96 protein-coding genes, 2 pseudogenes and 1 riboswitch (2 of these 99 cut by a window edge) are annotated in these 115343 nt (G+C 62.3%); of the genes and pseudogenes, 32 read left to right on the top strand and 66 right to left on the bottom strand.

Annotation, left to right across the window (positions count from 1 at the left end; genetic code table 11):
* Nucleotides 1-1768, bottom strand: partial view of a tetratricopeptide repeat-containing sulfotransferase family protein gene (locus CJD35_RS17835; protein WP_019052329.1) — the 5' portion only. Its footprint begins 263 nt before the window's first position; the window shows 1768 of its 2031 coding nt (coding positions 1-1768); the start codon lies at nucleotides 1766-1768; its stop codon lies beyond the left edge, outside the window.
* A 370-nt stretch (nucleotides 1769-2138) separates the two neighbouring features.
* On the opposite strand from CJD35_RS17835, the gene CJD35_RS17830 reads away from it, so the two are divergent.
* Nucleotides 2139-4892, top strand: a complete 2754-nt coding sequence (locus CJD35_RS17830) for a TonB-dependent receptor (RefSeq protein WP_026002431.1) — start codon at nucleotides 2139-2141, stop codon at nucleotides 4890-4892.
* Nucleotides 4893-4972: 80 nt separating this feature from the next.
* On the opposite strand, the gene CJD35_RS17825 is transcribed toward CJD35_RS17830, so the two are convergent.
* The 10 genes from CJD35_RS17825 to CJD35_RS17780 all read right to left on the bottom strand — a co-directional run bounded on the left by CJD35_RS17825 (nucleotide 4973) and on the right by CJD35_RS17780 (nucleotide 16156).
* A complete protein-coding gene (locus tag CJD35_RS17825) occupies nucleotides 4973-5479 on the bottom strand; it encodes a cytochrome c family protein (RefSeq protein ID WP_017183405.1) in 507 nt (168 codons plus the stop codon).
* A 12-nt stretch (nucleotides 5480-5491) separates the two neighbouring features.
* Nucleotides 5492-6037, bottom strand: a complete 546-nt coding sequence (locus CJD35_RS17820) for a methylamine dehydrogenase light chain (protein ID WP_019052330.1) — start codon at nucleotides 6035-6037, stop codon at nucleotides 5492-5494.
* A 23-nt stretch (nucleotides 6038-6060) separates the two neighbouring features.
* A complete protein-coding gene (locus CJD35_RS17815; RefSeq protein WP_017183407.1) occupies nucleotides 6061-6663 on the bottom strand; it encodes a thioredoxin domain-containing protein in 603 nt (200 codons plus the stop codon).
* A gap of 6 nt (nucleotides 6664-6669) precedes the next feature.
* A complete protein-coding gene (locus CJD35_RS17810; protein WP_017183408.1) occupies nucleotides 6670-7200 on the bottom strand; it encodes a MauE/DoxX family redox-associated membrane protein in 531 nt (176 codons plus the stop codon).
* 2 nt (nucleotides 7201-7202) lie between these two features.
* On the bottom strand, nucleotides 7203-8378 hold the full coding sequence (locus CJD35_RS17805) for an amine dehydrogenase large subunit (RefSeq protein WP_026002432.1): 1176 nt from the start codon (nucleotides 8376-8378) through the stop codon (nucleotides 7203-7205).
* Nucleotides 8379-8553: 175 nt separating this feature from the next.
* A complete protein-coding gene (locus CJD35_RS17800; RefSeq protein WP_095687299.1) occupies nucleotides 8554-9207 on the bottom strand; it encodes a TetR/AcrR family transcriptional regulator in 654 nt (217 codons plus the stop codon).
* A gap of 111 nt (nucleotides 9208-9318) precedes the next feature.
* Nucleotides 9319-10425 (bottom strand): ThuA domain-containing protein, encoded by a 1107-nt coding sequence (locus tag CJD35_RS17795; protein ID WP_017183411.1) that lies wholly within the window; start codon nucleotides 10423-10425, stop codon nucleotides 9319-9321.
* A gap of 91 nt (nucleotides 10426-10516) precedes the next feature.
* The gene (locus CJD35_RS17790; protein WP_026002433.1) at nucleotides 10517-11872 is read right to left on the bottom strand and encodes an efflux transporter outer membrane subunit; all 1356 of its coding nucleotides are present in this window, start codon (nucleotides 11870-11872) and stop codon (nucleotides 10517-10519) included.
* On the bottom strand, nucleotides 11869-15018 hold the full coding sequence (locus CJD35_RS17785; RefSeq protein WP_017183413.1) for an efflux RND transporter permease subunit: 3150 nt from the start codon (nucleotides 15016-15018) through the stop codon (nucleotides 11869-11871). The genes CJD35_RS17790 and CJD35_RS17785 overlap by 4 nt, the downstream gene beginning before the upstream one ends.
* A gap of 10 nt (nucleotides 15019-15028) precedes the next feature.
* Nucleotides 15029-16156, bottom strand: coding sequence for an efflux RND transporter periplasmic adaptor subunit (locus tag CJD35_RS17780; protein ID WP_017183414.1), 1128 nt, complete (start codon nucleotides 16154-16156; stop codon nucleotides 15029-15031).
* Between the two features lie 340 nt (nucleotides 16157-16496).
* Between CJD35_RS17780 and CJD35_RS17775 the strand changes: the two genes are divergently transcribed.
* Nucleotides 16497-17231, top strand: coding sequence for a response regulator transcription factor (locus CJD35_RS17775; protein WP_017183415.1), 735 nt, complete (start codon nucleotides 16497-16499; stop codon nucleotides 17229-17231).
* Nucleotides 17228-18595: an ATP-binding protein gene (locus CJD35_RS17770; RefSeq protein WP_017183416.1), complete on the top strand. Its 1368-nt coding sequence runs from the start codon at nucleotides 17228-17230 to the stop codon at nucleotides 18593-18595. The genes CJD35_RS17775 and CJD35_RS17770 overlap by 4 nt, the downstream gene beginning before the upstream one ends.
* Before the next feature lie 3 nt (nucleotides 18596-18598).
* Here CJD35_RS17770 and CJD35_RS17765 read toward each other — a convergent pair whose 3' ends face one another.
* The gene (locus CJD35_RS17765) at nucleotides 18599-18982 is read right to left on the bottom strand and encodes a c-type cytochrome (RefSeq protein ID WP_017183417.1); all 384 of its coding nucleotides are present in this window, start codon (nucleotides 18980-18982) and stop codon (nucleotides 18599-18601) included.
* A gap of 511 nt (nucleotides 18983-19493) precedes the next feature.
* On the opposite strand from CJD35_RS17765, the gene CJD35_RS17760 reads away from it, so the two are divergent.
* Entirely contained in the window at nucleotides 19494-20069 is a 576-nt protein-coding gene (locus CJD35_RS17760) for a hypothetical protein (protein ID WP_017183419.1), read from the top strand.
* 1 nt (nucleotide 20070) lies between these two features.
* Here CJD35_RS17760 and CJD35_RS17755 read toward each other — a convergent pair whose 3' ends face one another.
* Nucleotides 20071-20973 (bottom strand): SDR family NAD(P)-dependent oxidoreductase, encoded by a 903-nt coding sequence (locus CJD35_RS17755; RefSeq protein ID WP_017183420.1) that lies wholly within the window; start codon nucleotides 20971-20973, stop codon nucleotides 20071-20073.
* A gap of 133 nt (nucleotides 20974-21106) precedes the next feature.
* Here CJD35_RS17755 and CJD35_RS17750 point away from each other — a divergent pair, with 133 nt between their 5' ends.
* From CJD35_RS17750 to CJD35_RS17730, 5 genes are read left to right on the top strand one after another with little or no spacing between them, the layout of a single operon-like run.
* Nucleotides 21107-22522 (top strand): MFS transporter, encoded by a 1416-nt coding sequence (locus CJD35_RS17750; protein WP_017183421.1) that lies wholly within the window; start codon nucleotides 21107-21109, stop codon nucleotides 22520-22522.
* A 42-nt stretch (nucleotides 22523-22564) separates the two neighbouring features.
* Nucleotides 22565-23323, top strand: coding sequence for a nuclear transport factor 2 family protein (locus CJD35_RS17745; protein WP_086486364.1), 759 nt, complete (start codon nucleotides 22565-22567; stop codon nucleotides 23321-23323).
* Nucleotides 23324-23328: 5 nt separating this feature from the next.
* A complete protein-coding gene (locus CJD35_RS17740) occupies nucleotides 23329-24756 on the top strand; it encodes an NAD-dependent succinate-semialdehyde dehydrogenase (protein WP_017182446.1) in 1428 nt (475 codons plus the stop codon).
* Nucleotides 24757-24759: 3 nt separating this feature from the next.
* Entirely contained in the window at nucleotides 24760-25815 is a 1056-nt protein-coding gene (locus tag CJD35_RS17735; RefSeq protein WP_095687298.1) for an amidohydrolase family protein, read from the top strand.
* Nucleotides 25812-27416 carry an MFS transporter gene (locus CJD35_RS17730; RefSeq protein WP_017182444.1) on the top strand — a complete coding sequence of 535 codons (1605 nt, stop codon included), beginning with the start codon at nucleotides 25812-25814 and terminating at the stop codon, nucleotides 27414-27416. Before CJD35_RS17735 ends, CJD35_RS17730 begins: the two co-directional genes overlap by 4 nt.
* A gap of 3 nt (nucleotides 27417-27419) precedes the next feature.
* On the opposite strand, the gene CJD35_RS17725 is transcribed toward CJD35_RS17730, so the two are convergent.
* Entirely contained in the window at nucleotides 27420-28889 is a 1470-nt protein-coding gene (locus CJD35_RS17725; protein ID WP_017182443.1) for a lignostilbene-alpha,beta-dioxygenase, read from the bottom strand.
* Between the two features lie 103 nt (nucleotides 28890-28992).
* On the opposite strand from CJD35_RS17725, the gene CJD35_RS17720 reads away from it, so the two are divergent.
* From CJD35_RS17720 to CJD35_RS17685, 8 genes and pseudogenes are all read left to right on the top strand, one after another.
* Nucleotides 28993-29460, top strand: a complete 468-nt coding sequence (locus CJD35_RS17720; protein WP_017182442.1) for a Saro_0803 family transcriptional regulator — start codon at nucleotides 28993-28995, stop codon at nucleotides 29458-29460.
* A gap of 270 nt (nucleotides 29461-29730) precedes the next feature.
* Entirely contained in the window at nucleotides 29731-32235 is a 2505-nt protein-coding gene (locus CJD35_RS17715; protein WP_241763617.1) for a TonB-dependent receptor, read from the top strand.
* 62 nt (nucleotides 32236-32297) lie between these two features.
* Nucleotides 32298-33065, top strand: coding sequence for a glutathione S-transferase family protein (locus CJD35_RS17710; RefSeq protein ID WP_017182440.1), 768 nt, complete (start codon nucleotides 32298-32300; stop codon nucleotides 33063-33065).
* Nucleotides 33062-33811, top strand: coding sequence for a glutathione S-transferase family protein (locus CJD35_RS17705; protein ID WP_017182439.1), 750 nt, complete (start codon nucleotides 33062-33064; stop codon nucleotides 33809-33811). Before CJD35_RS17710 ends, CJD35_RS17705 begins: the two co-directional genes overlap by 4 nt.
* Nucleotides 33812-33815: 4 nt before the next feature.
* Nucleotides 33816-35378, top strand: coding sequence for an AMP-binding protein (locus tag CJD35_RS17700; RefSeq protein WP_086486365.1), 1563 nt, complete (start codon nucleotides 33816-33818; stop codon nucleotides 35376-35378).
* 25 nt (nucleotides 35379-35403) lie between these two features.
* Nucleotides 35404-37532, top strand: a pseudogene (locus CJD35_RS17695) (PQQ-dependent dehydrogenase, methanol/ethanol family).
* Complete coding sequence (locus CJD35_RS17690; RefSeq protein ID WP_086486366.1) at nucleotides 37522-38394, top strand: amidohydrolase family protein; 873 nt, start codon at nucleotides 37522-37524, stop codon at nucleotides 38392-38394. Before CJD35_RS17695 ends, CJD35_RS17690 begins: the two are co-directional and overlap by 11 nt.
* A gap of 106 nt (nucleotides 38395-38500) precedes the next feature.
* A complete protein-coding gene (locus CJD35_RS17685; RefSeq protein ID WP_017182434.1) occupies nucleotides 38501-39919 on the top strand; it encodes a porin in 1419 nt (472 codons plus the stop codon).
* 66 nt (nucleotides 39920-39985) lie between these two features.
* On the opposite strand, the gene CJD35_RS17680 is transcribed toward CJD35_RS17685, so the two are convergent.
* On the bottom strand, nucleotides 39986-40924 hold the full coding sequence (locus CJD35_RS17680) for an SDR family NAD(P)-dependent oxidoreductase (RefSeq protein WP_095687297.1): 939 nt from the start codon (nucleotides 40922-40924) through the stop codon (nucleotides 39986-39988).
* 10 nt (nucleotides 40925-40934) lie between these two features.
* Nucleotides 40935-41816, bottom strand: coding sequence for a beta-keto acid cleavage family enzyme (locus tag CJD35_RS17675; RefSeq protein ID WP_380789501.1), 882 nt, complete (start codon nucleotides 41814-41816; stop codon nucleotides 40935-40937).
* Between the two features lie 112 nt (nucleotides 41817-41928).
* Here CJD35_RS17675 and CJD35_RS17670 point away from each other — a divergent pair, with 112 nt between their 5' ends.
* A complete protein-coding gene (locus CJD35_RS17670; protein ID WP_017182431.1) occupies nucleotides 41929-42762 on the top strand; it encodes a helix-turn-helix transcriptional regulator in 834 nt (277 codons plus the stop codon).
* Between the two features lie 242 nt (nucleotides 42763-43004).
* Here CJD35_RS17670 and CJD35_RS17665 read toward each other — a convergent pair whose 3' ends face one another.
* Nucleotides 43005-43697, bottom strand: a complete 693-nt coding sequence (locus tag CJD35_RS17665; RefSeq protein WP_026002267.1) for a CDP-alcohol phosphatidyltransferase family protein — start codon at nucleotides 43695-43697, stop codon at nucleotides 43005-43007.
* A 461-nt stretch (nucleotides 43698-44158) separates the two neighbouring features.
* Here CJD35_RS17665 and CJD35_RS17660 point away from each other — a divergent pair, with 461 nt between their 5' ends.
* The gene (locus CJD35_RS17660) at nucleotides 44159-45766 is read left to right on the top strand and encodes an alpha-amylase family glycosyl hydrolase (RefSeq protein ID WP_017182429.1); all 1608 of its coding nucleotides are present in this window, start codon (nucleotides 44159-44161) and stop codon (nucleotides 45764-45766) included.
* Nucleotides 45767-45769: 3 nt separating this feature from the next.
* Here the strand turns inward: CJD35_RS17660 and CJD35_RS17655 are convergent, their stop codons facing one another.
* From CJD35_RS17655 to CJD35_RS17630, 6 genes are read right to left on the bottom strand one after another with little or no spacing between them, the layout of a single operon-like run.
* Nucleotides 45770-46765, bottom strand: a complete 996-nt coding sequence (locus CJD35_RS17655; RefSeq protein WP_017182428.1) for an NAD(P)H-dependent flavin oxidoreductase — start codon at nucleotides 46763-46765, stop codon at nucleotides 45770-45772.
* The gene (locus tag CJD35_RS17650; protein WP_017182427.1) at nucleotides 46765-47928 is read right to left on the bottom strand and encodes an acetyl-CoA C-acetyltransferase; all 1164 of its coding nucleotides are present in this window, start codon (nucleotides 47926-47928) and stop codon (nucleotides 46765-46767) included. Before CJD35_RS17650 ends, CJD35_RS17655 begins: the two co-directional genes overlap by 1 nt.
* A 4-nt stretch (nucleotides 47929-47932) precedes the next feature.
* The gene (locus CJD35_RS17645; RefSeq protein ID WP_017182426.1) at nucleotides 47933-48715 is read right to left on the bottom strand and encodes an enoyl-CoA hydratase/isomerase family protein; all 783 of its coding nucleotides are present in this window, start codon (nucleotides 48713-48715) and stop codon (nucleotides 47933-47935) included.
* Entirely contained in the window at nucleotides 48715-49476 is a 762-nt protein-coding gene (locus CJD35_RS17640) for an SDR family NAD(P)-dependent oxidoreductase (RefSeq protein ID WP_017182425.1), read from the bottom strand. Before CJD35_RS17640 ends, CJD35_RS17645 begins: the two co-directional genes overlap by 1 nt.
* A 17-nt stretch (nucleotides 49477-49493) precedes the next feature.
* A complete protein-coding gene (locus CJD35_RS17635) occupies nucleotides 49494-50678 on the bottom strand; it encodes an acetyl-CoA C-acyltransferase (protein WP_026002265.1) in 1185 nt (394 codons plus the stop codon).
* Between the two features lie 11 nt (nucleotides 50679-50689).
* On the bottom strand, nucleotides 50690-51814 hold the full coding sequence (locus CJD35_RS17630; protein ID WP_017182423.1) for an acyl-CoA dehydrogenase family protein: 1125 nt from the start codon (nucleotides 51812-51814) through the stop codon (nucleotides 50690-50692).
* 84 nt (nucleotides 51815-51898) lie between these two features.
* Here CJD35_RS17630 and CJD35_RS17625 point away from each other — a divergent pair, with 84 nt between their 5' ends.
* Nucleotides 51899-52528 carry a TetR/AcrR family transcriptional regulator gene (locus tag CJD35_RS17625; RefSeq protein WP_017182422.1) on the top strand — a complete coding sequence of 210 codons (630 nt, stop codon included), beginning with the start codon at nucleotides 51899-51901 and terminating at the stop codon, nucleotides 52526-52528.
* On the opposite strand, the gene CJD35_RS17620 is transcribed toward CJD35_RS17625, so the two are convergent.
* Nucleotides 52529-52954, bottom strand: a complete 426-nt coding sequence (locus tag CJD35_RS17620; RefSeq protein WP_017182421.1) for an acyl-CoA thioesterase — start codon at nucleotides 52952-52954, stop codon at nucleotides 52529-52531.
* Nucleotides 52951-53619, bottom strand: a complete 669-nt coding sequence (locus tag CJD35_RS17615) for a glutathione S-transferase family protein (RefSeq protein ID WP_017182420.1) — start codon at nucleotides 53617-53619, stop codon at nucleotides 52951-52953. Before CJD35_RS17615 ends, CJD35_RS17620 begins: the two co-directional genes overlap by 4 nt.
* Before the next feature lie 238 nt (nucleotides 53620-53857).
* Here CJD35_RS17615 and CJD35_RS17610 point away from each other — a divergent pair, with 238 nt between their 5' ends.
* Genes CJD35_RS17610 through CJD35_RS17600 form a run of 3 tightly spaced genes read left to right on the top strand, consistent with a single transcriptional unit; the run spans nucleotide 53858 to nucleotide 56884 of the window.
* Nucleotides 53858-54610 carry a glutathione S-transferase family protein gene (locus CJD35_RS17610; protein ID WP_017182419.1) on the top strand — a complete coding sequence of 251 codons (753 nt, stop codon included), beginning with the start codon at nucleotides 53858-53860 and terminating at the stop codon, nucleotides 54608-54610.
* Nucleotides 54611-54615: 5 nt separating this feature from the next.
* A complete protein-coding gene (locus tag CJD35_RS17605; RefSeq protein ID WP_241763618.1) occupies nucleotides 54616-55437 on the top strand; it encodes a glutathione S-transferase family protein in 822 nt (273 codons plus the stop codon).
* Nucleotides 55438-55447: 10 nt separating this feature from the next.
* Nucleotides 55448-56884 carry an aldehyde dehydrogenase family protein gene (locus CJD35_RS17600; protein WP_026002264.1) on the top strand — a complete coding sequence of 479 codons (1437 nt, stop codon included), beginning with the start codon at nucleotides 55448-55450 and terminating at the stop codon, nucleotides 56882-56884.
* A 78-nt stretch (nucleotides 56885-56962) separates the two neighbouring features.
* Here the strand turns inward: CJD35_RS17600 and CJD35_RS17595 are convergent, their stop codons facing one another.
* The 5 genes from CJD35_RS17595 to CJD35_RS17575 form a co-directional block, all read right to left on the bottom strand.
* The gene (locus CJD35_RS17595; RefSeq protein WP_017182416.1) at nucleotides 56963-58048 is read right to left on the bottom strand and encodes an NAD(P)-dependent alcohol dehydrogenase; all 1086 of its coding nucleotides are present in this window, start codon (nucleotides 58046-58048) and stop codon (nucleotides 56963-56965) included.
* Nucleotides 58049-58050: 2 nt separating this feature from the next.
* Nucleotides 58051-60636 (bottom strand): TonB-dependent receptor, encoded by a 2586-nt coding sequence (locus CJD35_RS17590; protein ID WP_017182415.1) that lies wholly within the window; start codon nucleotides 60634-60636, stop codon nucleotides 58051-58053.
* 89 nt (nucleotides 60637-60725) lie between these two features.
* Complete coding sequence (locus CJD35_RS17585; protein ID WP_017182414.1) at nucleotides 60726-61664, bottom strand: AraC family transcriptional regulator; 939 nt, start codon at nucleotides 61662-61664, stop codon at nucleotides 60726-60728.
* 148 nt (nucleotides 61665-61812) lie between these two features.
* Nucleotides 61813-62229, bottom strand: coding sequence for a hypothetical protein (locus CJD35_RS17580; protein ID WP_017182413.1), 417 nt, complete (start codon nucleotides 62227-62229; stop codon nucleotides 61813-61815).
* Nucleotides 62226-63695, bottom strand: a complete 1470-nt coding sequence (locus CJD35_RS17575) for an aldehyde dehydrogenase (RefSeq protein ID WP_086486368.1) — start codon at nucleotides 63693-63695, stop codon at nucleotides 62226-62228. Before CJD35_RS17575 ends, CJD35_RS17580 begins: the two co-directional genes overlap by 4 nt.
* Before the next feature lie 181 nt (nucleotides 63696-63876).
* On the opposite strand from CJD35_RS17575, the gene CJD35_RS17570 reads away from it, so the two are divergent.
* A complete protein-coding gene (locus CJD35_RS17570; RefSeq protein ID WP_017182412.1) occupies nucleotides 63877-65115 on the top strand; it encodes an MFS transporter in 1239 nt (412 codons plus the stop codon).
* Here the strand turns inward: CJD35_RS17570 and CJD35_RS17565 are convergent.
* Complete coding sequence (locus CJD35_RS17565; protein WP_244917277.1) at nucleotides 65112-66287, bottom strand: carbohydrate porin; 1176 nt, start codon at nucleotides 66285-66287, stop codon at nucleotides 65112-65114. The genes CJD35_RS17570 and CJD35_RS17565 overlap by 4 nt on opposite strands.
* Before the next feature lie 190 nt (nucleotides 66288-66477).
* Nucleotides 66478-66605, top strand: a riboswitch (TPP riboswitch).
* On the opposite strand from CJD35_RS17565, the gene CJD35_RS17560 reads away from it, so the two are divergent.
* The 3 genes from CJD35_RS17560 (at nucleotide 66596) to CJD35_RS17550 (ending at nucleotide 71586) form a co-directional block, all read left to right on the top strand.
* Entirely contained in the window at nucleotides 66596-68740 is a 2145-nt protein-coding gene (locus CJD35_RS17560) for a TonB-dependent receptor (protein ID WP_241763614.1), read from the top strand. (Overlaps the previous riboswitch by 10 nt.)
* Before the next feature lie 8 nt (nucleotides 68741-68748).
* Nucleotides 68749-69417 carry a thiaminase II gene (gene tenA, locus CJD35_RS17555; RefSeq protein WP_086486370.1) on the top strand — a complete coding sequence of 223 codons (669 nt, stop codon included), beginning with the start codon at nucleotides 68749-68751 and terminating at the stop codon, nucleotides 69415-69417.
* Between the two features lie 144 nt (nucleotides 69418-69561).
* The gene (locus CJD35_RS17550) at nucleotides 69562-71586 is read left to right on the top strand and encodes a M3 family metallopeptidase (RefSeq protein ID WP_017182408.1); all 2025 of its coding nucleotides are present in this window, start codon (nucleotides 69562-69564) and stop codon (nucleotides 71584-71586) included.
* Between the two features lie 69 nt (nucleotides 71587-71655).
* On the opposite strand, the gene CJD35_RS17545 is transcribed toward CJD35_RS17550, so the two are convergent.
* From CJD35_RS17545 to alr, 4 genes are all read right to left on the bottom strand, one after another.
* Nucleotides 71656-71931 (bottom strand): HU family DNA-binding protein, encoded by a 276-nt coding sequence (locus CJD35_RS17545; protein ID WP_017182407.1) that lies wholly within the window; start codon nucleotides 71929-71931, stop codon nucleotides 71656-71658.
* A 255-nt stretch (nucleotides 71932-72186) separates the two neighbouring features.
* Complete coding sequence (locus CJD35_RS17540) at nucleotides 72187-72531, bottom strand: RidA family protein (protein ID WP_017182406.1); 345 nt, start codon at nucleotides 72529-72531, stop codon at nucleotides 72187-72189.
* 18 nt (nucleotides 72532-72549) lie between these two features.
* Nucleotides 72550-73806 (bottom strand): D-amino acid dehydrogenase, encoded by a 1257-nt coding sequence (locus CJD35_RS17535; RefSeq protein ID WP_095687296.1) that lies wholly within the window; start codon nucleotides 73804-73806, stop codon nucleotides 72550-72552.
* Complete coding sequence (gene alr, locus CJD35_RS17530; RefSeq protein ID WP_017182404.1) at nucleotides 73803-74936, bottom strand: alanine racemase; 1134 nt, start codon at nucleotides 74934-74936, stop codon at nucleotides 73803-73805. The genes CJD35_RS17535 and alr overlap by 4 nt, the downstream gene beginning before the upstream one ends.
* Nucleotides 74937-75053: 117 nt before the next feature.
* Between alr and CJD35_RS17525 the strand changes: the two genes are divergently transcribed.
* Nucleotides 75054-75518 carry an Lrp/AsnC family transcriptional regulator gene (locus tag CJD35_RS17525; protein ID WP_017182403.1) on the top strand — a complete coding sequence of 155 codons (465 nt, stop codon included), beginning with the start codon at nucleotides 75054-75056 and terminating at the stop codon, nucleotides 75516-75518.
* A gap of 16 nt (nucleotides 75519-75534) precedes the next feature.
* Here the strand turns inward: CJD35_RS17525 and CJD35_RS17520 are convergent, their stop codons facing one another.
* The 5 genes from CJD35_RS17520 to CJD35_RS17500 are packed head-to-tail and all read right to left on the bottom strand — an operon-like array spanning nucleotide 75535 to nucleotide 81976.
* Nucleotides 75535-76164 (bottom strand): cytochrome b/b6 domain-containing protein, encoded by a 630-nt coding sequence (locus tag CJD35_RS17520; RefSeq protein WP_095687295.1) that lies wholly within the window; start codon nucleotides 76162-76164, stop codon nucleotides 75535-75537.
* 53 nt (nucleotides 76165-76217) lie between these two features.
* Entirely contained in the window at nucleotides 76218-76715 is a 498-nt protein-coding gene (locus CJD35_RS17515; protein WP_026002260.1) for a c-type cytochrome, read from the bottom strand.
* 27 nt (nucleotides 76716-76742) lie between these two features.
* Nucleotides 76743-78110, bottom strand: coding sequence for an ankyrin repeat domain-containing protein (locus tag CJD35_RS17510; RefSeq protein ID WP_017182400.1), 1368 nt, complete (start codon nucleotides 78108-78110; stop codon nucleotides 76743-76745).
* A complete protein-coding gene (locus CJD35_RS17505; protein WP_095687294.1) occupies nucleotides 78103-79443 on the bottom strand; it encodes a DUF1552 domain-containing protein in 1341 nt (446 codons plus the stop codon). The genes CJD35_RS17510 and CJD35_RS17505 overlap by 8 nt, the downstream gene beginning before the upstream one ends.
* 10 nt (nucleotides 79444-79453) lie before the next feature.
* Nucleotides 79454-81976 carry a DUF1592 domain-containing protein gene (locus CJD35_RS17500; RefSeq protein WP_095687293.1) on the bottom strand — a complete coding sequence of 841 codons (2523 nt, stop codon included), beginning with the start codon at nucleotides 81974-81976 and terminating at the stop codon, nucleotides 79454-79456.
* A 218-nt stretch (nucleotides 81977-82194) separates the two neighbouring features.
* On the opposite strand from CJD35_RS17500, the gene CJD35_RS17495 reads away from it, so the two are divergent.
* Nucleotides 82195-83769, top strand: a complete 1575-nt coding sequence (locus CJD35_RS17495; RefSeq protein WP_086486455.1) for an adenosine deaminase family protein — start codon at nucleotides 82195-82197, stop codon at nucleotides 83767-83769.
* Between the two features lie 81 nt (nucleotides 83770-83850).
* On the opposite strand, the gene CJD35_RS17490 is transcribed toward CJD35_RS17495, so the two are convergent.
* From CJD35_RS17490 to CJD35_RS17480, 4 genes are all read right to left on the bottom strand, one after another.
* Nucleotides 83851-84933, bottom strand: coding sequence for an IS5 family transposase (locus tag CJD35_RS17490; RefSeq protein ID WP_031309815.1), 1083 nt, complete (start codon nucleotides 84931-84933; stop codon nucleotides 83851-83853).
* Nucleotides 84934-85197: 264 nt separating this feature from the next.
* Nucleotides 85198-85329 carry a hypothetical protein gene (locus CJD35_RS23460; protein ID WP_254908169.1) on the bottom strand — a complete coding sequence of 44 codons (132 nt, stop codon included), beginning with the start codon at nucleotides 85327-85329 and terminating at the stop codon, nucleotides 85198-85200.
* Nucleotide 85330: 1 nt separating this feature from the next.
* Complete coding sequence (locus CJD35_RS17485; protein ID WP_017181999.1) at nucleotides 85331-86431, bottom strand: purine nucleoside permease; 1101 nt, start codon at nucleotides 86429-86431, stop codon at nucleotides 85331-85333.
* A 63-nt stretch (nucleotides 86432-86494) separates the two neighbouring features.
* Nucleotides 86495-88975 (bottom strand): TonB-dependent siderophore receptor, encoded by a 2481-nt coding sequence (locus CJD35_RS17480; RefSeq protein ID WP_017182000.1) that lies wholly within the window; start codon nucleotides 88973-88975, stop codon nucleotides 86495-86497.
* 317 nt (nucleotides 88976-89292) lie between these two features.
* Here CJD35_RS17480 and CJD35_RS17475 point away from each other — a divergent pair, with 317 nt between their 5' ends.
* The 3 genes from CJD35_RS17475 to CJD35_RS17465 all read left to right on the top strand — a co-directional run bounded on the left by CJD35_RS17475 (nucleotide 89293) and on the right by CJD35_RS17465 (nucleotide 91415).
* Nucleotides 89293-90228 carry a LysR family transcriptional regulator gene (locus CJD35_RS17475; protein WP_017182001.1) on the top strand — a complete coding sequence of 312 codons (936 nt, stop codon included), beginning with the start codon at nucleotides 89293-89295 and terminating at the stop codon, nucleotides 90226-90228.
* Between the two features lie 78 nt (nucleotides 90229-90306).
* Complete coding sequence (locus CJD35_RS17470) at nucleotides 90307-90837, top strand: phosphoribosyltransferase (RefSeq protein ID WP_017182002.1); 531 nt, start codon at nucleotides 90307-90309, stop codon at nucleotides 90835-90837.
* Complete coding sequence (locus CJD35_RS17465; protein WP_017182003.1) at nucleotides 90837-91415, top strand: LOG family protein; 579 nt, start codon at nucleotides 90837-90839, stop codon at nucleotides 91413-91415. Before CJD35_RS17470 ends, CJD35_RS17465 begins: the two co-directional genes overlap by 1 nt.
* Here CJD35_RS17465 and CJD35_RS17460 read toward each other — a convergent pair.
* From CJD35_RS17460 to CJD35_RS17360, 22 genes and pseudogenes are all read right to left on the bottom strand, one after another.
* On the bottom strand, nucleotides 91412-92107 hold the full coding sequence (locus CJD35_RS17460; protein ID WP_017182004.1) for an HAD family hydrolase: 696 nt from the start codon (nucleotides 92105-92107) through the stop codon (nucleotides 91412-91414). The two genes, CJD35_RS17465 and CJD35_RS17460, sit on opposite strands and share 4 nt — an antisense overlap.
* A gap of 94 nt (nucleotides 92108-92201) precedes the next feature.
* Nucleotides 92202-93206: an adenosine deaminase gene (locus tag CJD35_RS17455; RefSeq protein ID WP_086486371.1), complete on the bottom strand. Its 1005-nt coding sequence runs from the start codon at nucleotides 93204-93206 to the stop codon at nucleotides 92202-92204.
* Entirely contained in the window at nucleotides 93203-94513 is a 1311-nt protein-coding gene (guaD, locus tag CJD35_RS17450) for a guanine deaminase (RefSeq protein WP_017182006.1), read from the bottom strand. The genes CJD35_RS17455 and guaD overlap by 4 nt, the downstream gene beginning before the upstream one ends.
* Nucleotides 94510-95430, bottom strand: coding sequence for a xanthine dehydrogenase accessory protein XdhC (gene xdhC, locus CJD35_RS17445; protein ID WP_086486372.1), 921 nt, complete (start codon nucleotides 95428-95430; stop codon nucleotides 94510-94512). The genes guaD and xdhC overlap by 4 nt, the downstream gene beginning before the upstream one ends.
* Nucleotides 95427-97736, bottom strand: coding sequence for a xanthine dehydrogenase molybdopterin binding subunit (gene xdhB / locus CJD35_RS17440; RefSeq protein WP_017182008.1), 2310 nt, complete (start codon nucleotides 97734-97736; stop codon nucleotides 95427-95429). The genes xdhC and xdhB overlap by 4 nt, the downstream gene beginning before the upstream one ends.
* A complete protein-coding gene (xdhA, locus tag CJD35_RS17435) occupies nucleotides 97729-99156 on the bottom strand; it encodes a xanthine dehydrogenase small subunit (protein ID WP_017182009.1) in 1428 nt (475 codons plus the stop codon). Before xdhA ends, xdhB begins: the two co-directional genes overlap by 8 nt.
* A gap of 1 nt (nucleotide 99157) precedes the next feature.
* Nucleotides 99158-99490, bottom strand: a complete 333-nt coding sequence (uraH, locus tag CJD35_RS17430; protein WP_017182010.1) for a hydroxyisourate hydrolase — start codon at nucleotides 99488-99490, stop codon at nucleotides 99158-99160.
* Nucleotides 99487-100905 carry an FAD/NAD(P)-binding protein gene (locus CJD35_RS17425; RefSeq protein ID WP_017182011.1) on the bottom strand — a complete coding sequence of 473 codons (1419 nt, stop codon included), beginning with the start codon at nucleotides 100903-100905 and terminating at the stop codon, nucleotides 99487-99489. Before CJD35_RS17425 ends, uraH begins: the two co-directional genes overlap by 4 nt.
* Complete coding sequence (gene uraD / locus CJD35_RS17420) at nucleotides 100902-101342, bottom strand: 2-oxo-4-hydroxy-4-carboxy-5-ureidoimidazoline decarboxylase (protein WP_017182012.1); 441 nt, start codon at nucleotides 101340-101342, stop codon at nucleotides 100902-100904. The genes CJD35_RS17425 and uraD overlap by 4 nt, the downstream gene beginning before the upstream one ends.
* A complete protein-coding gene (hpxZ, locus tag CJD35_RS17415) occupies nucleotides 101339-101719 on the bottom strand; it encodes an oxalurate catabolism protein HpxZ (protein ID WP_017182013.1) in 381 nt (126 codons plus the stop codon). The genes uraD and hpxZ overlap by 4 nt, the downstream gene beginning before the upstream one ends.
* Entirely contained in the window at nucleotides 101716-102585 is an 870-nt protein-coding gene (gene puuE / locus CJD35_RS17410) for an allantoinase PuuE (protein WP_017182014.1), read from the bottom strand. Before puuE ends, hpxZ begins: the two co-directional genes overlap by 4 nt.
* Nucleotides 102586-102748: 163 nt before the next feature.
* Nucleotides 102749-103987, bottom strand: a complete 1239-nt coding sequence (locus CJD35_RS17405) for a pyridoxal-phosphate-dependent aminotransferase family protein (protein ID WP_086486373.1) — start codon at nucleotides 103985-103987, stop codon at nucleotides 102749-102751.
* Nucleotides 103974-105209 (bottom strand): allantoate amidohydrolase, encoded by a 1236-nt coding sequence (locus CJD35_RS17400; protein WP_017181638.1) that lies wholly within the window; start codon nucleotides 105207-105209, stop codon nucleotides 103974-103976. Before CJD35_RS17400 ends, CJD35_RS17405 begins: the two co-directional genes overlap by 14 nt.
* Nucleotides 105203-106786: a gamma-glutamyltransferase family protein gene (locus CJD35_RS17395; RefSeq protein WP_017181637.1), complete on the bottom strand. Its 1584-nt coding sequence runs from the start codon at nucleotides 106784-106786 to the stop codon at nucleotides 105203-105205. The genes CJD35_RS17400 and CJD35_RS17395 overlap by 7 nt, the downstream gene beginning before the upstream one ends.
* A gap of 4 nt (nucleotides 106787-106790) precedes the next feature.
* Entirely contained in the window at nucleotides 106791-107708 is a 918-nt protein-coding gene (locus CJD35_RS17390; protein ID WP_017181636.1) for a 5'-methylthioadenosine/S-adenosylhomocysteine nucleosidase, read from the bottom strand.
* Nucleotides 107705-109054, bottom strand: coding sequence for an NCS2 family permease (locus CJD35_RS17385; RefSeq protein WP_017181635.1), 1350 nt, complete (start codon nucleotides 109052-109054; stop codon nucleotides 107705-107707). Before CJD35_RS17385 ends, CJD35_RS17390 begins: the two co-directional genes overlap by 4 nt.
* A 7-nt stretch (nucleotides 109055-109061) precedes the next feature.
* Nucleotides 109062-110387 (bottom strand): annotated as a pseudogene (locus CJD35_RS17380) (AtzE family amidohydrolase); the annotation flags it as partial.
* Nucleotides 110384-111520: a bile acid:sodium symporter family protein gene (locus CJD35_RS17375; protein ID WP_095687292.1), complete on the bottom strand. Its 1137-nt coding sequence runs from the start codon at nucleotides 111518-111520 to the stop codon at nucleotides 110384-110386. The pseudogene CJD35_RS17380 and the gene CJD35_RS17375, both read right to left, overlap by 4 nt.
* 150 nt (nucleotides 111521-111670) lie before the next feature.
* Nucleotides 111671-112546, bottom strand: coding sequence for a hypothetical protein (locus CJD35_RS23160; protein WP_244917274.1), 876 nt, complete (start codon nucleotides 112544-112546; stop codon nucleotides 111671-111673).
* Nucleotides 112522-113160: a glycosyltransferase 87 family protein gene (locus CJD35_RS23155; protein WP_244917273.1), complete on the bottom strand. Its 639-nt coding sequence runs from the start codon at nucleotides 113158-113160 to the stop codon at nucleotides 112522-112524. The genes CJD35_RS23160 and CJD35_RS23155 overlap by 25 nt, the downstream gene beginning before the upstream one ends.
* Nucleotides 113161-113175: 15 nt before the next feature.
* The gene (locus tag CJD35_RS17365) at nucleotides 113176-114348 is read right to left on the bottom strand and encodes a TonB-dependent receptor domain-containing protein (protein WP_017181631.1); all 1173 of its coding nucleotides are present in this window, start codon (nucleotides 114346-114348) and stop codon (nucleotides 113176-113178) included.
* Nucleotides 114348-115343: the 3' portion of an endonuclease/exonuclease/phosphatase family protein gene (locus CJD35_RS17360; protein ID WP_026002134.1), read on the bottom strand. It continues 102 nt past the right edge of the window; only the last 996 of its 1098 coding nucleotides appear in the window; its start codon lies beyond the right edge, outside the window; it ends in the stop codon at nucleotides 114348-114350. Before CJD35_RS17360 ends, CJD35_RS17365 begins: the two co-directional genes overlap by 1 nt.

The raw sequence follows: 115343 nt of genomic DNA, 5'->3' as shown, positions 1-115343 counted from the left end.
CGGGCGCAGCCGCATCGAACGCGCTCATCAGCGCCACATAATCGCGATAATAGCGACCGATCTCGCTCAAATCGTAAGTAAAGGCCTGACCGCGGGCGAAATGCTGTTTCCATCCCGAAAAGCAGCAGCCCATCGGATGGCGACGCGCGTCAATGATCTTGGCGTTCGGCAGGATCAGCCGGATCAGGCCAACATGCTGCCAATTATTGGGCATTTTGTCGATGAAACGGGGCTTGTCGCTCTGGCGGTGAACGCGGGTGCGATCGATATATTCTTCGCCCAGCCGTTGCCGGTCGGCTGGGGTCAGCGACATGATCATCGTGGCGAAATCGGGGAATTCGCCTTCGTCGATGCGCGATTGCAGACGGCTGGCGATGATCATCATCTCCGGCAGTTCCATCGTCCCCTCAACCTGACTGTGGCTGGAGAGTATCTGTTCGACCAGCGTGGAGCCGGACCGGGGAAGGCCGACCACAAAGACGGGATCGGGCGCAGCGGCGCCGCCCGTTCCCATTCGCGTGAGGAAGGCGGCAGTAAAGCAGGCTTCCGTTGCCTTGACTTCCGCGGCAAATTCATCGGCATCATAGGATAGTAGCGAGCGGCGCAGGCTGTTGCCGCGATCATAATGACCAAAGGAAGCGGCATAATCGTGCGCATCCTCCAGCGCCTTGCCGAGTGAGAAATGGAGGTGGAAGATGTCCTCGCTCCGTGCCGCCGCCTCCGGCGCCAGCATCGACAGCGCCTGTTCCATTACGGCAATATCCGCTGCGTCGAGCTTGACGGTCTTGAGATTGGCAAGGCTCCACCAGGCTTCGCCCATGGTCGGCAGATAGCGCACCGCCTGGCGATAGGCATGAATTGCGTCCGCCTGCCGCCCCACCGTCTTGAGCGCATGGCCCAGATTCTGCCAGAGCTGCGGCTGATCCGGCTTTTGCGCTAGCAGCCTTTGATAAATGGCTGCCGCCTGCGCCTGATCACCCAGCCGCACAAGCACCGAAGCACGCAGCAGCGCATAGCCCGGATTGTCGAGCGGGGATTGCGCCAGAACATCCGCATGGGCGAGCGCATCGGTCAGGCGGTTGTTCTGGAGCAGCAGCCGGATCAGGAAATCGCGCGCCAGATCGAACCCCGGCGCGGTCGCCACGGCCCGTTCGACCAATATCAGGGCCGCGCTCATATCCCCGCGACGCCAGTGAATTTCGCCCAGCAACCGCGCAGCGGCGGGATCGTCCGGCAACCGGGCAAGCCGCGCATCCAGAATCGCTGTGGCATCGTTCAGGCGCCCCTCATTCATTGCCACCGCTGCTTCAAGCAGATCGCGATCGCGCGACGAGGCATGGATGCCCGACAGGTCTGCGCGCCATGCCTGGTCGTCACGGCCGACTTTCCGCAATTCGCGCGCCAGCAGGAACCAGCCGCTCGCCACACCGGCTTGTTGGCGGACCAGGCGTTCCAGCGCGGCGATAGCCTGCGCACTATCGCCCGTTTCGCTTGCTGCCTGTGCGAGTTCCCATAACAGGGCGGCCACGTTCGGCTGGCGACGGGCAAGCGCTGCAAGCCGCGAGAGAGCGGCATCTGACTGGCCCAAGCGCCGCAAAGCCTGGGCAGCGACCAGTTCGGCGGGCGGCAGGCCGGGGGCTCTTGTCAGTATCTCTTCTGCATGCACCAAAGCCTCTGCCGGCCGGGTGTCCAGCAGCTTGGCAGCGCGATCCACCGCCACGTTCAGTGCGCGGGAAGGGGAGACCGGCGGGTGCGAAGCAGCGTCCATGGAGGCTTTTACTTCCTTTCTCGTTTGCACAATGAACAGGATATTGCAGTTGCGCAACAACAGGAGCGACCGAAGGGCGGGAACAGTAAAATTAGGCTGTTGACTCCTGCCATCGTTACAGCATTATCAAACTTGGACAAGCGTACGAAATAGCGAAAGTCCAAGGGGTATACAGGTAAATTGTGATGCCATGCCGTCGTTCGGCAGGTCTGGAGGCGTGCGCCGTTTCCGGTCGTGGGGCTGTTTTGCCCTTGCGAAATTCGGGTTGTGACACGCTAGCTGAAAATACGCTGCAATGCGTCATAATCGCGCGGGATAACCGCGATTTTGGGAGAGTGGAGGGCATCTTTTAAAGGGGGAGTCCAACACTATGAAAATTCCGTCTCGTCGCCGGTCGCAACTTGTGAAGATATTGGGCGTGACCACCATATTGGCCGGGCTGGGCGCTACAGGTATGGCGCGCGCGGCCAGTGCCGTTGCTGACCAAGCCGCTGATCCAGCCATGACATCACCTGCCGATGAAGCGGGCGGTGGCCTCACTGAAATCGTCGTCACGGCGACCCGCAGTGCGCAGAGCATCCAGAAAGTGCCGATTTCCATGCAGGCGCTGGGTGCTGAAACGCTGGCGGAGCGGCAGGTCAAGGGCTTGAGCGATTTCGCCACGCTGTTGCCATCCGTATCGTTCGAGGGGATCGGGCCAGGCCGCAACACCGCCTTTTTCCGCGGCATCGTGCCAGCGGGCGGCGCCTATGCCTCGGTCGGCTATTATCTGAACGACATTCCAATCACGGGCACGGAAGTGCCCGACATCCATGCCTATGATCTGGAGCGCGTAGAAGCGCTGGCCGGGCCGCAGGGCACGCTTTATGGCGCGGGATCGCTGGCCGGCACCATCCGCATCATCACCAACAAGCCCAATATGGACAAGTTCGAGTTCGGCTACGATGTCGAGGCCAATAAATATGGCAAGGGTGACTTTGGCGGCCAACTGGAATCCTACATCAACGTGCCGTTAAGCGACACATTGGCGGTCCGCGCCATGGGCTATTACCGGCGTGATGGTGGCTATATCGACAATAGGCCCAATAACGGTCTGCTCAACAATGGCGATCCGGCCGTTTATACGCTGGGGGACGAAAACCCGGCGACCTTCTTCAATCTCGACAATTCCGACATCGCCAAGGATGACTATAATAGTATCAAGGAATTTGGCGGTCGCGTCCAATTGCTGTGGGAGCCGGTGGATGGATGGTCGGTCGCGCCGGAAATCACCGCGCAAAAGCAGGTCGCCAACGGCTATTTCGGCTTCGATCCGCGTGTCGGCGATCTGGAAGTGCATGATTATGACAAGACCAGGAATGACGATCGCTGGTATCAGGCGGCGCTCAGCATCCATGGTCATATCGGCGACTGGGATATTGTTTCGGCTACCGGCTATTTCAAACGTAGGACGCGAACTCTCAACGATTATACTTATTATACAGTCACTTATGACGGTTTCGGGCCGGGCTACGAAAGCTATTTGCAATTTTTCGATAATTGCACCGGGTCGGGCGCATCACAGCAATGTTCGCTGATCGACCCGACGCAATATTATCATGCCGATACACACCGCAACAAATTTACCCAGGAATTACGCCTTTCGACGCCCAAGGATTGGCCGTTCGACGTGACGATCGGCGGTTTCTATCAGCGGCAGAAAAATAAGACGAACACCTATTATGCCATTCGCGGGCTGGATACGATCACGGGCTATACCCAGACCGGCGGCGGCGATGTGGCAGGTGGCCTGATCGGCGTACCGGCGATGTTCGCGATCGATTATGATCAGGATGGAATACCCGACACCGCGGATGATAGCGTACCTTACTTCACCGACACGGTTATCAACCCCAACGGCAATCCGCTTGGCACGATGCTGCTGGGGACACAGGCGGTAAAGGGCGATGGCTTCTACGCTGTCGAGCAGAACCAGCTTTATCATGACAAGGCGATCTTCGCCGAAGGCCATTATAATATCACGCCGACACTGAAACTGACCGGCGGCATTCGTTATTTCTGGACCGATTATGCGGTCAAGGGCTTTGCCGGTGTCGCAGGGTCTGCGGCGAATACGGTCACGTCGGTCTTTGTCCCGACCGGGGAAATGGGTTGCCCGACTCCGCTCCCAGCCGAGCGGCTGCAATGCCTCAACACCAATTTCCGCGCGACCGACCAGACCGGGCGCTATAAGGAAGATGGCGAAACGCACAAGGTCGCGCTCGACTGGCAGTTCCAGCCCAACAAGATGGTCTATTTCAATTATTCCACCGGCTTCCGCCCCGGCGGTTTCAATCGTCCACTGCGCATCCGCAACTTCGGCCCGGTCGATGTCGCTCCGTTCAAGTCCGAAACGCTCACCAATTTCGAACTCGGCGTCAAAACGACCTGGAACAACATCTTCCGCTTCAATGCAGCGGTCTATTATGAGAAATGGAATAATATCCAATATGGTGTCGTGGTGTCGGGTGCGCAGGGTGCGGGCATGACCGGCAATGCGGGCAAGGCGGTGGTCAAGGGTATCGAATATGATGCCGACCTGAAGCTGGGCAAGGTGACGATCTCGACCTCCGGTGCCTATAATGACGGTAAGCTCAAGGGCAATTTCTGCAACTTCGCGCTGGACAAAGATACATCGACCATCTCCCAACTATCGAGCTGTACGCTAGGTCAGGATGTGCCCGAATCCAGCCCACCAACGCCGCAGGTCGCTGCTGCCAATGGCACCCGCCTGCCACGCCAGCCCAAGTTCAAGGGCACGACATCCATCCGCTACGACACCTATATGGGCGACTATAGCGCCTATGTGCAGGGCGCGGCGCTCTACCAGACCGGAGCGACCCAGGATCTGAACGTCGATAATAATGCGCTGCTCGGCAACACAAAGGGCTTTGTCAGCTTCGACTTTTCCGGCGGCATCAAGAAGGACAGTTGGAGCGTGACGCTGTTCATCCAGAACGCCTTCGACAAGCGCGGTCAGCTGACCAAAAATACCTTCTGTTCGATCGACTTCTGTTCCGGGTCGTCGCGTACCTTCACCATCAAGCCGCAATTTTTCGGCATCCGCTTCGGCCAGAAATTCTGAGCGCCTGCTACTGACTTGATAATGCCGCCGGACCAACGATCCGGCGGCATTATTATTACCAATTCAGTTATGAAATCCTTTTATTCCTGCCCCGGATAGAGCCGTCGCATGGCGGCCGGCGCGCCGCACTGGCGGATTGCCACCTCGACATAGCGGGTGCGCTCCGCCTTCAGCGAAACGGATGTCAGCGCGAACTGGCGTTCGTGTGCCACCTCTTGCGCCGTGAAAGGCTTGGCGCCCTTTGGCACGCTGGCCCCGCCCAGGCCAAAGACCATGTAATTGACCAGATCGGCAAGCTGTTGATTGTCCTTGATCCGGCTGTGCGCGATATTGGGCAGGCGGATAAGATAGGCCCGCGACTGGGGCGTACACATGAACCAGCCAACCCGCCCGCGCAATTCGGGCAATAGCGCGGGTGCAGCGCTGCCCTGAATGCCATGACAGCCACCGCAATGTTCGGCATAGTCGGACCGCGCAAGGTCAGGATCGGTAATTGCGGCGGGCAGCGGACCCAATGGCGGCAGCGCGGCGCGGCCAATACCGACCGCGCCGATCAGGAACAGCGAACCAAGAACAAGCCTGCGCATCGCCGCCCGATCCTAGCTGGCGGATCCTACCAGCACCGCGGTCGAACAATGATACTCCATGCTGGTCGTACCGAAGCACCAGATCACGTCATTGTTGAGTTGCGGCACATAGAGTTGGGTTTCGCGGTCGGTATTGTCGCAACCGCACTGCCCGCAGGCCGGTTTGCCGCAACAGTCGCGATAGGCGATGAGATAGGCCTTGCCGTCGTCCGGGTTGATGCAGGTGCCTACCCAGGACACGGGCGAAGGCTCGGCCCCCGGCGGGCAACTGTGGATGCCGCCGCCGCAGCATGTGCACAGCGCTCCGTCGATGGCGCAATAGCGCCAATAGTCGCACTTGGTGTCGTCTTTCGTCTGGGCGTTGCGCGCGAAACCGGTCTTGCCTTCCGGTGACCGGTCTGGCTTGGCTGCTTCGGCGCGACTGACCGGCAACAGAGGAAAGGCGGGCGCCGCCACCAACGCCGCCCCCAGTCGCGACAACATGGAACGGCGCGACGTGCCGCCCGCCAGCTTGCGCAACAGGCGTTCCCCCATGGCGTCGGCGTCAAATTTCTTCATCTCACTGACCCCCTATATGCCGCTCAGGCAGCCTGCGCCTTTAACGATCCGATATAATCCTGCACGGTCTTGATCCCCATCTCATGGGCCACGATCAGACTTTCGAGATGTTCGCGGCTGTTGACCAGTCCTTTGGACAGGATCGTCCCCTCCGCGTCGATCAACACCGCATAGGGCAACTTCGCGACGCCGAAGGCCTGTCCCACTTCAGGGCCATTCACGAATGGATAAGCCTCCAGCCCGTGCTGCGCGATCATCGCGCGCTGGGCCGCGGCATCATCGTCACCGACGAAACTGAGCGCGACACGCTCGTCGCGGGCAAAGGATTTCGCCATCGGAATGATTGATTTGCACAGCGGGCATTGCGCGGACACGAACATCAGCAGGCGCAGCGGTATGTCAGGGGCGTGCCCGCCGATCGTTACCGGGCCGCCGTCCAGCAAGCGCGCATCGACCTTGACCGTGGCGTCGCCCACCGCCGGGCCACCGCCGGTCGTCAATGCACCGGCAGGCGCAACGCGAATGTGCAGCACGCCGACCTGACGCGCGATCGCGAGCAGCGCCACGCCAAAGCCAAGGATCATGATCCACGACAATATTTGCGAGACAATGAGCGATGTCATCATGATTGCTTATCTCCGGTGGGCGGCGGGCAACGCGAGGAGCGCGCCGATGGAATTGCAGAGTAGATAGGCCAGATAGAGTGCGACACCGCCGACCATGGCCGTGGCGATGTCCATCGCGCCGAGCGGTGGCGCGTCCCATAGTCGCGGAACCAACAGTGTCGCCAGCACGGCGTTGCGGCCAACCAGCGACCAGCCGATCGGATGGCGCAGCTGCGGTCTGCCACAGCCGCAATCGATATGGGTCCGGCCACGCCGGATATTGATCGCCATCGCCCCCCCGAACAACATCAACAGCAGGATCGCCAGCAGCACCGGCAGCGGCCATCCGCCCGCGATCAGTGCCGCGCCAATCAATATTTCGGCGATCGGCAGGATTGTCGCGGCGGGTGCCACCAGGCCGTTGGGGAGTAGGCGGTAATTGGCGATCACGCCGGGCAACAGGATGCGATGGCGCAGCTTTTCAAAGCCCGCGATCAGCAGGATGAGTCCAACGCCTACCGATGCGGCCAGTCCCATAATTGCCAGCCCCAGCGCCATTGTCAGGACGGGTCCGCAACCGTGATGGTGCTGCCCCCGGCTCTTTCTATCCTGTGCTTTTCTTCACCCGTCGCGACGTCGACGACAATGGCGTTGCCGCCTTCCCCATTCATGAACAGCATCGGCTTGTCGGTCTGCGACACCTCGATATTGTTCATCGGTTCCTTGAGCGTGCGCCGCTTGACGACCTTTTGCGTGGCCAGATCGACCTCCCACACTTCGGTGCCGGACGCCTTGTGCGACCAATATTCGCCCATATGCATCAGCACGAACAGATGGCCGGACGGTCGATGCAGCGCCATGGGCTGGCGACCGCCCGGATACCAGTTCAGCTCCAGCGGCTTGGTTTCGCCCGGACGGATGCCAGCGGCCGCCTGGATCGAGAAGGGCGCAGAAATGGTCGGCGTCGGACCCAGCTTGGCCTGATAAATCTGGCCGGTATAGGTCAGGAAGGTCGTTTCCTTCTTATGCTTGTCATAGGTGAAATTGTCGAAGATCGGGTCGTCGGTCGCCGAAAAGAAGGGCGCGCTATGGGTGATGTTCGCCTTGGTCCCCTTGATCGCGACCGTTGCCAGCGATCCGTCCGAGCAAAGGGCGGAAAAGCCAACCCCCGGATTGGGCATCATGCTGGCGCAACCGGGCAGTTCCACGGCGGTTACGAACTTACGCTTGACCAGATCGACGATATTCACCCCGGACACGGGACTGAAATCATAGACATAGGCGGTCTTGCCATCGTCGCTGACGATGAAATTATTCTTCCGCGCGCCAATCAATATGCGGCCCGGCAGCGGGACTTCGGTGATCAGGTTCAATGTCTGGCTGTCATAGACAGAAACCATGTCCTGCCGCGTGCCGCGATCGCCCTTCGACCAGATGGTTTCGGCGACATAATAATATTTCCCCGCCGGATCGATCGCGAAATCGGCTAGGCGGCGGGTTTCAACCATGCCCTTCATCTTGCCGGTTTCGCCGTCGAAGATGCTGGTGCCCGGCATGTCCCAACCGCCATCCACAAAGAACCAAGTTGGTTTGGGCGGAGTGATACTCAGGACGTCAGACGTTTCCATTTCCAGCGCCGCGCCGGTATCGGCGGGCGCGGCCTGCGTCGGGCCGGCGAGCAGTGCCCATCCCCATGCGGCAGCAGCGAACAATCCCCTGGCGGCGGTCCTCGGCATCTGGCGTGATCCCCCTTGATCGTGCGGACGGCGGGGCTGACTCATCGGGTCTGTACGCCGGCGTCTGCGCAAAGATTGGACAGCTGTCCGGTATTGGTCAAGGGGTTTCGGGGGCGGAACGGAAATATATTTTGCAATGCAGCAATATGGTGCCCATTTGGCCGGTTTGTTCGCTCTAGGCGGCCTCTGTCATCAACCCTTCAAGATCCCGCGATGTCACCGTTTTGGCCAGCTGGATCAACGACGTCGCGGCAAGCGCGGTAAAGGCCGGCATTTTGTGCGCCCATGGTTTGCCATAGCCCAGAAACGGGGTGGATCCTTCCATCGACGCGCTGATGAACAGGGCGACGCTATGCACTTCGTCGGCGGTCAGGTCCGGGTTGAGCTCAGCGACATATTCGCCGATGGCGCGATGCACCCGTTCGTAAAAGGCGCGCACCCGATCGGCGACGAAATCGCTATGATTGGCCAATGCCCATAATTCGGTGAATAAATGGGTGGTGCGCTTGCTCTGTATATCATCCAGGCACAGGATGATGACGCGCCGTAGCCGTTCTTCGACCGTCAGGCCCGGCTTGCGCACCATCTGGTCCATCATCGCGCCATAGGAATCGACCAGTTCGTCCAGCATCACCTGGATCAGCATTTCCTTGCGCGGGAAATGATAGCTGACATTGCCGACCTTCATATCACAGCGCGCGGCGATTCGGCGCAAGGTGAAGGCGTCCGCCCCTTCGTCGATCAATACCGCCAGCGCTGCCTTGAGGATCTGGTCGACCGTTTCGGTCCCGCGTGCGTATATGCCGGGACGGGTGGGTGAGGATGTCATGTCACTATCTGCCTTGCGCCGCTCCTATCATCCAATAGGACCGGTGGCCACCCTTTGCCGCCATTTCGGGCGGAGGCATGATGTCATCTGTTGCGTTTTTGCCCGGCTGGCCTACCCCTTGGCCCTGCATGGTGCGTTGCGATTGGCGGCCCAGCCGATGGCGCTTTCGAGCAGGCTGACATGCTGCGCCTGGCTGTAACTTTCGGGCAAATGGCCAATGGCCGAATAGAAAATACGGCCTTTGCCGATGCAGTTTGTCCAGGCCAGCGGGTGATCGCCCATCCGCAAACCATCCGCCAGCTTATAGCTGCTCTCATCCAGGGTCAGCAGCACATCGGCGCCAGCCGCGCGCGGGTTGGTACCGAAAGAATACCATTCGTCGGTCATCCGCCATTCGGCGGGCAGCGCGCTTGCCAGAGGATGCGCCTTGTTCACCGCAATGCGCGCCTCCTGAAATTGCGGATTGGATGGATGCCCCTTGAACCGCGCGCCGATCAGCCTGTCCGCATACCAGTCCCAGAAATACACCGGGTCGCCCGCCGTGCCATGCATGCCCACAAAGCCGCCACCGCGCGCCAGATAGGCCTGGAGCGCCTTGCGCTGCGACAATGTCAGCACGTCGCCGCTGACATTGTTCCAGATGACAGCGTCAAATGTGCGCAGCGTGCCGGGATTGAATGCGCCACCCTTGTCGGTGACGACCATCGACCAGCCCATGCGCTTGGCCATGCCCAGCAACGCCTTGCGCGCTGCATCAACCGACGGTCCGTCGCGAAAACCGTTGATCTTTTCAAACAGCAACAGTCGCGGACGGCCAGCGGGCAGCGCGAATGTGGGCACATCATTGTCGTATCGGGCGCAGCGTGCCGCCTTTTCCGCATCGGTCAACGGCAGCGCCCTAAGCTCAGCCTCAATCGCGGCGACCTTGTCAGGCTTGATCTGGAGCATGCCGACGGCTTCACGAAGCGACAGGATTGCAGAGAAGCTTGGCGGCGTCGTGCCGGTAAAGAAAGGCGGCAATGTATCGATCCGGCCGGGAACGACTTTGTCCACCACGCTCCGTGCCGCAGGGCTACGCAATATGTCGATCAGCGGCGTTGCCGTCGAAAACGGCATATCGCGCAACGGGCAGTCGATCACAGGTTTGGCGATGGCAGGCATTGCCGATATGGAAGCCAGCGCTGCGACACAGCCCAGAAATGCCTGCCTGATCAGCACCGGGCGACGGTCCTTGTCAAATATAGTTCGTTTCCCAGGGACTAGGCCGGGCAAAAACCATGGTCAACCCGAATTATGATAGCGCTATCTTTTACTGGTCGGCGGCGATGACCCTGTATAGCCGCAGCCGGTTGCTGGCGAGCGCAAGGTCCGTGGCGATTGCGGTCCGCTGAGCGCTATAGAGCGATCGCTGGTTGACGAGTGTGTTCAGGAATGTGTCGATTCCCGACCGGTAGCGCTGTTCGGACAGATCATAGGCCCGTTGGCTGGCGGCGACCAGACGGCGTTGAGCCGCCTGTTGCGCGTCGATCGTGCCGTCGCGCGCCAGCGCGTCGGCGACTTCGCGAAAGGCGGTCTGGATCGCTTTCTCATATTGCGCCAGCGCCAGGTCGCGCTGTGCCTTGCTATAATCCAGACTGCCGCGGGCGGGGCCGCCGAATATCGGCATGGTGGCGGACGGGCTGGCCGACCAGGTGAAGGCATCGCCGGTAAAGAGCGAGGAGAGCGCCGAACTGGCAATGCCGATCGCCGAGGTGAGGCTGATTTTCGGAAACATCGCCGCGCGGGCCGCGCCGATATTGGCATTGGCGGCCTTGAGCTGATGCTCGGCCTGCAAGATGTCGGGTCGCTGGAGCAGCATGTCGGACGACAGACCAGCGGGCACTCTTGCGATCCCCGCGATCAAGCCATCGAGCGAGCTTGACAGCAACGCCTCCTCGATCGGGGCGCCGACCAGCAGGTCCAGCGCATTGCGGTCCTGCGCTACCTGCGTCACGTTGACGGCGACGTCCGACGCGGCCTGTTCCACTATGGTTTGCGCCTGAAAGACATCCAGCTTGCCGCTCAGCCCCGCGCCGTTGAGCGACTGGGTCAGCTTCAGGCTGCGCTCTGCATTGGCGAGCGTTTGGCGGGACAGGTCCAGCAATTCCCGATCCGCAGCCAGCGTTGCATAGGCCGTGGCGGTTTCCGCGATCAGGGCGATGCGCGTGGCGCGGGCGCCCTCCTGCGTGGCCAGATAATTTTCCAGCGCCGCTTCGCTCAAGCTGCGGACCCGACCGAACAAGTCGATTTCGAAGGCGCTGATGCCGATGTCGGCGCTATAGCTGTCATTGTGCCGGGTGACATTCGCCCCCGCATCACCCGTCAGCGTTGGCAGTTGGGCCGCGCGCTGTACCCGATATTGGGCGCGCGCCGACATTATGTTGGCCAGCGCCGCGCGCAGGTCGCGATTATTGGCGAGCGCCCGTTCGATCACGGTGCGCAGCGCCGGATCGCTGACGACTTGCCCCCAGGCCAGTCCTGGCTGCACGCCAACCTGTGCAGGCGCATAGGCTTCACCCGTCGGGAGCATCGCCGGGATCGGCGGGGCAGGGCGCTTATAGGCCGGAGCCATGGTACAAGCTGCCAGCATCAACCCAGCGACCAAAGGAAGCGCGGTACGGTTCATGCGGGCACTCCGGCAGCGGGCGGGGCCGGATCAGGCTTGGTCGGCCGGTCATTGCCAAACAGCCGGGCGATAGTGACGAAGAAGAGCGGCACGTAGAAAATCGCCAACACCGTCGCCGTCACCATGCCGCCCACCACTGCCGTGCCGATCGCGATACGGCTCTGCGCGCCCGCGCCGGTGGCGACGGCGAGCGGGACGACCCCTGCGATGAAAGCCAGACTGGTCATCAGAATTGGCCGGAACCGCAGCCGCGCCGCCTCCAGCGCCGACGACAGGGCGTCCTTGCCCTGCCGATGCGCCAGTTCGGCAAATTCGACGATCAGGATCGCATTCTTCGCCGCCAGCCCCATGGTGGTCAGCAGCCCGACCTGAAAATAGATATTATTCTCCAACCCGCGCGCCCACACCGCAACCACTGCGCCTATCAGACCCAGGGGAATGACCAGCAGTACGGCAAAGGGGATCGACCAGCTTTCATACAGCGCGGCCAGGCACAGAAAGACGATGAGCACGGAAAGCGCATAAAGCAACGGCGCTTGCCCGCCCGACAATTGCTCTTGGTAGGACAGGCCGCTCCAAGCATAGCTGGTGCCGGCGGGCAGTTGCTTCTGCAATTCGACGATCCGGTCCATCGCTTCGCCCGAACTCGCGCCGGGGCCAGCCTGTCCCTGAATTTCATAGGCGGACTGACCGTTGAAACGCGCAACGGTGGTCGGTCCCATCGTCCAGTGGCTGGTGGCGAAGGCGGAGAAGGGAACCATCTCGCCGGTCGCGTTCGACCGCACCATCCATTTGTCGAGATCGCTCGGCAGCGCGCGATAGGGCGCATCGGCCTGCATATAAACGCGCTTCACCCTGCCGCGATCGACGAAATCATTGACGTAGCGGCTGCCCCAGGCGGATGTCAGCACATTGTCGACATCGCTTTGGGTCAGCCCCAGAACGGCCAGTTTTTCGGAATCGATATCGACCTTGAGCTGTGGCGTATCTTCCAGCGTGGCGGCGCGCACGCCTGCAAGCTGCGGGTCTTTCTGCGCAGCGGCCAGCAACTGATCGCGCAACTCCAGAAAGCGCGCGCGCGACAGCCCGCCGCTATTGAGCAATTCAAAGGTGAAGCCGTTGGACTGGCCAAGGCCGCGAATGGCAGGCGGCGTCATCGCCAGCACCCGCGCATCGCGGATGGCGGCAAGCTGCTTGTTGGCCCGCCCGACAATTGCATTGGCGCTGTTTATGGCGCCCGGCCGATCGCCCCACGGCGCCAGATTGATGAAGCCCTGCGCGGTATTTTCGCCCTGGCCCGCAAAGCTGAAGCCGGTCATGACGAAGGCGAAGGAGATATTGTCCTTCTCGTCACTGAGGAAATAATTCTGCATCTGTTCCACCGCGCGAGCGGTCCGACTGGATTTCGCACCGGCGGGCAGGGTCATTTGCACCATCACCTGCCCCTGATCCTCCACCGGCAGAAAACTGGTTGGGAGCCGCACGAACAGCAGGACTAGGATGGCCAGGATGATCACATAACCACCCCAGAAAAGCGTCCGCTTGCCCAGCATGCGCGTCGTACGGCGAACATAGCCATCGGTGAGTCTATCAAACCAGCGATTGAACTTGCCCGACCAGCCCTGTGTCCGCCGTTCCTCTGCAATGGGTTTCAGGATCGTGGCGCACAAGGCCGGGGACAGGATCAGCGCCACCAGCACCGACAGCAGCATGGACGACACGATCGTGATCGAAAACTGGCGATAGATTACGCCCGTCGATCCGCCGAAAAAGGCCATGGGCAACAATACGGCCGACAGGACGAGCGCAATGCCCACCAGCGCGCTGCCAATCTCCTCCATCGACTTGATCGTCGCCTCGCGCGCCGAAAGGCCTTCCTCCTCCATGATGCGCTCGACATTTTCGACAACGACGATCGCGTCGTCGACCAGCAACCCGATCGACAGCACCATGCCGAACAGGGTCAGCGTGTTGATCGAATAGCCAAACAGCGCCAGCACGCCGAATGTGCCGAGCAGCACGACAGGAACCGCGATTGTCGGGATCAGCGTCGCGCGCCAGCTTTGCAGGAACAGGAACATCACGACGACGACCAGCAGCACTGCCTCGATCAATGTCTTGACGACTTCCTCGACCGACAATTTGATGAAGGGCGTCGTGTCGCGCGGGAATACGATCCTGTAGCCGTCGGGCAGGTTGGTCGACAGCGTCGCCACCCGCGCCTTGACCAGTTCCGCGGTCTTGAGCGCATCGGCCCCCGGCGCCAGCTGCAACGCCATGCCCGACGCTGGATGACCGTTCAGTTGGGCCGCAGTAGTATAGCTTTCATTGCCCAGTTCCACCCGCGCGACGTCGGACAAATGGACGATGGACCCGTCGCTCTGCGTCTTGACGATGATGTTGCGGAACTGCTCGGGCGTCTGCAGCCGCGCCCGCGCCGTGACCGTCGCGTTGAGCTGTTGCCCGGCAGGGGCGGGATCAGCGCCGATCTGCCCGGCGGACACTTCGACATTCTGCGCGGCGATCGCGCTCTGCACGTCGGACGGCATCAGCTTGACGGCGGCCAGCTTGTAGGGGTCGAGCCAGATCCGCATCGCATATTGCGATCCGAATATCTGGGACGATCCCACGCCGTCGATCCGCGCGATCGAATCCTGGAAATGATTGACCAGATAATCGGAAATGTCGGACTGCGAAGCCCGGTTGGTCTCATCATAAAGGCCAACCAGCATCAGGAAGTCGGTCTGCGACTTGGTGACCGTCAATCCCTGCTGCTGCACGGCGTTGGGCAAGCGACTGAGCGCCTGCTGCACCTTGTTCTGCACCTGCACCTGCGCCGTGTCCGGGTTGGTGCCCTTCACGAACGTCACCGTGATCGACGAACGCCCGGTCGAGGAGGATGAGGAGGAGAAATACATCAGCCCGTCGATGCCGGTCAGCTGTTGTTCTATGACCTGGGTAACGCTGGTTTCAACGGTTTCGGCGGACGCGCCGGGATAGGTCGCGTTGACGCCGACCGACGGCGGCGCAATGTCGGGATATTGGGCGATCGGCAGCGACAGCATGGCCCCGATGCCCGCGATCATCACGCCGATGGCTATGACCCAGGCGAAAATCGGCCGTTCGATGAAAAAGCGACTGAGCAAGACCGGGTTCCTACTTCTTGGTCGCGATGGTCACGGGCTTCACCTGGTCATCGGGTTTCACCTTGTCGGTGCCCTCCACGATCAGCCGGTCGCCGGCCTTCAGCCCGTCAGTGATCAGCCAAGCATCGCCAATCGCCTGTCCCGCCATGACCGTCCGCCGTTCGACCTTATTGTCCTTCGTCACCACCAGCGCCGTCGCATTGCCCTTGGGGTCGCGGCTGATCCCCTGTTGCGGGGCCAGAATGGCGTTGGGCACGACGGCCTGCGGCGCGACGACGCGCACGAACATGCCGGGCAGCAACAGCCCGTCGGGATTGGGAAAACGCGCACGCAGCGTCACGGTGCCGCTGTTGACGTCCACGATCGGTTCGGCAAATTCGATCTGCCCGGGCTGGGGATAGTCGCTGCCATCGTCCAGTTTCAGCCGGATCGTCGCGCTGGCTGGCAGCGTCCTGCCCGCCGCCAGCGACCGCCGCAACTGCAACAGTTGGGCGCTCGACTGGGTGATGTCGACATAGATGGGGTCAAGCTGCTGGATCGTGGTCAACGGGTCCGCCTGGCTGGCCGTGACCAGTGCGCCCTGCGTGAACAATGTTCGGCCAATCCGGCCACTGATCGGCGCGCGGACGAGCGTGAATTGCAAATTGACGTTGCTGGTCGCCAGGGAGGCGCGCGCCTGCTGAACGGCGGCGGCCGCCTGCCGCGCGGTTGCGTTGACGTCGTCGCGCTCCTGCGCGCTGACGGCTTCATTGTCCGACAGGGTGGCATAGCGCCGTGCCTTCGCCTGCGCCGCAGCAGCACTCGCCTGCGCGCTCGCCAGCGCGGCAATCGCCTCGTCGCGGGACGCCCGGTACAGCCGCTGGTCGATCTCATAGAGGGGCTGTCCCGCGCTCACCAGCGATCCTTCGGTAAACAGCCGCTTCTGGATGACGCCGGCTACCTGCGGACGGACCTGCGACATCATGGTCGATACGGTGCGGCCAGGCAATTCGCTCGCCACCGTCACATCGCGGGTCGTCAGCGTCACCACGCCCACTTCGATCGGTCCCTTTTGCGGCGGCGGCTTGTCGCCACAGGCGGTCATGGCCAGGCAAAGCGCCAGCAAGGAGAGGGATCGTACAGGCAATGGCGCAAACATAGGCGGCTGGGTTTCCTTCTTGACCAGGCGGAGCCTTGCGATGCGCTTGTCGCGCCGCTTTTGCCTTCCGGGCGCGCAGGGGGAGGGGGGAGCGCGCTGACGGCCGGATCGAGGGTGCTGATTGCCCGTCCCGCTGGACGGACAGGCATCGCAAGGACTCCGCATGGTGTCGGCGAGGGGGCAGCCGACCATCGTGTCTTGGCTATTTTACCAGCACCGGCATAGCCAAATTTGGCTTCCGTCTGTCCCAGTGTGCGGCGCAGCGTATCGCTTTGTATCACCCTGTATCATCGACGACCGCCGGGCAGACTTTCGCCCCGCAACGCGCTAGGGAAGGGGGATGCCCGACACTGCCTCCACTCGTGCCGCAACCATATTGGTCGTCGACGATGACGCGGACATCAGGGAATTGATCGTCGGGCAACTGGCCCAGGAAAATTACCGGCTGCTGTCTGCTGCCAATCTGGGCGAATTGCGGCAGACATTGCGCGATCATGCGGTCGACCTCATCGTCCTCGACCTCAACCTGCCCGACGGCGACGGTCTGTCGCTGTGCCGCGAATTGCGCGGGGAGGGATCGGATGTGCAGATCATCATGGTGACCGCGCGGGGCAGTGCGATCGACCGGGTGCTGGGGCTGGAACTGGGTGCCGACGATTATCTGACCAAACCGTTCGAGCCGCGCGAACTGCTGGTGCGCATCCGCAACCTGTTGCGCCGGGGCCGTGGCGACAATGGCGCGCAGAGCAGGGCAGGGTCGGCGCGCTACGCCCATTTCGGCCCGTGGCGGCTTGACCTGGTCCAGCGACGGCTGATTGCGCCAGATGATCGGCTGGTCATGCTGTCATCGGCGGAATATCGACTGCTGTGCCACTTTATAGAGCAGCCCAATATCGTGCTGGGACGGGAAGCCTTGCTGCCCGAACGGCGCGCCACCGCCGCGTTCGACCGCTCCATCGATCTCCAGATCAGCCGCTTGCGACAGAAGCTGAGCAGTGTTGCGGGCGGCAGCGAACTGATCCTGACAGTGCGGGGCGAGGGCTATGTGCTGGCCAGCGCGGTGGATTATTCATGATAGCGCGGCTGGGCGGCCGGGTTCGCAGCTTTTTCCGGTCCATGGCCGGGCAGATTTTCGTCATCCTGACGCTGGGCATGACGGTCGCGGCGATCATTGCGCTGCTGGTGGCGGAACAGACCCGCCGCCACGATTTTGAGCGGGTGCGGCGGCAGCGCGTGGTGGCCAGCGCCGTGGACATTGCCAACCGTTTGCAGCGGGATGCTGCGCGGACCGAGGCGATGATGGCCGACCACAGCATAGGAGGCGCAGCGCCAGCACCGCCCGGAGTCGCGCTTGCCGAACCGGATACAGCGTTGCAGGAGGCGCTTGTCGAACGTCTTGGTCCGCGATCGCAGCCCGAAGCCGGGCAGGTGCCGACGGGCCTCTGCTTTGTCAGTTACACAAATCGCTGGGAACGGGCAGCCGGCCTGATAGATGCGCCGCGGCCAGACTGCTGGATCGTCCGTTTTACCGACCATGCCGGGCAACGGCGCGAAATGGCGCTCAGCTTTCCGCGCCTCGCCAAGCCGCCCAGCACCATATTCAATCCGCTCTATTTGCTGGTGATCGTCGCCGCGTCAGCCGGTCTTGCGATATTCGTCGCCCGCTTCGTATCCAAACCGTTGCGTCGACTGGAACAGGCAGCGGAGGCTTTTTCGGTATCGCTCGACCCGGAGGAAATTCCAGAACGCGGGCCTGAGGAGGTGCGCGCCGCGCTTTCCACCTTCAACCTCATGCAACGGCGCGCAAGAGCGGGCTTTGCCGAACGGACGCAACTGTTGGCTGCGATCAGCCACGACATACAGACGCCGCTCACCCGGCTGCGTTTGCGGCTGGAACTGGTCGAAAATGCGGAATTGCGCGCCCGGCTGCTGGCTGATCATGAAGCCATGCAGCAACTGGTGCGGGAGGGGCTGGACCTGGCCAGCAGCACGGAAGCGAGGGAAGAGTGGTCGGTCCTCGACATCGACTCACTGCTTGCCAGCATGGCCGAGGATGCGGAAGAACTGGGCGCGCCGGTGCGGTTCCTGACCGGCTGCGGCGGTACCGTCCGCGTCAAGCCCAACGCGCTTATCCGCTGCATCGCCAATCTGGTCGACAATGCGGTACGCTATGGCGGCAGCGCCGACATCAGCTGCGCGCGGGCAGGGAGCCGTGTCCTGATCCATATCCGCGACCGGGGACCGGGCATTCCCGCCGACCGGCTCGACCAGATGTTCGAACCGTTTACGCGCGGTGCAACCGGTCAGCCCGGCGGACGCACCGGCACCGGCATCGGCCTCACCATAGCCCGATCGCTGGCCATGAGCTTCGAAGCGTCGGTACGGTTGCGCAATGCCGATGATGGCGGGTTGATCGCCACCATCGACATGAAGGCATGACGCCTATTTCGTTTCCGCTTTAAGATAGGCGATCAGATTGGCGCGGTCATCTGCCTTGGGGACGCCGGCAAAGGCCATGCGGTTACCCGGCACCAGGGCGCTGGGCTTGGTCAGGAACGTATCGAGTGTCTTGGCGTCCCAGCGGATCTTTGCCTTCTGCATCGCGGGCGAATAGGCAAAGCCCGCCATCGTGCCGGACGTGCGGCCAAACAGGCCAGCCAGATTGGGTCCCATCTTCTTGGGTCCCGGCTTGACATCATGGCATAGTGCGCAGCGCGCGAACACAATCTTGCCCTTGGCTGCGTCGCCGGCTTGGGCCAGCGCGGGCGTGGCAGCCATCGCGACCACAGCGATTGTCAGTCCAGTCAAACTCCGTGCCATCGTCATGCTTCCACTCATCCCTTCGCTATGCCTCATTACCGTGCACTCTCGTTGCTATGGCAATCCGAATGTGAACGGTGATTGAAGCAATTTCCACCACAGCAAAAACCGACCGCCGACGAACGGATGTATCATGGAGCCCACACAGGGCAACCAGCCTTTGGTATGATCGGTCGATCGGCATAGCTCCGGCCAGATCATCGCCAGATAAAGTCCGATAACAAAGATTATGTTAAATCACATATCATCTGCGCCTATGTTCGGCTCAGTGTCGGAATAGCTGATTATCGCTCCCCACTGGTCGGTCAGCGCCGCCTGGTCGTTTCGCCCATCCATATCCGAACACCGCCCATAACATGCTGTTTTCATGTCTCCGCCGCCAGACCGCGTCTCGCCATTCGCCGGTAAAGGCTCAGCCGTGACACTTTACCGGGTGGCAAAGTGTCACGAGCGACAAAGTGCGACTCGTTGGAAATAAGGGATTCACAAGCCAATCGGACTATGCTTGATTCACCTTATGTTTCATGCGCCCGTCCCATCCCGCATTCCCGTCGGCAGTGATTTGTCCCTGCTGCTCGACCAATTGTCACATTGCTGCTCCCGTCCCCGCTATGCCTTCATGCTGCTGACCCTGATCGCGGACGTCGCCAGGCCTGACGGCAGCGCTGGCCCGATGGTGCGGACGGGCCAAGCGCTTGTGCCGCTGCGCGACTGGTTGTGCGACGCGCTGACCCCGATGGGGCATCGCGATCCCCGGCGCATGGCGCTGGTCGAACGCGTGCGAGAGGAGTTGCGCAAGGACGATCGATTGACCGGGGACATGGCGGTTGATGAAGCGCTGGTGCAGGATGAAGTGCGCACGCGCGTCCGCGCGTCAGGCAAGACGAACCTGAGCCGCGCGGCGTCTGAACTGGTCAAGGCCGGATTGCTCAAGCGCCACTATCAGGGCTATCGCGTCGACCATCTCAATCGCGGGGCGCAGCGGCAGGCCGTCTACACGCTGACGGGGCGAGCGCGGGTGCTGGTCGGTACCCCTCGCCAGACCGCGAAACCGCCCGCGCGCCCGCGACAGGGCGATCTGTTTGCCGTTTAGCCTAAGCCCGTTCGCGCGCGGCCTTTCTGGCCTTGGCATAGCTTTCCCGCCGCATCTGTTCGAACCCGACGCGCTGGTCGTGGCCGGCATCTGCCGGATAGGGACGGAAATCGGCCAGAATTTCGTCGAACACCACCCGCAATTCATCCTGAAATTCCGGATGCGGGAAGATGTGAAAGCGGTTCTCCTGCATCGCCTCCAATGTGCGCGCGGCGATCACGTCCGGCTCCATGCCGAATTCGTGGATCTGGGCCAAACGGGCTACGGCATTGCCGTCGACGGGCTTGGCGTTTTCGCTCAATGTCGCTGGACGAACTTCGTCGCTGGCATAGATGTGGCTTTTGACCAGGCCAGGGCAAAGCAAGGACACGCCAATATCGTGCGGGGCGAGGCTGTAGCGGAGCGATTCGCTCATCCCCCGCACCGCGAATTTCGTCGTGTTATAGATGCCCGGAGCACCGCCGCACAGGAAACTCGCCATAGAGGCTGTGTTGACGACATAACCGCCCAGCCCCGCCGCTTTCATCCGCGGGACGAAGGTCATCACACCGTTGATGACGCCGTGGAGATTGACGCCCATCACCCAGTCCCAATCATCAAAACTGGATTCGTCGATCGTCTGGAACAGGTTGATCCCGGCATTGTTGAACAACAGGCTGATCGGACCCAGCGCCCGCTCCGCCTCATCCGCCGCGTCGGCAAAACCGCTGCGCGATGCGACGTCGAGCGGAATGCCGATTACGTGCTGATTATCCAGCGTCTTGAGCGCGGTATGGATGGCATCCTCGCGAATATCGGCGATCGCGACCTTGGCGCCACGCGCCAACAATGCGCGGGCCAGTCCCAGCCCGATGCCGTTGCCCCCCCCGGTTACAAAGGCGGTTCGCCCTTCAAAGTTCAGCATCGCTCTCTCCATCACCCATATTTCTAACGGTCGTGAATTTTTACTCTCGCCATATTCGTATACTTCACTTACAAATTCTCCAAGCCGAAAAAATCAGCCCGGTACAGGGGCAGGCGGAAAGAGGAGAAGGCTTGTGGCCCTGGCACCTGCGCCGATCGCGACCGAGAATCGATGCGAAGACCATGCGCGCCCGGTCACGCAGGGCGTCGCATCTGCCTATTCCATGACGGCGGCCTATTGGGCCTTGTTCGTCATCATCCTGGCGACGTTCGTGACATTTTTCGAACAGGTCGTGTTCGCCATGCTGGCCGAACGGATAAAGGCGGATTTCGGCCTTTCCGATTCGCAGCTCGGCTTTTTGGCGGGACCGGCGAGCATTGTCTGTTATCTATTCGTTGGCATCCCGCTTGCTCGCCTCGCTGACATCTTTCCGCGCAAATTCGTGCTGGCGGGCGGGGTCGCGGCCATCGGCGTCATTACCGCGCTGGGCGGTGTAGCGCAGAGCTTCACCCAATTTGTCGGCACGCGCGTGTTCCTGGCGGCCGGCGGATCGGCGCACGCGCCCGCATCCTATTCGCTACTGGCCGACGCATTCCCCCCGCGCATCCTGACCCGCGCATTCGCGTTACTACAATTCGGCTTTATCGGCGGTACGACGCTGGGACCAATCATCGGCGGAATGCTGATTGGCGTGGCGGCGGGATGGGCGCCGACGGTCCATGGCGGCTTTACCATATTGGGCTGGCAATGGTTGATGATCTGGCTGGGCCTGCCCGCGTTGCTGGTCGCGCTGCTCTTCCTCACGATCAAGGAACCGTCACGTCAGGCAGCACCCCTCGGCAGCATCATGCCGCCGGCCCACGCACCGCTTGGCCGCCGTATCCTGACATTTACCGGGCTGGATGCAGCCAAGGCGATCCATGCCAAGCGCCGAGTTTATTATCCGCTGTTCGCGGGTCTTGCACTCAGCGCGATCGAGGTATTCGGGCTGCAATTCTGGCGGGTGCCGTTCATGATCCGCACCTATGGCTGGAATGAAGCGCAGATCGGTGCGGTCATGGGATCGATGACCTTGGTCGCCTCGCTGCTGGGATTGCTGCTGGGCGGGATATTCGTCGAATGGCTGGCGAAGCGTCATGCCGACGCCAATGTGCGGGCCGCCGCCATCTTCTTCGGGTGTGTGACCGTCTGCGCCATTCTCGCGCCACTGATGCCCAATGGCTATGCCTCGCTGGCTGTTTCGAGTCTTGGCGCGGTTTTCGGTATGGCGGGGGCCGTACCTCAAAACGCCGCGATCCAGCGCGTTGCGCCTAACGCCATGCGGGGTCAGGTGACGGCCATCTATTTGTTCATGTTTACCTTTTTTGGCGCGATGGGCAGCTTCCTGGTGGGGTTGGTACAGGACAATCTGGTCGGTGATCCGACCCAATTGTGGAAGGCGCTGGTGATGACCGCCAGCGTGCTTTTGCCGATCGCTACGCTCTGCATGGTGCGCGCCATCCGGCCCTATCGCGAAGAGGTAGAAAGGATCGCCGCGCAGGCAATCTGAAGCCTGGTTTCTGTAAGCATCACATACAAAATGGAGAGTGGAATGTCTGACGTGGATCGTATCGCAAAACTCGAACAAAGTGTCGCCAGCCTCTCCAGCCGCCTGCAACGGCGGGAAGATGAACTGGACGTGCGCAAGCTCCAATATCTGTACGGCTATCTGATCGATAAATGTCTGTATAACGAGACGGTCGACCTGTTCACCGACGACGGAGAAGTGCGCTTCTTCGGGGGCATCTGGCGCGGCAAGGAAGGGATACGCCGCCTTTATGTAGAGCGGTTCCAGAAGCGTTTTACGCATGGCACGAACGGACCGATCGACGGCTTCCTGCTCGATCATCCGCAATTGCAGGATATTGTCGACATAGCCGAGGATGGCGTCACCGCCCATGCCCGTGCCCGGTCGATGATGCAGGCCGGGCGGCACAAGGATCATTGTGACCCAAATAATCCGATGTTGGCGCCGCGCCAATGGTGGGAAGGCGGCATATATGAAAATACGTATCACAAGGTGGATGGCATCTGGCGGATCGCGGTCCTGAATTATCTGCCCCAATGGCACGCCGATTTTGAAACCGGCTGGGCCAATACAAAGCCGGAATATGTCCCTTTCCCCAAAGAAGTCTATCCTGCCGACCCGACCGGTCCCGATGCGCTGATCGAGGATGCCTGGCTGTGGCCGACGCACAAGGTCGTCCCTTTCCACATGAAGCATCCCGTGACCGGGCGGGAGATTGTGGCGGAACGCTGGCAAGGCGATATCGACCGCGAACGCACCGCCCGTAGCGCTGTGAACGTCTAATCTCCATGACCTATCCAGAGCTATATTTGATGATCGATGGCCAGCGCGTCATTGGCGGGGGTCGGCGAACGCACAGCGTCGTCAATCCCGCCACAGGCGATGTGCTGGCCGATTTGCCGCTGGCCAACGCGGAAGATCTGGACGCCGCCTTGGCAGCGGCTCAACGCGGCTTCCTGCGCTGGCGTGACTCCACGCCACAGGAGCGCTCAGCGGTGTTGCAGGGTGCGGCAAGGCTGATGGTCGAGCGGCAGGAACAGCTCGCTCGGATCGCAACACTGGAACAAGGTAAGACGCTGGCGGAAGCGCGCATCGAAGTGATGATGAACGTCGGCCTGTTCAATTTCTATGCCGGTGAAACTTTTCGCCTTTACGGTCGCGCACTGGTGCGTCCGGCAGGTCAGCGATCGACCGTGACGAAGGAGCCGGTCGGCCCGGTCGCCGCTTTTGCCCCGTGGAATTTCCCGATCGGCAATCCCGGACGCAAGCTGGGCGCGCCCATCGCGGCGGGATGCTCAGTGATATTGAAGGCAGCGGAGGAAACGCCGGCGTCCGCGCTGGGCATATTGCAATGTTTGCTTGACGCTGGCCTTCCTGGCGATGTCGCACAGGCCGTGTTTGGCGTGCCGGACGAAGTGTCGCGCCACTTGCTATCATCGCCGATCATTCGCAAGATGAGCTTCACCGGATCGACCAGCGTAGGTAAGCATCTGGCCAAGCTGGCGGCGGACGATTGCAAGCGCACGACGATGGAACTGGGCGGCCATGGCCCGGTATTGATCTTCAACGATGCCGATCTTGACCGCGCGCTTGATACGGTGGTTGCAGGCAAATATCGCAATGCCGGGCAGGTCTGTGTGTCACCGACCCGTTTCATCGTGGAATCAGGGGTTTACGATCGCTTCCTCACAGGCTTTGTCGAGCGGGCGGAGAAAATCGTCGTTGGTGATGGTCTGGCCGATGGCAGCATCATGGGGCCTATGGCCAACGCCCGGCGGCTTGACGCAATGGACCGGCTGATCGGTGACGCGGTGGAGAAGGGCGCGTGCCTTGAAACCGGCGGCGCGCGGATCGGCAATGCGGGCTATTTCTACGCGCCAACTGTCCTGTCGGGCACGCCGCTGACTGCGGCGATCCTGAACGAGGAGCCGTTCGGGCCAGTGTCTCTTATCAATAGCTTCCCAGACGAAGTTGCGATGATTGCTGAAGCGAACCGCCTGCCCTACGGCCTTGCCGCCTACGCCTGGACCAGCGACGCCGCCCGCCAACGTCGGGTCGCGCGCGCGATCGAAGCGGGGATGGTGGGGATCAATACCGCGATGATCGGCGGGTCTGACGCGCCATTTGGCGGAGTCAAATGGTCTGGTCATGGCGCGGAGGACGGGCCGGAGGGCATTGAAGCCTGTCTGGTTACCAAAGCCATCCATGAAGGATAATCCATGACGCACGACTTAAAAACCGGCGGCGATCGCGGCTATCTGCGCATCGCGACCGAGGAGGCTTTCGCGACACGAGAGCAGATCGACGCCTATCTGCGCATGGTGCGCGATGGCAGTGCGGACCGGGGCATGACGTCGCTCTGGGGCTTTTACGGGCAGTCGCCTTCCCCGCGCGCTACCGAGATTATCGACCGCCTGCTGGATTTGGGCGATCGGCGGCTGGCCGATATGGATGCGACCGGCATCGACGTCGCCATCCTGTCGCTCACATCGCCCGGCGTGCAACCGTTGCTGGACATGAGCGAGGCCAAGGCGATGGTCAGCCGCGCTAATGATCATCTGGCTGACCGCTGTGCCGCGCACCCGACACGCTTTGTCGGCATGACATCCATCGCGCCGCAAGACCCGGATTGGTCGGCTGCCGAAATCCGGCGCGGTGCCCGCGACCTTGGCTTCAAGGGCGTTATGGTCAACAGCCATACGCAGGGTGAATATCTGGACGATCCCAAATTCGATCCGATCTTCCGCGCACTCACGGAAACCGGCCAGCCGCTCTATATCCACCCTTCCACCCCGCCCGACGCGATGATCGGGCCGATGTTGGATGCCGGGCTGGACGGCGCGATCTTCGGCTTTGGGGTGGAAACGGGTATGCACCTGCTGCGCCTTATCACCATCGGCATTTTTGACCGCTATCCTGATCTTCAGATCATCGTCGGTCATATGGGGGAGGCGCTACCCTATTGGCTGTATCGGCTGGATTATATGCATCAGGCGGGCGTGCGTTCGCAGCGGTACGAACGGATGATGCCGCTCAAGAAGACCATCCACGATTATATGCGCAGTAATGTAAGCGTCACGACCAGTGGCATGGCGTGGGAACCAGCCATCCAGTTCGCCCAAAAGGTGCTGGGAGAAGATCGGGTCCTGTACGCGATGGACTATCCCTACCAATATGTGCCGGATGAGGTGCGCGTCCATGATCTGCTGGACATATCCGACACGGCCAAGCGCAAGCTGATGCAGACGAACGCCCAGCGTCTGTTCGGCCTGTGAGTTTGGGCGTCCCGCCTCGCAGCACGGCCTATTATGCGCTGGCACTGGTGGCAGCGACCAACATGGTCAGCCTGCTCGACCGCAACATCCTTGCTATACTGGCCCCCTCCATCAAGGCGGATCTGGGCATTGGCGACGCGGAGATGGGACTGCTCTACGGCACAGTGTTCGCGCTCTTCTATGCGCTCTTCTCCTTGCCTTTGGGTCGACTGGCCGATGGCTGGATCCGTACGCGGCTACTGGCGACAAGCATCAGTTTCTGGTCGATCGCGACCGCCGGGGCGGCTTTTGCAGGGGGCTTCTTCACCCTGATGCTGTCCCGCCTGTGCGTCGGCGTAGGCGAAGCGGCCACCCAACCGGCTGGCACGAGCCTGGCCTATGATTATTTTCCCCAGCAGCGGCGCGGTCTGGTCATGGCGGTCATCGCCGCTGCCATAGCCCTCGGCCTTGGCGGGTCGCTGATCATCGGCGGAGTTGCCGCGCAATGGTGGGACGCGCGCTATGTCGGTGGCGGCGCCCCGCTGGGGCTCGCTGGCTGGCAATTTGCCTTCGCCATCGCCGCTGCGCCCGGCTTCATCATCGCCATTCTGATGGCCAGGCTGAAGGAACCACGGCGCGGTGCCATTGACGGCATCGCGAGCCCACCCGATCTCCACCCCTTCCTCGCCAGCTGGGCGGTGTTGGCGGCTGTAACGCCTGGCGTTCATTGGCTCAGCCTCCGGCGCGCGCGCGCCAGTTGCCGGGAATGGGCGCTCAATATCGGGCTGCTCGCCATGATCATCCTCGCTTCACTTGGCGCTATGCACGCTGCGGAATTGGTATCGCCCCGTCCGCCCTTGCTGCTCGGCGGCTTTTCGATCAGCCCGCATGTCGTGCAATGGAGCGTTATTGGCTTTGGCGCCTTCGTCATTGCCAATCTGCTGCAAAATCTCAAACGGCGCGATCCCGTTGCTTTCACCGTCATTACTGGAAAGCCCTCGCTGCTGCTCTGCATCGCCGCGGGCGCGCTGCAATGTGTGATCAACTATGGCGTGATGGGCTTTACCCCATCGTTCCTGATGAAGACCTATGACCTTTCGCCTGCAATGACGGGCATGCAATTTGGCCTGCTTTCGGCAGGTTTAGGGGTCGTCGGCCCGCTAATCGCCGGCCCCCTGTCCGATCGCATCGGCGCACATCGTCTTTCACGCCGCGTTTGGGTCGCATTATTTGCCATGGGGGTATCGCCGTTCGTTGCGCTGTGGGTCTATCGCGCGCCCGATGCAGGCGATTTCTACCTGCGCTTCACCCTCTACAGCCTCATCCTGACGATGTGGATGCCGCCAATCTATGCGTTGATGTTCGAGCAAGTATTGCCCCGTATGCGGGGGCTGACGGTCAGCCTTTATGTCGTGGTCTCGACCATCTTTGGCCTGGGGACTGGCCCCTATGTCGTGGGCATGATCAGCGACGCGCGGGGCGGCGATCTGGGCGGCGCGATCCTGGCGATCAACTGGGTCGCACCGCTGATCGTCATCCTGCTGCTGATCATCCTGTTCCGGGTCGAGCGCGACCATGCCAGCCTGCTCCCCCGCGCCCGTGCGGCGGGGGAGCCGGTATAGTCCCTAAGCCGCCAGTCCGATCTGATCGGCATTTGCCCAGTTGCCGTGCAGTCCAAATCGCAGGCGGATGGGTACGCGGATCTGCGCTATCGGTCCCTTGGCGATGTCGGTCGCATCGAACAGCAACAGGTCGGAGCGATGTTCGGCCAGACGATTGCACACCATGACGATCCAACCGTCCCCCTCCGGTGCGTCGACCGATCGCGGGATGAAGCATGGCTCCTGGAGCGACGACACGGGTCCGCACCACCATTTTTGTTCCTTGCCCGTCTTGTGATCGACCATGCCCAGCGTGTTCATGATCATGCCCCCGGCGCTGCCGCCTTTCAATTCGACCGGCTGGGTGGGATCAATCACCAGCATCCAGCCATAGCGATAGGGCAGCCCGGTGAAGCGGTCGTCAATACGCGGAAATTCACCGATCATGCCCGTCAGTCGCTGCGTTCCGGCAAAGGCATCACCATTGGATGCCATGTCCACGGTCCAGCGAGTCAGGAAACTTGCGGCCTCCTGCGGATTGAACGGTGCACCGTGAATGTCGGGGAAGAAGGGAAACATATTGTTCTTCGCCTCTGGCGTGTCGAAATGGATTTTCGTCCCCTCCTGAAATGCGTTCATGACATGGCTGGCGAAGCAGTTGTCGCGCTTGAACCAGCGTATGTCGGCGGCGGTTGCATCGGCGCGGCGAGGTAATACGCCAAGATAGACCGGCAGCGTCGTATCAAACCCGAAATGGGGCAGGCCCTGTTCCAGCCTTTCCCAACTGGACGTGCTGGGAACGACATGGAACAGGGCATAATTTGGCGTAATCGCGAAGTCATGCATCATCGCATAATAGGGAAGCTCGAACCAAAGCTCCTGTTTCAGCGTCCCGTCCGGCGAAACGACATAATAGGTCATATCGCGAGTCAGCACCCCCTTAGCGGCATAGCCAAACGCGATCATGTCGCCGGTTGCCGGGTCAATCTTGGGGTGGGCGGTAAAGGTCTGGCCGGTCATCGCGCCGCCAAAGCGGGTATAGCCGTCCGTCTCCAGCGTCGCGGGGTTCATCGCCAGTGCGGGGCTGTCCTCCTTCAGCGCATAGAGTGTGCCGCCATGGATGAAGGCGGTGGTGTTGGCCGTGCCGCGTATTTTTCCGCTGACGGACTCATCATCGGTCAGCGGGTTGCGATAGGCGCCGAACAACGCCCTCCCCGCTTCATGCTCCAGTCGCCATTTGTCGGTTTTGGCCCAGCGCTGGCGGAAATCGACCCGGCCATCCTTGAACCGGAACATGGTGATCATGCCATCGCCGTTGAAAGCAATATCATCGCCCAGCCGAGGCGGAAATTGCGGGTCGGGCTGGACCCGATAAAAGGCTCCGTCCAGTTCGGGCGGCACCGTCCCGATCATGTCCAGGTCCGCAATGTCTGCCTCGATCCGCGATGGCGTATTGAAGCCGGTGAAGGAAGGCGTTTCGGGGAAATGCGCCACAACTGATCCTCCGCTTATGATTCTTCACCTTATTGTATGTGACACACACATATATTCAAGTTCCAGGATTGACGTAAAAGCCTTTAGTCTGCACACTGTTACTATGAATACCATGAATAAGGATCTTGATCCGCTCGCGCTGTTCCCTGACCCCCGCCTCAGCGGCATCGACGGTCTGGTTGGATTCCATATCCGGTTGGCGAGCGCGGCGGTCTATCAGCATTTTACCGAAACATTCAGCGATCTGGGGCTGACACAGAAACAGGTCGCGGTGCTCTGGCTGATCCAGGATCAACCCGCCATAGCGCAAGCAGATATTGGTCGGCGGCTGAAAATGGACCGGGCCAGCGTGATGGCGATCGTCAACCGGATGCAGGATCGCGGCTTCCTAAAACGCGGAGAATCCAAGCAGGATCGCCGTCGCCAGACACTCAGCCTCACTGATGCTGGGCGCGAGTCGCTGGCGGCGGCCCGCAATTGCATTGCCGAACATGAAAACTGGCTAAAAGCCCGGTTCAGTCCAGCGGAAACCGCGATGCTCGTGGAATTGCTTCGCCGCGTCTATGTCTGACGGGTCAAAACCAGAGGCAAGGTTTATCAAAGAGTTGCTAACAGGCCCAACTCCAGCCTGTTACTGCTAATAACACCAACATAGATACCAGCATTATTTGCGATCTCCCAATATTGGGAAATATTGGGTCAATAGTCGTTGCAAGGCCAAAGAGGCTCTTGCAACGTCGAAATTTGTATGTCTTACTAACAATCGACGCACAGCAGCGTCACAGGCGGGTCACGTCCGGGCAGGACGGATCTCAAGCCAGTTTTGGAGAGGGGGTTCCCCATGCAGTACGTGCTTCGTACCACGATGACGCATGCCTTGTTGGCATCGGCATCAATCCTTGCAATCACGACGCCGGCATCCGCGCAGTCTTCGGCTCCTCCGCCATCGGCGCCGCAGGCCGCTGAACAGGATGCACTGTCGTCCGCCATGGTTGCCGACATCGTCGTTACCGCCCAGTTCCGCGAACAGCGGCTTCAGGATACGCCGATTTCCATCACCGCCGTCAGCGCGGCAGAATTGGAGGCGAAGAGTCAGGTTAATCTGGCCCAGGTCGCGGATGCGTCGCCGAACGTTTCGCTCAAGCCCCAAGGCGCGTCTTTTGGTCCGTCCATTTCCGCATCGATCCGCGGTGTGGGGCAGAATGACTTTAACCCTGCCTATGAACCAGGCGTCGGCATCTATATTGATGATGTCTATTATCCTCAACTGACGGGCGCAGTGTTCGAGCTACTCGATCTCGATCGGGTTGAGATATTGCGCGGGCCGCAGGGTACCCTTGCCGGGCGCAATGCCGAAGGTGGCGCAATCAAGCTCTACTCAAAACGCCCGTCGGGAAACGGTGGAGGCTTTGTCGAGGTCAATTACGGTATCCGTAACCGCATCGGCATCCGCGCAGCGGCGGACTTTGGTATTACCAGCACCCTGTCGGCCCGCATTTCCGGTGTGGCACGGCAGCAGGAGGGGTTTGTCGATCGTATCGACTATGGTTGCGCCAATCCGGGCAGCGGTATCGCATCGACCCAACCTGCGGGCGACTGCGTTATCAGCAAGCTGGGCGGCGTTGGCTATCAGGCGATCCGTGGCATCCTGTTCTGGGAACCGAGCGACAGGTTCGATGTCACGATCATCGGTGACTATACCCGCGACGAACATACGATTGCTGGCGAAGTGCTGCTGGAAACCAGCACGGTCAATTCACCCAACACCAATCCGGCGCCAGGCATCCCCTATGACAATCGGTTCATATGCGGTCGCTATTGCAACTATATTGGCACTGGTCAGCCCGCAGGCGTTTGGACGCCGCCGATCCCGGTCGATCCTTTCGGTGCGGCTGGCACGCCGCTGGCCGCAACGCAAGGGACAGACCGCAGCCTTTACCAAGGTTGGGGTGTGTCGGGCCAGATCAATTACAAGCTGAGTGACGCTTTCGCGGTGACCTCCATCACCGGCTATCGGGCGTTTGATACGCAATTCGATTCCGATGATGACATCTCCCCTGCCAATATCGGCTTTGGCCGCAATTATCTGGAAAACTGGAGTTTCAGTCAGGAAGTCCGGCTGAATGCCGAATTGGGCGATACGTTGAACGGAACTGTGGGCGGCTATTATTTCAAGCAGAAATCGACCTATGATTCCCTTCAGGACATTCGCTATGTCCCGGTCTATCCGCTCCAGTTCCGCCAGCCCGATCCGACCAAGGCCGACGCCAAGGCCGTGTTTGCACATTTGTCGTGGAAACCGATGGAGCGGATGACGATCAGTGGCGGGGTAAGATATACCAGCGAGTCAAAAGATCAGACCTATTTCCGCCTGAACTATGACGGCACCGTCAATGCCTTTCTCGACCCGGTCGGCGCTGTATATGGGCTGAGTTATTCAGGCGCGGACACACTGGATTATAATCGCAACGGCAATGTCACCGAAATCGTGAGGGCATTGTCCGGATTGACCGCCCACTATAGCGCAAAGCGTTGGGACTATCGGATCGCGGCCGATTATCGCTTATCGGATCATGTCATGGTCTATGGGTCGGTTTCCACCGGCTTCAAAGGTGGCGGGAGCAACCCGCGTCCGTTCAATACCGACCAGGTTATCGCCTTCCAGCCAGAAAAGCTCATCGCTTATGAAATTGGCTTCAAGAGCGATATGTTCAACCGTCGTCTGCGTTTCAATGCCGCCGCGTTCATCAACGACTATACGGACATTCAAATCCCGGTGCTGACCTGCCCCGGCGCTCCTTGCGCTGCCCGCCTCAATGCCGGCGACGCGCAGGTCAAGGGGTTCGAGGCGGAGCTGACAGCCTATCCGGTCGATGGCCTCGCGATCGACGCATCGATCAGCTATCTCGACTTTAAATATAAGGCGGGCAGCCTTAGCCCGGCGGCGGCCTATCCGACCAATCCGGGCGGCGTTTCGGCTGACGATCCGCCAGTATCGCCACCCTGGAAGTTCAGCCTGGGCGCGCAATATAAGATCGACCTCGATAGCGCAGGCAGCCTGACGCCCCGTTTCGATGTCACTTATGAGGACAAGAAATATGCCGGTTCCTCGGTAATCGGCACCACTCGCAACCTCAATTTCGTGCCAGCCTATACGCTCGCCAATGCGCGCTTGACCTGGGCAAACGCCGACAATGACCTCGACATATCGCTCGAAGTCACCAACCTGTTCGATAAATATTATTTCCTGTCAGTGTTCGACCTGCGCGGCGCAGGCGCGGGCGTGCGCAAGGGGCGCCCTGGCAACCCACGCGAATGGGCGATTTCGGTCAAAAAGAAATTCTGATCCCCGCCTGACCGGGCGGTCTCGCGCCGCCCGGTCTTCTGGACCATGGAGACATTATCGGCATGACCGACGTTACCCTCTACCATTGGGAACCCAACGCCAATTCGGGCAAGCCGATGCTGGCGCTGTTTGAGAAAGGCGTGGCGTTCGACAGCCATTATCTAGACCTGTTGAATTTCGACCAGCACAAGCCGGATTATCTGGCGGTCAACCCGCTCGGCACCATTCCTGCGATGACCCATGGGCAGCATGTGCTGACCGAATCCACCGCGATCATGGAATATGTCGATGAGGCGTTTGATGGTCCCCGCCTGATGCCGGTCGACCCGGTGGATCAATGGCGCACGCGTTGGTGGATGAAATTTCTCGACCAATGGCTTGCCCCCAGCTTCTCGATGATCGGATGGAGTGTGTTCGTTGGTCCTTCCGTGCGGCAGAAGGACCCCGCCGAACTGGAAGCGGCGATTGATCGCATTCCGATGCCGGAACGACGCATTGCCTGGCGCAAGGCGATCAACGGCGCCTTTTCGGCGGAGGAGATGGCCGAATCCCAGCGTCGCGTCGCTCTTGGCATCACCTATTTGGAAGAGGCATTGGGCCAGCGCGATTGGCTGGCCTCCGACAGCTATGGCCTGGCCGACATTAACGGCTTCAATCTCGCTTACGCCATGCCGCTGTCGCAGCCGCAATTATGCAATGACGATTTGACGCCCAATATCATGCGTTGGCTGCGCGCCATCTACGCGCGCCCCGCGACGCGAGCATGCTGGGCGCTGGGGCGCACAGACCTCGCCCGCCGTATCTCCCTGCTTGAAAGCGAACCAGCATGACGAGGATCCTCTACCACGGCCAGCCCAATGGCCCATCCTTCACCGTTCTGGCAGCCGCATTCGAGAAGGATGTGGCGCTGGACTTGCGGGAGTTCGACCTGGTCGCGGGCGATCGTCACGCGCCCGCCCTGCCCCATCCGATCGAAGTCGACCAGTCTATCGAAGGCGAAGGGCCAGTCTTCATTGTCGATGGCGTCGCGATGACCGACAGCGTGTTCCTGGCTTGCTATCTCGACGAGATTGGCAGTGGTCCTGCGCTGCGCCCGGCCGATCCCTATGCCCGCTGGCAAATGATGGCATGGTGCCGCTATGTCATCGAGCGCGTTGCCCCTGCCGCAGCCTGCCTGGGTGTCGCCGCACACCCGCCTGCTGCTGTTCCCGCCGGGATCGCCAGCGCGGATCTGGAGCAACGTTGGCGCGATGCGGTGGAAGGTCACGCTGACGAAGCCCGACTGGCCGACAGCCGCGTAAAGATTGCCCAGGCGGTCGAGAAACTGGAAACGCAACTGGCCGATGGTCGCGACTGGCTGATGGGTGATTTTTCCATCGCCGATCTGGAAACCCATGCCTGGTTGGCTGGCATGCGAAGCATCGTTCCGGAAGCCTTTGCCGCGTCACCATTGACTAATGCCTGGGAAATCCGATTGCGTGCCCGCCCGGCGGTAGTGCGTGCGCTCGGCCTTGCCAATGTTGCGCATCCCGAAGCGATCTGGGCGCCTGGCCCGGAGATTAACCGCTGGGGCTGAAACAATGCGTGCGATCGACTATTTCGACCGGGGCCATGACATCGACCCCGATCATGCCTGCCTGATCGACGCGGCGAGCGGCGAAACGCTCAGCTTCGCGCAGGTCAGCAAGCTGACCCGGCAGATCGCAGTAGCCCTCTACGCTGGGGGATTCCGCAATCAGGAACCGATCGCACTTTACGGTCCCAACAGCGCTGCAATGATGGTCGCCCTACTGGCGATTTGGCGCGCCAATGGGCAGTGGGTGCCGGTCAACACCCGCAACGCGATCGACGCAAACGCCGCCTATCTCAACTATGTCGGCTGTAGCTGGCTATTCTATCATAGCAACCAGTCCGCCGACGTGAGGCAGCTCAAGGCGCGCGTGGCGGGACTTCGGCATTTCATCTGTCTGGATCGCGCGCAGGATGGCGACCTATCGCTCGACCAGTTCATTGCCAAAGCCGATGGTGACGCCCTGCCCGACCTGTCCGATCCGTTCGGGCGTCCCGACGATGTCGTCGGTCTCTTCCCCACCGGCGGCACGACTGGCCCGTCCAAGGGCGTGGTCGTCACCAACAGCGGCTGGGGCACGATGATTGAAACGGTCGCCCAAGCGGTCGATGGACGCACCCCCGCCCCTGTGTCGCTGGTGGTTGCTCCCATTTCGCACGCTGCTGGCCCGGTCGCGCTGGCGACCCTGTCGCTCGGCGCGACGCAGATCATACTTCCAGCTTTCGATCCCGCCGCCGTGCTGAACGCGATCGCTGCGTACCGTGTGACCCATGTCTATATGCCGCCAACCGCGCTTTATGGTCTGCTCGACGCGCGCCAACTGGCAGACGCCGACACCTCGTCGCTCAAGATTTTCCTGCTGGTCGGCTCGCCCGTTTCCCCGGAAAAACTCCGCCGCGCGGTCGAGATTTTCGGACCATGCCTGTGTCAGGCCTATGGTCAGGTGGAAGCACCGATGATCGTCACCTGGCTCTCACCCGAAGTCGTGGCAGCGGCGGCCGCAGGGGATCGGCCGGAACGACTTTCCAGCTGTGGTTCGCCAACCCGTTCAGTCATGGTCGGCATCATGGACGATGACGGGCATTTGCTGCCCAATGGAGAGGCAGGCGAACTGGTGGTGCGCGGCGCGCTTGTGTCGCGCGAATATTATGCGATGGCACAGGAAACTGCCGACATCCGCACCTTTGGCTGGCATCATACGGGCGACATTGCGCGCCGCGATGACGACGGCTTTTATTATATTGTCGATCGCAAGAAAGACATGATCGTGTCCGGTGGCTTTAATGTTTTCACCGCGGAAGTGGAGGCCGCGATCACCGAACTGTCCTTAGTGCGCGAATGCGCGGTCATCGGCATCCCAGACGCAAAATGGGGAGAAGCCGTTCATGCCGTTGTTGTTGCCGATGATATTGAGGAAGCTGTCATCATTGCCCACGCCAAGGCCCGGTTGGGCGGCGTAAAGGCACCTAAAAGCGTGGCCTTTGTCGCCGCCATTCCACGGACGGCGGCGGGGAAAATGGACAAGAAAGCTTTGCGCGCGGCCCATTGGTCGGGTGAGCGCATGGTGAACTGAACGACGGGTGAAAACATCCGCGAGAATGAAGGACGGGATGAGCATGCGGGTTGCAGTCTGGGCAATGACGATCGGCAGTCTGGCGCTGGCCGCCTGTAGCCAGGGCAATGGCGCGACCGGCGTCGGTGGCGTTGACGCGGCACGGATCATTGCCGCCGCGCCCGCGCAATGGCTCTCGACCGGGCGCACCTATGACGAGCAGCGTTTCAGCCCATTGACTGCCATCAATCAGGATACGATCGGCAGGCTGGGCCTGGACTGGTTCGCTGATCTCGATACCAATCGCGGGCAGGAGGCGACGCCTTTGTTCATCGACGGCGTGCTCTATGTCTCGACCGCCTGGAGCATGGTGAAGGCCTATGACGCGCGCACCGGCAAGCTGCTCTGGTCGTTCGATCCGGCTGTGCCGCGCGAAACATTGGTGAAGGCCTGTTGCGACGCGGTCAATCGCGGCGTGGCGGCGTGGGGCAACAAGATTTTCGTCGGGACGCTCGATGGCCGTCTGATTGCCATCGACCGCGCAACCGGCAAAGCGGTCTGGAGCGTCGTCACGCTGGACCAGAGCAAGAATTACACCATCACCGGCGGCCGCGTGTCGTGAACGGCATGGTCATCATCGGCAATGGCGGCGCGGAATTCGGGGCGCGTGGCTATGTCGCGGCCTATGATGCGGACACGGGCAAGGAGCGCTGGCGATTTTACACTGTCCCGGCCCAGCCTGGCACTGAAAAGGAACCGGACTATCTGAAGGAGGCAGCCGCCACATGGCATGGCGAATGGTGGAAGCAGGGTGGTGGCGGCACGGTATGGGACGCAATGGCCTATGATCCGGAGCTGGACCTTCTCTATATCGGTGTCGGAAACGGATCGCCCTGGAACCAGGCCTATCGGTCGGATGGGAAGGGCGACAACCTCTATCTTTCGTCCATCGTCGCAGTCCATGCCAGGACAGGACAATATGCCTGGCATTATCAGACGACGCCGGGCGATAGCTGGGACTTTACCGCCACCCAGCATATCATGCTCGCCGATCTCGACATCGGTGGTGCGAAGCGCAAAGTGTTGATGCAGGCGCCCAAGAACGGATTTTTCTACATGCTTGACCGTACCAACGGGAAGCTGCTCTCGGCGAAGAATTTTGTGCCGGTCAACTGGGCCAGTGGCATCGACATGACGACCGGGCGGCCGATCGAAAATCCGCAAGCGCGCTATTACAGGACTGGGCAGCCCTTCATCGGCTCCCCCGGCCCAACCGGCGCGCATAGCTGGCACCCGATGGCGTTCGATCCTAAATCCTCGCTGGTGTTCATCCCCGCCAACTTGGCCGCTTTCCCCTATATTCCCGAAAAAGGCTGGAAGGCGAACAAGTTGGGGTTCAATGTCGGCATCGATTTCGCTGCCGCCGCCATGCCCGCCGACAAGGCAACACGCGAGGCGGCGATGAAGGCGACAAGTGGCGCGCTGATCGCTTGGGATCCGGTTGCGCAAAAGGAACGCTGGCGCGTGTCCTATAAAGGGCCGTGGAATGGCGGCCTGCTCGCAACCAGCGGCGATTTGGTGTTTCAGGGCACGGCTACCGGAGAGTTCAACGCCTATGCCACCAGAGACGGACGCAAGCTCTGGTCCTTTCCGGCGCAAACCGGCATCGTAGCAGCTCCGATCAGCTATGAACTGGACGGGCAGCAATATGTCGCAGTGATGGCCGGCTGGGGCGGTGTCTGGGCTTTGGCGCCCGGCATTCTGTCGGACAAGAGCGGGCCGAGCCGCAACATCTCGCGCCTCCTGGTGTTCAAACTGGATGGCAAGGCGGCTCTGCCCGCTGCCCCGCCGCTGGCCAAAATGCCGCTTGATCCGCCGCCATCGACAGCCAATGCTGCGAAGATCGCGGCAGGCGGCGCGCTATTTGGCCGCTATTGCAGTGTCTGCCATGGCGACGCGGCGATTGGCGGCAGCATTGTCCCTGACCTGCGCCATAGCGGCATGCTGAACGACGCTGACATATGGGGGCAAGTCGTGCATGACGGCGCGCTCAAGGATAATGGCATGGTCAGCTTTGCATCGATCCTGTCAGCAGCCGAAATTGAAGACATCCGCGCCTATGTCATCCACCGCGCCAACGAAGACAAGATATTGGAATCCGCCCATGCCGATTGATCCATCCAAAATCCTGGCCATCGACGTGCATGTCCATGCCGAGGTGTCCTGCCATGATCCGGAGGACCCGGTGATGGCCAAATTTTTCGATGCGGCGTCGACCTATTTCAAGGCGGACCGCAAGCGTCCGACCATTCCCGAAACCATCGCTTATTATCGCGCGCAGAATATCGCCTTCTGCCTGTTCACGGTCGATTGCGAGAGTGGCATCGGCGCCAAGCGGATCAGCAATTATGAGATTGCCGACATTGCCGCGGAACATGACGATATCGTCATTCCCTTTGCATCGATCGACCCGCGCAAGGGCAAATTCGGCGCGCGGGAGGCGCGCGATCTGGTCGAACATCATGGCGTCAGGGGATTCAAATTTCATGGCATCATGCAGGATTGCCACCCCGCGGACCGGGTGGCCTATCCCATCTATGAAGTGATCGCGGAACATGGATTGCCCGCCATCTTCCATACCGGCCATTCTGGCATGGGCACGGGAATGAAGGGCGGCGGCGGGGTACGCCTGAAATATGGTCAGCCGATTCTGGTCGACGATGTCGCGGTCGATTTTCCCGACATGAAGATCATACTGGCCCATCCCAGCTGGCCATGGACCGACGAAAGCCTGTCAATGGCATTGCACAAGGACAATGTGTTCATGGACCTGTCGGGATGGTCGCCAAAATATTTCCCAAAGCAGGTGATCCAATACGCGAATACGCAACTAAAGCATAAGATGCTGTTCGGGTCGGACTGGCCGCTTATCCGTCCGGAGAAATGGATCGATGCCGCGCGTGCGGCGGGGTTTCGCGAAGACGTGCTGCCGCTGATCATGAAGGACAATGCGGCCAAGCTGTTGGGACTTGGCTGAAGCGTAGATCTCGATCGCTATATTGTTACAGAATTAAGTCAATCAGTGTCATATAGCTGTCATTCAATCGACATAAACGCCCCCCGGACAGACGAGGGGCGAGCGAATGATCGGATCGAAACATTTCCAGATGGGCCTGGCGGTCAGCCTGCTGGCGTTGATGCCGCAGGCCGCACAAGCCCAGACGGTAGAGCAGTTGCAAGCGCAGATCGACGAGCTCAAAGCCCAGGTTCAATCGCTGATGACGGCCCTTGCTGCGAACAAGAACCAAGCAGCGCCCGTCGTCGCGCAGGTGCCGCCGCAGTCTGCCGCGCCCACCACGACACCGGCCCCGGCTTCCATTGTGCTGGCATCGGCCCCCGCACCGACCCCTGCTGCCAAAGCGGGCAAGTCCAAGGCCTGGTATGACCGGTTGACCCTGCGCGGCTATACCCAGATGCGCTACAATGCCTTCCTGTCCGGCGATGACAGTGCGCCTGCTGGCCAGTCGCGGCTGCGTTCCGTGCATGATAGCGGGATTTCGGATCGGGGCGGTTTCTCGCTGCGTCGTGTCCGTCTGGTCATCCAAGGGGACGTTTCGGATCGCGTCTCGCTCTATCTCCAACCCGACTTCGCTACCGCCGTCAATAATCAGGCGGGCGGCGAACGGCGCGAGGGCTTTGCCCAGTTGCGCGACGCTTATGCCGACATTTTCCTCGACAAGGCCAAGACATTCCGCCTGCGCTTTGGCCAGTCGAAAGTGCCCTATGGCTGGGAAAATATGCAGTCATCGTCCAACCGGCTGACACTGGACCGCAGCGACGCGATCAACAGCGCGGTTCCGGGTGAACGGGATCTGGGTGTGATCGCCTATTACACCCCGCCTTCGGTTCAGAAAATCTGGGATGATCTGGCCGATGACGGGCAAAAATTGTTCGGTAATTACGGCGCTTTCGGCATCGGTGTGTTCAACGGGCAAGGCATCAACAAGACGGAACAGAATCGCGGCCTGATGAAGGTAGCGCTGGCGACATGGCCGTTCGAGATTGGCGACCAGGTCGTCGAATTTGGTGGATCGGCCATGATGAACGACGTCCAGCCCGAACTGCGCAGCGGCGGCGTCAGTCCTGTCACCTACAAGGACAACCGCGTTGGCCTGCACGCCATGCTCTATCCCAAGCCCTTTGGCATCCAGGCCGAATGGAATTGGGGCAAGGGGCCGCAATATGATGTCGCCACCCAGTCGATCCAGACGAAGAACCTGCAAGGCGGCTATGTTCAGGCGATGATGCGTCTGCCCACGGAAGGTCTGGGATCGTTGATGCCCTATGGCCGCTGGCAGCATTATCGTGGCGGCTGGAAGGCCGGGACCAACGCTCCGCGTCTGGAAACCGACGAATTTGAACTGGGGCTGGAATGGCAACCATGGAAGGCGCTGGAAATCACGATGGCTTATGCCCGGATGAAGCGCGCTGAAGCGGACGAACGCCGCACCGGCCGCGCCGAAGGCAATCTGATCCGCACCCAGGTTCAGTGGAATTACTGATCAGCCCGCTGATCCAAAAAGCTGACCGGGCTAGCCCCTTCTCGCCCGGCCAGAGGCACATGATGTTCAATTGGCGACAGTTTCCTTCGCTGTGCGCCGCGCGAGTTGTTCGTCGAATGCAGGATTGGACAACAGGAAACCAATTTCCCTGGCGCGTGCCTGATTGACGGTTTCCTGTGGCATCGATGCCATGATCGCATCGAAGCGCGATTGCATACCCGGCGCAAATTCCGGGTGGGTCAGTATATAGAGGTCATTTGCGCGGATGCCCGCCAGCACCCGCTCACCCACTTCGTCCGCACTCATCCAGAGTGGTGAGACGGGGCGCTTTTCCAGTTCTTCCTCGCGCTCACGATAGCCGCTATCTTCACGATATTCCGCGGGCCGCAATTCGCCGCTATGGGCGATATTGCTCTGCACAGGCCCCGGCATGAACGCCGATACGCCTATATTCTCTGCCGCGAGTTCCCCACATATGGCTTCCGATATGCCCAGCACAGCCGCCTTGGCAGCGGTGTAAATGGCCGAATAATTGATGGGAAGAAGGGCCGACTGGGACGATGTCGTGACGATCTGACCGCCCTCGCCATGCGCCTTGATCCGGGGAAGGATGGTGACGAGGCCGTTGATTACCCCGCCCAGATTGACGCCCATGCCCCAATCCCAATCGTCAAAGCGTGCTTCCAGTACCGGCCCCATCACGCCGACTCCGGCATTGCCGACCAGTATATGGATTTTCCCGAATCGCGCCTCCGCAGCATCGGCCGCCCGCGCGAAAGCAGGCCGATCCGTAACGTCCAACTCCACGGTTTCGACCTGCTGGTCTGCCGCCAGATCGGCTTTGGCTGCCGCCAAGGCACTCTGCCGAATATCGGCGATCACCACATTGGCCCCGGCGCGCACCAGCGCCCGCGCTATGCCAAGGCCGATGCCGTTCGCGCCGCCGGTAATGAAGGCCGTCCGCCCCCGCAGATCGGCCATCGGTGCTGTGATTGCCTGCATCATTTCCCTCTCCTTATTGTTTCAGGCCAAGCATCGCGCGAGTCTCTCCTGCGCTGGCGATATCGCCGCCCATGCGCTCGACCATTTCCACACCCCAGCGCACCAGATCGGCATTGTCAGCCGCCAAACGTCCACGCCGCAGATAGATGGTGTCTTCAAAACCGACCCTGACATTGCCGCCCAGCAGCACCGATTGGGCCGCCATCGGGAAGCTGTGGCGGCTGACCCCGAAGCCCGTGAACGGCGTGTCGCGCGGTATCTGGTTTCTGGCGTAGAGCATCGCTTCGGTCGTGGCGGGCAGACCATATTTGGTCCCCAGTACGAAGGTGAAGGGCGCGTTTTTCGGAATCGCGCCCTTGGCCATCAGATCGTCGGCAAAGACGAAGTCCCCAGCCTCGAAACATTCAATCTCCGGCAAGACGCCGGCATCCTGGATCATATGACCCATGGTCGTGATCATCGGGTCGAGGTTGATCGCGACGCCGCCCCAAAGCTGCATGGTGCAAATGTCGAGCGTGCACATGTCGGGTTTCAGGTCCAGAATATGCTCCAACCGTCGTTCCGCCGTGAACATCAGGGTGCCGGGGCCACAGACCGCGGGATCATCATCGCTCTGCATCCAAGTGCAGCCAGGGCCGGTCGTGACGTTCAGGATCACTTCGTCATTCTTCGCGCGAATGAGGCCTACCACCTCGCGATAATCGTCCAGCGCCTGTGATGGATCGCCGGTTTCGCGGTCTCGCACATGCAAATGGATGATCGCCGCGCCAGCCTGCGCCGCGGCCAGCGCTTCGGCCGCGACATGATCGGGCCGGAACGGGAAATTGGGATGATCGGGCATGGGTGAGCTTCCCGTCACCGCGCAGGTCAGAAATAGCTTGCCAGCCAACCGCACTCTCCTGTCTTGTGTCGGGCATGTCGCCGACCCTTGAACAGGGGTCTTGCAGAGGAAACGGCACGCAAGAAGGCCGTTGAGTGTCCCATTATAGAGAGTAACTGGATAAGGCATGGCACAGCGGGAAGAATTGTCGCGTTTCCTGAAAGCCGCCCGCGCCAAGCTGGCACCGGCCGACGTTGGCCTGCCTGCGGGCGAACGCCGCCGGACGCGCGGCCTGCGGCGCGAGGAGGTGGCGACGCTCGCCGGGATGAGCGTGACTTGGTACACATGGTTCGAACAGGGTCGCGAGGTGCAATTATCCGCGCCGATGCTGGAACGACTTAGCCGCACTCTGCGCCTTAGTCCCAATGAGCGCGAATTTCTCTTCGCCCTGGCTCAGCACCGCCCGCCGCCACTGGCAACCCGCCGCGACGAGACGATCCATGCAGGCACGCAACATCTCATGGACTCGCTGTCCATTCCCGCGCTTGTCATCGTGGAGGATTGGACGGTCATTGGCTGGAACCGACTGGTCTCCCGCGCCTTTCGCGATTACAGCCAGATGCCGCGCGATCAGCGCAACCTGTTCCGCATCCTGATGCTCAATCCGCGCTATCGGGCCGATCCCGACAAGTTTCGCGACATGTGCCGCCGCCTGATCGCGCGCTTCAAATGGGATTATAGCCGCACCAGCCAGCCCGACGTCTTTGAAGGCATCATTGCCGACATGATGGAACAGTCCGAATTTTTCCGTCAATATTGGCAGGAATCGGAAATCATGGCGCATTTCGAAGATACGAACATCGCCGATATGCCCGGGGTCGGCGAAATCATGTTCCGCCATACCAGCTACGCGATCGAGGAAGCGCCGGGGCAGAGGCTATTGCTGTTCGCGCCACTGGATGATGTCAGCGCAACGCGTCTGGCGCAGCTGGTGGCGGAAGCTGATGCGGTCTGCGCCTGATTGGATCGGCCACCAACAAGCCTCTTCTCCAGCCGGGCAATTATGCTATAGTGCCCGGCATAATATAATTGAGAGGAAACCATGCTTTTACTGGCGCGGTGTCTGGACTGGCTTTGCCTGGCGTTTGCTTCGGGCGTTCAGGATGAAATGCGCCTGAACGAGTTGATTTTGCGTGCGAAGCAGCGATCGACCGCTGCGCATGACGCAAGCGCACAATCTCTGCCACGTCGCTGAAACCAGTCTTACCGACCCGCATCCTTTGCGTCGCTGATCGCCAGACGCTTTGCCGTGACCAGCGTCTGAATGACGAACAGCAGGATCAGGACGACGGAAACGGTGCCGACGAACAGGTCGAACCCCGAAATCGCGCCGAACCAACCCGGCGCATAGCCGAGCGCCATCATCGCCAGCGTCATGCCGATCAGCATCAGCCGCAATTCCGTCGGTCCCGCGGACAGGTAGGACAGTTTGAACTCCCCCACCACGCGCGCGGCCAGATAGGCATGGATCGACAACAGCAGATACCCCGCCAGCGCCACCAACGCCACGTCCATGCGGATATAGGGGCTGGCCCCCATCCCGGCCAAAATCAGCAAGGTCGCCAGCCCGTCGCAACTATGGTCGATAAAATAGCCATAGGAGGGCCGCTCGATCTTGCGAAACCGGGCCAGGCTGCCATCCATCGAATCGCCGAACCATTGCAGGACATAGCCACCAATGGCGAGCCACAGCCAATGGACTTCCAGGCTGCTGGCGGCATAGCCGGCGAAAATGGCGAAGGCTCCGATCATGCCGAGCACGGTCAAAACATCTGGCGTCACCCATAACGGCATCCGGGCGCAAAGCCAGTTGAGGAGGCGGCGTTCGGATGCTGCCAGCACATTTTGCTGGATACGATCGATCGGTGGAGAAGATGGGCCGGAGGGCAATGTCATGGTGCCTTATGACGAACGCATGACGGTGTGACAATCACTCCGCCATCTCCAGTCGTCGAAAATGACGATTATATTACGCATTGCCGCCCGGCTCATGCCCAATCGAGCGTTGAAATGCACAAAAAAAGGGCCGATCCGAAGACCAGCCCGTAAAAGTTTAGGAGAGGATGCCTGAAAGGCACCCCCTATGTCCGGCAAATCACGCTTTGCTGCAAGTGCGAAAACCTTGTTCGCGGTTGCAAAATATGCATCTGCCGTATCGGCACAGCTTTCCGTAGCGGAAGCTTTGCGCGCCTTCGTTCACTGCGGATGGCGGGGGAAAGCGAATCGGTCGCCGGTGCGGGATTTGCCCGATAGACGACTCGCGCCAAGCGGGGCTTCACCTGTCATATCCGGTGTGTAGATTGGCGTGGTTGCGGCGGTGCCGATTTGCCGCCCGTCCTGATCGGAGCGAAACAATAATGCCCAATTCCGCCGATAATGCTGACCAACCATGGTGGAAGGGTGCGGTCCTCTATCAGATTTATCCGCGCAGCTTTCAGGATAGCAATGATGATGGCATTGGCGATCTGAACGGGATTACGCAGCGGCTTGATCATATCGCCCGGCTGGGGGCGGACGCGATCTGGATTTCCCCCTTCTACCCTTCGCCGATGCGTGATTTTGGTTATGACATTGCCGATTATTGCGATGTCGATCCGATATTTGGAACCCTCGCGGATTTCGATGCGCTGGTTGCCCGCGCCCACGCTTTGGGGCTCAAGGTCACGATCGATCAGGTTTTCGCCCATAGCTCGGACCTGCATGACTGGTTCACGCAAAGCCGCGCCAGTCGCAACGGCGACAAGGCGGACTGGTATGTCTGGGCCGATCCTCAGGCAGACGGCACACCGCCCAACAACTGGCAGTCGGTGTTCGGTGGCCCGGCCTGGACATGGGATGCGCGGCGCGGGCAATATTATATGCACCAGTTCCTGACCAGCCAGCCACAACTCAACGTCCACAATTCGCAAGTGCAGGATGCGCTGCTGGATGTCATGCGTTTCTGGCTGGATCGCGGCGTGGACGGCTTTCGTCTCGACGCCCTCAATCATGCGATGCACGACCCCGAATTCCGTGACAATCCTCCCGCCCCGGACGATGGTAGCCCGCGCACACGGCCATTCGACTTTCAAATCAAGCGCTATAGCCAGTCGCACCCCGCCATCATTCCCTTTGTCGAGCGCATCCGGACATTGTGCAACGAATATGGCGCGATCTTCACGGTGGCCGAGGTAGGCGGGGCGCTCGCCGAGGAGGAGATGAAAGCCTATACCGCCGGGGAGAAGCGCCTCAACAGCGCCTATGGCTTTACCTTCCTCTACGCACCCGTACTCACCCCGGCGCTGGTCGCGGAAACGGTCGATCGCTGGCCCGACGAGCCGGATATGGGCTGGCCAAGCTGGGCCTTCGAAAATCACGACGCGCCCCGCGCCCTGTCGCGATGGTGCGCCCCTGAAGATCGCCCGGCCTTTGCGCGGATGAAGATGACGCTCCTGATGGCGCTGCGCGGCAACGCCATCCTCTATCAGGGGGAGGAGTTGGGCATCACGCAGGTCGATATTCCGTTCGAGCGATTGCAGGATCCAGAAGCCATCGCGAACTGGCCGTTGACCCTGTCGCGTGACGGCGCGCGCACGCCCCTGCCATGGGCGGCCGACGCCGCGCAGGCTGGTTTTTCGGGCGTCGAACCCTGGCTGCCCCATGGCGAGGATCATCTGGCGCTTGCCGTGGATCAGCAGGAAGCCGACCCTGGATCGCTACTGCACTTCACCCGCGCCATGCTGGCGCTGCGCAAGGCCAATCCGGCTCTGCGCCATGGCGCGCTCGACATCCTCGTGGCCGACGAAGCCTGCCTGGCGTTTCGGCGGACGTGCGCCGATCAGTCTTTGCTCTGCTTGTTCAATCTGTCGAGTGAAGCGATCGCGCGGCCAGTCGATCTTGACGGGTCGGGGCGCATCCTGATGGCCGTCAACGGGGCAGCGCCGGGCGATTTGCCACCCTATGCCGCCCTGCTGATCGAACAATGAGGCTCAGGCCGCGACCAACTGCGTGCGCAGCATGTCGTTCAACCGGCCGCTTATGATCGCTTCGGCATCACTCACGATCCGTTTGACCAGCGCGTCGCACGTCGGAATGTCGTGGATCAGCCCCTGGACCTGCCCGGCCCAGATCAGCCCGGCGTCCAGATCGCCCGTTTCCAGTGCAACCCGCCCCTTTGCCCCGGATACCAGCGGTTGGATGTCCTGAAACACTGCGTCCTCGCGCAGTGAAATCTCAACAACCTGATCGGACACGCTGTTCTTGGCTACACGCCCGGTATTGTGGAACTTGCGGAAGATGAGGTTCGTCCCCCGCTCGTCATTATCGACCAGAAACTGCTTCACATTGTCATGGATAGGCGCTTCAACGGTAGCGCAGAAGCGCGTTCCCATATTGATGCCGTCCGCGCCCAGCGCCAGCGCCGCGGCAAGCCCGCGCCCGTCGCCAAAGCCACCGCTGGCGATCATGGGAATCGTCAGCTTGTCGGCAGCGGCGGGGATCAGGATCAGGCCTGGAACATCATCCTCGCCCGGATGCCCGGCACACTCAAACCCGTCGATCGAAATCGCGTCCACGCCCATCCGTTGCGCCGACAAGGCGTGACGCACCGCCGTGCATTTATGGACGACGATGACGCCATGCGCCTTGAAATGGTCGACATGCTCCTGCGGCTTGTGCCCGGCGGTCTCCACGATCTTCACGCCGCTATCGATGATCGCCTTGCGATATTCGGCATAGGGCGGCGGGTTGACCGACGGCAGGATGGTGAGGTTCACCCCAAACGGCTTGTCGGTCATCGTGCGGCAACGGTCGATTTCGCGGCGCAGATCGTCGGGCGTTGGCTGGGTCAGCGCGGTCAATATACCAAGGCCGCCTGCATTGGAGACTGCGGCGGCCAGTTCTGCCCGGCCAACCCACATCATCCCGCCCTGGACGATCGGATGCTCGATCCCGCACAGATCGGTGAAGCGCGTCCTGATCCCCATTACAGCGCCTCTACGATCGTCACATTGGCGACACCGCCGCCTTCGCACATCGTCTGCAGGCCATAGCGCTTGCCACGAGCCTTGAGCGCGTGGATCAGCGTGCTCATCAACTTGGTGCCGCTGGCCCCCAGCGGATGCCCCAGTGCAATCGCGCCGCCATTGACGTTGAGCTTGGCCGGGTCCGCGCCGATCGCCTTCAGCCATGCCATCGGGATCGCCGCGAACGCCTCGTTCACCTCGAACAGGTCGATGTCGTTCAGGCTGAGGCCCGACCGCTCAAACGCGCGCCGGGTCGCCGGGATCGGTTCTTCCAGCATGATGACCGGATCGCCTGCCGTCACGGTCAGATTGACGATGCGCGCCATGGGTTTCAGGTTGAACCGCTTGATCGCCGCTTCGCTGGCGACCAGCACGCCCGACGCGCCATCGGTCATCTGGCTGGCATTGGCAGCGGTAATCGTCCCGCCTTCCTCCAGCGTCTTGACGCTGGCCATCGCCTCCATCGTGCCACCGCGCCGGACGCCATCGTCGATGTCGAAAAGGCCTTCGGGAGTCTCGACCCCGACGATTTCGGCCTTGAACGCGCCATTGTCGATCGCCGCCGCCGCCTTGGCATGGCTGGCGAGCGCATAGGCGTCCATTTCCTCGCGGGTGAAGCCATATTTGTTGGCGACCGCCTGTGCGCCGTGAAACTGGCTGAATTCAGCAACGCCATAACGGTTCTGGATGCTCTTTGGCCAGGGGCCGATACCCACGCCAGCGGCGGCGTGGAGCTTGTAATTGGACCCCATCGGCACCCGCGTCATGCTTTCCGCACCCGCCGCGATCACCAGATCCTGCGTGCCGGACATGATCGCCTGCGCGGCGAAGTGCAGCGCCTGCTGCGAAGACCCGCATTGCCGGTCGATGGTCACGGCGGGGACGCTGTCGGGCAGCTTCGATGCGAGCACGAGGTTGCGGCCTAAGGCAAAGGCTTGTTCGCCCGCCTGGCTGACGCAGCCGACGATCACATCGTCAATGGCTGCCGGATCGACGCCGGTGCGATCGACCAGCGCGTTGAGAATGGTCGCGCCCATATCGGCGGGATGTACGTCGATCAACCCGCCCTTGCGCGCCCTGCCCCCGGCAGTACGGACGGCTTCAACAATATAGGCTTCTGCCATGCTATCAAACTCCCCTGAAATTGGCGGTGCGCTTTGCGAGTAATGCGCTCAGCCCCTCTTCGCTTTCCGGCCCCGCCCCTGCCCTCGCCATGCTGCGCAGTTCGCGGTCCAGTTGCGTCTCCAGCCCGGTCTCGAAACTGTCGGCCAGCAGCGCGCGACTGGCGGCCAGCGCTGCCATCGGAGCGTCGGCAAGCGCGGCCGCTGCCTTCAATCCCTCGTCTGCCAGAGCCTCGTCGTCCACAATGCGCGTCACCAGCCCGATCGCCTCGGCCTCGTCAGCCTTGATCCGGCGGTTGGTCAGGATGATGTCCTGCGCCTTGCGCAGTCCCACCAGACGGGGCAACAGCCAACTGAGGCCGCCGTCTGGCGTCAGTCCGATCGCGCCATAAGCAGCGGTGAAATGGGCCGACCGCGCGCCGATCACGACATCGCCCAGCATGGCCAGGCTGAACCCCGCGCCCGCCGCCGGGCCGTTGACCAATGTGACCAAAGGCTTGGGCGCGCGCGCCAGTCGGGCAACGGCGGCGTGGAACGTGGCGATCAGCTCGCTCAGCACGTCCGATCGTCTGTCGCCTGCGCCGGCCAGCAACTGCACGTCGCCACCCGCACAGAATAACCGCCCATTGCCGGTCAGCACGATACAACGGATCATATCGTCGGTCTGGCACCGGATCGCCGCCGCCAGCAGCGCGCGCGCCAGTGGCAGGTCGATGGCATTGCCTGCCGCTGGCCGGTCGAGCGTGATCCGCCCGATCCCGTCCTCGACCGTAAAGGCGATCCCGTCCATTAACGCGGCGTCATGCGAATGGCGCCATCCAGCCGGATGACCTCACCATTCAGCATCGGATTGCGGACGATCGATTCGACCAGTTGAGCATATTCCGCCGGTTTGCCAAGGCGACTGGGATGGGGCACCTGCGCGCCCAGCGCATCTTGCACATGCTGTGGGAACGCCTCCAGCATGGGGGTCAGGAAAATGCCCGGCGCGATGGTCATCACGCGGATCTTGTGCTGCGCCAGATCGCGCGCGATCGGCAGGGTCATGCCGACCACACCGCCCTTGGACGCGCTATAGGCCGCCTGGCCGATCTGCCCGTCATAGGCCGCGACGGAGGCTGTGTTGACGATCACGCCGCGCTCGCCGTCAATCTCCTCCGCCGCGGCGAGCCGGGCGGAAAATTTGGAAATGACGTTGAACGTGCCGATCAGGTTGACGGTCACGGTCTTGGCGAACGTGTCGAGCGGATGGGGCGCATTCTCCTTCCCCACCGTCTTGACCGCAGGTGCGATCCCCGCACAATTGACCAGGATGCGGGCGACGCCATGCGCTGCTTCTGCGGCATCCAGTCCTGCCGCGACGCTGGCGTCATCGGCGACATTGACCCCGACATAGATGCCGCCCAATTCCGCGGCGACTGCCTTGCCCGCTTCCTCATTCAGGTCGAAGATCGCAACCTTGGCCCCCTGCGCTGCCAGCATCGTCGCCGTCGCCTTGCCAAGGCCCGAAGCTCCGCCGGTAACGATGGCTGGCAAACCATTGATATTCATAACTATACCCCCTGCTATCAGGCCAGTTCGATCGCCATCGCGGTTGCTTCGCCGCCGCCGATGCACAGGCTGGCAACACCGCGCTTCAGCCCGCGCGTTTCCAGCGCGCCGATCAGCGTCGCGACGATGCGCGCGCCCGACGCGCCGATCGGATGACCGAGCGCCGTCGCGCCGCCATTGACGTTCAGCTTATCCGCCGGGATGCCCAATTCCTTGGCGGCGATCATCGCGACGACGGCAAAGGCTTCGTTGACCTCGAACAGGTCGACATCGTCGACCGTCCAGCCTGCCTTTTCCAGCAGCTTGCGCATCGCCGGGACCGGGGCGGTGGTGAATTTGGATGGTTCATGAGCGTGTGCGGCAGTGGCCACGACGCGGGCGACGATCTTCATCCCCTGCCTGGTCGCGACGCTTTGCCGCGTCATCACCAGCGCGGCCGCACCGTCCGAAATGGACGACGCATTGGCGGCGGTGATCGTGCCATCCTTGACGAAGGCAGGCTTGAGGCCCGGTATCTTGTCCGGCCGCGCCTTGCCCGGCTGTTCGTCAGTGTCGACGACCGTGTCGCCACCCCGGCCCTTGACCGTCACCGGCGTGATTTCGCGGACGAACGCCCCGCTGCCGATCGCCGCATTGGCGAGTTCGAGCGAACGGATGGCATAGTCATCCTGATCGGCGCGGCTGAACTGATAGTCGCGCACCGCTTCTTCGGCGAACACGCCCATCGCCTTGCCGGGTTCATAGGCATCTTCCAGCCCGTCCATCATCATCGTGTCGATGATCCGGTCATGACCGATCCGCGCGCCGCCGCGATGCTTGGGCAGGGCATAGGGGGCATTGGTCATGCTCTCCATGCCGCCGGCGATCACGACATCGACAGCGCCCGATGCCAGCGCCTCATGCGCCATGATCGCGGCCTGCATGCCCGAACCGCACATCTTGTTGACGGTCGTGGCCTCAGTGTTCAGGCCAAGGCCCGCGCCCAGCGCCGCCTGGCGCGCAGGCGCCTGCCCGAGACCCGCAGGCAGGACGCAGCCCATATAGATGCGATCGACCGCGTCGACCGACACGCCCGCGCGCTCGACCGCTGCCTTGACCGCCGCTGCGCCCAGTTCCGTGGCCTTGAGGGGCGACAAGACGCCCTGAAAACCGCCCATCGGCGTGCGGGCATAGCTGGCGATGACGACCGGATCGTCCTGCATATCCATTCCTTTCAAAGACTGCGCGCGATGACCATGCGCTGTATGTCCGACGTGCCTTCGTAAATCTGGCATACCCGCACATCGCGATAGATTTTGGCGACGCCATATTCTTCCAGATAGCCATAGCCACCCAGCGTCTGGAGCGCGCCCGACACGATCTGTTCGGCCGCTTCCGATGCAAACAGCTTGGCCATGGAGGCTTCGGTCAGGCAGGGCTGGCCCGCATCCTTGACCTGTGCGGCGTTGAGCACCAGTTGCCGCGCGGCTTCCAGCCGGGTGGCCAGGTCTGCGAGGCGGAAGCCGACCGCCTGATGTTCCATGATCGGCTTGCCAAAGCTTTTGCGATCCTTGGCATAGGCGACCGCGATGTCGAGCGCGGCCTGCGCCATGCCGACGCATTGCGCGGCGATGCCGATGCGGCCGGTCTCTAGATTCGCGAGCGCTATGCGGTAACCTTGCCCTGGCTCACCGATCAGCAGCTCATCCTCGACGAACATATCGTCGAAGCGCAGCGCGCAGGTGTCCGACGCGCCCTGCCCCATCTTATGTTCGACCTTGTCGACGCTATAGCCGGGCCGGTCGGTCGGCACGATGAATACCGACAGGCCCTTCTTGCCTGCGTCCGGGTCCGTCACCGCGACCAGCATGACCACGCCTGCTATCTTGCCCGACGTGATGAACTGCTTGGCGCCGGAGATGCGCCAACCGCCATCGACCTTGATAGCGCGGGTGCGGACTGCCGAGGCGTCCGACCCGGCGTCTGCCTCGGTCAGGGCGAAGGCGCCGATTGTCCGGCCGCCGATCAAATCGGGCAGGAAGCGGGCTTTCTGCGCCTCACTGCCATCCTTGAGCAGGCCGGAAACCAGGATGCTGTTCTGGATCGACACGATGGTGGACAATGCCCCATCCGCCGCCGCCAGTTCGATCAGCGCCAGCGCGTAGGATACGGCGTCCGCTTCCGCACCGCCAAAGCATTCCGGTGCGGTCATGCCCCACAGGCCCAGTCCTGCCATCTCTTCGAACAGAGCAGACGGATAGCCGCCCTCCGCCTCGAAACGGGCGCTATGCGGCCGGATCGCGTCCTGCGCGAAGCTGCGCACCGTGTCGCGGATGGCTGTCTGGATTTCCGTCAGCATAAAACCCGATCGTCTCTTATATACTCACGGGTATATTGATTATCGACCGGTTTCTTGTCAAGAGAAACGGGTACGGAGACCAGCTTGCCCCGACCGAACGCCGCACCATCCCCCTTCCGATCGCGCGAGGAGCGCGAACGCGATCGTGAGGAGAAGCGCGAAGCCGTGCTGCGCGCCGCGGTACGCATGTTCAACGCGCGCGGTTTTCACGCCACCTCGCTCGACGACGTGGCCGCGAGCCTGGGGATCAGCAAGCCGACCATCTACCATTATCTGGGCAATAAGGAGCAGGTGCTGATCGAGTGTGTGACGCGCGGTCTGCAATTGCTGAGCGCTGCCGCGGATACGGCGCGCGCGCAGCCCGGCGACGGCCTTGCCAGGTTGCGCAGCGTCCTGCGCCGCTATGCACTGGTGATGATGGACGATTTTGGTCGCTGCGTCGTGCGCACTGGCGACGAATTTCTTTCCGCTGAGGGGGCGGCGCTGTTCCGCGCGCGCAAGCGGGCGATCGATCTGTCGATGCGCGCGCTGATCGAAGATGGCATCGCCGATGGTTCGATTGCGCCGCTCGACGTGCGCATGACCGCCTTCACCCTGGCGGGCGCGCTCAATTGGCCGGGGCGCTGGCATGATCCGGATGGGCCGCTCAGCGCCGAACAGGTCGCCGATTCGCTGGTCGATATATTGATCAGCGGCCTCGCCCCACGCGCCTGATCAGTCAGGGGCGAACAGGGCGCGCACCGCGTCTGGCACCCGCTGCGCGCGCAAACCGCCGGGGCGGGTCGTATCCGCTATGGTCCACACGCGCTTTTCGGTGCATTCCACGCACAGCCTGCCATCGAGTGACAGGCGGTGCGCGACGGTAAAGCTGCTATTGCCGAATATGGGCGCGTCCGCTTCCACCAGCACATCGTCGCCATAGGCGGTCGGCACGAAAAAGCGCGCCGATACGTCCACCATCGGGAAGCCCGCAAAGGGCATGGTCGCCAGCATCTCACGCTTTTTGGGCAACCCGGCCTGTTCGAACAGCAGCATGGTGCTTTGGCCGAAAATGTCGAAATAGCGCGGGGCGTGAACGATGCCGGCGGGGTCGCAATGGCCCCATTCGATGCGGACGGTCCGCTGGAGAAATGCTGTCACGCGATGATGGTCTTTCCTTGCAAAATGGTCTTTTCCGCCATGTCCTGCGCCGATGGCGGTTCTGGCACCAGCAGTCCGCGCTGCACCGCAGGACGTTCGGCGATCCGGTCATACCAGCGCAAAAGATGGGGAAATCCGTCTATCTCCACCCCGGCCCAATCATGGCCGCGTACCCAGGGGAAACAGGCAATGTCGGCAATGGAATAATCACCGACCAGATAGTCGCGGGTCGCCAGTTGCGCGTCCAGAACGCCCAACAATCGTTGGCTTTCGCGGGTGTAGCGATCGATCACGGATGGCAGCTTTTCTTCGAAATAGCGATTAAATACCGTTGCCTGACCCATCATTGGGCCAAGCCCCGACATCTGCCACATCACCCACTGGATCACCTGACTGCGCGCCTGTGCGTCGGCGGGAATGAAGCGGTCATATTTTTCCGCCAGATACAGCAGGATCGCGCCCGACTCAAAAACAGCGAAATCGCCCGCCTCATGATCGATCAGCGTCGGGATGCGACCATTGGGGTTGAGCGCGACATACCAGTCCTGCTTCTGCACTCGGTCGGTCAGCGCAATCGGCGTTACCGTGTAAGGAACGCCCAGTTCCTCCAGCAGGATCGAGACCTTCCAGCCATTGGGTGTCTCTGACGTCAGCAATTCGAGCATCCGCTTCTCTCCCCGGCGGGATCTTTGCCCGCTCGTGCATCACCCAAGCAAAGCGCGGCCGTCCCGGCAAGGCGAGTGGCGGCGCTATCATTGGCAGTGACAGGTTGCGGCCTCCGCCAGCCCGCCGGGTAGCGCCACTGATAGTATAGACAGACGACTTGCGGGCGCTGGCCCGCCCCTGCACCACGGGCAGCGAAAGCGCACAGACGCTGCACATCACAAGGTGAGGAAGTCTGCCATGTTGACGCTCTACAGCTTCGGTCCGGCTGCAAATTCGATGAAACCGCTGCTAACGCTTTATGAAAAGGGGCTGGAGTTCACGCCCCGCTTCGTCGATCCGACCCGGTTCGAGCATCATGAGGATTGGTTCAAAGCAATCAATCCGCGCGGTCAGGTGCCCGCGCTCGACCACGACGGGCATATCATCACCGAATCGACAGTGATCTGCGAATATCTGGAGGACGCATTCCCCGATGCCCCCCGGCTGCGCCCGGCCGACCCGGTAGGGATCGCGGAGATGCGCGTCTGGACCAAATGGGTGGACGAATATTTCTGCTGGTGCGTGTCCACCATTGGCTGGGAACGGATGATCGGCCCGATGGCGCGCAAGTTGAGCGATGAGGAATTTGAGGAGAAGCTGAAGCATATCCCGATACCGGAACAGCAGGCCAAATGGCGCAATGCCCGCGCAGGATTCCCGCAGGCGGTGCTGGACGAGGAAATGCGCAAGATTCGCGTCTCGATCGACCGGCTGGAGAAACGCCTGGCGCAGAGCCCCTGGCTGGCGGGCGACGAATATACGCTGGCCGATATCTGTAATTTCGCGATCGCGAACGGGATGCAATTTGGTCATGCCGATATCGTTAACGGGCAAGCCACGCCGCATCTGCTTGCCTGGATCGAGCGGATCAACGCCCGCCCGGCCACGCAGGCGATGTTTGCCAAATCGCAAACGGAAATGCCGCCGCGCCCGGCCATGTCGGCGGCGTGACGGCCATGGCATGGTGCGACGAACCGCCCGGCGGCCAGCTACGGATGTATCATATCCCCGGCTGCCCCTTTTCCGAGCGGATTGAGTTGTTGCTCGACCTGAAAGGGCTGCACGACATCATGGCCGACCATGAGATCGACATATCGCTGGCCCGGCCCGACTGGCTGCTCGCCAAGACGCGCGGCACGACGTCGCTGCCCGCGCTGGAACTGGAAAATGGCGAAACGCTGAAGGAAAGCATGGTCATCATGCGCTATTTCGAAGATCGCTTTCCCGATCCTGCGGTGGCGCGGCACGACCCGTATGAACATGCCGTCGAGGCGATGCTGTGCGCGGCTGACGGGCAGTTTACGGGGGCAGGATACCGCATGATCCTGAACCGGGATCGGGAAAAGCGCGACGCACATCAGGCCGAAGTCGATGCGCAATATGCGCGGCTGGACGATTTTCTGCGCCATTATGCGCCCGACCGCGACTATCTGTTCGACAGGTTCGGCTGGGCAGAGGTCGCCTTCACTCCCATGTTCAAACGGTTATGGTTTCTCGACTATTATGAAGCCTATGAGATCCCGCAGCATCTGACCCGATTGCTGCGCTGGCGCGAAGCCTGCCTGTCGCATCCCGTTGCGCAGCGCCATCATGGCCATGATGAGTTGATGACGCTCTATTATGACTATGCCCAGGGTGGCGGCAACGGGCGCCTGCCGGAAGGCCGCCGCATCTCCAGCTTCACGCTCGATCCGCCCTGGACCAACCGCCCCATGCCGCCGCGCGACAAATGGGGAAAGCCCGCCACTGATGCCGACCTTGGCCTTCTTCACGCATAAGGACCTGCCCATGCCCAATACATGCAAACATTATATCGATGGCCAATGGGTCGACAGCCAGGGGGGGCGCACGATTGCGGTGATGAACCCCGCAACCGATGCCAGCGCGACAGACATGATCCTTGGCACCGCAGCCGATGTCGATGCCGCCGTGATCGCCGCGCGCCGCGCATTTGAGACCTTCTCGCTCACCAGCAAGGAGGAAAGGATCGCGCTGCTGGAGCGGATTATGGCGGAATATCAAAAGCGCATCCCCGACATGGCTCGCGCGATTGCGACCGAAATGGGCTGTCCCATCTCGATCGCGCAGACGGCGCAGGCTGGGTCGGGTCTTGGTCATCTGGCGCAGTCGCTCGCGGCGCTGAAAGACTATGAATTCAGCGAGAAAATCGGCGACAACAGGGTGGTGCGCGAAGCGATCGGCGTGGTTGCGCTGATCACGCCGTGGAATTGGCCGATGAACCAGATCGTCGCCAAAGTTGGCCCCGCCCTGGCGGCAGGCTGCACGATGATCCTCAAACCCTCCGAGGAGGCGCCCAGTTGCGCCGCGATCTTTGCCGAGATCATGCACGCCGCGGCTGTCCCGGCCGGTGTGTTCAATCTGGTGCAGGGCGATGGCGACGGGGTCGGTACGGCACTGGCGAGGCATCCTGACATCGATATGGTGAGTTTCACCGGGTCGACGCGTGCCGGAATCATGGTCGCCAAGAACGCAGCCGATACCGTCAAGCGCGTCGCGCAGGAACTGGGCGGCAAGTCACCCAACATCATTTTGCAAGGTACGCCGCTGGACATCGCTCTGCCCGGTGGCGTGGGCGGCGTGCTGCTTAACAGCGGCCAGAGTTGCGTCGCACCGACGCGCATGCTGGTGCATCGTTCCCAACATGACGAAGCGGCACAAAAGGTCGGCGCCATGTTCGCGGCCAAGAAGGTCGGCGATCCGCAAAGCGAGGGCGACCATATTGGCCCAGTCGTCAGCCAGCGCCAGTGGGACCGCATCCAGTCACTGATCCAGACCGGGATTGACGAGGGCGCAACGCTGGTAACAGGTGGCCTTGGTCGTCCTGACGGGATGGATCATGGCAGCTATGTACGCCCGACGGTGTTCGCCAATGTGACGCCGGACATGACGATCGCTCGTGAGGAGATTTTCGGCCCTGTGCTGGTGCTGATGCCCTATGACGATGATGAGGCAGCGATCCGCATCGCCAATGATACGCCCTATGGCCTTGGCGCCTATGTCGCGGGTGATCCGGCCCATGCGCGCAAGTTCGTCAGCCGCCTGCGGGCGGGCGCGGTGTTCGTCAACGCGGGCGGCCTGGCCTTCGACATGCCCTTTGGCGGCTACAAGCAATCGGGCAATGGCCGCGAATTCGGCCGCTTCGGGCTGGAGGAGTTTCTGGAAGTCAAGTCCGTCATCGGCGCTCTGCCGGAAGGGGTGGATTGATGGTGGCCGGGACGTCCTGCTGCTGTCCACGCACTGCATGAAGATCGAGGACTGACGGCCGCTTCCTGCGAGCGGCCGTCAGTCCTGTGGCATCAACACTACCGGCTTGATCACCGCCCCGCTTTCCGACGCGGCAAAGGCAGCTTCCAGATCGGCAAAGGCATAGCGCTTGATCAGCTTCTCCAGCGGCAGCCGACCTTCGCGATAATAAGTGATCAGGCGCGGGATGAATAGCTGCGGGTCGATGCCCCCTTCCACCACGCCGACAATCCGTCGTCCCATGCTCATGATGGATGAAGGGTCGATCGTGAAGCCGCCCGGCGGATAAGCGCCGACCAGCGCCAGCGTGCCGCGCTGTGCCAGCCGATCGACCGCAAGGCCGAGCAGCGCCGGGACGCCGGTGGTATCGGCGATATGATCGAACTGTCCGTCAAGCGCGGCCAGATCATCGCCTGTCTCGGTCGCGCCCAGTTCGCGCGCGAGCGCAAGGCGGCTGGCATGGCGATCAATCACCGCAATCCGTCCCGCGCCCGCAATGACCGCCGCCATCAGGGCCGACAGGCCGACGGCGCCGGCACCCAGTATCGCAATCGACTGGCCGGGTTGCACCTGTAATGTTTCCAGCACCGTCCCTGCGCCGGTCTGCACTCCGCACCCCAGAGGCGCCAGAATGTCGAGCGGCAGGTCGCGATCGATCCGCACGACATTGTCGCTATGGGCAAGAGCATGGGTGGCAAAGGATGACTGGCCGAATATATTGCCGCCGATCCGCTCGTCCCCACGCCAGATGCCGCCCTGCCCCGGCGGCGTCACGCCCAGAAAGTTGCGCGGCACAAATTCCGCGCAATAGCCGGGCTGATGATCGTGGCAGGCGCTGCACGCGCCGCAACTATGAAAGCTCAGCAACACATGATCGCCTGGTGCGACCCCATCCACGCCTGGCCCCACGGCATCGACGACGCCAGCGCCTTCATGGCCCAATATGACGGGGAACGGGATAGGCAGCGCCCCGTCGCGCATCACCATGTCGGTATGGCAGATGCCGCAGGCATGGAGCCGTACCCTGATCTGGCCCGGCCCAGGCGCATCCATGGCCAGTTTTTCGAAACGGAAGGGGTTGCCAGCCCCCTCCACCACCGCCGCGTCGATCGCGATGCTACCCATGATCAGAATTCGAACCCGAAGCGAACATACCATTCGCGTGGACGGTTATAGGTGCCAAACATAGCCCCCGCCGCGATGTTCGACCCGCCGGATGTCAGGAAGCGCTTGTCCGTGAGGTTGGTGCCGCCCGCCGTGAGCGACCAGTGGCCGTCGGGTTCGCGATAGCTGATCGAGGCGTTCACGATGTCGGTCGATACACGCTTGAGCAGCAAGGTCCGCTGCGTATCGTTCCACGCGCTGGACGTATAGGTCCAGTCCGCCAGCAGCACCACCGATCCGCCATTGCCCAGCGTCGCTTCATAACGCGGACTGAGATTGACCTTCCATTTGGGCGTTTTGGGGAGAGATTCGCCCACCAAAGTGCCCGCCTGGAAGGGGTTGGCTCCGCCGACAGCCGCAGCCCCTGCCGACACCGACGTATATTGGGCGTCGATATAGCCGATCGCGCCGTTGATCGTCAGGCCATCGACAGGCGCCGCAACCATTTCCAGTTCGAACCCGCGAATACGCGCGTCGCCCGCATTGGCAATGGTTGGCGACGTGCCGATCTGAATATTGAGCTGAATGTCGCGATATTTGGTCGAGAACAACGCCGCATTGAGTTGCAGATGGCGGTCGAGCAGCGTCGACTTGATGCCCGCTTCCCAGGTCGTCGCCTTTTCCTCGTTAAAGTCGGGTGCGACATTGCCCTGCGGGTTGGTGAGGCGCGTGGTCCAACCACCCGTCTTATACCCCTTCGACCAGCTGCCATAGAGCATGACATCTTCCGACGGGTGGAGTTGCACCCCGACCTTGGGCGAAAAATCGCTGAATTTCTTGCGATTGACGCCCGGCGTATAGACGCGCACCGGGTTGGTCGGATCAGGATAGCTCAATCCCACCTGGCATGGGATCGGCGCCAGCGGAAACGGGCCGCCGGGGAAGATATTGCCATTGGCGTCGGCGCAGCCGAACAGCTTATAATTAAACCCGTTCAGTTCCTGCTGCCCGCCTTCGAACCGCTTGCGTTCATTGGTGTAGCGCCCGCCGATGGTGATGCCGATCAGGTCGATGGGCCGATAGTCGATCTGGCCGAAGAAGGCGTAATTTTTGGTGCTCAACTGGTTGGGGCCATCGACCTGCACCAGACCTTCGCCAAAGGTCACATAGTCATGCAGGTCGCCCGCTTCCTTGAAATAATAGGCCCCCAGCACATAGCGCAGCTTTTCATCGAACGCATTGCCGAGCAGCTGGAATTCCTGGCTGAACTGCCACTGGTTCATGGTGAAGCTGAGTTGCAGGAAGTTGAGCGGCGACCCGTCGGCATCCAGCCCTGCATTCCAGTGCAATTCACGATAGGCCGTGATCGATTTGAGCGCGATATTGTCGGCCAGATCGAAGTCGACAATGCCGCTCAACCCCCAGCTTTCCAGATTGGAATAGCTGTTGCCGCTGGCATAGCTGCGGTCCTTGTTGGCAATCAGGTAGCGGCCATCCCAGGGCAGCCGGTCATTCGCCGGGTTGCCATCGACATTCGCGCTGGCGACGCTGGCCAGCTGGAATTGCGGATTGAACTGGGTACCCGATACGCCGCACAGCGCCTGGGCGTTGCGCGCCGCAATTTCCGCGCCCGTGCTGCCGATGCAGAAATTATACAGGCCGGCAAACAGGAAGCCGGTAGTCCCGGTCGGGTCGAAGGCCGTACCGGGCAGGTTGGTCGTGCCAGCGAAATTGCCGGGTACGAATTCAGCCGTGCCGATCAGCTTGTTGGCGGACGTCCCCTTGTCCTTGCTATAGTCGCCGGAGAAGGTCGCCCGCACAGCGCCGCCATTGTCCCAGCGCAGCTTTCCGCGCAGGTTCCAGTTGTCGTTGGCCCCTTCCTTGTTGGCGCTGTCATAGCCAGCGGCGGAAAAGGCGGTGAAGGGGGGCGCATTATTGGCGCGCTGGTCCGGATAGCGCAGGCGCTTGAGAAACCCGTCGCGCGACTTGATGCCAAAGGTCAAGGCAGAGCTGAGGCCATCGGTGATGGGGACGGTTACGGATCCGCGCGCCTGGAACAGATTGTAGCTGCCCACCGTCACATCGCCCTTCGCCTTGAACGCGCTGCCCGGATCGGCAGTGACAATGGAGATCGAGCCGCCGATCGTGTTGCGACCAAACAGCGTTCCTTGCGGCCCCTTGAGGATTTCAACCCGTTCGACGTCCAGCAGATCCTGGTTCGCGCCGACGGTACGGGCGAGATAGACGCCGTCCAGATAGATGCCGACGCCCGGATCGATGTTGAAGGCGAAATCGTCCGAGCCGATGCCACGAATATAGGCGGACAGCACGGCGGTGGAGCCGGAGAAGGGCGTGCCTGCGTCCAGATTGACGTTGGGGGTGATAGCCGAGAGCTGCGCCACGCTGCCGACGGCCCGTTCCTGCAAGGATTCAGAGGTAAAGGCCGAAATGGCGATCGGCACGTCCTGCACATTTTCCGCGCGTTTCTGCGCGGTTACGACGATTTCGGCGATGCCGCCGCTTTGTTCGGCATCCTGCGCCATTGCTGGAGTTACGACCAGCGCGCTGGACGCCATCAGCATCGCAATCATGGACTTGCCCATCTTCATCTCCCCTGGAACATCGCGCCTGTATCGGCGGCTTGATGTCCTGATAGGCGCTATGGAGGCAAAGGTCTTGGATTCAGACGAACCTGTGATCAGGACGCAAGCGAACGCCCGTTGGTGCTTCGCCATTGGCTCGGCGCGACGCCAAAATGCTTGCGAAAACAGCGGGTGAAGAAGGCGGAATCGTTAAAACCGACTTCGAACGCAACGTCGGTAATCGTGCGTCCATCATCGCACGCCAGCAACGCGGCGGCGCGTTCGAGGCGTCGCACGGTGATGAAGGCGGTCGGCGTCAGCCCGACCTGACGGACGAAATTTTTCTGCACGGCGCGCGGCGACAGGTTCAGCGCCTGGCCGATCAGCGCCGTGCCAAGGTCGGGATTGCCCAGATGTTCCAGCGCATATTCAATCGGCGAGCGCAGTTGATGGATGGATGGCCTTTCCAATGTGCTGCGACGGCACATCATCTGCGCCGCATCGGCCAGCAATATCCCGGCATCGTCATCCAGATGATCAAACTGGTCGCGCTGCGACCACAGGCCGTGGAGCATATGGGCCATGAACAGGACATGGGGGTTGGTGGACGGCAACAGGCAACCATGCCAGTCGCGCCCCGCAATATCATCGCCCATCATCGCAACCGGTATTTGCAGGATCAGGCAGTCGTTATACTGCGAAATGTCGATGGAATAGGGGTGGCGGTCATCGGCGATCACGATGTCGCCCACGCGGGCAATACTGCTGCGATCGCCGTGCAGCATGGTCACCGACCCGCGATGGAGCAGATGGAGCAGCAGATGCCGTTCCTCTCCATCGGTCGCGATCCGGCTGACCTGCGCCCGTTCGCTGCGTGCCCGCGCCAGCCCCACGCCGCCCAGGGACCAGCGCGCCAGATCCGCCTTGATGCCTTCGGGCGCGTGTGCGGTCATGCCGGGGAAGGCTTCGGCAACGACCTCTCGCCAGAAACGCTGGCGACGCGGTGGCGGCACCAGCCGGGTGGAAAAACGCTCGACCGCGCTCAGCGGACGCACTCCACACGATCTAGAACATCATGAGCCATGCCCTGCATCCCTCTCTTCGCCCACCGCGACGCTATTGCTGGTCGTCAGCGAGTCATCCCACAGGACGAAAAAGTATCCCAAGCATACGAAACTGGCAATATGGCCGATATATCACAGGCTACCAACGCAGTAGGCCGATCAATTCCCTGCGCCATGGCCAGAGCAGGATGGCGTTGAGCAATAGCGTGACGATGCCGAACGCATATTCGACTACGCCCGGATCCAGCACGAAATTCCAGTAACCGATCACGACATTGAGCGGCACGCTGGCCAGCGCGGCAGGCAATACCGCGCGGTTCGCCAGCACCAGCAGCGCCACGATCACCTCCATGATCTTGATCCAGGCGAACAAGCCGCTGTGGATCAGCGCCAGGGTGAATTCCTGCGCCAGCGGCGTGTTGCCCAGCGGCTGAAGATCGAAGGGGGTGAAATATTCTACCCCCGAAAACAGGAACCACCCCCCATAAATGATACGTGCGGCGGTATAGGCGGCCCCCTGCCCCCGCCCCTGCGCATCCAGCACGATTATGCTCAAAAGCCGCTGGGCGTGGCGTCGAGCAACATGGTCTTGGTTTCCAGATAGGCGTGCAGGCCTTCCACCCCGCCCTCGCGCCCGATCCCCGATTGCTTGAAGCCGCCAAAAGGCAGGCCGAACTCCATCTTCATGCCATTCTGCCCAAATCCGCCTGCGCGGATGCGACGGCCGATGCGATAGGCGGCATCGGCGTCATTGGTCAGCACCGATCCATTCAGGCCAAAGGCGCTGTCATTGGCGATGCGGATTGCATCCTCCTCATCATCGGCGGGAATGAGGCACAGCACGGGGCCGAAAATTTCCTCCTGCGCGATGCGGCTCTTGTTATCCACATTCGCGAACAGGGTGGGTTCAATGAAATAGCCGCTGTTCATATGGGCAGGCCGGTTGCCGCCGGTCACGAGATCGGCACTTGCGCGACCCAGCGCGACATATTCCTCCACCCGTTCAAGCTGGCGCTTCATCGCCACCGGGCCAAGCTGTGTATCGGGCGCATCGCTATGGCCGATGCGGATGCCCTGCATCACCTTTGCAATGGCGTCGGCCAGTTCGTCATGACGATGGCGCGGCACGATCGCACGCGACAGCATGGCGCAAACCTGTCCGCTCATGATCGTGATGGTGTTGCCCAGGATCGCAGCGGCGACCTCTATGGGAAAATCGTCGCGCACGATCGCTGCCGATTTGCCGCCCAGTTCCAGCGTGCAACGCGCGACCCGCCCGGCGCAGACCTCGCCGATCCGCTTGCCCGCCAGCGTCGATCCGGTGAAGGTCACCTTGTCGATGCCGGGGTTGCGGACCAGATGGTCGGATGCGTCGCGTCCCGCCGCGACCAGATTGACCACGCCGGCCGGCACCCCTGCCGCTTCCGCCGCTTCGGCTATGATATAGGCTTCCAGCGGGGTCTCCGGCGACGGCTTCATGATGACGGTGCAGCCTGCAACCATGGCATAGGCGACCTTGGACGACATGATGCCATAGGGCGCGTTCCAGGGCGCGATCGCGGCGACAACGCCAGCGGGTTCCTGCGCAACTATCGCCGTATGGACCTGGCTCGCCGGACGTTTTTCGACAAAGGGAAAGCTGTCGGCATAGCCTGCGATCGCCATGAATGTTGCGGTCGCACCGCCAGTCATGATTGGCGCAAAGCTGGCGAGGCCACCGACCTGCGCCGTCCAGGCGGCGGACAGTTCAGGCGCGCGCTTGCCCAATTCTTCACCCATCCGCCGCACGATCGCGCCACGCTCGGCAGGCGCCATGGTGGACCATGGGCCATCATCGAACGCCGTGCGGGCGGCAGCGACGGCGCGGTCCATGTCCGCTTCGGTCCCATCGACGACGCGGGCAATAACCGCCTCGCTGTTGGGCGAAACGATTTCGATCATCCGGTCAGCCGTCGATTCGACCCATGCGCCACCAATGAACAGCTTGTCGGGGTGGGCGATATGGATGTTGTCGGGAACCATGGTCTATCCTCTTCCTGGCTGGCGCACTACGCCTTTTCAGCGGCACACTATAACGGTCGTTATTATTATCGCAACCCGTTCGCTCGTTTTTTAGCGCTTGACAGGCTGGGGTGGCGCCAACCAATTATATCATTCGTTACGATAAGCGCTGCGCAATGCCCACAGAGAGGAACGCCGATCCATGACCCGTCCGCAGGACATGGGCATAACGCCATCTTTTACCCCGCGGCTGATCCTGTCATTGCTCCTGTGCGGGCTGGTCCTGTTCGTCGATGGCTATGATCTGGCGGCGATGCCGCTGGCGTTGCCCCATATCGCAAAGGCACTCGACATTCCGCCCGCCCGCTTCGGCTTTGCCCTTTCGGCGGTATTGCTGGGCCTGGGCGTCGGCGCGGTTTTGCTGGCGCCGCTGGGGGATCGCTTCGGCCGCCGCCGGATGATCACCCTCTCGGTCATCTGTATCGGCCTGTTGACCATGGCGACGGCCAGCGGAACGAACATCGCCAGCTTCATCATATGGCGCTTGCTGACTGGCTTGGCTCTGGGCGCATGCCTGCCCAACGTCACTGCGCTGGCCGCGATCTGGGCGCCGCCGGGGCGACGCGCAAGCACGTTGACGATCGTATCGCTCGGCATCTCCTTTGGCGCGATCGTCGCGGGCCTGATTGCGCCGCCGCTGATCGCGCTGGGCGGTTGGCGCGCGCTGTTCCTGTTGCCGGGCGCAGCGACATTGCTGCTTGCGCTCGCCCTGTTCCTGCTATTTCCCCCCGAAAAGAAAGCAGAGCCCGGAACTGACGCCCGCGCTGTCCGCCCACTTGCCCGCATATTGCGCAGGCCACTCCGATTCCCGACGATCGTTTTTGCATTACTCTATGGTATCAATGCTTTCGGCCTCTATCTTATCATCAGTTGGACGCCGACCCTGCTGCCGCAGGCGGGCTTCACGCTGGATCAGGCCGCACGATCGATCACCATCATCCAGTCGGGTGGACTGGTCATCGCTCTGGCGCTCGCCTGGCTGATTGATCGCAACCATGCCGTGCTGGCGCTGGCGGGTGCCTATGTCACGATCATCGCGGCTTTCGCCCTGCTGGCGATCCTGTCTACCGGGACTTTGTCGACCAACCTGCTGCTGCTGGTGGCGGGCGGCGGCATTGTCGGGGTCCATCTGTGCATCATGGCCGTCGTCACCGGCGTCTTTCCGCCCGATTGTCTGGCCACCGCCATTGGCTTTGGCGTCGCAGTCGCCCGTATCGGCGCCATAGGCGGGCCGCTGGCCGGTGGCTGGCTGATCGGCAACGGCGCGGGTCCGGGGTCCTTCTTCCTGTTCGCGATCCTGCCGATGGCGCTTTGCCTGCTGATCACATTCGCCCTGCCCGCCGCACGTCGCGCTGGCCAGTCCGGATGCGATCACCCCTAGTCGATCAGGCGCGAACCAATGGCAAAGCGCAGCCCGACGACCCAGGCGTCGCGGATGGTCGGGTCAGCGCCGGGATTGTGGACATATTGCAGGTTGGGCTGCACCGTGAGCCATGGCGACAGCGGCGCACGATAGGTGATTTCGGCGACCGATTCAGTGCGCTGCGCGGCACTGCTTCGGCGATAATCGGGGGATGTGGAGGCGGTCACCACCGCCAGACCAAATTCGTCCTCCGGCCGCCCGTTCACCGCGCCTGTCCATTTTACGCCCAGACTGGCGAACCGGTCGAACATATTGAACCGCCCGCTTGACGTCCCAAGCCGGAAGAAGCCGTCCACCTTCTCATCGCCATCGCTCATCAGCGGCATTTCCCCACGCAGATAGACCCCGGCATTGCCCCGCCCCATGCTTCCATCCCAGGCTTCGAACGTCGCTGTGTAGCGCCAATGCCCCAGCAACAGTCGCGCGCCGGCAATCGGCACGTCGAGTTCACCGATCAGCAGCGCGCCATCGCCGTTACCCAGTTTGATCGCGGTGCGGGCAGGATGGTCGGGATCGCCCGGTACCCCGTCCAATATCGCCGCGCGCACAGCCCAGCCCTCGGCCGGCTGCCATTCGACACGCGCGGCCAGCGATGTCGATGGGAAGATCGACGGACCATTGCGACCCGTCAGCGAAATATCGCTGCCGATCCCATGCGCGCTGCCGACGAAAACGCCAGCGGCATCGAGCGCATCAAATTCCGAGTTGAGATCATATAATCCTGCCTTCAGCGACAGGCCGGGCGCGATCGTCTGGTTGATCCAGGCTTCATATAGTCTGAACGCCCGCGTCCCCGTTTCGATATTGCTGACTGCGTGCACATCCCCCACCGCGTTGGAGATCGACGCGCCATTATTGTAGAGGCCATAGACATGCGCCTCGGCCCCGCGCCAACCGAGCGTCGCCTCCAGATCGGCCTCCAGCACTATGTCGAGATTATCGAGATAGCGCGCGCGCCGCTTCAATCCGCCCGCTACATTGGCCATCAGTTCGCCGGTATAGGTGACCTCCAGCAGCACCGGCCCCTGCGTCTCGTCAATCTCTCCCGCCGCATGGATGTGCGAATGGGGTCGCCGCGGCAACGCATCATCCGCCGCAGCGGCCAGCAACAGAAAGGGGGCGATCATCATGATGGTAAAAGGGCCGGTACGCAGGTCATAGCAACAGGAAGAATAAAGGTCGGGCTGCGGCGTCGATAACGGATGATCCTCGCCAGACGCCATAGTCGACTGAAAACCGACCCCATTTCAGCATGAATATGCGCCAGACCCTCAGCCATCGATTGACGCCCGGTGCAGGACGCCATAGGCGCACCGACAGTTTCAACCCACGGGGTGTCCTGGCGCTGTCAGGGCTGAGAGGCGGATCGGGCGCAGGGGGCGTCCAGTCTGCAAACCCGCGAACCTGATCCGGCTCACACCGGCGGAGGAATAGGGATATGCGTCTTTACGCCATTATGTCGCCTGCCATATCGATCGCACTGCTACTGGGTTCAGGCTACGCCCATGCGGACGACAGCATCGTCGTCACCGCGCGTGGTCGCGCAGAAGCCGAAATCCGGGTGCCCGACACGATCGCCGTCTATGGTCCCGCCGCCATCGCCGCGCAGCGCCTGACCACGATCGACGATTTCATCGCGGCAACGCCCGGCATCTTCATCATCAACGATCAGGATCCCGGCACCAACCTCATATCCGTGCGGGGCGTATCCACCAACCGCAGCCAATCGCCCTCTATCGCCTATATTGTCGACGGATTGGCGTTGCCCGATTCCGAACTCTTCACGTTGCGCCCCTATGATCTGGCGCGGGTCGAGATTTTGAAGGGGCCGCAGGGCGCCTTGTTCGGCCGGTCGGCATCGGGCGGGGCCATCGCCATGACGACCAACGATCCCGGCCCGGACTGGGGCGGCGAAGCAGCCGTCGGGATCGGCAACGGCCTGACCTGGACCGCCGATGGCGTGGTCAACGCCCCGGTGTCGCAACAGGTGCAATTGCGCCTGGCCGGTTCCTATCGCAACAGCGACGGCTTCATCCGCAACAGCTTTCTGGACAAGAAGGTCGATGGCAGCATCAGCCGCAATCTGCGCCTGAAGGCAAAGGTCGCGCTGAACGAAACCGCTACGTTCCGCTTTCGCCTGGGCTGGGCCAACGAAGAAGGCGGGGCGGCCTATATTTCATCGGGCAATGTTACTGGCCTTTATGGCGGGCGACTGTCGGGTGCGGCATTGACCGACCCGTTCGGGGATTTTGAAGGGCGGGCATCGCGTACATGGTGGGGCGCGCAGGCCAGCTATGAACAGGAAGCGGGTGACGGGCTGCTCTTCACATGGACTGGCGGCTATGACGATTATCATAAGGATTTCGTTGAAGAACTGGATTTTCGCAACGACAAGCCATTGACGCTGTTCGGCGCGCCATTATTCCCGGATGGTATTCAACCCATCTCCCAACCTGTTGATATAAAAGCCTGGACCAGCGAAACCCGTCTGACGTCGCGCGGCGATGGGCCGCTGCGCTGGCATGTCGGCCTGTTCTACCAACGGCTGGAGCGCGACCGGACCGATGATTTCGGGCCGCTGCTGTTCGGCAGCGAAGCGCTGCGCGCGGAAACCCGCTCCAGCCAGATCGGTGTTTTCGGGCAGGCGAGCTACGACATTGCGCCACAGGTCGAAGCCACATTGGCGCTGCGCTATGACCGCGACCGGCGCAAGGAAGATACGGTCGGTACTGCGAGTGGAACGACGGTCGCGCAACGTGCCCGGACGTTCGAGAAATGGCAGCCCAAACTGTCCCTCGCCTGGCGCCCGACCGATCATCTGACCGCCTATGTCACTGGCGCGATCGGTTTCAAGGCGGGCGGCTTCAACCCCCTGCCCGGCCCGACCGATGTATGGCAGGCCGTGTTCCCGGCCGAAACCACCCGCTCGGTCGAGGCGGGCGTCAAGGGTGAGAGCGCGGATGGGCGTATTCGCCTGTCGCTCGCGGGCTTCATCACTGACTATGACAACTTCCAGAACACCGTGTTCCTTGGCAATTCGGTCGTCCTGTCGGTGCCACAGGTCGATGTCCACGGGATCGAAGCGTCGGCGCAGGCGGCGCTGGGCGCGGGCTTCAGCCTGGATGGTGGGCTGGCCTGGACCCACAGCCGCACCAGCACCTATTTCACGCCCAACCCCACGCCAGAACCAGGTGAACCCGCTATCCTGAACATGAGCGGCAAGCGCACCCCCAACGCGCCCGACTGGACCATCAACAGCGGCATTGGCTGGCAGGGTGCGGCCGGACCTGCGACTGTCAATGTTCGGCTTAGTGTCGCCTATGTCTCACGCGTCGATTTCGAGATCGACAATATCCTTCATTCACCTGGCTACACCTCGGTTGATGGGCGTATAGGCGTCAGCCACGGGGCATGGACGTTCGACCTTTGGGCCAAGAACCTGCTCGACAAACGCTGGGCGATCTCGGCTTTTGGCCAGCAGCAATTGCCGCTACTGCTGGGCCTTGGCCCTGATGGACCGTTCGACAGTTTCACCATCAACACCGGCCGCCAATTTGGCGCCAGCGCATCCGTGCGCTTTTGACGAAGGACATGGCGATGGGCTTTTGCGATCAGATCTGGGCAGACGTCGCCCCGTTGCGGCAGGCTATCCTGGCCCATCCATTCCTGACCGCGCTGGCAGACGGAACATTGCCACGCGATAGCTTCCAACATTATATCGTGCAGGACAGCCTCTATCTGGCTGAATATGCCCGCACATTGGCGATCGCCGCGGCCCGCGCGCCCAGTGCCGCAGGGCGGCTGGAATTTTCCGACGGCGCGAAAGTTGCGGTGCAGGTTGAAGAAGCGCTGCATCAGGCCTTCTTCGCTCAGTTCGGCGTCAGCGCAACCACAGCGCAGGGTGCCGAGCCAACCCCCTCCTGCCTTGGCTACACCAGCTATCTCGCCAGCCTGGCCGCGACCCGCAGCTATGAGGAATTGGTCGCTGGCATCCTGCCCTGTTTCTGGGTCTATTGGGAAGTCGGCTGCGCCATCAAGCCACGCGCCGTCAGTCCCAACCCCTATGCGCCATGGATCGAAACCTATGCCGATCCCGGGTTTGGCGCGGCGACCGACCGGGTTCGCGCGCTGGTGGACGAAGCGGCCGCCGCCACGACTCCGGCGGTGCGCGACGCCATGGCCCGCGCCTTCCGCAACGCGACCCGTTATGAGTGGATGTTCTGGGATTCGGCCTGGCGCCTGGAAAGCTGGCCGGTCTGATCCGCCAATAGTCCGCTGGCCCAAGCGGGGGGAGCATGGCCATTCTGGCGTCCGGCATGTTGCGGCGGATGGACTGGGCGTTCGCCTCGATCAAGCGAGTGGATGCGGGCAGACAGGGCATATTGCCCTGTGTAAAGAAGCGTCATGACACAGACGAACCCCCTGCTCGATTCCGGCCTGCTCCCGCGTTTTGGCGACATTCGGCCCGACCACATCCTGCCCGCCGTCGAAACGGCGATTGCCGATCATCGCGCGGCGATGCGGCGCTGTGCCAGCGCGCAAGGCTATGATGCGATATTTCTGGCCAAGGATCGCGCCGATGCCGCCCTGTCGCGGGTATGGCAGACCGTGTCCCATCTGGTCGGGGTCGCGAACACGCCCGAACTGCGCGCGGCGCATGGCGACGCGCAGCCGATGATCGACAGCTATTTTGCCGAAGTCGGGCAAGATCGCGCGCTCTATGACGCGCTGGCCGCCATCCCGCGCGACGGGCTGGACGAAGCGCAGGCACGCGCGCTAGCGCTGACATTGCAAGGGTTTGAGCTGTCTGGCGTGGGCCTGGACGGCGCGGAGCGGGAGGCCTTTGCCGCCAACAGCGTGGCACAGGGACGTTTGGCGACCGAATTTGCCAATGCGGTCATGGACGCGACCGAAGCCTGGACGCTGCACGTCACCGACCCCGCCCGACTGGCAGGCGTGCCGGAAAGCGACCGCAACGCCATGGCCCGCACGGCGGAGGAGAAGGGCCTGGATGGCTGGCTGATCGATCTTCACGCGCCGTCGGTGCGCGCGATTACCGGCTTTGCCGACGATCGCGATCTACGGCACACCGTTTATGAGGCCTATGGCACCCGCGCCTCCGATCAGGGGCCTCATGCCGGGCAGTTCGACAATAGCGACCGGATTACACAGTTGCTGGCGTTGCGGCAGGCGGCGGCGGGGCTGTTGGGCTATGCCGACCCTGTCGCCTTGTCGCTCTCCACCAAAATGGCGCGCGATGGTGAAGAAGTCGATGCATTTCTGGTCGATCTTGCCCGACGCGCCCGCCCACATGCGGAGCGGGAACTGGCCGAACTGGCGAAATTCGCGCAGGCGCAACTGGGTATCGACCGGTTGGAGCCTTGGGATATAGCCTATGCGACCGAGCGAATGCGGCGCGCGGTCCATGCCCTGGACGAGGCGGAAATTCGCGCACATCTGCCGCTCGCGCGCATATTGGACGGCCTCTTTGCGCTGGTCACCGAACTGTACGGGGTGGACATCCGACCGGCCGACGGCGCGCCGGTCTGGCATGAGGATGTGCGCTATTTCACCGTGCATGATGCCGATGGCGCACCGATAGCCGCGCTCTATTGCGATCTGTTCGCTCGCGCTGGCAAGCGCGGCGGAGCATGGATGGACGTGTGTCGCCCACGCTTGCGCGAAGCCGAGACGGTGCACATTCCCATCGCCTATCTGGTGTGCAATTTCGCCAGCGGCAGCGCGGATCGCCCGGCGCATCTGACCCATCAGGAAATGGTGACCCTGTTCCACGAAATGGGCCATTGCCTCCATCATCTGCTGACGCAGGTGGATGTGCCATCTGTCGGTGGCATATCCGGCGTCGAATGGGACGCGGTGGAACTGCCCAGCCAGTTCATGGAGAATTTCGCCTGGGAACCCGCGATGTTGCGGCGCGTGTCCGCGCATGAGGAAAGCGGCCGTCCACTGGACGAAGCCATGATCGCAAGGATGCTGGCGGCGCGGCGTTTCATGGGCGCGGTGGCGCTGCTGCGGCAGGTCGAATTTGCCCTGTTCGATCTGCGCCTGCACCAGTCGGCAGCGCAAGAGGATGGCCCGACAGTGCAAGAGATTGTCGCTGCCGTGCGCCAGGATGTGGCAGTGATCCACCCTCCGGCATGGCACCGCTTCTCGCACAGTTTCAGCCATATTTTTGCGGGCGGTTATGCCGCTGGCTATTACAGCTATTTGTGGGCCGAACGCCTGTCGGCCGACGCCTTTGAAGCCTTTGCCGAGGATAAGGCAGATCGCGCCGCGCTGGGCGGCCTCTTTCGCGACCATGTTCTGGCGCGCGGCGGATCGCGCCCGGCAATCGACAATTTTGTCGCCTTCCGCGGACGTCAACCCGATTCCGCCGCCCTGCTGCGCGCGCTGGGACTGGCGGCGTAAGGCCGTGTATCATCCACAAAAGTAATGCATAACCGGCGTCGCTCCTGCGAGAGACGCCGGTTCGGCCAATTAGCCGTTGAGCTTGTCCTTGACCGCCTTGGCCGGGGTAAAGCCGAGTTTCTTCGACGCAGCAATCTGAATGGTCGCACCGGTCGAGGGGTTGCGGCCTTCGCGCGCCGGCGAGTCCTTCACCTTGAACTTGCCAAAGCCATTGAGCGACACTTCTTCACCCTTGGCAGCGGCATCGGCGATGGCGGCAAAAACACCGTCGACAATCTTGCGAGCATCCGCCTTGGTGATGCCGTTCGCCGCGGCAATGCCGTCGGCCAGATCGCTATTGTTCATAAAATGCCTTCCGTATGGGAGTTATTGCCATGCCCGCATAACCAAGGCTGAGGCGCTGGTCCATATGCCACGTTGCGCAAACTTGGGCTTTGCGGGCAGTTTTGGCCGATTTTCATGCCGTTGCGCCCCTTTGCGCAGGTTTCGGGCGGGCCAGGGGACGTGGACCGCGTGGTTTCGCGCATTCGTCATCGACTCTGGACTGACAGGCATGTCGGGGGCTTTGCCATGGCCCCCGGCCTATCTCCTGCGCCAGCTTCAGGCGCGCGCGGCGGTAATGATTATTTCGACCTTGTAATCGGGCGTCGCCAGTTTCGCTTCGCCGGTCGCGCGTGTGGGCGCTGCAACCTCTGCGATCCAGGCGTCCCATACCGCATTCATTTCGGCGAAATCAGCCATGTCGGCGAGCCAGATCGTAGCGCGCAGGATATGCGCCTTGCTACTGCCCGCCAGCGCCAGCAGACGCTCAATTTCCGCCAGCGCAGATTGGGTCTGGGCGGTCACGCTGTCGCCTTCGCCAACCTGGCCCGCCAGATAAACGGTATCGCCATGAATGACAGCCTCGCTCATGCGCGGGCCGGTTTCGATGCGGGTGATGGTCATGAGGCTTCTCCTTGAAAATCAGCGACGATAACGCGCCAGAGCCAGGTCGGCGGTTTCGATGGCAGGGGTCTGGCCGCCGATCAGGTCGGCGATGACCTGTCCCGATCCGCAGGCCATGGTCCAGCCAAGCGTGCCATGGCCCGTGTTGAGGAAGAGATTGTCGATTGGCGTCGCGCCGATTACCGGGGTGGAATCAGGCGTCATCGGTCGCAACCCGCTCCAGAATGTTGCCTGGCTGAGGTCGCCTGCGCCGGGGAACAGCGTGCCGACGCTATGGTCGAGCGTATCGCGGCGCGCCTGCGGCAGATCATTGGTGTAACCCGACAATTCGGCCATGCCGCCCACGCGGATGCGGTCGCCCAGCCGGGTGATCGCAACCTTGTAGCTTTCATCGAGCAGTGTCGAGACCGGCGCGGCATCGGGCCGCACGATCGGCACGGTGATGGAATAGCCCTTCACCGGATAGACCGGAAGCCGCATGCCAAGTGGGGCCAGGAGCAAGGGCGAGAAGCTGCCCATGGCGACGAGATAGGCGTCGCCGGTGACGTCGCCTTCGTCGGTGACGACATGGGTGATCTGCCCGGCTGCGCGCGCCAGCCCCTTGATGGTGCGGCCCATCAGGAACTGGACGCCGCGCGCCCGCGCCATGTCTGCGAGGGCATTGGTGAATTTGAAGCAGTCGCCCGTCTCGTCATTGGGCAGGCGCAGGCCGCCCGCGATGGAGGACGCGCTGGCGGCAAGGCCAGGTTCGGCGGCGATACAGCCGGCGCGGTCCAGCACCTCGAAAGGCACATTATCGGCGCGCAGCACCTCAATATCCTTGGCGATGCCGTCGAGTTGCTTTTGTTCGCGAAAAAGTTGCAGCGTGCCCTGACGGCGCTCGTCATAGCTGATGCCGGTGGCGGCGCGCAGGGCAATCAGCTGATCGCGGCTATATTCGGCCAGCCGCACCATCCGTCCCTTGTTGATGCGATAGTCGGCGGCGTTGCAATTGCCCAGCATCGCGATCATCCAGCGCAGCATGGCCATGTCCACATTGGGGCGCAGGATCAGCGGCGCGTGCTGCATGAACAGCCAGCGCAGCGCCTTGGCGGGGATGCCAGGCGCGGCCCAGGGGGATGCGTAACCGGGCGAGATTTCGCCAGCATTGGCGAAGCTGGTTTCCTGCGCCACGCTGCTCTGGCGATCGATCAATACGACTTCATGCCCTGCCTGCGAGAGATACCAGGCGGAGGTGACGCCGATGACCCCGCCGCCCAGGATAACGACCTTCATGCCATGATACTCCTGTCTGGATTAGCGACCGACGCGGGCAGATAGGTCCGCGCATAGCGCTTGCCCAGCCGGGTCAATATTTCGTAGCTGATCGTATCGGCCTGCGCCGAGACATCGTCGATGGTCTGGTGCGGGCCGATCAGTTCGACCGGCGCTCCGGCATGGAGCAGGGCGTCTGGCACGTCCGTGACATCGAGCGCCATACTGTCCATCGACACCCGCCCGACGATGGGCACGCGCACGCCGCCAATCCAGGCGCTACCACGATTGCTGAGATGACGCGGCCAGCCGTCAGCATAGCCCACGGAGATAGTCGCAACGCGCGCAGGCCGATCGAACCGATGGGTCAGACCATAACCGACCCCTGCCCCTGCTTCGAGGGTGCGCAGCTGAACGATATAGGCGTCCAGCGCAATGACCGACCGCATGGGATTGGGCTGGCCATGGGGGGCGCCGCCATAAAGGGCGATTCCGGCGCGGACGATGTCGCCATGTCCCACGCCCGGCGTCATGGCGCCGCCCGAATTGTCGATCGAGCGCGGGACGCCGGGGAACTGGCGAGCGATGGCATCGAAAGCGGTACGCTGCCGCTCGTTGAACCCGTCGTCGGGATCATCGGCGCAGGCCAGATGCGTCATGACAAGGCGCAGGTCGATACCATCCAGTCGCTCCGGCGATATCCGCAGGATCGCCAGCTCATCCGGGGTCAGGCCCAGGCGACCCATACCGCTGTCGATCTGAATCACTCCGGGCAAGGGGCGGCCCATCGTGCGGGCCAAGGCGGCCCGGCTATCAATCTGTTCCAGAGAATTGAGGACGGGCACCGCGCCGACCGCAACGCAATCCCCTTCCGCGCCGAGCGGCAGCCCATTGAGGATGTAGAGGGTGGTATCGATCGGCAGATGCGGTTTCAGGATCGCCGCTTCGCATAAATGAGCGACGAAGAAATGTCGGCAGCCTGCGGCGTACAGGGCAGCGGATACCGGAACGGCGCCCAGGCCATAGGCGTCGGCCTTGACCACTCCAGCAACGGTAGCGGGCGCGACATGCTGCGCGATCAGCTGATAATTGGCCACCAGCGCGCCAAGGTCGATGCACAAGCGTCCCGCCGTTCCATGCTGCAAGACCATTCCCCTTCCTACGTCGAAGTACAATAAATCACGTTTGTTCGAATATCTACGCAATCAGCAGATGATTATTCGATATTTAGCGCCTATATCGCACAATGTTTCAATGGATTTGCACATATGGCCATGTCCTTCGATAATGTGGATCGCGCGATTCTGCGCTTGCTCAAACTGAACGCGCGGCGATCCAATGCGGAAATTGCGGCGGAGGTCGGCCTTTCGCCGTCGGCTTGCCATCGACGCATCCGGCAGCTGGAAGCGCAGGGCTATATTCGCGGCTATACCGTGGTCGCAGGCGGACGGGACGACAACAGTCTGGTCAACGTGCTGGTCCAGGTGACGCTCGATCGACAGACAGAGGATCATCTTGCCCGCTTCGAACATGCGGTGCGCCAATGTCCGGAAATCCGCGAATGCTTTCTGATGACCGGTGCCGTCGATTATTGGCTGCGTGTCGAAGCGGACAGCGTGGATGCCTATGAGCGCATCCATAGCGAAATTTTGTCGCGGATGCCCGGCGTGACCCGGATCAATTCCAGCATCGCCATGCGCGACGCGCTGCGCCCGCGCCGCAGCAAGGGCTAAGGCGATGCCGCGCCGCTTAGCGAAAACCGATGGCCCAGGTGCAGGCAGCGGCGATGAGCAGGCCGACAAGCGCTTTCCACGGTGATCCGACGGGCAGATCGGCCGCGCCTTCCATATATATGGTGCTGCGGCCATGGATCATCGGGCCGATCAGATTATGGCGCAGGCGCAGCAGATAATAGAGGATGGCGGCAATGTGCAGCGCAACGAGCGTGAGCAGCAGGTTGAACAACAATCCATGCAGATCAGCGGCCAGGCGCCCCTGATCGAAGCTGACATAGTCGGCGAGTGGCCCTGATTCGAGGCCATCGACATCCACCGCGAACAGGCCAGCCGTCACCATGGCGATCAGGCTGACGATCATCAGCAGGACGCTCCAGCCACCGACCGGATTATGACCCGCCGTGGCACGATAGGGCCGTGTCCGGAGCGTTTGGAGATAGGTGAAGGCCGAGCGGGGACTGCGCACGAATTGGCCGAAGCGGGCTGTGCTGCTGCCCACAAACCCCCAATAGATACGAAAAACCAGCAGGAACAGGATGGCATAGCCCGACAGGCGGTGCCATTCCATTTCATGCTGTTCGCCGCTCCACCAGGAAAAGGTCAAAAGGGCGACGAGCAACCAGTGGAACAGCCGGATATACATATCCCAGACAAGCGAACGCAGGGATGGCGCGTCAGTCGACACGGCGCAGTCGCTCAATTGTCCGCGCGGAACTGGCGATGACAGCCGGCGCAGGTACCGCCGGTCGCCTTGGCCTGTGCGCGGATCGCGTCGATATTGCCGCCATTGACGACGCCGACCAGCTTGCCCGATTCAGCAATCAGCTTGGCCATCTGTCCATCAAAGGTCGCGCGATCGGTCCAGATGTTCGGCAAGGCGTCGGTGGATAGGCCCGCCGTCGGGCCGCTGCCCGCCGGGAACAGCCGGGATTGTTCCCGCGCCGTGGCGGCGATCGTCTGGGCCGCAGCAACCATCGTGGCTTTTACCGGCGCGCCGCTCTTGAGCTGATCGTTCAGCGCCTTCATCGCCGCGCCCATCTTCTTGTAGCCTGCCTGGCGCGCAGCGATCGCCGCCTTGGGCGCAGGCGCTGAGGTGGGCGCGGCTGTCAGCGGTTGCGCCAGCATGGGCAGGATGATGAGCGGAAGCCCCAGCATTGCGAGCGTCGGGAGACGGAAAGACGGCGATATGGTCATGCGATGTTCTACCTTGCGGTTTGGCTGTCAATGGTCAGGAACGGTCTGCGGCGCGGCACCCGCCATCTTCACCGACATCTTGTCGGGAAAGACCGCGCGAAAAATCTGCTTCACTTCGGTAAGGCCACCGTCCGCCATTTGCGCGGCGGTCTTGCCATATTTGCTGGGAATGTCGGTGCGTGCACCGCGAGCAGCCAGAATGTGCAGCATGGCTTCCAGCTCTGGCTGGACACCGCCGGCAACCAGCAGGTGGAGCGCGGTCATGCCATCTTTCCCCGCTATATCGACGACCGGCGCAAGAGACAGGGCATAGTCGAGCGTCGCCGCACTGCCCCCACGCGCCGCTGCCAGCACGACGTTGGTACCATCCGCCGCGACGAAGCGCGGATCGGCCCCTGCGGCCAGCAACAGCATCATGGCATCCTTGCGGCCATTGGCGGCAGCAATCAGCAACGGGGGCGTGGGTGGTACCGACGGCGGGGGAACGCCGAAATTGGCTTCGGTCACCCAGGTGATCCGCGACGGTCCGGTCAGGCCATTGGGATCAGCGCCCTTGGCCAGCAGTAATCGGATGAGTTCGGCATCGCCTCCCGCCGCTGCGCCATGAAGCAACTGCTCGCCGGTCCGATCCCGCTCCACTATGTCCGCGCCATGCGGCACTAGCAGGACGGCGGCCCCGTAATTTTTCTGGTACAGCGCAAGCTGGACTGCACTACTATTTTCCGGGCCGCGATGGGCGCTGTCCGCACCGGCTGCCAGCATGATCTGCGTAGCGGGGACTACGCCGCTCTTGATCGCGAAGAACAGGGGCGTGAAGCCACCCTTCGACACGCGATTGGGGTTTGCGCCAGCCTTCAGCAACAGGGCCATCGCCACAGTCCGGCCCGCCGCGGCGGCCCACATAAGGGGCGTCTGGCCACGGCTGTCGACACTGTCCGGGGCCGCGCCCAAGGAGAGCATGCGGTCGACGGCTTCTGCGGGACCGTAGCGGGCGCAAATGGCGAGCGCGCTTGTGCCATCGGCCCGTGCGCCGCGCACATCGGCGCGCGCATCCAGCAACTGCGCCAATATGGCCGGATCGCCCAGTTCGCAGGCGAGCGCCAACGGCGTCACGCCATCCTGATCGGCAGTATCGACGGTCGCGCCGCCAGCCAGCAGCGCGGCGACAATCGCGGGATTTTGGGTGTTGACTGCCCAGCCTAGCGGCGTCGCGCCGAAGGCCAGCTTCTGGTTCGGATCGGCTCTGTCGGCCAGTGCAGCCTGAACGGCCGCCACGTCATTTGCCACGATCGCGCGCGCCAGCCCATCATCCCTCTGCGGCGCGCGGGCCTGCGCGATGCCGCATCCCGCCATCAGCGCCAGCAGGGCGACACCCAGGCATGCGCGATCAAACATTGGCCAGCGCCTTGAACGGGCCGTCGCTGTCGCCAAAGCGGGTCGCGGGGACATCCAGCACCTGCAGCGTGCTCAGCAGCAGATTGGACATGGTGGTCCCTTTTGGCGCCACAACATGCCGGTCGCCCGGTACCAGCCCGCCCGCGACAATGATGGGCAGATCCATATGGTCATGTTCATTGGGATCGCCAAAGGCCGACCCGCGCAGCACCAGCGTCCGGTCCAGCAGCGATCCTTCGCCGTCCTTCACCGCCTTCATCCGTTCCAGATAATAAGCAAAATATTCCATATGATGCCGGTTGATACGGGCCAGTTTCGCCTTTTTCTCCGGGCTATTGCCGTGATGGCTGAGCATATGGTGGGAATCCGGCACGCCGATTTCCGGATAGGTGCGGTTGCTGAGTTCCCGGCCGATCATGAAACTGCCGATGCGGGTGATGTCGGCCTGCATCGCCAGCACCTGTAGGTCGATCATCAGGCGGACATGCGCATCGAAAGTGTCGGGAATGCCCGCCGGTCGTTCCAGATCAGCACTCTGCGCGCCACCGCCCGACGCGATCGCGCGCTGGATGCGCCGTTCAATGTCGCGGGTCGCTTCCAGATATTCGTCGAGCTTGCGGCGATCCTCCATCCCCAGCGCGCCGCTCAGGCGCGCACTATCGTCCATCACGAAATCCAGGATGCTCGATTGCCGCCGTAGCCGGGCCAGGCGGCTCTTGGCGTCCAGCGCGTCGCCATCGCCGAAAAGTCGCTCGAACACGTCGCGCGGATTGGCGGTGACGGGCAGCGGGACGGTAGGATTGCGCCAACTGATGCCATTGGTATAGGCGCAGCTATAGCCGATGTCGCAACTGCCCAGCAGGCTGGCCTGATCGATACCCAGTTCGAGCGAACTCAGCTGGGTCGCGTCGCCCAGATGATCGGCATAGGCCTGATCGACAGAAATGCCGCAGCGTATGTCGGTGCCTTCGGTCTGTTTCACATGGACGCCGGTGATGAAGGCGGGGCAAGAGCGGCCATGCCCCGCCGGACGATCCCCCATCGCCGCCGCGCTGGGATGGCCAAGGCCGGTGATGACGCTGATCTGCGCGCGATGCGGCGCCAGCGGCTCCAGCGTAGCTGGCAAGATGAAGCCCGGCCCCTCTGATGATGGCATGAACTGGTCCATCATCATGCCATTGGGTGAATAGAATATCTGGAGCCTTTTGGGCCGGGATGCGACATCGGCCGCCTTGGCCGATGGCATCATCGCCTCCAGAAAGGGCAGCGCCAGGGCCGTGCCAGCGCCACGCAACAGGGTTCGGCGGCTAAGCGGTTTACGCAGGATGATCATCGCGTTGCCCTCATTGACCAGTTGTTCGCCGCAGGGTGAAGGGCGCGCTGTGTACGATCCCCTTGATGACGGTCTGGATGCGATAGCCATCTGCGGCGGCGCTGCGGGTGATGGTGCGGATGGCCGGCATGTCGCGCGCATCCACCCCGCGGGCCAGCGCATAGGTCAGCAGCCTTTCGGTAAAGGCGCTGGCGAATTCGTCCTTTTGGCTGAGCAGGATGCGCTTCAACCCCGACAGGCCGGCAAATTGGGTGCCGTCGGGCATCCGCGCCGATACGTCGATGGGCTGGCCCGCATCTTTCTGGCGAAAGGCGCCGATCGCATCGAAATTTTCAAGACTGAAGCCCAGCGGGTCCATCTTCACATGACAGGCGGCGCAGGCCGGGCTTTTGCGATGCAGTTCCAACTGCTCGCGCGCGGTCAGCAGGCGACCGTCATGCTTTTCCTGCAATGCGGGCACGTCGGGCGGCGGCGGCGGCGGTGAGGCGGCGAGTAGATTGTCGAGAATCCATTTGCCCCGCTTCACCACCGATGTGTGATTGCCATAGGAAGTGACGGTCAAGATGCTCGCCTGCCCCAGCAACCCGCCACGATTGGAGGCCGGGTCCAGAGTGACGCGCCGCATGGCGGTGCCGGTGATCCCGCCAATGCCATAATGGTCGGCCAGCCGCTGGTTGAGGAAGGTATAGTCCGCCGCAATGAAATCCAGCAGGCTGCGATTGGTGCGCAACACATAGGTGAAGAACATTTCCGTTTCCTGCGCCATGGCACGGCGCAGGCGCGTATCGAATTTGGGGAATATGCTGATATCGGGCCGATGTTGGTCCAGGTTACGCAAATAGAGCCACTGGCCTGCGAAATTGGTCGTCAACGCCTGCGCGCGCGGATCGGCGAGCATCCGGGTGATCTGCGCATCCATGACGCCGGGCTTTTGCAACTGGCCCGTTTCGGCCAGCGACAGCAGCGTATCGTCGGGAATGCTGCTCCAAAGAAAGAAGGACAGGCGGGACGCGAGTTCCAGGTCGGTGAGGCGCCGAACGCCGCCCGGCTTGCTGCCTACCGGATCCTGCTCGACCAGGAACAGGAAATGGGGTGAGACCAGTATCGCTTCGACGGCTGCCTCGATCCCATGTTCGAAATCGGACTGGGCGCGCTCGGTCGCATAGACCCGCATCAGCGGCGTCAGGTCATTGTCGTTCACCGGCCGACGATAGGCACGGCGGGCCAGCGCCCCGACGATCTGCCGGGCGCAAGCGGCTTCAGCGCTGGCCCGCCGGGGCTTGCAGATGAAGATGCGATCGCGGCTGGGGGTCCGGCCGACACCCTTTGGCGAAAATGGCCCGGCCACGTCGATCTGGAGGACGTCGCGCGGGAAATTCTGCTGCGAATAGCGCGGCGACATGCGATAGGACCGCACGTTAACGGTTTTGACCCGAACGCCATCAACCGAGACATCCATTGGCAGCATGACCGGCGCCGCGGTCGGCACCGGCACCTTGTCGAGATCATTGCGTAGCGTCTGGACGCTCTCGTCGGGCGCCAGTTGGCGCCGGAAGGACAGGCCGATGACATGTGCCCCGGATTTCAGCGGCACACGGACGCTGACCTTATCCTCTGGCTGGCGGTCGGTTTCATTGTTCGTATTGGCGTTCAGCCAGCCGCTAATCTCGTAGGTGGCATCATAGCGGGCATAATAGGTAAACGCCCCGCCCCCGCGCGAACCGAGCGGCAGATCGTCGCTGGCGCGCTCATTATAGGCAGGGCGGCCCCCATTCATGACCGATCCATCCTTGGGTACTTCATAGGATGTGACGAATTCCCGCCGGGACGTCAGGCCCGTCGCCAGGCGGCCAACTTTGCTCGCGACGGCGATATAGCGGTCCATCAACGTCGGTGAGACGCTCAGCACATCGGCGATATTGTCAAAGCCATAGCCCGAATTGTCCTGCGGCAGTTCCCGGCTGACATCGACGTCGAGCGCCAGAAGGTCGCGCACCGCATTGGCATATTCGACCCGGTTGAGGCGACGGATCGTCGCGCGGCCGGGATCGGGATGCTTTGCGGCATAGGCGTCCAGTCCGCTCTCTAGCCACTGGACGAAAGCGGCTCTGGCGGCAGCTGTTGGCTGCGGCTTGTTGAGCGGCGGCATTTCGCCCTGGCGAGTGCGACGCAGCACCTTTTCCCAGATCTCCATATTCCTGCCATGGAAAAGATCGCCATTGCGCACATCATCGAGCGACAGGTTTGCGACCTTGTCATTGTCGTTATGGCAGCGCGAACAATAGTCGCCCAAAATGGCCGGGGTCGCTTCGGGCGTTGCGAAAGCTTCTACAACAAGCGGCTGCTCTGCTTCGTCCGGCCGCGCCAGAACCGACGCCGTGGCGACCAGCGCGCTGAGCGCCAGAATGCAACTGGGCAAGGTCGGATGCCAGTTCAGGCCCATCACATATGATCCCATGTCCCGCAGGCGGCCATGCGCCGTCCCCTTTCCCCTTGTCATGACGATCGGCGGCCCATCGTCCGCCGTTTGCATGCAAATCGGGTGTGAGCGCGGGCCTATTGCGGATTCCGCGTTGCGTCCATTGCCGTTAACGGGACGGATGAATCGCAAAATTAGGCCACCCCGCGGGATGGCCCCGCCATTCTGCCCGCTCCGCCCGCCGCTCTGATTTTGGCAACGCGATGTCCGCAATATCGTCATTGAACATCCTGGGCCTCGTCGCCAGAAAGGCCGCGAAACAGGGGATTGCTATGACGTGGGTGGCTGCATTGTTGATGGCGCTGATGGTTGGCGCCGGGCCGGTCGTGGCGCGAACCCCAGCCACCGCCTTGTCCAACGAGGCGCGCACGGCAGCCTATCTGGATCGGATCGTGCATAGCAGTCCGCGCCTGCGCATCTTCCTTCAGGCCATGCCCAAGGGCGGCGACCTGCACAATCATGCTGGCGGCGCCAATTTCGCGGAGGATTATCTTCGCTGGGCAGCCGCGGACGGCCTGTGTATCTCGACCGTCACGTATCATATCGTCGAACCGCCCTGTACGCCGCCGGAACATATCCCGGCCGCCGGGCTGGAGCGCACCTATCCCCATTATTCGCGCGCGATCGACGCCTTTTCCACCCGCGGTTTCGAGGCGGGCGTGGGCGACCCGGAAGTGTCGGGCTATGACCGCTTCTTCGCGACCTTCGATGCGTTTGGCCCGGCCTATAGTCGCCATGTCGGCGAAGCGATGGCGCTGACCCGCAGGCAGGCGGCTGCGGATCATGTCTCCTATGTTGAATTGGGCAGCGGCGCGCGCGCAGGCTGGTTGCTGGGCATGAAGATGGCCGATGCCGACGCCAGCGATCTTGCCGCGCTCTACGCCAGGATCGCGCCGCTATTGCCGGATGCGGTTGCCAGCGCGAGGGCCGATTATGACGGCTATGATGCGCAGGGTGCGAAGTTCAACGGATGCGGAACGGCCGATCGCGAACCTGCCTGCGACGTGGCGATGCGCTATCTCTACACGGCGATCCGCACCAATCCACCGGCGCAAGTGTTCGCGCAACTCGCCTTCGGCTTTGCCCTGGCCGATGCCGATCCGCGTTTTGTCGGCGTCAATATCGCCGCGCCGGAGCATGATCCGGTGGCGGTGCGCGACTATGCGCTGCATATGCAGATGATCGCGTTCCTCAAAGCGCGCCATCCCAAGGTGCAATTGTCACTGCATGCGGGCGAACTGACATTGGGTCTGGTTCCTTCGCGCGATCTGAGCTTCCACATTCGCGATGCAGTGCAAATCGCGGGTGCCAGGCGGATCGGCCACGGCATCGACATCGCTTATGAGACTGACGCGCCCGCGCTGCTGGCGCAGATGGCGCGCGATCAGGTAGTGGTGGAGATCAACCTGACCAGCAACGCGGTCATACTGGGCGTGAAGGGCAGCGATCATCCGCTGTCGCTATACCGGGAAGCGGGCGTGCCGGTGGTACTCTCGACCGACGATGAAGGCGTGTCGCGCAGTGACATGACCAATGAATATCTGCGCGCCGTCACCGAACAGGGGCTGCGCTACGCGGATTTAAAGCAGATCGTGCGTAACGGGCTGCATTACAGCTTCCTGCCGGGCGACAGCCTGTGGCAGGACAGGCCGGGCGGTGCGCGGGCTGCGGCGTGCGTGTCAATGGATGCGCCAGGATGCGGCGCATGGCTGGCGAAAAATGTGAAAGCGGCAGCGCAAGCCCGACTGGAGCGCGATCTCCAGGCCTTCGAAGCTGGACACCTCGAAGAACCGCTGGATTTGCGTGTAGGGTCGACGGTGCGGATTGAGGCGGCGTGGAAGGAGTGATGTTGCAGCGTATTTGTCGGTGATTTCGATATTGCCGGTGCCGCAGTGGCCGGATTTACCGTCGGTGGCGCTTGGTTCATATCAAGCAGGCGCAGTTCGCCCTTCGAGCCAGGCCAAGCGCTGGAAGTTATAGGCCAAGTTGGCCATGCCGATCTTGATGGTAGCGCGGGCGATGCCGATGGTGCGCACGACCAGCCCCATGCGGTTCTTTTGCCCGGCGAACACATGCTCGACCTGGGCGCGGATCTTGGAACGCCGGGTATTGGCCTTGGCGATCCGCTCAGGCAACGCTCGCCGCGGTTTACGCCGCTGGTGAATGTGGCTGGTGAACATGCCACTGGCCAGGAACGCCTCGTTCTTCTTGGATCGATAGGCGGTATCAGCCCAGACGCCGGAGGCAGTGTTGTCCTTACTGATCAGAACCGGCAGCCGTGCGCCGTCATGGGCATTGGCGGCGCTGGCATCCCAGGTGCGGATCAGCCCATGGGTTTTGTCGATGCCGATATGATTCTTGTACCCGAACATCGGGATGGCCAGATCGACCGGCCTAGCCGCCTTGGGATCGGCGCCCTCTTTGATCTTGGCCTTGCTGTACTTGATCGACCAGCGCGCATCACGGTCCTTTTGCCGGGTCTTGGCCGGCTTCCAGCCCTCGGGCACGCCGCCTTCCTTGATCGCTGCTTTCTCCGCTTCGGTATTGCGCTGTTTGGGTGCCTGCACGACCGTAGCGTCGATGATTTGCCCGCCCATGGCGAGATAGCCCCGATCCTTGAGGGCAGCGTCGAAGCGAGCGAAAAGTTTGTCTATGGCCTTGGCATTTACCAGGCGTTCCCGAAACAGCCACACCGTGGTCGCATCCGGCACGGTGCCATCGAGCCCAAGGCCCAGGAACCGTTGGAATGACAACCGGTCTTTGATCTGAAACTCGGCGGCCTCGTCCGACAGCGAATAGAGCGCCTGTAGAACCAGAATCTTGAACATCAGCACCGGATCAAAGGGCGGTCGCCCACCCTTGCCGCGAACGCAGCGACGAAGCGCTGCCACCAGCGGACCACGGAAAACCTCGAAATCCACAACTGCCGCTAATCGCTCCAGCGGATCGCCCGCCGCGCTCAGCGCATCGTACCGGTCCGAAAGATCGAAGAAACCAGGCTGACTTGCCATCATCGCCTCCTACGCATCGCCGACGAAGTGAATCAAATCCGCCGATCAAACGCCAGAGTTTTTCGAGGTGTCCAGCTGACTTGCCATCATCGCCTCCTACGCATCGCCGACGAAGTGAATCAAATCCGCCGATCAAACGCCAGAGTTTTTCGAGGTGTCCAGCTATGCCGCGCTAATCCGATCGGGCACGATCAGGTTCAGGGTGACCGCAACCAGCGCGGCAGCGGTCATGCGCGCCGATCTTTGGCGCGAAACCGCGCAGGATCAGGAATAGCGCGCCAATGGTGACAATATGCCGCTCATGATGCCAGTGATGCAGCTCCGTCGACAATCTCCCAACCGGGGATCGTCCATGCAGACCAGCACGTCGGCATTGCGGATAACGCAAAGCGCCATGCTATTGCGGGACGGTCTTTTCGTAGCGATCCCAATGATCGATCAACTCGTCCACCACCTTGGAGCCCACCAGATAGAGACTTTCGAGCGCGGCGTTCATACCGGCATAGCCTTCATTTTCGGTCAGCAGATAATGGGCGGCGCTGTCGCCGGGCGGGGGCATGGTGAAGTTGCTGCCCGCGCGCAATACCATGAAGCGCTGCTTGTCCACCCGGCCGATGCGGTCGAGATAGACGATCGACTGATAGGTGCCGGTTTCCTCCATGGCGGAAGTGACGAATTCACCCTTGCCCTGCGTCCAATATTTCACCCAGTCATTGGCCCAGTCGGTCATCCGCGCGCCGTGCCAGAATGTCATGGCTGCCAGTTGATCGCCCTTCAGCACGAAGGGCGGGCGCTGCGCCATGGGATGGTCGGTGAAGCGCGCCCGTTCCTTGCGGATCGAAGGATCGTCGGGCAGCGCCAAATCCTTGGTCAGGTCATAGGCCCAGTCACGCAGCGCCGGGTTGATCTCGAATATTTCGCCCTGGCCCACGGGCGGACTGGGATCATTGGGGCCTTTGCTGTGCAGCGGGAAATAGCCGCTTTTCCAGTCGGCAGGAATTTCCCGCGCGTCGATTTCATGGGCGAGATCGCCATCCACCAGATAGCGCGCCCAGGCAGCCGAGCCGATGGAGGCATTTTGCGGATCGATGCCCGCAATGCCCGCGACCAGCCAATAAGCGTGGGAAAGGTCGAACCGCTGATCGAGACCCAGCGCCATCGTCGCAGTCGCCGACTTTATATTGCCCATGCCCGTGACCATGCCCAGTATCTGGGTATCGGGATTATAATAAAGGTCATGATGGGACTGGGGGAAAGGGATACGGGTATCGAGATGCCGCCGTTCCTTCCACAGCTGGAATTCGCCCGGCTTGTCGCCGCTATCCTCGCCGATTTCAAACAGCGACACGATAACGACCCGGACTGGCAGTGGATGGGCGCAGGCTTTGCCGGGCAGGCAGTCCTCGACGCCCGAAGGCAGCGCGGCGCAGGCCGGGACTGGCGCGGCAATGAGCAGGGTCGCACTCGCCAGTGTCGCGACATAAGACAGAAGGCGCATGAAACGTCCCTTATAACCAATCAGCTATGGAAGGCGCCGACAGTCCGACGCCTTCCATAATCATCAGAATTTGTAAGATACCGTCGCCTGGAAACTGCGCGGCCGTTCGGGCAGGACAATCGTGCTGCCGAACAGTTCGGTGAAGTTGGCGCGGAAATATTTCTCGTTGGTCGCATTTTTGACCACGAAGCGGAACAGCCAATTGTCCAGTTGATAGGACGCGCCCAGATCGACCAGCGCATAGCCCGGCAGCTTGACCGCCTGCGACTGGCCGGAAAAGACCGAGTCCACTTTCACGACGCTGGCGCTGAGCGCAAGGCCGTTGTCGAACGAATAGGTGCCGGTCAGCGAGTAGAGATTTTCAGGGATGCCCGCACGACGGGCGTCATTCTTGCTGCCAATCGGCAGCAACGCCCCCGGCTGACCCCCAAAGATCAGCGACGGGTCGTTCAGATAGGCCTTCAGATCCTCATAGCCCAGAAAGCTGAACGCCGTGCCGCTATCCAGGAAGGTCAGGTTGACCACCTTCGTCTTGGTATAGGCGCCGGTAATCAGGAAATGCCGATCAACCGACCAGCGGAATTCCGCTTCCAGCCCCTTGGTCTGTACCGACTGGTTGACCGTGGACGACTGGATATTGTGATCGGTGCGCTCCTGCTTGTACACCGACAGCGCGGCATAGAGCTGGCCGCCGAGCCAGCTGCCCTTGACGCCGCCTTCAACCATTTTGGACGCGGTGATGAAGCCGTTGGCGGCCACCGTGCCGGCATCGATCTCCGAGCCCTGGCCCGCAATCACCGTCGATTGGCGTGAAGCAGTGGCATAGGGGATCAGGCCGAAGGGCATCTTGTAAGACGCGCTTGCCGTCCAGGACCAGCCGCCCTTGCTGCCCTTGGCAGAAGTAACGGCGGGCACATTGTTCATCTTGGTCGGGATGAAGCTGGAATTGACGCTGATATCGTCATAGCGGGCACCCAATATGAGGCCCAGGCCGAAGTTGAAATCAAGGTCGGCCAGGCCCGCAAAGCCATAGTCGGTATAATGGCCCTTGAGATAATTGGAATAATCGCAGTCGCATTCGGTCGATAGCAGACGATCCGACAGAGCGTCGTAGCCCTTGGTCAGGTCGACGCGGTGGAAATATTCAAAATCGAAATCATCGCCATGAAGGAATTTAGTGTAGCGTACCGAAGGCGACAGCTGGAAGGAGAATTTACCCGCGCTGCTATCAAAGCTTTTCGAGATGACGATCTTGTCCTCGATCACCCAGCTTTTATGAAACTGGGAGAAGCCGTAGCTATTTTCGTTATCATTATCGATGCCGTCATAGAAAAACTGGTTCTTGATCTCCAGCCCGTTGTCGGCGGTGTAGATCATGTCGAAATAGGCGGTCTTGGCCTTGTTCACCAACAGATCATTCTTGCCGGTCAGCACTTTCTTCCGGCTGAGCTTTGTCGTGCCGACGTTGGTAAGCCCAAGCCAGGGATAGTTGGTCGCATAGCAGGCGTCATTATTGGACGCGTTGGCAAAGACGCTGCCGCCGCCACAACCGAAGGAACCGAACGGGTTGAAATCGCCGATCGCGGTGAATTCCTGCTGCGATACCTGTCCGTCACCATTGGTATCGACCGGCTGGGCCGATCCGGTGATGTAGGTGCCGTCATCGACCAGAGCCTGAGTCAGGCGGTTCCAGCCGCCATTTTGTTGACCCGAATATTTCTGGTACATGCCGCCAAATTCAATGCGGAAATTGTCGGTGATCTGGCTGTCGAACGCGGCTTGCAGGATCGTCTGGTTGGTCGACATATTGTCGTAATAGCTGTCGCTATCCTCGACCTCGGCATACAGGCTATAGCCGAATTCGGCCGTACCGATCTTCGCCGGGCCGCGCAGTTCTGCCTTCAGCACATTGCGGTTCCAACTGCCGGTCGTGTAGCTGATTTCACCCTCCGGCCCGGTCAGCAACGAACCATCCTTCACGCGCGCGGATTTGGGCACGAAGTTCATGTAGCCGCCGGTTTTGGACGGGCCATAAATGGGCGAGGCCGGGCCGCGCACAATGTCGATCCGGTCCGATGCGCCGATGGGCGTGGGATAGTTGCCGGGATTATCCAGGCGACGAACGCCGCGAAAATAGACTTCGCCGGGCGTACCGCGAATGTCGAGCGCACCACCGACGCCGAAGAAGCTGTTGGTGAAGGTACCGGGCGCCTGGGCGACCAGATCATAAATGTCCGTGATGCCGAAGCGCTCAATCTGTTCGCTGCTGACCGTCGAGGCCGAACGGGGCGTTTCAACCAATGTCTTGGCAAAACCGAAGATCGATCCGACATCCTTGTCGGGCAGCGCGTTCAACGCGCCGGTAACGACGATTTCGGCTCCCGGCTCTGACGCATCGCTCGGCACGGCATCCTGCGCCAGGGCCGGTGTCGTCAGTGCGGTACAGGCCATAAGACCGGCGGCGATCACGCCAAAAGGCCGACTGCAACGGTCCGGACGCGGCGCGACATGGTGCTGTCCGCGCAAGCGATCAATATTCGCCATGAATAAGATACCCCCCTTTTGAAACAGGGCGGCCCATATTGATCGCCCTGCTGTTAATTCTCCCTGTTCCTCTCCCATTTGATCGTCGGCTGGATTTCATTGAGAAATTCCAGCTCTATCCATTTTCACGGTCGGCTCTTGCCGCGGTCGCAAGGCGCCTTGGGCGCCCCCCTTTCGCGACGGTGCATTGCAGCATGCACAGCCATGATCCCCGCCAATCGCCGCCGGACGATGTGGTGTGCATTGCAACTAGGGGCTTGACGTGGTGCGATCAAATGCAATGAATTCGACGCAGTGTTGCAAAAAATAGGGTGGGTATGCCGGCACTTTCACGTTTCTTGCGCTATTTCATAACGGTAGGCCGATTGGGCTCGATCCGGCGCGCGGCGGACGAACTGAACGTGTCTGCGTCAGCGATCGATCGTCAGATTTTGAATGTCGAGGCCAATCTGGGCATGCCGCTGTTCGAGCGGCTGCCGACCGGCCTGCGCCTGACTGCTGCGGGTGAGATCATGATGGCGGCGGGCACCAAATGGCAGAAAAACATGGCGGATGTTCGCGCGCAGATAGAGGATTTGCGCGGGCTGAAACGCGGGCATGTCGATATTGCGGTCATCGATGCCCTGGCCAAGGGCTATATCCCCGCCGCGATCCGGGCGCTGCAAAGCAAATATCCCGGCATCACCATCGGCGTGCGGGTGCTGGAAAATGACGCAGCCCGGCTGGCGACGGTGCGCGGAGAGGTTGATTTCGGCATATTTTTCGAACCGCAGACCGTGCGCGACCTAGCCGTCCGATCCTTCGTGGAGGTCGTGCTGGGCTTCGTCACGCCGACCGGCCATCCACTGGGCGGCAAGAGGGAAGCCCGATTTTCCAGTTGCGTAGGATCAAGGTTGATCGTTCCGGCTGAGCCATTGGCGGTTTATGAGCAGATTTCGGTGCTGGAAGGGACGACCGGCGTGGTGATCGACCGGGCCGTGTCATCGGACAATATCCAGATGATCACGTCGCTCGTATTGCAGGGCATCGGCATCGGCGTACTGACATCGCTCGACGTCATTACCGAGGTGCAGCGCGGCCTCCTGTCCTTCACCAAGATTTCCGACCCGATATTGCGGCCAATGACGCTGGCGCTGTGTACCGCATCGGCGCGCACGCCGTCTTATGCGGCTGGCATAGCCTTGCAGGAAATCGAAAACGGCTTCCCGCAACTCAGCTATCCCATATCGATCGACGGTCCCGCCATGACATGATGGCCCCTCAGCCAATTGCCCAAAGCGTGCAGACCCGATAACGGACAATCTTTCCAGACCGTCAACGGACCTTCTGTCATGAGCCAAACTGCCGAGCCTCAGCTCCACTATATTTCCAACGACGCCTTTGTCGCCGACGTGCAAATGCTGGCGCGACAGGTTGAACAGGGCGACTGGACGCCCGATTTCATCATCGGCATCGGCCGTGGCGGGCTGGTGCCTGCGGTCTATATCTCGCATCAGACCGAATTGCCGATGCTGTCGATCGACCATAGTTCAAAGGTACCCGGCTTTGCTGACGAACTGCTGGCCAAGGTCGCGGCGAAGAGCGCGGCAGGCCAGCGATTGCTGTTCGTCGACGACATCAACGATAGCGGCGGCACGATCGATTATGTGCGGCGGTTGCTGGCCGACAATGGCTGCAATGGCGACAATCTGCGCTTTGCCGTCATCATCACCAACAGCCGATCGCGCGTGACGGTGGACTATTGGGCGGAGATGATCGACCGGGACGAAGACAAGCGCTGGTTCGTGTTTCCCTGGGAAGCGGTCGGTGCAAAGGGTACGATCGTTGAAGAGGCGCGTTCCGTGCCGGAACGGCTGGCCTGATGCGGATCTGCGTTTATCTCGGCTCCTCGCCCGGCAACTCGCCTGTCTATCGCGAAGCCGCCGAGCGGGTCGGCACGCTGCTGGCCGAGCGGGGCATTGGCCTGGTTTATGGCGGCGGGACCGTCGGGCTGATGGGTGTGATCGCCGATACGGTCTGCGCTGCGGGCGGCGAGGTGATCGGCGTCATTCCCGAAGCGCTGCGCGCGCGCGAACATGACCATCCGGGTATCACGCAACTGCATGTCGTCAAGACGATGCATGAGCGCAAGGCGATGATGGCGAAATTTGCCGACGGTTTCCTGTGCCTGCCTGGCGGCATCGGGACGCTGGAGGAGATATTCGAGGCCTGGTGCTGGTCGCAGCTTGGCTATCATGAAAAGCCGTGCGGGCTGCTCAACGTCAATGGTTTCTATACGCCCATGTCGACCTTCATCGATTCTGTCGTTGCGGAGGGTTTCCTCCAGCCCCGGCATCGGGCGATGCTGCTGATCGACAATGACCCGGACATATTGCTGGACCGCATGGCGCAATATCTGCCGCCGCAGACAGAGCATTGGCTGGGCGACGACGACGTTTAGCCGATGGTGTCGATCAGGGCGGGCAGTTCGGCCAGCCGATCGATCTGGCGGAAGCGGGGATGGTCGGCGGGCGTGTCGGCGATTTCATGGACCCACGCCCCCTCCTGCGGGATATAGGCGGCCCAGGCGCCAGCCTCCAGCGCGGGGCGGATGTCCGACCGCAGCGAATCCCCCGCCATGATGGCTTCGTGCGGGGCGGCGCCATATTGGCCGAACACACGGCGGAACGTATTTTCGGTCTTGTCGCTGACGATCTCAATGCCGCTGAACAGGTCGCCCAGGCCTGAAGCTGCGAGTTTCGATTCCTGGTGCAACAGGTCGCCCTTCGTCACCAGCACGAGCCGACCCCGGTGGGCCAGCGCGTCGAGCGTGTCGGCGACATCGTCGAACAGGTCGACCGGATGGGCCAGCAGCGCGCGCCCGGCCGCCAGAATATCCTCGATCATCGATTTGGAAATCTGGTCCCCAGCCAATTCCGCTGCGGTCTCGATCATCGAAAGCGTGAAGCCCTTGGCCCCATAGCCATAAAGTTTGAGATTGCGCCCTTCACAGGCATTGAGCGTGTCGCGGGCGATGTCGGCGTCGGCAAAGGGCTGGAGCATCGCCACCAGCGCCTCTTCGGTCGCGTTGAAATGCCGCATATTGTGCCAGAGGGTGTCGTCGGCATCCAGGCAGATGAGCTTGATTGTCATGTCCTTATCCTAGCGTTGAGCAGCGGGACTGGCTGTTATAATCGACATAGAGCGTCGATCGTCGCGAACAGCGAGAGAAGGACTCCAGGCAGCCTCATAACAGGGCATCCAACCGTTCCAGATGGGCGGCGATGGCATCGGGCGGCAGGAAGGAGCCGGTGAAGCTGTTTCGGGCAAGCTGACCCAACTGCGCCCTGGTGAGCCCACGCGCTACGGCGGCCGCGCGATAATTGTCGGCGATATAGCCGCCAAAATAGGCGGGATCGTCCGAGTTGATCGTCGCGCGCAGGCCGCGGTCCAGCATCCGGTCGATCGGATGGTTGACCAGATCATCGACCACGCACAGCTTGAGGTTGGAGAGCGGGCAGACCGTGAGCGTCATGCCTTCGCGTGCCAGCCGGTCGACCAGCGCATCATCCTCCAGCGCGCGATTGCCATGGTCGATCCGGTCGACCTGAAGCAGGTCGAGCGCCTGATAGACATAGGCGGGCGGCCCTTCCTCTCCGGCATGGGCCGTGAGGCGCAGGCCCATTGCCCTCGCCGCGGCAAAAACACGGGCGAATTTTTCGGGTGGATGGCCGGTTTCGGATGAATCGAGGCCGACGGCGGCGATCTGGTCGAGCCAGGGCTCGGCGGCGGCCAGCGTTTCGAAGGCCGCCTCTTCGCTCAGATGACGCAGGAAGGAGAGGATGAGCGCGCTGCTGATCCCATGGCGCGCCTGCGCGTCGGCCATGGCGGACAGCAGGCCCTCGATAACCGTGGCGAAAGGGATGCCCCGATCTGTATGGGTCTGCGGATCGAACATGAGTTCGGCATGAACCACGCCATCCGCCGCCGCGCGATCGAAATAGGCAGCGGCGAGATCGTGGAAATCCCGCTGCGTCCGCAGCACGTCTGCCCCGGCATAATAGATGTCGAGAAAATCCTGCAAATTGCCAAAGGCATAGGCCGCACGGACATCCTCCACGCTGGCATAGGGAATGGCGACGCCGTTGCGCTCGGCCAGCGCGAACATGAGTTCCGGCTCCAGACTGCCTTCGATATGCAGATGAAGTTCAGCCTTGGGCAGGGCGCGGATGAAGCTGTCGAGATCAGTCATGATGCTGTGCCTTGTCGGTTCCAGGCGCATTGGCCCATGATGTAGGTCCGCGCGATGGCGCGGTCGTCGCCCAGGATTTGCAACGCGAAGAGGCGCTCTGCAAGCGTGGCCTTTGCCGTGCGACGCGCCAGTAACGGCGTGGCCGCACAGTCGAGCAGAACGAAATCCGCTTCCTGCCCCGGCTCCAACCCGCCGACCCGATCGTCGATATGCAGAAGCGTAGCGCTGCCCGCTGTCGCCAGATAAAGGGCGCGGAAGGGATCGAGCGGGTAATCGCGCGACAGGGCGGCCTGATAGGCAAGACCCGCCGTATGGAGCAGTGAAAAGGATGTGCCCGCGCCGACATCGGTGCCAAGGCCAATCCGTACGCCATGGGCATCGGCCTGACCAAAGTTGAAAAAGCCTGAGCCCAGGAACAGGTTGGAACTGGGGCAGACGGCGATTCCAGCGCCGCTTTCCGCGAGGCGGGTGCAGGCATGGTCCGACAGGTGGACGCCATGGGCAAAAACCGACCGGGCACCGACCAGACCAAAGCGGTCATAGACATCGAGATAGTCGCGTGCCGTCGGGAAGCGGTCAGCCACGGCGGAACATTCGCGGAGATTTTCGGCCAGATGCGTGTGCAGCAATATGTCGGGGTGATCGGCCAGCAATGCGCCGGCGACCTGCAACTGCGCGTCCGACGACGTGAGGGCGAAGCGCGGCGTCACGGCATAGCCCAGCCGTCCCTGCCCCCGCCAGCGGCGGATCAGCGCTTCGCTTTCGTCCCGCCCGCTTTCCGGCATGTCCGCCAGCCCGTCCGGCCCCAGATCCATCAAGATCTTGCCTGATAGAATGCGCATGTTCCGGTCGAGCGCTGCGTCGAACAGCGCGTCGACCGAATGCGCGTGAACGGTAGGAAAGACAAGCGCGCTGGTCGTGCCGTTGCGCAGCAACTCGTCCAGAAACAGGTTCGCCAGGCTGGCGGCATGGGCGCGATCAGCAAACGCCTTTTCCGCAGGAAAAATATGGCGATCCAGCCAGTCAAGCAACTGTTCGCCGTGCGAGGCGATATGATCCATCTGCGCATAATGGACATGGGCGTCGATGAAGCCGGGGACGACAAGGCCGGGGAGATGATCGATCGGGATGCCCGGATAGCTGGGGGCCAGACTTGCATAGTCGCCACGTGCGACGATGAGGCCGTCCTCCACAATGAACAACCCATCCGGTTCGTAGCGAACGGCATCAGGATGACGATGCGGATCGCGCGACACTGACAGCATTTCGCCGCGAAAGCCCTTGATCCCCTTGGCCATCTGCATCATGCCGCCCTCAATTGCAGCAGTTGGGCCAGGACGGCGATGGCGATGACATCGGGTTCCTTGCCCATGACCCCCGGCACGCCGATCGGCGAGGTCAACCGGGCGCGGGCCTGTGCATCGATGCCATCGCGCGTCAGCCGCGCATGGAAACGCGCGCCCTTGGTGGCGGAGCCGATCAGGCCGACATAGGCGCAGGGCGGACGGCTCAACGCAGCCTGGGTCAGGCGATAGTCGAGGCCATGGTCATGCGTCAGGATGAGAATGGCGGCATCGTCAGGCGCGTCGGCCACACATTGCTCTATTGCTGCCTCCGGCACGACGGCGACCCCATCGATCGTTTCGAAAACCGGGCGCGTGTCGAACCAGGACAGGCGGAATGGCAGGTTTGCAGCGTGGCGGGCGATTGCCTGACCGACATGACCCGCACCAAACAGATAGAGCGGCCGACGGTACTGACCGATAATTTCCGCCAGACAGTCGCCCGCGCGGGGACGGTCCCCCCGCGCCGACGGGGGCGACGGCACGGCATGATCGCCCACATGCCTTTCCACCCGGTCGGATTGGAACGTCGAAACGAGAATTCGATCGTCCGCGGCATCCGCCAGCCAGCCCATGGCGCCGGGATCGCAATGTTCAATGAGCAACCGTACCCGACCGCCGCAACATTGGCCCAGCAGCGGCCCAAGCGGATAATCCTGCACCCGCCACTGACCCGGCGGCAGCGCCAATATGGCGCGCGCCTGTTCGACCGCGCGATATTCGAGCTGACCGCCGCCAATGGTGCCATGCAGCCCCTGATGCGTGACCAGCATGCGCGTCCCCGTCCCACGCGGCGCGGAGCCTTCGCTGCCCAGGATGGTGATCAGTGCGCTTGGTGTCTTGCCTGCAAAGTGCCGCAGCCAGTCCAGCCACTCGCTCATCGCGCGCGATGCTCGCTGACCGCACGCAATATGCGTTCGGGCGTGGCGGGGGCGTCAAGGCGGGGCAGCGCGCGAACATCCGGCGCAACCGCCGCCACGGCGCGGGTCAGGGCGGAAAAGACCGAGATGGCGAGCATGAAGGGCGGCTCACCGACCGCCTTGGACCGATTGATTGTCGGCTCCACATTCTCCCCGTCCCACAGGCTGATCGTCATATGGGCGGGGCGATCCGACGCGGTCGGGATTTTGTAGGTCGCTGGCGAATGGGTGAGCAAGCGGCCCTGATCGTCAAAGACCAGTTCCTCGGTCGTCAGCCAGCCCTGCCCCTGAATGAAGCCGCCCTCGATCTGGCCGATGTCGATCTGGCGATTGAGCGAACGGCCAACATCATGGAGAATGTCGACGGCCAGCACCTTATGCTCGCCGGTCAGCGTGTCGATCGCGACTTCGGACACGGCAGCGCCATAGGCGAAATAATAGAAGGGGCGTCCCTGATGCGCTTGCCGGTCATAGGCAATGTCGGGCGTCGCATAATAGCCGGTGGCGGCAAGCGAAACGCGGCCAATATGCGCTTTGCGACACAGATGCGCAAAGGTCAGCCGCTCGGTGCCCGCGATCACGCCTTCGGGGGTAAAATGCACCTCGCTGTCGGGGCAGCCGAAGGTGCGGGCAAGGAACCCGGTCAGCCGTTCGCGGATCGTCATCGCCGCCTGATAGGCGGCCATGCCGTTCAGGTCCGCACCGGACGAGGCGGCGGTGGCCGATGTATTGGGCACCTTGTCGGTGCGCGTGGCGGTGATCCGCACCCGGTCGATCGGCACGGCAAAGACGTCGGCGACGACCTGCGCCACCTTGATATACAGCCCCTGCCCCATTTCCGTGCCGCCATGATTGATCTGGATCGACCCGTCGGCATAGACCAGCACCAGCGCGCCGGCCTGATTGAGGTGCGTGGTCGTAAAGCTGATCCCGAACTTGACCGGGGTTAGGGCTATGCCACGCTTGATGATCGGGCTGGTGGCGTTGAAGGCATCGATTGCGGCACTGCGCGCGTCATAACGGGCGTCGGCGCGCAACCGGGCGATAAGTTGCGGTGCGATATTGTCCGCGATGGTCATGCCATAAGGCGCGACATCGCGACCGGGACCATAGAGATTGGCGCACCGCACCGCCAGCGGATCATGACCCAGATGCGCGGCAACATCGTCCATGACGCGCTCTATCGCCAGCATCCCCTGCGGCCCGCCGAAGCCACGAAAGGCCGTGTCGGACACGGTGTTGGTCTTGAGCCGTTCCGACAGGATTTCAACATCCGGCAGCCAATAGCAATTGTCGGCATGGAACATCGCCCGGTCGTTGATCGCGGGGGACAGATCGACCGTGGCGCCGCAGCGAGAGGCGAGACGCAAATGCAGCGCCAGTACATGGCCCTGCGCGTCGAAACCGACATCATAGGTGACGCGGAAGGCGTGCCGCTTGCCCGTCATCACCATGTCATCGTCCCGGTCGCAGCGGAATTTGGCGGGGCGGCCCGTTTTGTCCGCGACCAGCGCGGCCGCCGCGGCGAACAGAGCCGCCTGCGTTTCCTTGCCACCAAAGGCGCCGCCCATGCGGCGTACCTCCACCGTCACGTCGGCGGAGCGGCGATGCAGCATATGGGCGACCAGATGCTGGATTTCGCTGGGATGCTGGGTGGAACAGAGCAGATGAATCTGGCCATCTTCGCCCGGTGTCGCGACAGCGACCTGCCCCTCCAGATAGAAATGATCCTGCCCGCCCATATCGAAGCTGCCAGTCATGCGATGGGGCGCGCTGGCCAGCGCAGCAGCAGCATCGCCGCGCGCCATCCGCTGGGTCGGTTCGATCAGTGACTTGGCCGCCTGCGCCGCCGCGATCGTCAGGCAGGCGGGCAATGGTTCATAGTCTATACTGGCGAGGCGGGCGGCCTTGCGCGCCGCGCGCTGGCTGGTGGCGGCGACCAGGAAGATGGCTTGTCCAACGCAGATCACTTCGCCATCGGCCAGCAGCCGATCGTCGCCTGCGACCGGACTGACATCATTCGCGCCGGGGATGTCGGCGGCGGTAAAGACATGCACGACACCTTCGGCCGCCCGGACGGCAGACAGGTCCATGGACCGGATGCGGGCATGGGCATGGGCGCTCTGGCCAAAAGCCAGATGGAGCATGTCGACAGGTTCCGGCCCGTCATCGGCATAGCGGGCCGCGCCCGTGACATGGAGCGGCGCGCTGTCATGCGGGTGTGAGGGCTTGGGCAGAACATGCCATGCAGGATCGCGATCAGCCATGGACGGCTTCCAGACCAAGCACCGACACGGCCTGCCCCTGTTCCCGGTGCCAGAGGCGCAGCAGCAGATTGGCGGCGGCGTCGAGGCGATAGGCAGCGGACCCGCGAACGTCGGAGAGGGGGGCATAGTCGGCGCGCAGCGCGTCAGCCGCCTTTTCCACCGTCGCCAGCGTGAAAGGCTGACCCGTCAGCGCGGCTTCGCACATCGGCGCCCGGCGCGGCGTGGCCGCCATGCCGCCAAAGGCGACACGCGCGCCGGTCACGATCCCGTCAGCGACGGCCAGATGAAATGCACCGCAGACCGCTGAAATATCGCTGTCGAAGCGGCGGGACAATTTGGCGATATGGATGATGGCTTGGGAATCGGGTCGCGGAATCCACAGGCTTTCGACAAATTCCCAGGGGCGACGATCCTGCTTGCCATAGTCGAGGAAATAGTCCTCCAGCGCCATCGTCCGTCGCCCGTCCCGGCTGCGCAACGTCAGTTCCGCCCCAAGCGCGATGAATGCGGGCGGACCATCCCCGATGGGCGATCCATTGGCGATATTGCCGCCGACCGTCCCGGCATTGCGCACCTGAAGCCCGCCGATCCGGCGGGTAAGTTCGCCCAGATCGGGATGAAGGCGGGCAAAGGCGGCGTGGGCGTCGGCATAGCGCACCCCCGCGCCCAGCCGGACGCCTGCAGGGCTTTCCTCGATCGTCTGTAATTCGGTAACGTCGCCCAGAAAGATCAGCGTGTCGATGCTCCGCAATCCCTTCGTCACCCAAAGGCCCACATCGGTGGCGCCCGCGACCATGCGCGCATCGGGATGGTCGGCGAGCAGGTCAGCAAGCTCGGCTCCACTGCGCGGCGCGAACCAGCGGCGATCGCCATGCTGGCCTGATGCTGCGGGCCGCTCGCGCAACGCCTTCAGCGCGACCGCGGTTGCCGTGTCGTCCCGCTCCAGCGGCCCGGTGGCATCGGCTGCGGCCAGGATGGGGCCATAGCCTGTGCAACGGCACAGATTGCCCGCCAGCACGTCGGCGACCGGCAGGTCATGCCCACTTGCCCCGACGCAGCGACCATAGAGCGACATGACGAACCCCGGCGTGCAAAAGCCGCATTGCGAACTGCCATTGGCAGCCATGCATGCCTGCAACGGATTAAGCGCGCCGGCGGGCGCCAGGCTTTCGACGGTCAGCAGTGCGCGACCATCCAGCATCGGCAAGAACAGGATGCAGGCATTGACCGCGCGCCAGACGATAGCGTCGCCATCCAGATCGCCAACCAGCACGGTGCAGGCACCGCAATCGCCCTCCGCGCAGCCCTCCTTGGTGCCGGTGCGGCGCATCCTGTAGCGCAGATGATCGAGCAGGGTAGCGGTGGGATCGACATCGGCGATCTCGACCAGATCGCCATCCAGCAGGAATTGCACGCTCATTTCAACTGCCCCGATAGGTTGAATAGCCATAGGGCGAGACGAGCAAGGGGACGTGATAATGGCTCCCATCGGCAATGCCGAAATCGATGATGACGGAGTCGAGGAAGGGCGGATCGGCCAGCGCAACGCCGCGCCCGGCAAAATAGCGGGCAATCGCGAATTCCAGCCGATAGCGCCCCGGCGCGACCGGCGGCAGGCCGGGGCAGCGGCCATCGGCATCAGTCACACCGGCGAACAGGATCGTCCCGTCGCTATGGAGCAGGCGCAGCGCGACGTCGGCGGCGGGGCAGCCATGGCTGGTGTCGAGGACATGGGTGGAAAGGCTGGCCATCATGCTGCCTCCTCTTGGGGTTTTGGCCACTGCCCGACAAATTCCGCTTCATCATAGGCCAGCAGGTCAGCGACCAGCGCGGTGCGGTCATCCAGGAAAAGCTGGTCGGTGATGCCGCGCAGCAGCCGGGGCAGCGCGGTTTGCAGGCCCGACAGGGCGGATGCCGACAGGCCAAGGCTGATGAGCGCTGAATAGTTGAAGGCGAACAGTCCGTGCAGCGCCGCTGCGCCAGCTTCGGTCCGGGGTATCAGTTCAAAGCCCTCGCCCAGATAAGGATGCGTATCGATCAGCGCATTGGCGCCGCCGGGCGGAGGGGTGAAACGATCGGCCCAGCGCGCGATATGCGGCGCGACCGCGCCCAGTTCGCTGCGCAGGCCGGGGTCGCTGACAAGGCCGGTCGACAGGATCACGAAATCGAACGCATACGCACCCTGCGGCGTGGTCACGCATACCTGATCGTCGATCAGATCGACCGACAGCCAGGGCGCGCCCAGATGAAGGTCGAAGCCGGGCCAGGCGGCTGCGCGATCGAACGTGTCGTTGGTGGGCGGCTGGTTATGGCCAAGAAACGACGCCATCACCGCATATTTGTCCGCGTCTGACAGCGCGGGATAGCGGCCGGTGAAACCGACCCGTTCCATGAAGCGGATCGGGTTGATGCGCGGCAGCACGGGGCGGCGTATGAAGACATGCGCCTCACCCACGCCGAGGCTCAGCGCCGCATTGGCATTGTCGAAGGCCGAGGCCCCTCCCCCCAATATGCCGATGCGCTTGCCAGCGAGCGCGGCAAAGTCGATCGGTTCGCTGGTATGGGCGTAGCGGTCGCGGGGCAGGGCGTCGCGGATCATGGCGGGCGCGTGCCATTCGCCACCGCCCTGTATGCCGGTCGCCAGCACCACCTTGCGCGCCAGTAGCGGCGGCTGACCGTCCAGATGCAGGCGGTGAACGCCATCCTCCATCGGCTCGATCAGGGAGAGTTTGGTGTCGTTGCGCACTGGCAGGTTCAAGACGCGACGATACCAGCGCAGATAGGCCATCCAGTCGCCACGCGCGATCTTGTCGACCGCCTCCCAGCCCGCCGCGCCATGCTGCGCTTCCCACCAGGCGCGATAGGTCAGCGCCGGAATACCGAAATCGATGGGGTTGAGTTCCTTGGGCGTGCGCAGGGTTATCATCCGCGCATAAGTGTCCCATGGACCTTCCAGCCCGGCAGGATTTTCGTCGATGACCAGGATGTTGGACACACGCTCGCGCAGCAGGCCAAAGGCTGCGGCCAGGCCGCTCTGCCCGCCGCCGACGATGATGACGTCATGGACATGCCCGTTCGGATGGGTGCGCGGACGGGTCCAGTCGGCGCCGCCATGGCCGATCAGCACGAGTTGCCGGGCCAGCTCGGATTCCAGCGCGGCCAGGCTCATGCCATATCCTCCAGCCGCAGCCGGACGATCTCGCCAATCTGGGCAAGCGCGGTTGCGATCTCTTCGTCGCGCCCATGGCTGAGCCGCTGCTCCATGGCGGCCAATATACCCGCCTTGTCGGTCAGCCGCACGCAGATGATGAAGGGGAAATCGAAGCGCGCGCTATAGGCCGCGTTCAAGGCGTGGAACCGTGCATATTCTTGGCTGGTCAGTCGATCCAAACCCGCCGACGCCTGTTCAGCGGCGGAGGCATCGGTCAGTGTCTTGTCAATCGCCGCCTTGCCCGCCAGTTCAGGATGCGCGCGGATCAGCGCCAATTGTTCGTCGGGCGTCGCGTCATGGACAACCGCCATCAGGTCGGCATGGCGGTTGCCCGACGATGGCCGCGCGTCCGCCCGCGCCTCGACCCAGGGACTATGTTCGAACAGCGCAGTCAATGCGTATTGCCCTCCAGACTGACATGGGCCGATACGACCTTCCAGCCATCCGCGAATTTGACCCAGCTCTGGGTCTGGCGGCCACGCCGCTCGCTATTGTCGCGGAAAAATTCGGCGTCAGCGGTAGCGAAGCTGTCGCCATAGACGGTGATCGCCACCTTCCCCAGCTTGCGCTGCGGCGATCCGCCGCGGCCCTTGCGGAATTCGCGGATCTCTTCAATGCCATAGAGCACTTCGCCCACGCCATAACGGTTGGTGGTGGGCGCGTCATGGAACAGCCCGTCCATGGCGGGCACATCATCCGCCATCAGCGCGCGCTCATATTCCATGAAGGCAGCGGTGACTTCGGCGAGCAGGATCGGATCGTCTATGGTCATGCGGGGTGGACCTCCATCCAGTGGCGGGCAATGTCGATGCGCCGGGCGACCCAGGCATCGCCGCTGGCGATGACATGGTCCAGGAAGCGGGCGAGCGCGGCGGCGCGGGCCGGTCGCCCGGCGATGCGACCGTGCAGGCCGACCGACATCATCCGGCCACCCTCGGCACGCAGCTGATCGAACGTGTCGCGCAGATAGCGGAAGAACTGCTCGCCATCGGTAAAGCCGTTAAGCGCAACGCACTTCATGTCGTTGGCGTCGAGCGTGTAGGGGACGATCAGCTGCCCTTCTGCATAATAAGGCAGGTCGTCAGCATAGCTGTCCGCGTCATAGACGAAGCCACCTTCTTCGCGCACCAGCCGCGCGGTGTTGGGCGACGTGCGGCCCTGATACCAGCCGAGCGGGCGAGTGCCGGTCAGCTTTTCATGCAGCGCGATGGCCTGTGCGATATGGGCGCGTTCCACCTCTTCGGGGACATATTGATAGTCGATCCATTTAAGGCCGTGGCTGGCGATTTCCCAATTCGCCGCCAGCATGGCCTCTACCGCACCGGGGTTCATCGCCATGGCATTGGCGACGCCGAATATGGTCACGGGCAGGCCGCGTTCGGTGAACAGGCGATGCAAGCGCCAGAAACCGGCGCGGCTGCCATATTCATACAGGCTTTCCATCGCCATCGCCCGCGCCGGGTGGCTTGCCGCCCCGACCATGTCCGACAGGAAGGCTTCGGACCCCTTGTCGCCGTTGAGGACGCTATTTTCCGCGCCTTCTTCATAGTTGACGACGAACTGGACCGCGATGCGCGCGCCACCGGGCCAGCGCGGGTCAGGCGGGTGCTGGCCATAGCCGATGAGATCGCGATTCATGAACGCATTCCCCACATAAATCCTCCCCCTTTGGGGGAGGGGGACCGTTCGCGAAGCGAATGGTGGAGGGGTGTTCCCCTATCGAGAGAAAGACACCCCTCCGTCTGGCCTGCGGCCAGCCACCTCCCCTGCAAGGGGAGGATGACATAATCGCGATCAACACTCATGCGTCCCACGCCTCCAACGCTGCCGGGACCGCTGCGCCGGGCGGCAGGGCGAAACCTTCACGCAGCAGACAAGCTTCCAGAGCGCCCAGTGTTATCAACACCTTATGCTTCATGGCATTGTAGCCCATCGCGCCCATCCGCCAGATGCGGCCCTGCAACGGCCCGAAGGCGGTGCCGATCTCAATTTCGAAATGATCGCGCATGGCGGCCCGGACCCGGTCATTATCGACGCCATCGGGGATGAACACGCCGGTCACATTGGTCATGCGATGGATGTCATCGCCAAACAAAGTAAGGCCCATGGCGCGCAACCCTGCGCTCATGGCCCGGCCTGCGGCGGCGTGGCGGGCATAGCGCGCCTCCAGCCCCTCCCCCAGCATCACGCGCGCACATTCCCGCGCTGCGTACAGCATGGATGTGGCTTCGGTATGATGGTTCAACCGCTTGTCGGACCAGTAATCCATGATCATGGCGAGGTCGAAATAGTTGGAACCGATACGCGGACCTGCGCCATCGACGCTGTCGGCGCTGCGGATGCCCGCTTCGGTATGACGGCGAGCAAAAATATGATCAGCCGCGCGATCCGAAATGGTGATGGGGGCAGAACCGGACGGGCCGCCGAGGCATTTTTGCAGCCCGCCGGTCACGACATCGACGCCCCATCGATCGGCAGCAATTTCCATGCCACCGATAGTGGCGGTCGCATCGACATAGCAGAGCGCGCCAGCCGCCCGGCACAGGTCGCCAAGGCCATCGAGCGGCTGGGCCATGGTCGTGGACGTGTCGCCATGAACGCAAGCCACGATCCTGGGGCCGGTGCGGGCGATGGCGGCGGCGATCGCCTCCATCGGCACGACTTCGCCCCAGGGCGCGTCGACGGTTTCGATGACCGCGCCGATACGGGTCAATATTTCACGCAGCAGCAGCCCGAAGCGACCAAAGTCGATCACCAGCACCGTGTCGCCCGGCGCGACCAGCGACACCAGCGCCGCCTCTATTCCCGCGCGGGCTGTCCCGTCGATCAACATGGTCCATTGGTTCTGCGTGCCGAAAATCGGGCGATAGAGCGCCATGACCTGGTTCATATAGCCGGTCATTTCCGGGTCGAACTGACCCAGCAGATCGGCCGCCATGGCGCGCAGCACGCGGGGATGGGCGTTGACCGGCCCCGGCCCCATCAACAGGCGTTGCGGCGGGTCGATTTCGCCAAAGAGCAGAGGATCAAGCGGGGTCAAATGTCGCTCCCAATCGGTCGATAAAGCCAAGCATGACCTGCAATGCCACATCAACGTCGGCGGGGTCGACATGTTCGGCCGGATTATGGCTGATACCGTGCCGACAACGGATGAAGAGCATGGCCGTAGGACAGAGCGCTGCCATGACCATGGCGTCATGCCCCGCCCCCGATACAAGGCGGCGGACCGGATGCCCCACAGCCGCGATGGCGGCGTCCATCAGGTCCATGAGCGCCACGTTGCACGGGCTGGCGGGCAGGTCGTGGACGCGCTGGATCGCGAAATCGAGATCGCGGCGATCGGCTATGCCGGCCAGCGCATCGCATATAGCTTCCGCGGCCCGATCACGACGCGCCGCGTCACCTGATCTTATGTCGATCGTGAAGCGGACTTCGCCTGCTATGACATTGGGCGCGCCCGGCATCGCCTCTATCCGTCCCACCGTCGCGACCAGATCGGACGCATCGGCGCGGGCGATCCCCTCGATCGCCAGGATCATTTCGGCAGCGCCAGCCAGCGCATCGCGCCGCAGCGGCATCGAACTCGTGCCCGCATGACCGGCCATGCCCCTGACGATCGCCTGATAGCGCAATTGGGCGGCGATCCCGGTCACTGTCCCAACGGCCAGTCCCTCGGCCTCCAGCACCGGCCCCTGTTCGATATGGGCTTCAAGATAGGCAAGGGTGGAGCCGGGCGCGCGGGCCGCGGACAGATAGTTGGACAGGTTGACGCCCGCATGCGCCAGCGCCACACCGTCCGCATCCACAAGATCGAGTGCGTCGAGAGCCAAAGTCCCGGCAACTGCACGACTGGTGAGCATGGCTGCGGGAAAGCGAGACCCTTCCTCATCCCCAAAAGCAATGACTTCGATCGGGAAAGGCGGGCGCTGGCCGTTCTGTTGCAGGGTCGCCACGGCCTCGACACCCAGCATGATGCCAAGCGGCCCATCATAGCGCCCCCCATCGCGCACGCTGTCGAGATGGCTGCCAATGAGCAGAGTGGGCGCGCCAGGCAACGTGCCTTCATAGCGACCAATAAGGTTGGCGGCGGCATCGCGGCGCACGGCCATGCCCGCCTGCGCCATCCATCCGGCGAGCGCTTCCTGCGCCGCGGCATAGGCCTTGGTCAGATAGCCGCGATAGAGACCATGCGCCATGTCGCTATAGGGCGCGACGCCCAGTGCGTCGCAGCGCGCCACCGCTCTTGCGCCTCCGCTCACCATGCCGCCACCTGTCCGTCGCTGCGCGGATCGGTCGCCCCATCCAGGCGGCCATCGCCATGGCGAACGATCGCCCCGGCATGGCCCATCATCGCGGTCAGCGGCCCGACCCGCTCGACATCATGGCCTGCCGCTGCAAGATCGGTGTAGAGCTTGTCGTCGAACCCGTCCTCCAGCTTCAATGTCGTGCTGTTCTCGCCCCATGTCCGCCCCAGCAGCCAGCGGGGCGCGCTGATCGCCTGCTGGAGATCGACGCCGAAACGGGCGTAGCGGGAGAAGAGCGCAGCCTGGGTCTGGGGCTGCCCCTCCCCGCCCATCGTGCCATAGGCCATGAGGCGCCCATCATCGAAACGGGCAAGCGCGGGGTTGAGCGTATGGAACGGCTTGCGTCCGGGCCGAAGCGCGTTCCAGCCGTCCGCTGCCAGACGAAAGCTGCTGCCCCGGTTCTGCCAGGTGATGCCGGTGCGCGGCAGCACCAGCCCCGATCCGAACTCGAAGTAGGTGGACTGGATGGCGCTTACCATCCGCCCGTCCTTGTCTGCGGCGGCGAACCAGCATGTGTCCCCCTGTGCCGACGGGCGAGGCCAGGGCATGGCGCGGGCCGGGTCGATCGAGGCAGCGATGGTGTCCAGCGCGGCGGGATCATCGAGCAGTCCCTGATAGTCGAAATCATGGAAAGCGGGGTCGCCGACATGGGTATCGCGCAGCAGGAAGGCCTGCTTGGTCGCCTCGACCAGGCCGTGAACATGATCAAAGCCGTCCGCCTGAACCGCGCGCAACCGGTCGAACAAGGCGAGGATCATCAGCGACGCAAAGCCCTGCGTCGGCGGGGCGCTGTTGTAGAGGTCAATGCCGGTGATGCGGGTCTTGAGCGGCGCGGGTCGGCTTGCCTGATGCGCGGCCAGATCATCGCGACCAACCGGGCTGCCCAACTCCGCCAGATCCAGCGCGACCATATCGGCCAGCGCGCCGGCGTAGAAATCGGTCGGGCCATCGTCGGCGATCCGCCGCAGCGTCGCGGCGAGGGCGGGCTGGCGCAGCCTGTCGCCTTCGCGCAAGGGGCGGCCTTCCGGCTCGAAGATAGCGGCATAGGCGCCGGGCTGGATGCGCAGCTCCGCGCCCTTGGCCGCTGCGATGGCCGCGCCGCCGCTGGTCACCGCTACGCCAGTATCGGCATGGTGGATGGCGTCGCGCAACAGACGGGACAGGGGCAGCCTGCCCCCACCGCTTTCCAGTATCGCCGCCCAGCCAGACACCGTCCCCGCCACCGTATTGGCGGCAAGCGGCCCGCGTGTGGGCACCGCGTCCATCCCGGCATAGAGGCCAAGGTCTGCGCGCGCTGCGGCCCCGCCGCAGCCATGGACGCTGTGGACTGCGCCATCCGGCTCGGCAACCAGCCAGAAACTGTCCCCGCCGATGCCGGTCATGTGGGGATAGACCACAGCCAGCGTGGCTGCGACGGCAACCGCGGCTTCAACGGCGTTGCCGCCGTCCTTCAGCACGTCGCAACCCGCCTGCGCCGCCAGAAAATGGGGGGCGGTTACCATACCGTTCGTGCCGCTGATGGTGGAAAGCGCCATCGTCCTAGTCCGGCAGCGCAGCAACGAAGGCGCGCACGACATCGGCGCTGTTGACCGATGCCAGCGCCATGAACGTCGTCATCTGGTTCGCGCCAGCATCTCCCCCGGCCAGATCGGACAGGCTGCGGAACACGATGACCGGCACCTGATTGGCATAGGCGACCTGCACCACCGCCGCGCTTTCCATGTCCAGAACGCGCGCTTTCCACGCCTTGGCCAGATAGTCGCGAAATTCGGCATTGTCGGCATAGACCCCGGCGCTGACGCCCGTGCCGCCAACCACGATTTTGGGTTCATGCGCGAGGCAGGTTGCGCTGGTCGCCTGCCCTTCCACGCAACGGCGCAGGGTAAGGCCCGGCGCGATTTTGCGGGCGATCGCCAGCAATGCCGGATCGACGGCCTGCCGATAATGGCGGCGCGGCGCGTCGGTCGCATTGCCCAGCCGCACCCCGCGCGGGAACATCATGCCAAAGGGCGGCGGCGCGTCGGCATCGACAGGTTCGGGGACAACCCAGCCCTGCGGCGTCTGGCGCGCGAAGGACACTTCCAGATATTGCGCCCAATCTTCCGCGACGATGACATCGCCGATCGACAGGGCCGGATCGACCCCGCCTGCAATGCCGGAAAAGACGATCCGCTTCACCGTGAAACGATCCAGTACCAATTGGGTATTCATTGCGGCGTTGACCATGCTGACGCCGCTCTGCATCAGCAGCACCGGCTTGCCCGCCATGGTGCCGGTCAGGAAAGTGAGGCCGTTGACCTTATAGGTTCGGGGCTTGGCGACGGTATGAGCGAGCGCATCCCATTCTGGCGCAAAGGCGGTCATGACCACTGTACGCGGGGTCCGGTCGAGCGGCTTTGCCTGCACGGACAGGGGCAGCAATAGCGCGCATAGGGCGAGGAAGAGCGCGCGGATCATGCTGCGCTCATCCAGATGAAGCGGACAACGAACAGGCCAGCGAGCAGGAATAGGAACCAGTCAGCGCGTGTCGCCGTGCCGCGCAACAGCTTCAATATCGCATGGGCCGTGATGCCAAAGGCAAGGCCGTTGGCGATCGAAAAAGTGAGCGGGATCATCGCCACGGTCAGAAAGGCGGGAATGGCCGAAAGCGGGTCTTCCCACTCGATTTCAGTCAGCGGCAACAGCATCAACCCGCCAACGACGATGAGAGCGGGCGCGGTCGCGGCCAGCGGGACGATCTGGGCATAGGGGGCAACGAACATGGTCGCCAGGAATAGCAGGCCGGTGACCACAGCGGTCAGCCCGGTACGCCCGCCCGCCTGCACGCCCGCCGCACTTTCGACATAGGAGGTGACGGTGCTGGTCCCTGCGACCGATCCGACGATCGTGGCTGCCGCGTCGGTGATGAGGATGCGATTGAGGCCGGGAATGCGACCCGCCTTGTCGATCAGTCCCGCCCGCTTGGTCACTGCGACCAGCGTGCCGATATTGTCGAACAGGTCGACGAAGAGAAAGACGAAGAGGATTTCAAGGAGACCTAGCCCATGGCTGCCGGTCAGGCCGAACACGCCCGACAGGTCAAGCTGGAAGGCGGTGCCGGTCAAGGCGTCAAGGCTGTAGGGTTCCGGATTGATGACGACCTGGCCACATAGCCATCCTACCAAAGTGGTCGCGACGATGCCGATCAGCATCGCGCCGCGCACGTTCCAGACGCTGAGCACGCCGATGACCAGCAGGCCGAACAGGGCCAGAGCGGCGCCTGGTGCCTTCAAATCACCCAATGCCACGAAAGTCGCAGGATTGGCGACGATGATCCCGGCATTTTTGAGGCCAATAAACCCGATGAACAGGCCGATCCCGCCCGCAACTGCGGCGAACAGATGCATCGGTATGGCCGCGACGATCATCTGCCGCACGCCGGTCAGCGTCAGGATCAGGAAGGCGATCCCTGAAATGAACACACAACCCAGCGCAACCGGCCAGGGGACGCCCATCTGCTGGACCACGGTGAAGCTGAAATAGGCGTTGAGGCCCATGCCCGGCGCCAGTGCCAGCGGCGTGTTGGCGACCAGCCCCATCAGGATCGATCCAAAGGCCGCCGCAAAACAGGTCGCCGCCGCCACCGCTGCAATCGGCATCCCCGCCTGTCCCAGGATAGCGGGATTGACCAGCACGATATAGGCCATGGTCAGAAAGGTGGTGAAACCGGCCAGCACCTCCGTCTGGGCCGACGTTCCCCGTTCCCACAGGCCGAAATAGCGTTCGAGCCCCCCCGCCCCCGGCTGTACCGCCACGTCCGTCATTATGCGTCCCCTGATATGCGCCCGCTGGCCATGTTATGCCGGTCAGCCCCTTGTCTTCCAATAGGGCGGCGAAACGGAATAATGTCGCTTCGCCCCCTTCCCTGCCGATCAATTGCAGCCCCAGCGGCAAGCGACCCGGACGGCGCAGCGGCACGCTGAGCGATGGCAGGCCGGTGAAGCTGATCGGCTGGCTGTGAATGCCCAGGTCTGCGCGGGCTGGCGACAGCGCGCCGTCGATCAATATCTGCGGATCGGCGATCAGCGGCGCGGGACAGGGCGTTGCGGGGGCCAGCAGCACATCATAGTCCGCCATGATGTCTGCGATGCGTTGCCTATATTCCGCGCGAAACGCCTGCGCCGCGTCATAGAGGGCGTCGGGCAACAGGGCCCCTGCGATCAGCCGGTCCCGCGTGGCAGGATCGAACGCCATTGCGTCGCGGGTGAGCGCCTCTCGGTGCAATCTGCCGCCTTCCGCTGCGGTGATCAGGAAAGCGGCAGAGCGCGCGCGGGCAATGTCGGGTAGTTCGATCAGGGGCGCGTCGGGCGCAATGGCATCCATCGCGGCGATCTGATCGGGATCGACATTGTCACGAAACCGCCCGCCCAATCGCGCGATGCGGATCGGATCATCCTGCGCTGCCTGCCTTTCGGCCAGCACGTCCCAGATAGACCGCATGTCCGCCACGGAGACGGCGAAGGGACCAATATCGTCGAAACTGTCGGCGAAGGGAAATACCCCGCCCATCGGCAGCGCGCCGTGGCTGGGCTTGATGCCGTAAATGCCGGTCAGGCTGGCGGGAACGCGGATCGATCCATTGGTGTCGGAGCCAAGCGAGAAGGGCAGAAGCCCCGCTGCCACTACCGCCGCCGATCCCCCCGATGATCCGCCAGCCAGCCGGTCAGGAGCATGGGGGTTGCGGGTCGTGCCGTGCCGCGCGTTGATGGTGGCGAAGCCATAGGCGAATTCGTCCATGTTGAGCGTCGCGACCAGCACCGCCCCGGCAGCGCGCAGGCGGCATATGGCCTCCGCATCGGATTGCGCTGGCGGCGCATCGGCATAAAGGCTGGACCCGGCCGTGGTGGGCAGGCCGCGCACATCGAACAGATCCTTCACGCCATAGGGCACGCCCGCCAATGGTCCGGCTTCGTGCCCTGCCGCGATGGCGGCATCGACGGCGGCTGCCTCCGACCGGGCGCGATCGGCCAGAATGCGCGTCACCGCGACCAGTCGCCCGCCTTCGGCCGCCAATCCGGCCAGGCATTGCTCCAGCACGGCCATGGCGCTGGTCTTTCCCGACCGGACAGCGGCGGCGATCTCGACGGCCTGCTTCACGCTTTTCCAGCCGCAAACAAGGTGTCGGCATGACGATCCAGCAGCGCCAGATTGGCGCTGACGCCCGCCATGCAGGGTTCGGCGATGGTCAGGCCCCGCCTCTGCGCAGCATCCTCAATCTCTGCCCCGGTGCGCGGCAGCGCCGGGCGTTGAAGTGTTGCCCCGCCTCGCGCAAAGCGACCCGCCAGCGCGGCGCAGAGGAACAGCTGGATCTGGTGAAAGATCATCAGCGGCAGGATGATGACGCCAACCTGCGCGGCGGGGAAAAGCGCGCCCGCCATCGGCACGCCCGACACCAGGCTTTTCTTGGACCCGCAGAACAGCAAGACGATCATGTCCGCGCGCGGCAGGCCGACCAGGCGCGCAAGACCCAGAATCGCGCCCATTACGATGATCAGCATCAACAGACTGAGCAGCAATAGCAGCAACAGGTCCGCAATGCCCACCTGCGACCAGATACCACCGACCACGGCGGCACTGAACGCTGTATAGACGACCAGCAGGATCGACCCGCGATCGACCGGCATCAACAGCTTTTTGTGGCGATCGATGAATGCGCCGATCCAGGGCCGCAGCAGATGGCCCGCCAGAAAAGGCACCAGCAATTGCAGCGCGATGGCCTGCACCGAATGCCAGGAAAAGCCGCTGCCTCCGCCATCCACCGCCATGAACAGGCCGACCAGAAGCGGCGTCAGGATGATGCCGACAATGTTGGACAGGGATGCACTGCATACCGCCGCAGCGACATTGCCACCCGCTATGGCGGTAAAGGCGATAGAGGACTGGACCGTCGATGGCAGCAGGCTGAGATAGAGGAGGCCGGTCAACAGCAAGCCATCGCCATAGCCGCGCAAAAGGGCGACGAGGCTGAGGCCAATCGCCGGAAAAAGCATATAGGTCGAGGCCAGCACATAAAGGTGCAACCGCCAGTTGCCCGCCCCCGCAAGCACCGCGGCGCGCGACAATTTTGCCCCGTGCAGGAAAAATAGCAACGCGATCGCAAAGTCCGTCGCTGCCCTCACCCAGGATATGGCCGCGCCGCGCACCGGTGCGAAAGACGCCCCTGCCACCGTCGCGATCAGGCAGAGCAGAAACGGGTCTGGCAGGAAGGAAGGCTTTGACAGGCGGGCCATGGCCCCCCTTTAGGCCCATCCTGCCCTACCGATCCAATAGAATGACTTGCACGGATCGTTGCAAAAATGCGCTTACCCCAGGGCGAAACATGCCCGCGCGGCCCGTCGCCGCCATATGGATGGCGAATGAGAGCTATGATCGCCTGACCATCATTCCCGTTGGAGATACAGCGTGACCGCACCCGATGGCAGCGTCGTGGCGCTATAGCCTTGCGCCTTGGCCCAGGCGATCAGGGGCGATTCGAGACCCTGGGGACTGGCAGGCGAAGGCGCGCTTTCCTGACCCGTCACGATCGCTGCGGGCGGATAGCGGGTCAGGCCTTCCGCGACGCTGTCGCCATTCAGGACATGAAATGCGGCCCGCTGCGCCGGGGTGAGCAGGTTGCGCGTGCGAAACAGGAACGGGCCTGCGGCAAAACGCGGATCGAGCCTAATCCCGCTGTCAGCGACCCGTTCCGGCGTCAGGCTGACGATCGGACCAGTCACACCGGCGGCGCGCACGATCCGCCCGATCGCATGAGCGTCCATCGTTGCCGACAGGATGGGACTGTCGGCGCTTGCGACGTTCGGGGCAATGCGGATTGCCGTTTCGGCGACCCCTGCCCCCATGCACAATATCAAAATGGCGGTGATCGCGGGGCGCGACCAGCGCAGGTCATCCAGCATCAAGCCGAAGCGGAGAAACAGCGCTGGCAGCAACGGCACCAGATATTGGGCATAAATGGGTCGGGGCAGCCATGCAGCGACCAACCCCGCCAGGATCACGAAGTTCAGCAGCCCCTCTGCCATGGAAGATTTCCCATGTCGAAGGCGCGCCATCCCTATCATGATAAGCGCAAACAGGGCTGGGCCCTGCGCCAGAAAGCGTAGCAGCCGCACCGCGCTGAGCGGCGTTTCCACCATATAGGCCCGCTGGTTCAGCATTTGCCATTCCAATGGCGCCTTCAGGCTATAGTCGATAATGCCGAACCAGGCGGCGTCTGGCGCGATCCCCCACAGGATCAGGATAGGCAATCCACCGGCCATCCCCCTGCCGCCAGAGCCAGAACGTTCATCGGCCCAACCCGGCGCATGTTCAGCAGCGTGAACAAGCCGATGGCGGCGGCGGGCAGGCCATAGCTGATCTTGGCTGACGCCGCTGCGCCCAGCAACAGCCCGGCGAGCATGTAAGACAATGGGCGGCGAGCCTGACCGAGCGCGCCCAGCAGCAGCGCGAGGCCCGCCATGTGCAGCAGCAAGGGCAAGGCATCGTTGCGCGCGACCGTGGCAGCAAACAGGAAAGCATGGCAGGTGACGAGCGCGATGGTCGCGATCCCGGCGTTGCGCGACGATCCACCCTCCCTGCACAGGGCCCGAAATAGCAGGGCCGCCGCCCCTGCCGCGCACAAGGCATTGACCGCGCGCAGGGCAAGAAACAGCCAGCCCTCGCACAGCCATGCCAGCGGCGCGAAGATCAGCGGTTGCAGCGGCGTCTGGAGATAGGCGAAATCGCGATAGGGCAGACCCGATCGCATCAATGCGACCGCGGCGACATATTGCCCTTCATCATGGTCGATCGGCCGGAACGCTGCGATGCCCAACAGCACGGCGAGCACCAGCAGGAAAATGGAGAGCGTGTGGGCGCGCACGGCCTTGGTCATGACAGGGGAGGACGCTTACCAGCCCATGTCAGCGCTGAACATCACGGCCCGCGCCTGATCGACCGCATGGACGCTCCCCGCTGGCGCAGGGCCAAAGGCGCCGTTGCTGACAAGGCGGCTGGGATTGATGAAGCGCGCGGCAAGGCGCAAACGCCGGCGACCCGTTTGCACCGGCGCATATTCGATGCTGCCTTCCGCACGCAGCGGCGATTGCTGGGCACCCGGCAGCGCAAGCGCCGCACGACCGGTATGCGATCCCTGCGCCGCGACGCGCCACGGCCCGACAGTCCAGGCGGCGGCCAGGGTCATTTCCCGTTCCTGCACCGATCGCCCGGTCATGGTTTCAACCGCCGCCTGCTGGTAGCGAACGGACCAGTCGATCTGCGGCGTCAACTGGTGCCGGGCCATCATCTTCACGCCCAACAGGCTGGCGGACCCGATATTGACCGGCAGATAGGCCCGGTGCGCAAAGGACAGGCCATTGCGGACGTCGGCGCGATAAAGGCTGGTCGTGACCGTCATGTCGCCGCCCGACCATTGGCCGCCTACCGACGCGACACGGCTCTTTTCAGGCCGCAAGGATCGGCGCAACGCTTCGAAATCAGGCCGCGAAAGGCCAAGCGGGCCGGTAAATCCGGTATCCCCATAGGCGCGCATGGCTTCGTTATAGTCCATCGACAAAGTGAGTGCCGGGATGGGACGGAAGTGAACGCTGGCATGGGGCATGAACCAGTCATGTGCGCGCAGCCGATCGTCGCCGCTGCCGATCGTCACATTGGCATTGCGGTTGCTGACCTTCACCCCGGCAAAGCCGAGCGTCATCGCTATCTGATCGGAAAGGGCAAAATGATCATCGACCAGGAGCATTCGGGTACGGCTGCGTGGGCGGTGATCGTAACCCCGTGCATTTAATGGCCATGCGGTGTCTGCCTGCGCAGCGACGAACCGGCGGCTCTGGCGCTGGAGGCGCAGGGCCATGACATGATCCGGCTCGTCACCCGAAAGCGGGCGGATCGCGCCTATCAGGCCATAATCCGGCGTGGTGCTACGCGCTTCCACAAGGGGCGATCGCCATATCGCTGGCTTCAGCGCATAGCTGATGCTCTGATCGATGATCTTGTCCTGTGCCGCTGCAGTGGTACCCTGCAACGCCACCATCGCCAAAGCCAGTAGATGCCGTCCGCGCATCAGCGATGATCCCTTGCGCTGGCGGCTGGGGCATCGGCCATCGCCAACTGCGGGCGCTGACGGTCATAGGATATGACATAGCCGAAATGGTCGGAGAGTGGCTGCCCATCAGGCTCCGATCCGAAAGGCACATGCGCGCCCCTGACGACGAGCGATGAGCCGCGCCCCGCGCGCGCGAAGATCCAGTCCTTGCGGCGCTGCATCGCATGTTTAAGGTCCGCCCGTGCCTGCGGGGCCGGGATCGTCGCCTGATCGAGCGCCAACTGCGCGCCGCCCTGCCTCGCTGCGACGAACGACAGGCCATGGCGAGCAAAGCCGTCGAAGAAGATGCGGCTGCGGTCGCTATTGCCGCCAATATTCATGTCGCCACCGATCATCAATGTGCGCGTGTGCGGGACCGCGCTGGCGATGAAACGGGCGCTCAGATCGACCTGCCGCGCATAGGCCGCCAGCGATCGGCTCACGGAAACGCCCGACGCCTTGCGCGCATTGAGATGGATATTGACAATGGCGACAGGTTCCGCTTCGCCGGGCACCTGCATATCGGCAATCACGACGCCCTTGTTGGCCAGGCAATCGAACCCGGCGCAGGCGAAATCCGGAAAGGCCAGGCGTCGGACGCGCAGGATGGGATAATCGGACAGGATGATGAGGCCGCTGTCGGTCTGCTTCCCCAACGCCTCGCCGCGATCCCAGCGGGCCTCAGCAAGAAACGCCTGATCCGCAGCGCTTGGCGCAATCGGCGAACGCATCTGCCGATCCGGCCCGAATGTCATGTGCCGATAGCCGGACGAGCGCGCAATCTCGGCCGCTTGCGGCGTGAACGCTTCCTGTAGCAACAGGATATGCGGCTGATGCCCCCGTTGCCGAAGGGCGCGCAAACGCGTGCCGATCCGCACCAGCGCGGTATCCCTGTCGACCGCGAGCGGCCAGGGCAAACCCTTGATATTATATGTCATCATGGACAAAGTCGTATTGCCGCCATCCGGCAATGC

This window comes from Sphingobium xenophagum (assembly GCF_002288285.1).
Taxonomy (GTDB): domain Bacteria; phylum Pseudomonadota; class Alphaproteobacteria; order Sphingomonadales; family Sphingomonadaceae; genus Sphingobium; species Sphingobium xenophagum.
This window is presented reverse-complemented; position numbering and strand designations above follow the sequence as displayed.

Bases quoted from the DNA above. Each gene is read 5' to 3' on its own strand.
- CJD35_RS17755 (WP_017183420.1), bottom strand. From the start codon at position 20,973: ATGCTGAACTTTGAAGGGCGAACCGCCTTTGTAACCGGGGGGGGCAAC.
- CJD35_RS23155 (WP_244917273.1), bottom strand. From the start codon at position 113,160: ATGACCAAGGCCGTGCGCGCCCACACGCTCTCCATTTTCCTGCTGGTG.
- CJD35_RS17480 (WP_017182000.1), bottom strand. From the start codon at position 88,975: ATGGCGAATATTGATCGCTTGCGCGGACAGCACCATGTCGCGCCGCGT.
- CJD35_RS23460 (WP_254908169.1), bottom strand. From the start codon at position 85,329: ATGGCGCTTTGCGTTATCCGCAATGCCGACGTGCTGGTCTGCATGGAC.
- CJD35_RS17670 (WP_017182431.1), top strand. From the start codon at position 41,929: ATGGCACAGCGGGAAGAATTGTCGCGTTTCCTGAAAGCCGCCCGCGCC.
- CJD35_RS17510 (WP_017182400.1), bottom strand. From the start codon at position 78,110: ATGTTTGATCGCGCATGCCTGGGTGTCGCCCTGCTGGCGCTGATGGCG.
- CJD35_RS17560 (WP_241763614.1), top strand. From the start codon at position 66,596: ATGCGTCTTTACGCCATTATGTCGCCTGCCATATCGATCGCACTGCTA.
- CJD35_RS17665 (WP_026002267.1), bottom strand. From the start codon at position 43,697: ATGACATTGCCCTCCGGCCCATCTTCTCCACCGATCGATCGTATCCAG.
- CJD35_RS17635 (WP_026002265.1), bottom strand. From the start codon at position 50,678: ATGCAGGACGATCCGGTCGTCATCGCCAGCTATGCCCGCACGCCGATG.
- CJD35_RS17525 (WP_017182403.1), top strand. From the start codon at position 75,054: ATGGCCATGTCCTTCGATAATGTGGATCGCGCGATTCTGCGCTTGCTC.
- CJD35_RS17610 (WP_017182419.1), top strand. From the start codon at position 53,858: ATGTTGACGCTCTACAGCTTCGGTCCGGCTGCAAATTCGATGAAACCG.
- CJD35_RS17375 (WP_095687292.1), bottom strand. From the start codon at position 111,520: ATGGCCCGCCTGTCAAAGCCTTCCTTCCTGCCAGACCCGTTTCTGCTC.
- CJD35_RS17775 (WP_017183415.1), top strand. From the start codon at position 16,497: ATGCCCGACACTGCCTCCACTCGTGCCGCAACCATATTGGTCGTCGAC.
- CJD35_RS17805 (WP_026002432.1), bottom strand. From the start codon at position 8,378: ATGCCGAGGACCGCCGCCAGGGGATTGTTCGCTGCTGCCGCATGGGGA.
- CJD35_RS17520 (WP_095687295.1), bottom strand. From the start codon at position 76,164: ATGTATATCCGGCTGTTCCACTGGTTGCTCGTCGCCCTTTTGACCTTT.
- CJD35_RS17425 (WP_017182011.1), bottom strand. From the start codon at position 100,905: ATGAGCCTGGCCGCGCTGGAATCCGAGCTGGCCCGGCAACTCGTGCTG.
- xdhB (WP_017182008.1), bottom strand. From the start codon at position 97,736: ATGGCTGATCGCGATCCTGCATGGCATGTTCTGCCCAAGCCCTCACAC.
- alr (WP_017182404.1), bottom strand. From the start codon at position 74,936: ATGGTCTTGCAGCATGGAACGGCGGGACGCTTGTGCATCGACCTTGGC.
- CJD35_RS17735 (WP_095687298.1), top strand. From the start codon at position 24,760: ATGACGCACGACTTAAAAACCGGCGGCGATCGCGGCTATCTGCGCATC.
- CJD35_RS17810 (WP_017183408.1), bottom strand. From the start codon at position 7,200: ATGGCGCTGGGGCTGGCAATTATGGGACTGGCCGCATCGGTAGGCGTT.
- CJD35_RS17590 (WP_017182415.1), bottom strand. From the start codon at position 60,636: ATGAAGATGGGCAAGTCCATGATTGCGATGCTGATGGCGTCCAGCGCG.
- CJD35_RS17485 (WP_017181999.1), bottom strand. From the start codon at position 86,431: ATGCGCCTTCTGTCTTATGTCGCGACACTGGCGAGTGCGACCCTGCTC.
- CJD35_RS17545 (WP_017182407.1), bottom strand. From the start codon at position 71,931: ATGAACAATAGCGATCTGGCCGACGGCATTGCCGCGGCGAACGGCATC.
- CJD35_RS17820 (WP_019052330.1), bottom strand. From the start codon at position 6,037: ATGAAGAAATTTGACGCCGACGCCATGGGGGAACGCCTGTTGCGCAAG.
- CJD35_RS17685 (WP_017182434.1), top strand. From the start codon at position 38,501: ATGATCGGATCGAAACATTTCCAGATGGGCCTGGCGGTCAGCCTGCTG.
- uraH (WP_017182010.1), bottom strand. From the start codon at position 99,490: ATGATGGCCAGCCTTTCCACCCATGTCCTCGACACCAGCCATGGCTGC.
- CJD35_RS17815 (WP_017183407.1), bottom strand. From the start codon at position 6,663: ATGATGACATCGCTCATTGTCTCGCAAATATTGTCGTGGATCATGATC.
- CJD35_RS17640 (WP_017182425.1), bottom strand. From the start codon at position 49,476: ATGAATATCAATGGTTTGCCAGCCATCGTTACCGGCGGAGCTTCGGGC.
- CJD35_RS17470 (WP_017182002.1), top strand. From the start codon at position 90,307: ATGAGCCAAACTGCCGAGCCTCAGCTCCACTATATTTCCAACGACGCC.
- CJD35_RS17365 (WP_017181631.1), bottom strand. From the start codon at position 114,348: ATGCGCGGACGGCATCTACTGGCTTTGGCGATGGTGGCGTTGCAGGGT.
- CJD35_RS17400 (WP_017181638.1), bottom strand. From the start codon at position 105,209: ATGGTGAGCGGAGGCGCAAGAGCGGTGGCGCGCTGCGACGCACTGGGC.
- CJD35_RS17700 (WP_086486365.1), top strand. From the start codon at position 33,816: ATGCGTGCGATCGACTATTTCGACCGGGGCCATGACATCGACCCCGAT.
- CJD35_RS17385 (WP_017181635.1), bottom strand. From the start codon at position 109,054: ATGACGGACGTGGCGGTACAGCCGGGGGCGGGGGGGCTCGAACGCTAT.
- CJD35_RS17605 (WP_241763618.1), top strand. From the start codon at position 54,616: ATGGCATGGTGCGACGAACCGCCCGGCGGCCAGCTACGGATGTATCAT.
- CJD35_RS17760 (WP_017183419.1), top strand. From the start codon at position 19,494: ATGTTTCATGCGCCCGTCCCATCCCGCATTCCCGTCGGCAGTGATTTG.
- xdhA (WP_017182009.1), bottom strand. From the start codon at position 99,156: ATGAGCGTGCAATTCCTGCTGGATGGCGATCTGGTCGAGATCGCCGAT.
- CJD35_RS17600 (WP_026002264.1), top strand. From the start codon at position 55,448: ATGCCCAATACATGCAAACATTATATCGATGGCCAATGGGTCGACAGC.
- CJD35_RS17825 (WP_017183405.1), bottom strand. From the start codon at position 5,479: ATGCGCAGGCTTGTTCTTGGTTCGCTGTTCCTGATCGGCGCGGTCGGT.
- CJD35_RS17540 (WP_017182406.1), bottom strand. From the start codon at position 72,531: ATGACCATCACCCGCATCGAAACCGGCCCGCGCATGAGCGAGGCTGTC.
- CJD35_RS17570 (WP_017182412.1), top strand. From the start codon at position 63,877: ATGACCCGTCCGCAGGACATGGGCATAACGCCATCTTTTACCCCGCGG.
- CJD35_RS17455 (WP_086486371.1), bottom strand. From the start codon at position 93,206: ATGACTGATCTCGACAGCTTCATCCGCGCCCTGCCCAAGGCTGAACTT.
- CJD35_RS17770 (WP_017183416.1), top strand. From the start codon at position 17,228: ATGATAGCGCGGCTGGGCGGCCGGGTTCGCAGCTTTTTCCGGTCCATG.
- CJD35_RS17595 (WP_017182416.1), bottom strand. From the start codon at position 58,048: ATGGGTAGCATCGCGATCGACGCGGCGGTGGTGGAGGGGGCTGGCAAC.
- CJD35_RS17745 (WP_086486364.1), top strand. From the start codon at position 22,565: ATGTCTGACGTGGATCGTATCGCAAAACTCGAACAAAGTGTCGCCAGC.
- CJD35_RS17630 (WP_017182423.1), bottom strand. From the start codon at position 51,814: ATGCTGACGGAAATCCAGACAGCCATCCGCGACACGGTGCGCAGCTTC.
- tenA (WP_086486370.1), top strand. From the start codon at position 68,749: ATGGCGATGGGCTTTTGCGATCAGATCTGGGCAGACGTCGCCCCGTTG.
- CJD35_RS17390 (WP_017181636.1), bottom strand. From the start codon at position 107,708: ATGATCCGCGCGCTCTTCCTCGCCCTATGCGCGCTATTGCTGCCCCTG.
- CJD35_RS17765 (WP_017183417.1), bottom strand. From the start codon at position 18,982: ATGACGATGGCACGGAGTTTGACTGGACTGACAATCGCTGTGGTCGCG.
- CJD35_RS17615 (WP_017182420.1), bottom strand. From the start codon at position 53,619: ATGCTCGAATTGCTGACGTCAGAGACACCCAATGGCTGGAAGGTCTCG.
- CJD35_RS17465 (WP_017182003.1), top strand. From the start codon at position 90,837: ATGCGGATCTGCGTTTATCTCGGCTCCTCGCCCGGCAACTCGCCTGTC.
- CJD35_RS17575 (WP_086486368.1), bottom strand. From the start codon at position 63,695: ATGGTTCCCGACAACATCCATATCGCCCACCCCGACAAGCTGTTCATT.
- CJD35_RS17780 (WP_017183414.1), bottom strand. From the start codon at position 16,156: ATGTTTGCGCCATTGCCTGTACGATCCCTCTCCTTGCTGGCGCTTTGC.
- CJD35_RS17490 (WP_031309815.1), bottom strand. From the start codon at position 84,933: ATGGCAAGTCAGCCTGGTTTCTTCGATCTTTCGGACCGGTACGATGCG.
- CJD35_RS17690 (WP_086486366.1), top strand. From the start codon at position 37,522: ATGCCGATTGATCCATCCAAAATCCTGGCCATCGACGTGCATGTCCAT.
- CJD35_RS17710 (WP_017182440.1), top strand. From the start codon at position 32,298: ATGACCGACGTTACCCTCTACCATTGGGAACCCAACGCCAATTCGGGC.
- CJD35_RS17680 (WP_095687297.1), bottom strand. From the start codon at position 40,924: ATGATGCAGGCAATCACAGCACCGATGGCCGATCTGCGGGGGCGGACG.
- CJD35_RS17740 (WP_017182446.1), top strand. From the start codon at position 23,329: ATGACCTATCCAGAGCTATATTTGATGATCGATGGCCAGCGCGTCATT.
- CJD35_RS17460 (WP_017182004.1), bottom strand. From the start codon at position 92,107: ATGACAATCAAGCTCATCTGCCTGGATGCCGACGACACCCTCTGGCAC.
- CJD35_RS17790 (WP_026002433.1), bottom strand. From the start codon at position 11,872: ATGAACCGTACCGCGCTTCCTTTGGTCGCTGGGTTGATGCTGGCAGCT.
- guaD (WP_017182006.1), bottom strand. From the start codon at position 94,513: ATGATGCAGATGGCCAAGGGGATCAAGGGCTTTCGCGGCGAAATGCTG.
- CJD35_RS17395 (WP_017181637.1), bottom strand. From the start codon at position 106,786: ATGGCGCTTTCCACCATCAGCGGCACGAACGGTATGGTAACCGCCCCC.
- CJD35_RS17720 (WP_017182442.1), top strand. From the start codon at position 28,993: ATGAATACCATGAATAAGGATCTTGATCCGCTCGCGCTGTTCCCTGAC.
- CJD35_RS17500 (WP_095687293.1), bottom strand. From the start codon at position 81,976: ATGCAAACGGCGGACGATGGGCCGCCGATCGTCATGACAAGGGGAAAG.
- xdhC (WP_086486372.1), bottom strand. From the start codon at position 95,430: ATGAGCGAGTGGCTGGACTGGCTGCGGCACTTTGCAGGCAAGACACCA.
- CJD35_RS17475 (WP_017182001.1), top strand. From the start codon at position 89,293: ATGCCGGCACTTTCACGTTTCTTGCGCTATTTCATAACGGTAGGCCGA.
- CJD35_RS17535 (WP_095687296.1), bottom strand. From the start codon at position 73,806: ATGAAGGTCGTTATCCTGGGCGGCGGGGTCATCGGCGTCACCTCCGCC.
- CJD35_RS17830 (WP_026002431.1), top strand. From the start codon at position 2,139: ATGAAAATTCCGTCTCGTCGCCGGTCGCAACTTGTGAAGATATTGGGC.
- CJD35_RS17550 (WP_017182408.1), top strand. From the start codon at position 69,562: ATGACACAGACGAACCCCCTGCTCGATTCCGGCCTGCTCCCGCGTTTT.
- CJD35_RS17515 (WP_026002260.1), bottom strand. From the start codon at position 76,715: ATGACCATATCGCCGTCTTTCCGTCTCCCGACGCTCGCAATGCTGGGG.
- CJD35_RS17645 (WP_017182426.1), bottom strand. From the start codon at position 48,715: ATGGACGGGATCGCCTTTACGGTCGAGGACGGGATCGGGCGGATCACG.
- CJD35_RS17495 (WP_086486455.1), top strand. From the start codon at position 82,195: ATGACGTGGGTGGCTGCATTGTTGATGGCGCTGATGGTTGGCGCCGGG.
- CJD35_RS17650 (WP_017182427.1), bottom strand. From the start codon at position 47,928: ATGGCAGAAGCCTATATTGTTGAAGCCGTCCGTACTGCCGGGGGCAGG.
- CJD35_RS17505 (WP_095687294.1), bottom strand. From the start codon at position 79,443: ATGATCATCCTGCGTAAACCGCTTAGCCGCCGAACCCTGTTGCGTGGC.
- CJD35_RS17655 (WP_017182428.1), bottom strand. From the start codon at position 46,765: ATGGGGATCAGGACGCGCTTCACCGATCTGTGCGGGATCGAGCATCCG.
- CJD35_RS17565 (WP_244917277.1), bottom strand. From the start codon at position 66,287: ATGATGATCGCCCCCTTTCTGTTGCTGGCCGCTGCGGCGGATGATGCG.
- hpxZ (WP_017182013.1), bottom strand. From the start codon at position 101,719: ATGACCATAGACGATCCGATCCTGCTCGCCGAAGTCACCGCTGCCTTC.
- CJD35_RS17715 (WP_241763617.1), top strand. From the start codon at position 29,731: ATGCAGTACGTGCTTCGTACCACGATGACGCATGCCTTGTTGGCATCG.
- CJD35_RS17660 (WP_017182429.1), top strand. From the start codon at position 44,159: ATGCCCAATTCCGCCGATAATGCTGACCAACCATGGTGGAAGGGTGCG.
- CJD35_RS17800 (WP_095687299.1), bottom strand. From the start codon at position 9,207: ATGACATCCTCACCCACCCGTCCCGGCATATACGCACGCGGGACCGAA.
- CJD35_RS17705 (WP_017182439.1), top strand. From the start codon at position 33,062: ATGACGAGGATCCTCTACCACGGCCAGCCCAATGGCCCATCCTTCACC.
- CJD35_RS23160 (WP_244917274.1), bottom strand. From the start codon at position 112,546: ATGGCCGGTGGATTGCCTATCCTGATCCTGTGGGGGATCGCGCCAGAC.
- puuE (WP_017182014.1), bottom strand. From the start codon at position 102,585: ATGAATCGCGATCTCATCGGCTATGGCCAGCACCCGCCTGACCCGCGC.